84 protein-coding genes, 1 pseudogene and 1 other annotated feature are annotated in these 107,101 nt (G+C 40.8%); of the genes and pseudogenes, 7 read left to right on the top strand and 78 right to left on the bottom strand.

The genetic code is table 11. The features are described from left to right. Positions 1 to 21: 21 nt before the first annotated feature. The 9 genes from DW019_RS08225 to DW019_RS08190 form a co-directional block, all read right to left on the bottom strand. Positions 22 to 1,608 carry a recombinase family protein gene (locus DW019_RS08225; RefSeq protein WP_118443081.1) on the bottom strand — a complete coding sequence of 529 codons (1,587 nt, stop codon included), beginning with the start codon at positions 1,606 to 1,608 and terminating at the stop codon, positions 22 to 24. Between the two features lie 52 nt (positions 1,609 to 1,660). Continuing rightward, positions 1,661 to 1,837 (bottom strand): hypothetical protein, encoded by a 177-nt coding sequence (locus DW019_RS15045; protein WP_182431075.1) that lies wholly within the window; start codon positions 1,835 to 1,837, stop codon positions 1,661 to 1,663. A 572-nt stretch (positions 1,838 to 2,409) separates the two neighbouring features. Continuing rightward, positions 2,410 to 3,321, bottom strand: a complete 912-nt coding sequence (locus DW019_RS08220; RefSeq protein WP_118443080.1) for an Abi family protein — start codon at positions 3,319 to 3,321, stop codon at positions 2,410 to 2,412. Between the two features lie 140 nt (positions 3,322 to 3,461). Then, positions 3,462 to 3,782, bottom strand: coding sequence for a helix-turn-helix transcriptional regulator (locus tag DW019_RS08215; RefSeq protein WP_118443079.1), 321 nt, complete (start codon positions 3,780 to 3,782; stop codon positions 3,462 to 3,464). Between the two features lie 204 nt (positions 3,783 to 3,986). Continuing rightward, positions 3,987 to 5,066 carry a WYL domain-containing protein gene (locus DW019_RS08210; protein WP_182431074.1) on the bottom strand — a complete coding sequence of 360 codons (1,080 nt, stop codon included), beginning with the start codon at positions 5,064 to 5,066 and terminating at the stop codon, positions 3,987 to 3,989. Between the two features lie 118 nt (positions 5,067 to 5,184). Next, on the bottom strand, positions 5,185 to 5,439 hold the full coding sequence (locus DW019_RS08205; protein WP_118443077.1) for a helix-turn-helix transcriptional regulator: 255 nt from the start codon (positions 5,437 to 5,439) through the stop codon (positions 5,185 to 5,187). Between the two features lie 28 nt (positions 5,440 to 5,467). Continuing rightward, the gene (locus tag DW019_RS08200; RefSeq protein WP_118443076.1) at positions 5,468 to 5,869 is read right to left on the bottom strand and encodes a restriction endonuclease subunit S; all 402 of its coding nucleotides are present in this window, start codon (positions 5,867 to 5,869) and stop codon (positions 5,468 to 5,470) included. A 268-nt stretch (positions 5,870 to 6,137) separates the two neighbouring features. Continuing rightward, on the bottom strand, positions 6,138 to 6,308 hold the full coding sequence (locus DW019_RS15040) for a hypothetical protein (RefSeq protein WP_182431073.1): 171 nt from the start codon (positions 6,306 to 6,308) through the stop codon (positions 6,138 to 6,140). A 347-nt stretch (positions 6,309 to 6,655) separates the two neighbouring features. Continuing rightward, the gene (locus DW019_RS08190; RefSeq protein ID WP_118443075.1) at positions 6,656 to 7,108 is read right to left on the bottom strand and encodes a hypothetical protein; all 453 of its coding nucleotides are present in this window, start codon (positions 7,106 to 7,108) and stop codon (positions 6,656 to 6,658) included. 479 nt (positions 7,109 to 7,587) lie between these two features. Here DW019_RS08190 and DW019_RS08185 point away from each other — a divergent pair, with 479 nt between their 5' ends. Continuing rightward, positions 7,588 to 8,730, top strand: coding sequence for a DDE-type integrase/transposase/recombinase (locus tag DW019_RS08185; protein WP_347474412.1), 1,143 nt, complete (start codon positions 7,588 to 7,590; stop codon positions 8,728 to 8,730). A gap of 459 nt (positions 8,731 to 9,189) precedes the next feature. Here DW019_RS08185 and DW019_RS08180 read toward each other — a convergent pair whose 3' ends face one another. The 8 genes from DW019_RS08180 to DW019_RS15655 all read right to left on the bottom strand — a co-directional run bounded on the left by DW019_RS08180 (position 9,190) and on the right by DW019_RS15655 (position 22,681). Further along, positions 9,190 to 15,381: an RHS repeat-associated core domain-containing protein gene (locus DW019_RS08180; RefSeq protein WP_118443074.1), complete on the bottom strand. Its 6,192-nt coding sequence runs from the start codon at positions 15,379 to 15,381 to the stop codon at positions 9,190 to 9,192. A gap of 45 nt (positions 15,382 to 15,426) precedes the next feature. Beyond that, positions 15,427 to 16,134 carry a hypothetical protein gene (locus DW019_RS08175; protein ID WP_118443073.1) on the bottom strand — a complete coding sequence of 236 codons (708 nt, stop codon included), beginning with the start codon at positions 16,132 to 16,134 and terminating at the stop codon, positions 15,427 to 15,429. Positions 16,135 to 16,155: 21 nt separating this feature from the next. Continuing rightward, positions 16,156 to 19,266, bottom strand: coding sequence for a DNRLRE domain-containing protein (locus DW019_RS08170; RefSeq protein WP_118443072.1), 3,111 nt, complete (start codon positions 19,264 to 19,266; stop codon positions 16,156 to 16,158). A gap of 167 nt (positions 19,267 to 19,433) precedes the next feature. Further along, positions 19,434 to 19,571, bottom strand: coding sequence for a cyclic lactone autoinducer peptide (locus DW019_RS08165; RefSeq protein WP_118443071.1), 138 nt, complete (start codon positions 19,569 to 19,571; stop codon positions 19,434 to 19,436). Then, complete coding sequence (locus tag DW019_RS08160; RefSeq protein ID WP_182431072.1) at positions 19,561 to 20,160, bottom strand: accessory gene regulator B family protein; 600 nt, start codon at positions 20,158 to 20,160, stop codon at positions 19,561 to 19,563. Before DW019_RS08160 ends, DW019_RS08165 begins: the two co-directional genes overlap by 11 nt. 140 nt (positions 20,161 to 20,300) lie before the next feature. Next, positions 20,301 to 21,602 carry a GHKL domain-containing protein gene (locus DW019_RS08155; protein WP_118443069.1) on the bottom strand — a complete coding sequence of 434 codons (1,302 nt, stop codon included), beginning with the start codon at positions 21,600 to 21,602 and terminating at the stop codon, positions 20,301 to 20,303. A 23-nt stretch (positions 21,603 to 21,625) separates the two neighbouring features. After that, positions 21,626 to 22,339 carry a LytTR family DNA-binding domain-containing protein gene (locus tag DW019_RS08150; RefSeq protein ID WP_182431071.1) on the bottom strand — a complete coding sequence of 238 codons (714 nt, stop codon included), beginning with the start codon at positions 22,337 to 22,339 and terminating at the stop codon, positions 21,626 to 21,628. A gap of 219 nt (positions 22,340 to 22,558) precedes the next feature. Further along, a complete protein-coding gene (locus DW019_RS15655; protein WP_279217643.1) occupies positions 22,559 to 22,681 on the bottom strand; it encodes a hypothetical protein in 123 nt (40 codons plus the stop codon). Between the two features lie 335 nt (positions 22,682 to 23,016). On the opposite strand from DW019_RS15655, the gene DW019_RS08145 reads away from it, so the two are divergent. Further along, positions 23,017 to 24,108 carry a glycosyltransferase family 2 protein gene (locus DW019_RS08145; protein ID WP_118443067.1) on the top strand — a complete coding sequence of 364 codons (1,092 nt, stop codon included), beginning with the start codon at positions 23,017 to 23,019 and terminating at the stop codon, positions 24,106 to 24,108. 10 nt (positions 24,109 to 24,118) lie between these two features. Here DW019_RS08145 and DW019_RS08140 read toward each other — a convergent pair whose 3' ends face one another. From DW019_RS08140 to DW019_RS08130, 3 genes are all read right to left on the bottom strand, one after another. Further along, positions 24,119 to 27,139, bottom strand: coding sequence for a hypothetical protein (locus tag DW019_RS08140; RefSeq protein WP_118443066.1), 3,021 nt, complete (start codon positions 27,137 to 27,139; stop codon positions 24,119 to 24,121). A 102-nt stretch (positions 27,140 to 27,241) separates the two neighbouring features. After that, on the bottom strand, positions 27,242 to 28,198 hold the full coding sequence (locus DW019_RS08135; protein WP_118443065.1) for a tyrosine-type recombinase/integrase: 957 nt from the start codon (positions 28,196 to 28,198) through the stop codon (positions 27,242 to 27,244). 61 nt (positions 28,199 to 28,259) lie between these two features. After that, the gene (locus DW019_RS08130; protein WP_118443064.1) at positions 28,260 to 28,622 is read right to left on the bottom strand and encodes a hypothetical protein; all 363 of its coding nucleotides are present in this window, start codon (positions 28,620 to 28,622) and stop codon (positions 28,260 to 28,262) included. Between the two features lie 148 nt (positions 28,623 to 28,770). Here DW019_RS08130 and DW019_RS08125 point away from each other — a divergent pair, with 148 nt between their 5' ends. Beyond that, a complete protein-coding gene (locus DW019_RS08125) occupies positions 28,771 to 29,709 on the top strand; it encodes a DUF4868 domain-containing protein (RefSeq protein ID WP_118443063.1) in 939 nt (312 codons plus the stop codon). On the opposite strand, the gene DW019_RS08120 is transcribed toward DW019_RS08125, so the two are convergent. The 32 genes from DW019_RS08120 to ppdK form a co-directional block, all read right to left on the bottom strand. Further along, positions 29,698 to 30,261, bottom strand: a complete 564-nt coding sequence (locus tag DW019_RS08120) for a hypothetical protein (RefSeq protein ID WP_118443062.1) — start codon at positions 30,259 to 30,261, stop codon at positions 29,698 to 29,700. The genes DW019_RS08125 and DW019_RS08120 overlap by 12 nt on opposite strands. A 113-nt stretch (positions 30,262 to 30,374) precedes the next feature. Continuing rightward, on the bottom strand, positions 30,375 to 32,651 hold the full coding sequence (locus tag DW019_RS08115; RefSeq protein ID WP_118443061.1) for a VirD4-like conjugal transfer protein, CD1115 family: 2,277 nt from the start codon (positions 32,649 to 32,651) through the stop codon (positions 30,375 to 30,377). Positions 32,652 to 32,746: 95 nt separating this feature from the next. Next, complete coding sequence (locus tag DW019_RS08110) at positions 32,747 to 34,141, bottom strand: hypothetical protein (protein WP_118443060.1); 1,395 nt, start codon at positions 34,139 to 34,141, stop codon at positions 32,747 to 32,749. Then, a complete protein-coding gene (locus DW019_RS08105; protein ID WP_118443059.1) occupies positions 34,138 to 34,683 on the bottom strand; it encodes a hypothetical protein in 546 nt (181 codons plus the stop codon). The genes DW019_RS08110 and DW019_RS08105 overlap by 4 nt, the downstream gene beginning before the upstream one ends. Beyond that, positions 34,680 to 35,753 carry a relaxase/mobilization nuclease domain-containing protein gene (locus DW019_RS08100; protein ID WP_118443058.1) on the bottom strand — a complete coding sequence of 358 codons (1,074 nt, stop codon included), beginning with the start codon at positions 35,751 to 35,753 and terminating at the stop codon, positions 34,680 to 34,682. The genes DW019_RS08105 and DW019_RS08100 overlap by 4 nt, the downstream gene beginning before the upstream one ends. Before the next feature lie 27 nt (positions 35,754 to 35,780). Next, positions 35,781 to 36,110, bottom strand: coding sequence for a plasmid mobilization relaxosome protein MobC (gene mobC / locus DW019_RS08095; RefSeq protein WP_118443057.1), 330 nt, complete (start codon positions 36,108 to 36,110; stop codon positions 35,781 to 35,783). A 247-nt stretch (positions 36,111 to 36,357) separates the two neighbouring features. After that, positions 36,358 to 37,098: a hypothetical protein gene (locus DW019_RS08090; RefSeq protein ID WP_147353016.1), complete on the bottom strand. Its 741-nt coding sequence runs from the start codon at positions 37,096 to 37,098 to the stop codon at positions 36,358 to 36,360. Positions 37,099 to 37,185: 87 nt separating this feature from the next. Further along, a complete protein-coding gene (locus tag DW019_RS08085) occupies positions 37,186 to 38,856 on the bottom strand; it encodes a lysozyme family protein (RefSeq protein ID WP_118443055.1) in 1,671 nt (556 codons plus the stop codon). 459 nt (positions 38,857 to 39,315) lie between these two features. Further along, positions 39,316 to 41,754, bottom strand: a complete 2,439-nt coding sequence (locus tag DW019_RS08080; RefSeq protein ID WP_118443054.1) for a VirB4-like conjugal transfer ATPase, CD1110 family — start codon at positions 41,752 to 41,754, stop codon at positions 39,316 to 39,318. A gap of 113 nt (positions 41,755 to 41,867) precedes the next feature. Further along, complete coding sequence (locus DW019_RS08075; RefSeq protein ID WP_182431070.1) at positions 41,868 to 43,109, bottom strand: DUF4238 domain-containing protein; 1,242 nt, start codon at positions 43,107 to 43,109, stop codon at positions 41,868 to 41,870. Positions 43,110 to 43,199: 90 nt separating this feature from the next. Next, entirely contained in the window at positions 43,200 to 43,562 is a 363-nt protein-coding gene (locus DW019_RS08070; protein ID WP_118443052.1) for a type II toxin-antitoxin system HicB family antitoxin, read from the bottom strand. Further along, positions 43,549 to 43,803 (bottom strand): type II toxin-antitoxin system HicA family toxin, encoded by a 255-nt coding sequence (locus DW019_RS08065; protein ID WP_118443051.1) that lies wholly within the window; start codon positions 43,801 to 43,803, stop codon positions 43,549 to 43,551. The genes DW019_RS08070 and DW019_RS08065 overlap by 14 nt, the downstream gene beginning before the upstream one ends. A gap of 16 nt (positions 43,804 to 43,819) precedes the next feature. Further along, the gene (locus tag DW019_RS08060) at positions 43,820 to 45,922 is read right to left on the bottom strand and encodes a JAB domain-containing protein (RefSeq protein WP_118443050.1); all 2,103 of its coding nucleotides are present in this window, start codon (positions 45,920 to 45,922) and stop codon (positions 43,820 to 43,822) included. Then, positions 45,912 to 46,037 carry a hypothetical protein gene (locus DW019_RS15650; RefSeq protein WP_279217641.1) on the bottom strand — a complete coding sequence of 42 codons (126 nt, stop codon included), beginning with the start codon at positions 46,035 to 46,037 and terminating at the stop codon, positions 45,912 to 45,914. The genes DW019_RS08060 and DW019_RS15650 overlap by 11 nt, the downstream gene beginning before the upstream one ends. A gap of 20 nt (positions 46,038 to 46,057) precedes the next feature. Continuing rightward, positions 46,058 to 47,164, bottom strand: a complete 1,107-nt coding sequence (locus DW019_RS08055; protein WP_118443049.1) for a DUF5688 family protein — start codon at positions 47,162 to 47,164, stop codon at positions 46,058 to 46,060. 50 nt (positions 47,165 to 47,214) lie between these two features. After that, a complete protein-coding gene (locus DW019_RS08050) occupies positions 47,215 to 53,865 on the bottom strand; it encodes an SNF2-related protein (protein WP_347474413.1) in 6,651 nt (2,216 codons plus the stop codon). Positions 53,866 to 53,999: 134 nt separating this feature from the next. Further along, positions 54,000 to 54,347, bottom strand: coding sequence for a TnpV protein (locus DW019_RS15455; RefSeq protein ID WP_243024130.1), 348 nt, complete (start codon positions 54,345 to 54,347; stop codon positions 54,000 to 54,002). An 867-nt stretch (positions 54,348 to 55,214) separates the two neighbouring features. After that, the gene (locus DW019_RS15645) at positions 55,215 to 55,346 is read right to left on the bottom strand and encodes a hypothetical protein (RefSeq protein ID WP_279217640.1); all 132 of its coding nucleotides are present in this window, start codon (positions 55,344 to 55,346) and stop codon (positions 55,215 to 55,217) included. 445 nt (positions 55,347 to 55,791) lie between these two features. Continuing rightward, complete coding sequence (locus DW019_RS08040; protein WP_118443046.1) at positions 55,792 to 56,649, bottom strand: hypothetical protein; 858 nt, start codon at positions 56,647 to 56,649, stop codon at positions 55,792 to 55,794. Between the two features lie 33 nt (positions 56,650 to 56,682). Further along, positions 56,683 to 57,057 carry a hypothetical protein gene (locus DW019_RS08035; protein WP_118443045.1) on the bottom strand — a complete coding sequence of 125 codons (375 nt, stop codon included), beginning with the start codon at positions 57,055 to 57,057 and terminating at the stop codon, positions 56,683 to 56,685. Further along, positions 57,042 to 57,887 carry a class B sortase gene (locus DW019_RS08030; RefSeq protein ID WP_118443044.1) on the bottom strand — a complete coding sequence of 282 codons (846 nt, stop codon included), beginning with the start codon at positions 57,885 to 57,887 and terminating at the stop codon, positions 57,042 to 57,044. Before DW019_RS08030 ends, DW019_RS08035 begins: the two co-directional genes overlap by 16 nt. A 33-nt stretch (positions 57,888 to 57,920) precedes the next feature. Then, the gene (locus DW019_RS08025; RefSeq protein WP_118443043.1) at positions 57,921 to 60,413 is read right to left on the bottom strand and encodes an SIR2 family protein; all 2,493 of its coding nucleotides are present in this window, start codon (positions 60,411 to 60,413) and stop codon (positions 57,921 to 57,923) included. Between the two features lie 154 nt (positions 60,414 to 60,567). Continuing rightward, positions 60,568 to 64,770, bottom strand: coding sequence for a SpaA isopeptide-forming pilin-related protein (locus DW019_RS08020; RefSeq protein ID WP_182431069.1), 4,203 nt, complete (start codon positions 64,768 to 64,770; stop codon positions 60,568 to 60,570). A 218-nt stretch (positions 64,771 to 64,988) separates the two neighbouring features. Continuing rightward, positions 64,989 to 66,407 (bottom strand): group II intron reverse transcriptase/maturase, encoded by a 1,419-nt coding sequence (gene ltrA / locus DW019_RS08015; RefSeq protein ID WP_118443041.1) that lies wholly within the window; start codon positions 66,405 to 66,407, stop codon positions 64,989 to 64,991. 510 nt (positions 66,408 to 66,917) lie between these two features. Next, on the bottom strand, positions 66,918 to 67,043 hold the full coding sequence (locus tag DW019_RS15450; protein ID WP_243024129.1) for a hypothetical protein: 126 nt from the start codon (positions 67,041 to 67,043) through the stop codon (positions 66,918 to 66,920). 51 nt (positions 67,044 to 67,094) lie between these two features. Next, on the bottom strand, positions 67,095 to 67,937 hold the full coding sequence (locus DW019_RS08005; RefSeq protein ID WP_118443040.1) for a CAP domain-containing protein: 843 nt from the start codon (positions 67,935 to 67,937) through the stop codon (positions 67,095 to 67,097). 82 nt (positions 67,938 to 68,019) lie between these two features. Next, the gene (locus tag DW019_RS08000; RefSeq protein ID WP_118443039.1) at positions 68,020 to 69,051 is read right to left on the bottom strand and encodes a DUF6017 domain-containing protein; all 1,032 of its coding nucleotides are present in this window, start codon (positions 69,049 to 69,051) and stop codon (positions 68,020 to 68,022) included. Positions 69,052 to 69,059: 8 nt separating this feature from the next. Then, positions 69,060 to 69,461, bottom strand: coding sequence for a single-stranded DNA-binding protein (locus DW019_RS07995; RefSeq protein ID WP_118443038.1), 402 nt, complete (start codon positions 69,459 to 69,461; stop codon positions 69,060 to 69,062). Continuing rightward, entirely contained in the window at positions 69,454 to 70,356 is a 903-nt protein-coding gene (locus tag DW019_RS07990) for a ParB/RepB/Spo0J family partition protein (protein WP_118443037.1), read from the bottom strand. Before DW019_RS07990 ends, DW019_RS07995 begins: the two co-directional genes overlap by 8 nt. Then, on the bottom strand, positions 70,349 to 71,131 hold the full coding sequence (locus DW019_RS07985) for an AAA family ATPase (RefSeq protein WP_118443036.1): 783 nt from the start codon (positions 71,129 to 71,131) through the stop codon (positions 70,349 to 70,351). Before DW019_RS07985 ends, DW019_RS07990 begins: the two co-directional genes overlap by 8 nt. 33 nt (positions 71,132 to 71,164) lie before the next feature. Further along, positions 71,165 to 71,344, bottom strand: a complete 180-nt coding sequence (locus DW019_RS07980; RefSeq protein WP_118443035.1) for a hypothetical protein — start codon at positions 71,342 to 71,344, stop codon at positions 71,165 to 71,167. Positions 71,345 to 71,623: 279 nt separating this feature from the next. Beyond that, positions 71,624 to 74,266, bottom strand: a complete 2,643-nt coding sequence (ppdK, locus tag DW019_RS07975; protein WP_118443034.1) for a pyruvate, phosphate dikinase — start codon at positions 74,264 to 74,266, stop codon at positions 71,624 to 71,626. Positions 74,267 to 74,545: 279 nt separating this feature from the next. On the opposite strand from ppdK, the gene DW019_RS07970 reads away from it, so the two are divergent. Together DW019_RS07970 and carB are read left to right on the top strand one after the other, a co-directional pair. Further along, positions 74,546 to 75,382: a DegV family protein gene (locus tag DW019_RS07970; RefSeq protein WP_182431068.1), complete on the top strand. Its 837-nt coding sequence runs from the start codon at positions 74,546 to 74,548 to the stop codon at positions 75,380 to 75,382. A gap of 46 nt (positions 75,383 to 75,428) precedes the next feature. After that, positions 75,429 to 78,653: a carbamoyl-phosphate synthase large subunit gene (gene carB, locus DW019_RS07965; protein ID WP_118443032.1), complete on the top strand. Its 3,225-nt coding sequence runs from the start codon at positions 75,429 to 75,431 to the stop codon at positions 78,651 to 78,653. A 66-nt stretch (positions 78,654 to 78,719) separates the two neighbouring features. Here carB and DW019_RS07960 read toward each other — a convergent pair whose 3' ends face one another. The 12 genes from DW019_RS07960 to DW019_RS07910 form a co-directional block, all read right to left on the bottom strand. Then, positions 78,720 to 80,378 carry a VanZ family protein gene (locus DW019_RS07960; RefSeq protein WP_182431067.1) on the bottom strand — a complete coding sequence of 553 codons (1,659 nt, stop codon included), beginning with the start codon at positions 80,376 to 80,378 and terminating at the stop codon, positions 78,720 to 78,722. A 32-nt stretch (positions 80,379 to 80,410) separates the two neighbouring features. Then, positions 80,411 to 80,749, bottom strand: a complete 339-nt coding sequence (locus DW019_RS07955; protein WP_118443030.1) for a hypothetical protein — start codon at positions 80,747 to 80,749, stop codon at positions 80,411 to 80,413. Positions 80,750 to 81,263: 514 nt separating this feature from the next. Next, complete coding sequence (locus DW019_RS07950) at positions 81,264 to 82,535, bottom strand: GHKL domain-containing protein (RefSeq protein WP_118443029.1); 1,272 nt, start codon at positions 82,533 to 82,535, stop codon at positions 81,264 to 81,266. A 1-nt stretch (position 82,536) separates the two neighbouring features. Continuing rightward, positions 82,537 to 83,256 (bottom strand): LytTR family DNA-binding domain-containing protein, encoded by a 720-nt coding sequence (locus DW019_RS07945; protein WP_118443028.1) that lies wholly within the window; start codon positions 83,254 to 83,256, stop codon positions 82,537 to 82,539. 22 nt (positions 83,257 to 83,278) lie between these two features. Next, the gene (locus tag DW019_RS07940; protein ID WP_022376616.1) at positions 83,279 to 84,118 is read right to left on the bottom strand and encodes a hypothetical protein; all 840 of its coding nucleotides are present in this window, start codon (positions 84,116 to 84,118) and stop codon (positions 83,279 to 83,281) included. 8 nt (positions 84,119 to 84,126) lie between these two features. After that, a complete protein-coding gene (locus DW019_RS07935; RefSeq protein WP_022376617.1) occupies positions 84,127 to 85,524 on the bottom strand; it encodes a glycine--tRNA ligase in 1,398 nt (465 codons plus the stop codon). Positions 85,525 to 85,903: 379 nt separating this feature from the next. Beyond that, entirely contained in the window at positions 85,904 to 86,611 is a 708-nt protein-coding gene (locus tag DW019_RS07930; RefSeq protein WP_118443027.1) for a LiaF domain-containing protein, read from the bottom strand. Then, positions 86,608 to 87,069, bottom strand: coding sequence for a LytTR family DNA-binding domain-containing protein (locus DW019_RS07925; protein WP_117479588.1), 462 nt, complete (start codon positions 87,067 to 87,069; stop codon positions 86,608 to 86,610). The genes DW019_RS07930 and DW019_RS07925 overlap by 4 nt, the downstream gene beginning before the upstream one ends. A 108-nt stretch (positions 87,070 to 87,177) precedes the next feature. Continuing rightward, positions 87,178 to 87,912 (bottom strand): DNA repair protein RecO, encoded by a 735-nt coding sequence (gene recO / locus DW019_RS07920; protein ID WP_243024128.1) that lies wholly within the window; start codon positions 87,910 to 87,912, stop codon positions 87,178 to 87,180. Further along, complete coding sequence (locus tag DW019_RS15035) at positions 87,863 to 88,039, bottom strand: hypothetical protein (protein ID WP_022377009.1); 177 nt, start codon at positions 88,037 to 88,039, stop codon at positions 87,863 to 87,865. The genes recO and DW019_RS15035 overlap by 50 nt, the downstream gene beginning before the upstream one ends. A 122-nt stretch (positions 88,040 to 88,161) precedes the next feature. Continuing rightward, on the bottom strand, positions 88,162 to 89,067 hold the full coding sequence (gene era / locus DW019_RS07915) for a GTPase Era (RefSeq protein ID WP_022377010.1): 906 nt from the start codon (positions 89,065 to 89,067) through the stop codon (positions 88,162 to 88,164). 19 nt (positions 89,068 to 89,086) lie between these two features. Further along, positions 89,087 to 92,008 (bottom strand): insulinase family protein, encoded by a 2,922-nt coding sequence (locus tag DW019_RS07910; protein ID WP_118443025.1) that lies wholly within the window; start codon positions 92,006 to 92,008, stop codon positions 89,087 to 89,089. Positions 92,009 to 92,384: 376 nt separating this feature from the next. On the opposite strand from DW019_RS07910, the gene DW019_RS07905 reads away from it, so the two are divergent. After that, on the top strand, positions 92,385 to 92,582 hold the full coding sequence (locus tag DW019_RS07905; protein ID WP_022376511.1) for a cold shock domain-containing protein: 198 nt from the start codon (positions 92,385 to 92,387) through the stop codon (positions 92,580 to 92,582). Between the two features lie 189 nt (positions 92,583 to 92,771). Continuing rightward, on the top strand, positions 92,772 to 94,079 hold the full coding sequence (locus tag DW019_RS07900) for a phenylacetate--CoA ligase (RefSeq protein ID WP_022376512.1): 1,308 nt from the start codon (positions 92,772 to 92,774) through the stop codon (positions 94,077 to 94,079). Here the strand turns inward: DW019_RS07900 and DW019_RS07895 are convergent. The 14 genes and pseudogenes from DW019_RS07895 to DW019_RS15020 form a co-directional block, all read right to left on the bottom strand. Further along, a complete protein-coding gene (locus DW019_RS07895) occupies positions 94,076 to 95,551 on the bottom strand; it encodes a hypothetical protein (protein ID WP_118443024.1) in 1,476 nt (491 codons plus the stop codon). The two genes, DW019_RS07900 and DW019_RS07895, sit on opposite strands and share 4 nt — an antisense overlap. Then, positions 95,541 to 97,022 (bottom strand): hypothetical protein, encoded by a 1,482-nt coding sequence (locus DW019_RS07890; RefSeq protein WP_118443023.1) that lies wholly within the window; start codon positions 97,020 to 97,022, stop codon positions 95,541 to 95,543. The genes DW019_RS07895 and DW019_RS07890 overlap by 11 nt, the downstream gene beginning before the upstream one ends. A 63-nt stretch (positions 97,023 to 97,085) precedes the next feature. After that, complete coding sequence (hydG, locus tag DW019_RS07885) at positions 97,086 to 98,507, bottom strand: [FeFe] hydrogenase H-cluster radical SAM maturase HydG (RefSeq protein ID WP_118443022.1); 1,422 nt, start codon at positions 98,505 to 98,507, stop codon at positions 97,086 to 97,088. Positions 98,508 to 98,609: 102 nt separating this feature from the next. After that, positions 98,610 to 99,101 (bottom strand): stage V sporulation protein AC, encoded by a 492-nt coding sequence (gene spoVAC / locus DW019_RS07880; RefSeq protein ID WP_118443021.1) that lies wholly within the window; start codon positions 99,099 to 99,101, stop codon positions 98,610 to 98,612. A 17-nt stretch (positions 99,102 to 99,118) separates the two neighbouring features. Then, the gene (locus DW019_RS07875) at positions 99,119 to 99,526 is read right to left on the bottom strand and encodes a stage V sporulation protein AB (RefSeq protein ID WP_243024132.1); all 408 of its coding nucleotides are present in this window, start codon (positions 99,524 to 99,526) and stop codon (positions 99,119 to 99,121) included. Then, positions 99,513 to 100,151, bottom strand: coding sequence for a stage V sporulation protein AA (locus DW019_RS07870; RefSeq protein WP_118443019.1), 639 nt, complete (start codon positions 100,149 to 100,151; stop codon positions 99,513 to 99,515). The genes DW019_RS07875 and DW019_RS07870 overlap by 14 nt, the downstream gene beginning before the upstream one ends. Next, the gene (locus DW019_RS15030; protein WP_022376521.1) at positions 100,130 to 100,285 is read right to left on the bottom strand and encodes a hypothetical protein; all 156 of its coding nucleotides are present in this window, start codon (positions 100,283 to 100,285) and stop codon (positions 100,130 to 100,132) included. Before DW019_RS15030 ends, DW019_RS07870 begins: the two co-directional genes overlap by 22 nt. Positions 100,286 to 100,329: 44 nt before the next feature. Then, positions 100,330 to 101,058, bottom strand: coding sequence for a SigB/SigF/SigG family RNA polymerase sigma factor (locus DW019_RS07865; protein ID WP_117479569.1), 729 nt, complete (start codon positions 101,056 to 101,058; stop codon positions 100,330 to 100,332). 12 nt (positions 101,059 to 101,070) lie between these two features. Then, a complete protein-coding gene (gene spoIIAB / locus DW019_RS07860; RefSeq protein ID WP_118443018.1) occupies positions 101,071 to 101,508 on the bottom strand; it encodes an anti-sigma F factor in 438 nt (145 codons plus the stop codon). Further along, positions 101,508 to 101,837, bottom strand: a complete 330-nt coding sequence (locus DW019_RS07855; RefSeq protein ID WP_243024127.1) for an anti-sigma factor antagonist — start codon at positions 101,835 to 101,837, stop codon at positions 101,508 to 101,510. The genes spoIIAB and DW019_RS07855 overlap by 1 nt, the downstream gene beginning before the upstream one ends. An 86-nt stretch (positions 101,838 to 101,923) precedes the next feature. After that, the gene (locus tag DW019_RS07850; RefSeq protein WP_181975041.1) at positions 101,924 to 103,306 is read right to left on the bottom strand and encodes a zinc ribbon domain-containing protein; all 1,383 of its coding nucleotides are present in this window, start codon (positions 103,304 to 103,306) and stop codon (positions 101,924 to 101,926) included. A 26-nt stretch (positions 103,307 to 103,332) separates the two neighbouring features. Next, positions 103,333 to 103,476: a hypothetical protein gene (locus DW019_RS15025; RefSeq protein ID WP_022376526.1), complete on the bottom strand. Its 144-nt coding sequence runs from the start codon at positions 103,474 to 103,476 to the stop codon at positions 103,333 to 103,335. Positions 103,477 to 103,609: 133 nt separating this feature from the next. Further along, positions 103,610 to 106,264 carry a valine--tRNA ligase gene (locus DW019_RS07845; protein WP_022376527.1) on the bottom strand — a complete coding sequence of 885 codons (2,655 nt, stop codon included), beginning with the start codon at positions 106,262 to 106,264 and terminating at the stop codon, positions 103,610 to 103,612. A 114-nt stretch (positions 106,265 to 106,378) separates the two neighbouring features. Next, positions 106,379 to 106,615: a binding site (T-box leader), on the bottom strand. Between the two features lie 117 nt (positions 106,616 to 106,732). Continuing rightward, a pseudogene (locus DW019_RS15020) lies at positions 106,733 to 107,101 on the bottom strand (hypothetical protein); the annotation flags it as partial.

Below are 107,101 nucleotides of genomic sequence, written 5' to 3'. Positions count from 1 at the left end.
CCTTCTTCCCTTTTTAATTACTTATTTTTGCCAATGAAAATTATACACTAACACAAAATAATCTTGATGTACCTCTATCTCATCCACAAAATCATCTATAATTTCATCCGGAAGATGTGCTGTATCGAACTTAAAATCCCGTTCTATTCCAGCCTTTAATAACTGTATTTTCTTTTCGTACAGATCTTCTTCTAGGTCTTCCTGTTCATCATATTGGGCAAATTCCTCCTGCAATTTCCGTTGCTCTTTAAGCAATTGTTCTCTTTTCTCGTCATACCTTTCCTTTTCAATCTCTCCATTCATTCGCATATTAAGAAGATTGTCATAACGGTTATTCCACTTTTCCATTTTTCTTTGTAATGCCTGATAATCAGCAAGTCGTGTATTTTCAACTTGTTCCTCACAACAAGTATCAATCATGTCATTACAAATTTTTATAATTGCTTTCTTATCACCCCAAAACTTTTTGAAGATAACATCTGCCATAGCCTCCAGTTTCCAGCGAGGCACAATTTTAATATCACAGCATCCTTCTATGCTAAGTCCTTTTTTGAGGCGTGTTTTGATACTGCCGCCTTTAACCTGTCCATAGCACTGGTACGCCCATTGCTTTGGCTTATCTTTGCCTGTGTGCCATACAACTCGATTAAATGTATTTCCACATTGGCATTTTAACTTACGGCACCAAACATCAGGGGATCGTTTTACTCCTCTTCTTCGTTCTCCGCTTTCTCCCGTTTTCAGATGCACTGAATTTGCATCTATAATTTTTTGTGCTTGTTCAAATTGTTCCTTAGATATGATCGGCGTATGTGTTCCTTCGACCACTATCTGATCCACATCTCCGAAATTGTTTATTTTCTTTTGTTCCAGAAAATCCGGAACATACTGTTTTCTATATACAATAACTCCACAGTAAAATGGATTTTTTAAAATCCTTGTAATGTTACTTGGATGCCAGCGTTTTAAACCAGTCGCTGTCAAATGATTCTCCGCTTCTAACTGATAGCAAATCTTTGTGGCTCCATTTCCCTCAACATATAAATCAAAGATTCTTCTAACAGTTGCCGCTTGTTCTTTATTTATGACCAGTTCCTTCCCAATACGATCATAACCCAATATATTTCCATTTCCATACAGGACACCGTTTTCAAAAGATACCTTTTGCCCTGCTTTTACTCGTTGGGAAATCTTTTTACTTTCATTTTGAGCCATTGTAGCCATAATCGTTAGACGAAACTCTCCATCCTCATCTTTAATTGTCCAGATATTGTCCTCCGTAAAATACACTTCAACCCCTTGTCGTTTCAATATTCTTGTTTGTTGCAATGTATCTACAGTATTTCTAGCGAATCTAGACACTTCTCTGGTTATTATCAGATCAAATCTGCCTGCCGCAGCATCTTCCATCATCCGAATAAAGCTACGTCTCTTCTTTACAGATGTTCCGGTAACTCCCTCGTCTATATATTTATCGTACAATTCCCACTCTGGATGTCTTTCCAATATGTCATCATAATATTGAATTTGATTTTCCAAAGCAGAAATCTGTGCTTCATGCTCTGTAGAAACACGCGCATATATAGCTACCGTCCTTTTTTTCTCCAAAGCAAATATCTCCTTCTATTTTTTACTCTTTTTTATATCACTTATAATAGCATCATCTGTTATTTTTTTCAAGTATTTTATTCTCATATTTTCTTGTCATTTTTTCATAAGCCGCTCGAGAGATTTTCCCATCTTCACAGCATTTCTTCATTATATATAACGCTATGGTATGATTTATCTGATCTGTTGTATATTCCGTCAATTGCTTATTGACATTTTTTATCAGCACTTCAAATACCTCCTTCTCAATTTCCGCTTGCAACGACTTACAATTCAAATATTATATGTTCTCGCAAACAGAAATTTTAATTATCTCCAGTTGAAATCACCAGTCACTGTGGTTAGCAGCACACTCTGGACTCGCACCATCTCTTATAGACCATAAAGGGAGTATCATTATCATAGAACAGTCGCAACCACGGAATCACCATAATTCCTCTTTTGCATGGATGTTATCGCTCCCGGCATCTCACATCAGACAGATCAATCAAAAGAATACCTGACAAGCTATCTCCTTTGTGTCTGTCCTACCGATCCTGGCGCATCTGCGGCACGGCGCAATGCGTAACTGTTCTTTACGTCCAGTGAAATCATCGTATTCAGTTGTCCGTGTCTGAAAGGATTATTTCCTGTGGACACAATACAAGTATAAACAGGAATCTACCATTTTACTAGATGATATGTTTCGCACAAAATCGTATGATTTATCGTATCATTGCCAATACAAAAAGAGCCGCGCTGCGGCTCCCTATTGCGGTAATTATTTATTTCACCCCCCGTATACTTTTCCATAAACGATATTTATATCATTTCATCCCAGTTTTCCGGAAATCCAATATGTGACAACGAAATATCATCTCCATACTCCTCTATCAATGCTCTTAACTCTGTCATAATTCTGCTTTCCCACTCATTTTTATCGGGATATAAAAATTTAAGCGTCAATATCTGCGAAAACAATTTCCGGTTAGTATTAAACGACACATTTTTCGGCATCCTAGGCAATGCTGGAAATGACCAGTAATATATTCTTGAATAATGAGCACAGCGATTGCGTAAATCCGTTAAGCAGCGCAACCAGCTTTTTAGACACACACTTGATGTATGATATAGCTCTCTTGCAATTTTTTTCTGATCCACCGACTTCAAATCAGCATACAGATATGAAAGCATCCCCATAGAGAAGAACCCTATAATCACCCAGATTGGAAATTGTCCGCTATACTTTTTCTTATGATGCTGCACCACTAATGTCATTTTGTTCTCTTCAATGCAAATGTCAAGCAGCCTCTTAAATTTGTCATCATTATGCCTTTCATTATATATATCCGGGTTTAAGTATCCCAATGCACCGTATGCATGTCCACAATAATATGACAATTGTGTCCTCAAATACAGTTCTATTGTCTCGATACATTCAAATATCAAATTTCTTATACGACCATAAAACTCATATATGCGTTTAATTCTGTTGAAATTAATATTTTCAAAATATGTTCCATCTGCATTTCTAAATGGCAGAAAATATGCCGATAAACGATAATAATTTGCCTGTTTTAAAAAAGATTCGCACGCTTCATCATCCACGATAAATCCCTTTCTCTTTATGATTTTAACCTGTTCCTCATAAGTTTTAGGCGATTTCATCATTACTGTTTCTTCGTAATGACTATCCTGTTTGTAATCCATTTCCACTTTGCTTGAATTATCCAATCCTTGTCTCCTTAAAAAAAATGTCTCCCCATGGGACACATCACATATGTGAGAGGTGCGGGGAGTCCTGTTACTGTTATTTTATGCTATTTCCCAGAAAAAATCAACCATTTTTAATTGTTTTCGTAATTTGGGTGATTTCATGATGTACTCTTCTCCCTATCCTGCTTTTCCAGCAATGCATCCATATATCCTTGCACACGAAACTGATCGCCTTCATCCAACTTTCGATACTTATGCATCACCGGGATCTCACCTGCTCTGAGGTTTCGTTTTACCTCCTCTTTAGATTCCATGATCTCACCTGCAGAGATCCCCATTGCTTTACATATTTTCCGAATGTTTTTCTCCCGTACCTCATAGTCTTCTTTTTTCAAAATGCTCCATATCGTGCTTTGTGGAATACCGCTTTTCTTTGAAAACCGGTATGCTGTCATATGATTTTCCCGCAGATAATCCATCAATCTTTTTCTTACTGTACCGCTAATCTGTCTCTCCCCCTTGCAATACTCAATTTGTAACTACAATTAGTATACTTTTGAGTCGGTTCGTCTTTCAACCTATATGTTTCGTATGAAATCGTATGATTTATCATACGCTTTCGACCTTTACATCAAGGAGATTGTACAATTTGAAATTTCCATTATTTTGGAATTTTCGGAGAATCATGTGATTTTATTTGTTTTCTGATAATTTTCTATAATACACTGTGCCTTTTGACACAACTGGTCGATGATGGTCGGATCTGATGTCGTTTCGATCTTGATATGTTCACTCAGGTTTATGATCCAATTACAGATTGCCGTCTTGGTGGATATGATTCGTATTCGAAAAAGATGCTCTTGTGTCTTTATCTTAGACGTGATCCGAAATTCCGTTTCCACTGCTTCAACAAGATATTCCTCCACCATAAGTGTGGCACTCACCGGCTTTTCATAGGACATTCTCGGATGTTCCTCCATATATCGTGAGATTTCAAAGGAAGAATCGATACCCTCCAATTGACTCATGCACTTTCCCTGCTCCATCGGGTGCATTGCCACCTGTTGCATTCGATCAATGCGATAATGAGACAGATTGTCTTTTCCATCCGTATTGCAGATAAGATAATACCAACCGCCACTAATGACCAGGAAATATGGTGTTACTGTATATACTCTGTCCGATAGTTTCCCGTTTTTCCGATACCGGAATGTTATTTTTCTCATTTTCTTGATCGCTTTTCCGATTTCCATCAAATATTGAAAAAGCTGCTCACACTGGCATCGCTTGAATGTCTCCCGGTATTTCACATATTCAAACCAGCTTCCAAAATATTTGCTTGCACAACGTTTTAATTTGTCCAGAATCCGACTGGCACATCCATCGTCCACGCCGGGTGAAAATAATATGCTGTCATGCAACAGGCGTATCTCCGTATCCGAAAACAATCTGTTGTTCAGACAATATACCTTGATGTATCCGCCGGGCTGCTCCGGATTGGCAATCGCTTTTTCACAGATCTGAAGTTCCTCTCCCTCATTCAAGCACCACTGTGTTTCATGGAAAAATAGATTGAGCTGACGAATGTTAGAGGATACCAGTTTCCGCAATGCAGGTCTTCCCATCCTTCTTTCCGATTCAAATTCATCCTCCAATCTGTCACATATATATTCCATCGAGATCATATGATCCTTATCTGCATGGATCCATAGTATCCTAAGCAACAATAACGGAATCATCTTTTTACTGGTCGTTCGCCCCATCTGTGTTCTTCTCCCTTCTCTCCACCAGAACACAGCCGCCTCTTTTCTTTTGTGCAAAAAGAAAAGAGGAATCATGTTCCTGACATGTTCCTCTTAATTCTTTACTAATGATTCATATTCATTTACTTTCCAGGTTTGGCGGTATGTACTCTGTCAATTCTCCTAAGTCTACCTTCAAGTACAAACACAATTTACATAAAAACTTCAAGTCCCATCGTGTCTGTTTGTTCTGACAATATCTGTTGAAATTTGTACGTGGAATGTCCAGTTCTTTGCAGACCTTCGTCTTGCTTATTCCACGGTCTTTCAAAATTTCTTCAATGCGTAAATGAAGATGACCAAAATCAGTAACATACTCATTCGTACTTTGCATGTGAAACATCTCCTATAAAAGTATACTTTTATTTTATAGGATTAGTCACATTTATATAATTCCCTCTTATGTCACTCACAGATGTGTTATATTCTTTAGTAATAAAAGCAAATATTGATTCTCGCTGATGAAGAGTGATGAGGTGGTTAATATCCTCAAACATATCAACAATTTTAGTTTGTTCCTCTACAGTTTTTGGTATTTTAATCCTTCCCTCAAGGAATTCTTTATCTGTAATATTAACATTATTTCGGGCTCCAATATTAACTAACGGAAATAAATATTGATCGAGTCTTTCTTTATCTTCTAAATAACACTGAATAAATCTCGTATAACTTCCGTTTTCCCCTGCTGTAAATGGTAATGATGTTGCTGCCGCATCACTTCTTGCTGTTTCTGCTGAAACTGTCTCTGTATAACGCTCACTCATTGGTTACTGATATCATAGCAAAATGAGTGTTATTTGTCAGTAACGCTATGTTTTGGAGCACTTACTGTGTCACGCGTCGAATTATAGTTCCCACCTACGGCAGTTTTACCGCAGATTAAATCCTACATCCGATCTGGAACACTCATTTTTAATCCCTTGAATAGACTGAGGTCCTTTTGCCATAAGCATCGGAATATGTAAATCTATACAAGGCGTCTTCACTGCGATATCTCTCCTTATAGAAAACTCTTCCTTTTGAATCCTTTAATTATAATAAACAAAAAGAATCTATAGGGGTTTGCAACAATGCAATCATCTTCTCGACTTCTAATCGCAATGTTTGTGCAAGTGTTTGATTGTGACGCTTGGCATATTTTTTTCTGTCGTACTCATATTCCATCAGGCATACATCCACTTTCGGTCTTCTTGGCCTTGCCATTTTTATATATCTCCGTCACATCCTAACCACAGTATGCTTTTTGTCCTCCAAAAAATCAAGCACTTTCTCCATAATTTTCTCATTCATCCTTTTCCACATCGGCATGGATATACTACCATACTTTTATTATTCGGAATTTTTTCGTGTGGTTGTCACCCTACCAAAATTTCCTTTCCTTAAATGTTATGAAGCCTTCGCCTCTGTTTTCGTTTCCTTTTCTATTTGAGATTTAATTTAGCCACTCCTCATAAAAACTCCAATCTCCGTTTCCTTTCTTCCATCGTTCCAAATATCTTTCCTTCGTCTGATACATATCACTCGCAAACTAGAAAACTTTATGTCTAACTTCATAATTTTTTTCTTATTTCTTGTATTTTATTTTTTCTCTCTAAAACACTTACATCACATTGTGCTAATAATTCCCAAAAAACATCTGCAGCAGATAATGTTTCTAAAAAAAATTCTTTTTTTTCTACCATATATGTCTTTTTACCTATAATTATCAAAAGTCCATTCCGATTATTTTTTTCGTTTCTCAATATCACATTTAAAGGTTGGTCAGGAAACCAAAAACTCGTTTCCCTTTTTCCTTCTATTAATTCATCTATTGCATCTATGAAGTATGACCACAAATGATTAATCAAATCATATTGTTTTAATCCCATAATCTCTTGAGTATAATATTTTATTACAATTGCTCCTTCTAAATAACAAACATCAGTAATAAATTCTATGTCAGTATCAGGTTCAATTTTAATAAAACAATTCCTATGTTTAATATACGTTTCTACTGTTACCATTTTTGTATCCTCTCTCTCTATTGGGTATTGTCAAGCCACTACCTAGTTTTATTGTTCTAAACCTTGATTTTATGGGGTTTTGCAATAAAAAGAACAATGTCCCCCTTTTTGATGTATAATGTAATCTCCACAAAAACAAAACACGAAAGGATTTCATTGCTCATGGACATTATACTTTATTTACTTCAATACATCAATTACCAACGTAAAATTATTGGTCAATTATTAAACTTTATCTGCAATACATACCTCTCAAACAGTGGTCCTTTGACGACTCACATTCCCCAAAATACCAGAAATATAAGATCGACCAGCTTCCACGCATCATTTCTTTTCAACAGGAATGGAACTGGAAAGATCTTATCCCATACTATCAGAAACGCTACCACAAAACGCTTCGCCCGGTATTCCGACGGGTTGCCTGCGATATCCCTTCCTCCTGCCGCTGCCCGGCTTGCGATGCTCCTGTAGATTATCTGATGTGGAATGACGGGAAAAAGAAATCTCAAGTCTTATGCAAAGTCTGTCAGTCCCGTTTTTCGCCCACTAAAGATAACCGTTTTTCAAAAAATCATCGGTTAAACTGCCCTCATTGCTGTCACAGTCTTGTTCCCATCAAAAGCAGAAAGCATTTCATCATCCATAAATGTGTAAACCCTAAATGCTCTTACTATCTCTATAATCTCAAAAAAATAGAGAAAAATCATCTTGATGAGGCACATGGAAAAAGCAGAAATAAACTCCATTACATCTACCGTGAATTTACGATAGATTTCTTTAAGATGGATCTGTCTTCCCTTCCAAAAAATGCATCATCATTACGGTTTACTAAATTTGACTCACATGTCATGCCGCTCTGTCTGACATATCGTGTCAATCTTGGACTGTCTCTCCGCAAAACTTCTCAGGCACTTAAGGACATCCACAACATTTCAATATCTCATCAGAGTGTTGCTAACTACTGCAAAACTGCAGCTCTGTGCGTAAAACCCCTTGTTGATCACTTCGATTACAAAACCGGCAATGTCTTTACCGCCGATGAAACCTACATAAAGATCCGCGGGTTCAAAGGATACATCTGGTTCATCATGGATGCTGCCAAACGATCCATTATCGGATATCAGATCTCTGACAATCGCGGTGTAGGTCCCTGCATCCTTGCAATGCGCATGGCATTCCGAAATCTGGAAAAACTTCCGGAACATTTCAAATTCATTGCAGACGGATACAGTGCTTATCCGCTCGCCGCACAGCAGTTTTTCAGACAATACGGTGAAAAGTTCAAGTTTGGCATCACACAGGTGATCGGGCTGACCAACGATGATAAGGTTTCCACGAAATACCGTCCTTACAAGCAGATGATCGAACATCTCAGCAGAACCTATAAATCCTCTTACCGCCCGACCAACGGCTTTAACAATATCGACGGTGCCAACTACGATCTTGCACTCTGGGTAGCTTATTACTACAACTTCCTGCGGCCACATCAACACACCGGTTTTCGTGTCCTAAATCATGTACAGATGATCGACAACGCTGACAACATGCCTGGCAAATGGCAGCTCCTCATCTTTCTCGGACAACAGCAGATAAAACAGATGCAGTCTGAGAACTGTTCCTAGATTTGGAGCCCGAGTTAAATATCAGCCACCGTAAGTTCCGCTTACGGCTGTGTCCTTGAAGGCACACAAAGGCAATGCTAGAATGCTATGATATCGATGGAGAGATTTAGAACTGTTCCTGAGTTTCTCGCCGTCGTTATAACGATCAGAGCATTGCTTTTGTGCGCCCTCAAGGATGGCGTCACTATCCAAAAAGTAAAATATCTACAGTTGTCAAGGTTCAATATGAGCCTTTTTTCTTGGCTCGTTTTTTCATATGTCACTTGACACTATCCTCTATTGTCAAACAAATCTATTTTGTAAATTCCAACTTTTTTGTATATAATAGCATATGAAAACGCTGAAAAACAGTATATTACACACAAAAATGCGATTATTAATCGGAATTTACCATCATCCAGCGGAATGAATAATACTAAGCCCGTCCTTTCTACTGTTTTATACATTATAAACCAGATATTATTTAGGATAAAATTGCCCTATTCTTCCTTTGCTTATGCCAACTACATATTTTTTCCCATCCACAACTCCACTAATTTGATATAATGAATTAGTTCCCTTAGTGATAACCTTATTTCTATTTTGTGCAATTATTTTTCCCACAACATCCTGTATATCTTTTACTGTCATTTTTTTATCCAAAAAAGATTGCGTCGCTTTTACTGTGCCATTCCAATATAAAGGATGATGCCTCTCCAAAATATGTTTCATTCCCTTTTTATCCAATAATAATGTCTGATTAGAAACTCTCCAAAACTTGGATTTATAGTTTCTTAATGCATTTACAACCTTGCTTGGTATAGCTTTTTTTATTCCCTTTTTGGTTATTTTTTCAGTTGCCCTTTTTATATGGGCAATCTTCTTTACTTTTAGTTTTTTTGCCTTGTTGATATATTTTTTATTCTTATAAAGAACTTTTGCTCGTTTCGCCTTGCTTGCTGTTCTTAATGACTTTGAAGCTGCCCTTGTACCTTTTCCCACTTTGCTTACTTTAGCTGCAGTCTTCGCAACTTTAGCTGTTTTCGCAGGTACTTTCGCTACATAAGAACCCGGTACTCCCGGAATAAGAGAGGCTGCATCCCATAGTAAATATCCCGCATTTTCCCATGACGGATTTGTACACATTGAGTAAATACTATCTCCCAGACTCACTATATCAAATATAGTCTCCCAAATATTCCCACTCGGATCTACCCTATTTACCCCATCATTTCCGCAGTAAGTATACAAGTGTAAACTCAGAGAATCTTCCTCATCACCTGTATAGGTATCCCTTGTTAGAAATCTTCCCAAGTATGGCTGGTAATACCTGGCTCGGAGATAAATGGCATCCGTCTCCTTATCGTAGTATTCACCACAATAGCGGAAAGGATTCTCATCCTTTCTATCCGGGTTCACTTCATTCCCGAAGGAATCATACTCATAGGTCTTGATGACTTTGCCACTTTCATCCGTCAACTGTACCACATCGCCATGAGGATTTTTGACATAATACTGCTTCTCTGTTCCTTCTCCCTGATCCGCATATACAAGGTCATTTCCACAGATATACCGCTTCTGCACCTTGCCGCTGTCAGAGAGTTCCATTACCAGTTGATCCCCGTCCCAGACAAAAACTGTTTTTTCTCCATTCACAGTCTTGCTAGTACGCAGTCCCTCGGCATCGTAAGTATAGTTTACCTTATAATTTTTCGTAAGCGTCTGTGTCAACTGATTTAGCGCATTGTAATGATTGACTACATTTTCATTAAGACGATTATCTCCCAACGTTAAGTCGATATCAATATACGTGCTGTCTTTCTTGTCGCTTGGGATTTCATAACGGTTGACCGTGGCAAGCTGGTTTCCGTTCTTATCATTTTTATAGATAACAACGGAATCCTCCTCCGTATTCGTATTTAAGGTGTCTGTGCAGAGCAGTTCGTCATTTTTATTATAACGGTAAGCAGTGATCTTATTTCCCACCTTCATTTCCTTACGGTTGTTATTACTGTCGTAAGAATAGGTGATGTCTTCGCTTTCGGTTCTGGTCTCTTTCCTGATACGCCCCAGCAAATCATAGGTATAGGCGGCTGTGCTGCTTCGCTTCTTTCCATCTTTGTCAAGAACCGAAAAAACTTCCTTGGACTTCTGCCCGTTTTCTAAGTATTCCAAGCTGTACTCAGATACCACCCCGGCACTGCCCGTCTGGTTCTTCATTCCTGTCAGGCGGTTCTGGTAATCGCAGGTGTAAGTGGCGGTCAGGTTATTTCCCGACACTTTCCTCTCTGACAGGTTACCATTGTCGTCATAGGCATATCCCACTATCTGATTACCTTTATCATCGGTAACGGAAGCCAGTTTGGATTCCCCATCATAAGCATAGCGGAGAGAAAGTTTATTTTCCCCGCCTATAGTCACGTCAAAGGCAGACTTATTGTCGGCACTGTCGTAGGCATAACTTTTGACAATGTCCTTATTCTTGGTAAGTTTTGTTGTCTCTCTAGTAACCTGCCCAGACACATCACCATAGCTAAATCTGGTATCATCCCGGGTTTCCACATCCCCATAGGCATTGTAAGTATAAGTGTGAGCGGTTTCTTTCCCTGTCTTCTTCTCTTTTGCCACCATCTCCGTCAGGCGGTTTTGATAGTCGTAGGTGTTTTTCAGAGTATTGCCATTTTTATCTACGGTTTTTGTGAGATTGCTGTTTTCATCATAAGAATAACTCTCTTTTCTCCCCTCCGGGTCAATAAGTGCCACCAGTTCATTTTTCTCATTATACTCATACTTTGTCTCGGCAATAGTGTCCGTCTTTTTCTTTCCATTGACAGTAAGGCGGTAACTTTTTCCTGCATAGGAAAAGGTATCTGCTTCCTCTCTCGTTTCTCCGGATTCACTTCCTTTCGCTGCATTTCCTGCTTCTGTCCCGCTACCAGAAGCTTCTCCGTTTTTATCGGATATTTCGGAAACGGATATGGTTAAAGGGCTGGTCATGCCGGCAAACTGGCGCACTTTGTTTCCCATGATATCATAAACATACTGGACATATTGTGCTTTTCCATCTTCCATACAGTTTTTTACCATAACAAGACTGCCCCGTTTGTCATAACTATACTCGGTTCTTGCTGTCCTGTCAGCGTCTATTTTGTTATTCTGTGCTATAACATTTCCTGCGGTATCATACTCTGTAATGGTGGTCTGGTAATGGATGTTTCCATCTTCCTTTTCCAATGGATATTCTGCCTTTATCATCTGGCCAAGAATATCATAAGTATAGTTTGAGGAAACTCCTTCTTTCGCACCCCTTGGAGTATATTCCCTTGTGACATTTCCCTGGTCGTCATAGTCTGTTTTTACAATCTGTGTCTGCCAATCTGCCTCACCCTCTTTCCGGCTCTTTGTCTCTGTCCGGCTGATATTTCCGTTATCATCATAAGTAAACAGAGTCTGTGTCTCGTAGATTGGAAGCCATTTACCATCCTGCTGTTTTTTCGTAACTATGTTTTCCTTGACATTTCTTCCAAAATTGTCTGTCTCATATGTTGAAACAACCTCGGAACGGTTTTTTCCCCGGATGGTTGTTCTTGTCTCGGACAGGATGTTTCCTTCTGCGTCTGCCACAGTTTTTGTAATACTCTCGCTCAGCACGTCATCATTAAACTGGTCATAATAATTGTCCGTATCCACCTCCGACTGATATGCTGATGGATTTAGTTCCTTGCTGTAACTGGTAGTAATCGTCTGGGCGACATCCTCCTCACCAATGACTTCTGTGTCCTCTTTAGTAAAGTTCCATGAAGTACAGTGTTTTGCATCAAGTTCCCCATTGCTGAAACTGGCACTGCCTATCTGTTCACCTAGGTCATCATAAAAATATTTACTGCCACTTAGGACTTTGTTTCCTCTGCCCGTAATATAAAAATTAGGAATCGTTTTGCCGTCTTCATTGACAATAAATTTCTTTTCATCGGGCTGGAATGTATACGTCCGTTCCTCCAGCAAGCGATCATTTTCTTCCTGCTCTAAGTCCGGGGCGTCTTCCTGTCCCCCAGTTTCCGTTCCATATTCATAAACACTTTCTGTCCATGTACCGGATGCTTCATCCTTGCTGATGATTGTATTGCCAAAAGCATCCTGTATGTCAATAGAGGTGCGACCATACTCATCCAGCATCATGGTTTTCAAGGCATCCGTGGATACATATCCCTTGTCTTTGGATTCATACTCCGTCCCCACTGCCTCTATAGTTTCTTTTTTGTCTCCAGTTTCTGGGTCGTAGGAGGTTTTTGTGACAAGACCATCCTTGTCTGTGGTAGACAGGCAATTTCCAAAAGAATCGTATACTGTCTCTTCTTCCGTGTATGTTCGGTTTGACGCTGGATTTTTTTCAGAATTCAGCGTAACATTCTTTTTAGTCTGCTGTCCCAGCACATTATATGTATAATTATTCTGGATGATTTCCTTTTCCCCGTCACTGCCATAGGTTGGAAAAACTTTTCCCTGAGTTTCATTTCCCTGCGCATCGTATTGGAAATCTGTTTTTGATATCGTTTTATAGGCAGTGCCATTAACACTTCTCTGCTCGGAGATGCTACTATAGTCAATGCCATTAGAAGTTATCTTGCTTTCCAATTTGATTTTTGTCTTTACAGAATCATAGAATTCCTGCCTTATCAGAGTACACAAACAGAAAGGCTTGTCCTCTGCCGGATAGCCAGTATCCGTATTGTAGTAAGCATATGTTACTGTGTGCAGATATTCTTTTCCCTTATTTTTCGCAAGGTATGCCTTAGGCGATTTTTCTGTCAGGAGATTCCGGTATTTGTCGTAGGTATACCCCTGCTTTGAAGTGACTTTTCCACTCCCCTTTTTACCATAACATTTGCTGGTTTCTAATGTAACGAGAGAACCATTCCCATCCCTGTCATATGTGTAGCTGCTTTCCACTTTTTCTGGTCCATAATCCACCTGGTCAACCAGTAGCTTGTTTTCATTGTAGATACAAACACTGACATTTTTCTTTGTGCTGCTTTTCAGATGAAGATTTTCCGAATTAATTTTTGATTTCTTATACTTATAATCGTAATACTTTCCGTTGGTTTTATATTTGTTGGGATTGAAAGTACTGACTACGGTTACCGTCTTTAATCCGCTGTTGCCATACTGCCAAACCTCATCCTGTGATTCCTGAAAATCAGCAAAGGAAATCAGACTGTTCCCCTGCTTCTGGAAATAATCATATTTGATTCCGTTTGATTTTTTTCCGGTTTTCGTATCCTTCTCATACTCCCTGGTGACATAGAACTGCTCCGTTACCACGTCTCGTTTCTGGTCGGTTCCGGATTTCTTTTCTCCCCGCAGGGAGCAGGCACGGTATTCATAGTGCTGTTCGCTTCCGTCTGCGGTTACTTTGGTCAGCAGATAACTCTGGTTAGTGGAAACTCGCTGTGACGCTACTCCGGCGCCGGAAGTGTTGACCAGCCGCTCCACAGTCTTGTAACTGTATTTTTCCTTACTGCCGTCCACTGTTGCACCAACAAGGATTACACCATGCAGCCGGTCACCATGCAGGGGTGTATAGGATTTCTCCTCCGTTTCATAAGTAATGGTTTCCCGGGACACGCCTCCCTCGACAGTTTTCCCCTGGACAGTGACTGATGCCAGCGTCTTTTCCCCATCATCCTCTTGATAATGAAATGCAATCTCCCGCCCGACAGAATCTGTGATTTTACTAAAGTAAATTTCGTCGGTGTATGTATAAATAATCTTGTTGTCATGGGCATCTTTCTGTAACACAACCACTCCATTTTCGTTAAAATAGGTACGGAGTCCCGTTTTGTCACGAAGAAGGTACTTGCAGGCGATACCGTCTACCGTCTTATTCCAATCTTCCAGTTTAATATCATCGTAATTATAACCCTTCAACCCCCTGATACGATAACAACTGTTGTCATTGTCTTTTTCTGTCTCGATATTCATCACTCCCGCACTTCCGTAATGCAGGTATTTGGCTTCTTTGCCCCAGCCTTCCTCCTCTTTCAGTGTGACGGTTTCTATCCAGGGAAAATCATACCGCCAGCCGCTTGCCAGACCATAGACATTGTGTCCTTCGTTGCTGACAATCTTTGTGCGCTGGGTATCCTCAGAAACTTCCTCATCTCTCCGCACTTCTCCTTTAGTGTAGGTAACCAGAAGGTTTTTCAATGCATTTTTGTGTTTTTCCAACAAGGCAGTATTTACCACTATTTTATGATCACTTCCATCTTCTGCCTTATAATGTACCCATACCGTATCCAGAGAAATTTCGTCTAAATACTCTACCGTAGCATGACCAAGATTGGCTTCATTGCTGTCATAGTAGCGGTTGAGTTCAAAATCCATGCCGCCTGTCCCCTCCAGTGACAGGTCATTCCGGGAAAGCATCAGATGCCCGGTGGCTGTGTCTACACCATCGGCTTTCTCTGCTTCCAGCGGAGAGCCGGCAAGATAGTTTTCATATACACCGCGGAAGGTATCGCCATAGGATGCCTCCAATGCAGTATTGTACACCTCCCCAACAGTGAGGTTTTCTCCTGCCGCCCGGCATATACTACTGTTTGCGCACAAACCGGTTCCACCTATCACAGCAACGGTTATTGCTCCAAACAACATCTTTCCTAATCTTCTCATAGATTTCAAACTCCTTTCTTACTCTATCAGCTATCAATCAGAATTTTATTTTTCTAATTCTTCCACTGTTTTCCCCGCATCCAGTTCTTTCAGCACTTCCCCAAAGCTATAAGTCTCATTCAATAACAGAACCGCCACTTCTATCCGTTCCTCTTTACTGAGGGATTTGTCTTTTAACTGCTGTATCTGCTCCTTTGACAATCCCAACTGTTCTTCCGTGCTGAGAATCTCACTATCCTTCACCACATCAAACCATTGCCTGTTTTCGGATGTTTTTCCCTTTTCCTTTGCTAACTCGATGGCTTTTCGTCCGGTTTTTACGGACAGTTTCTCTGCCTGTTCCAGATCATCCAGACTGTAACCTTCCTGTTCCATCTGGTACTTGGTATTTTCCGGGATGGTGAAAAAATCCTGTTCCAATTTCCTACCGGTCTTCTCCCAGTCCTTTGTTTCCGCCTGTATCTTTGCGACCTCTTCCCGATCCGTTTCATAAAGTTCCGCATACAGATCAGCGGTTTCACGGTCCGTCGCCGAAAGGGATTGATAGACTTCCTCTTTCTTTTCTTCCAGTTTCTTTTGATTTTGATGATTCCTTATGATTATGCTGGTTCCCGCAAGCAAACACATGACAAGCACTACGGCTGCTGCAATCCCGATTTCTTTTCTTTTTGGTTTCCTCAATGATAACTCCCCCATTCCGGATTCTATATTTTCCCTGCACGACAAACAGGACTCGCCCATTATGTTTTTCATAACGAACGAATCCCCGCATTATTACTTTTCTTCTGTCAAGGTAATCTCTACTGTTGTTTTCCCGGTTATCTTTGCTTCCACTGGGATAGACTGGTAAGTCTCATACGATTCTCCCCGCTCCAGACTTCCGGTCAGTTTCAGCACGATTACGCCTTTTTTCGGCTGATATTTTAATAAGGTAACGCCGTCTGCCCCTTCTTTCAGATCGTCCTCTGTTTCAAAAGAGGATGCGTTCTGGATTTCCATTTCCTCCGGGTTGACGTTTACCGTGACAATCTTTGCCTGTCCCTTTTTTAAGTTCCCAGCAGTTACCTGTAATTCATAGGATTCTCCCTCATTCACTGCCATCTGTTTTGTGGTGGTCTGTACTTTTACCGTATACTGCTCTACCGTATCCAGAACACCAAAGCCTGCCATTTCTCCGCCAATGCTGTAAATGTCGTTACCTGAAGCGGCCAGCATGGAATCCTTCTTTGTCAGGTTCATATCAGAAATTCTGTTCCACTCATCAGAGTAAGCATCATACACCAGAACTTCCTTTGTCTCCTCTGTTTTTGCCATATAGATTTTTCCGCTGATTACTACAGGAGTACCATAGATATCCGAAGCAGCAAACGGACACACGGTTCCGGCGTCCTCAAAGAGATTGTCCTCCGGGAGATACTCCTGCCAGAACATCTTCTCTCCGTCCTCTTTTAACACAAACACACGGTTATCCACACTTGCTGCAGCAATGACCGCACTGGTATCCGGCAGAACTGCCGTCTCCCAGATATCGGTTTTGATGTCATAAATTTCTGCTTTATCCGTGGTACCTGCCTTTGTCCATGTGTAAACCTTATCCTTGCTGAGCGCTGTTGCCAGATTAGTTCTGCCCTCTGCCAAGTCCGCCTTTTTCTGCCACTGTCTGGTCTCTATGTTATAAGCATACACAGATTTGAGAAGTTTTGCCGTCACTCCCGTATCTGTCTGTCCGCCGATGACATAGATTTCGTTATTGTATGCAAACATGGCTGCTTTACAGATACCGCTTTCTGTGCCTGGGTATGCCGGCAGACTTTCCCATGTCTTTCTTTCTGTATCATAAACCGCAAAGGTATTCAGAGAACCGGAAGCATTTTCCCCGCCAAGCACATAGATCTTTCTATCCAGCGTAGCCGCTGAACCATTTTTTCTTGTTTCCTGCATTGGTGTAGTATATACCCATTCAGACTGGCTGTCCGTATTATAAATCATCCGGGATGTTTCTCCTGTCAGGGAAGCATTTTCCCTCGCAGCAACAGTAAATCCCAGCGTCTTTCCCGCCGTTTCATTGGTATAAACATAATCATAGGAAGTACCTGTCACAACCACCTCACTGATTTTCTTTCCTCCATCGTAAACGCAGACGAGATATTCTTTGGCGTTCTCTACCGCATTCCAGGTGATGGTATACTTATCCTGTCCTTTGATTCCCGTTGGTTCCGGAATTGCAAAACGCTTTTTCAGGGTAAGGGTGTAATCCCCGGTTCCTTTGTTTTTGACGCTGACTTTCAGATATTTCCGTCCGTTATAGGCTCCGGTAAAGAGGAAGTTGTTATCCAATCCGGAATTGTCGTCATAGGCAACCTGATTTTTAGCTGTGTCGTACATGGTTGCCTGTGTGTCAATGGAGGAATCGGCGTAAATGTCATATGCAATGCCCGGCTTGGTGTCAAAGTAATAGTAATTCTCCTGTCCTGCTGTAATCACAGACCGGGTAACAGGAACAGATTCTTTTAGCTCCACAGCGCCTTCAAATCCCACCACCTCATAATGCACAGTGAAGTATGGATTCCGGTCTATTTTTGCCTGGTAAGAACGGTTAGAATTATCTGCCACCAGTGCCACACCGTAATTGGCTTCTCCCGCATACCATGCCTTTACAATATCAGTCACATCGCACTGGTATTTCCCTGCCTTCTGTATTCCCACAGTTGCTGCGGCACCCGCTTCATACGCCGGTCGGTTGTTATAAGTCAGTTTGTTGACGTTCCAGTTCTGTGTCACTTTGTGGACACCGATGTCAAAGGTCTTTCCAGCCCCTAATTTTAATGTCTTTTCATTCTTGATATGTAATGCCGCATCCCGAATCTGCACATCTTCATTTTTTAGTTCGGAAAGCGTGGACATCTTGGTAAATGCCACACATTTATTTGCCTGCAGGAGCAAAGATTTGTCGTAACCGAAGTTGCTGTTTGGTGCGCCGGCATAGGCAGCTCCCACTTTTACATCTCTGCTGTGCTTGTTTGTTATGTATGTTGTCCGGATTTCTACCGGGAATTTTCTCTTTTTGCTGTTCCACCACTTTTTATTTGGTGTTACTTTCAATGTTTTTGTCTTTTTGTTATAGGAAAGTTTTACGTTGGTTGTCGATACTCCATTGGCATCGGTAATCTTGGTGCTCATCCGGGTAAATTTGGTTTTACCCTTTTGGGTCTTGAAATAAACCTTTTTGCCCTTCACCTTTACTTTCAGCTTTGTATTCAATTTGAAGGAAAGAGATTTATTTTTCTGTTTTTTATTGATGGAAACAATCTCCTGCACTTTTTCCGGAAAAATGTCATAGGAGACGTTAGTATTCTTCAGGACTTTTTTGTATGTTACTGTGTTCTGGTTCAGAACATCAGTGTATGTCGTTTTCTTTGGATTACTGATCTTTGCTTTGGATTGTTTGAGTTTTTTTCTTTTTAAGGCGATGGATAAGCTGGTTTTTCCCCGCTTCAGAGATACAACGGATTTTTTATTTGCTTTTTTCGAGACTTTGATGGATAAATCCGTCGCTTTTGTTTTATATTTAGTTTTTCCTGATTTCACCAGAGTGGTGTTGATTTCTTTCCATCTTCCGTTCTTTTTGTAATGGATGGGCATGGAATAAATGGCAGCGATAAAACTGCCATCAGACAAGGCAAACTGTTTGACAAATTTGCTCCGCTTGGCAGTCAGTTCTTCCGTAACGGCTGCCCGGGATGTTCCCGTATTCATACCTGTTCCTGCTTTTGCATCTTTCCTAGTGGAAAAATCCACTCCCACGACAGCAGTGAGTACCAATACCACAGCTAATGTACCACTGATAATGCCCTTTTGGATTCCTTCTTTTCCTGTTTTCTTCATGAAAAACCTCCCTCATATGTTCTGCGATTGCTCCAAATATAACACCAATTTATATCTATAGATAAAATCAATCGAATTGATATATTTTCTTCTCTGCCCATTGTTCCATGCTAAGCAATGCTATGATTCAATGGGCAGATTTTAGTTTCGTCACTTCCCATGTTGCATTACTTTTTCGTCGGACGTTTCGGCTGATGCAAAATTCCTGCACATGCTGGCGGCCAGCCGGACTTTGCTCTGGCAGCTTCAGCCTTTGCCAGTTTTCCCGCCAAGTTGAGTAAACGATTTTCTTTTTTACTTTTCATCACACTTCACCTCCTGCCTTACTATTTTTGCTATCAATATGAAAACAGCACAAAACACAATTGCAAGCATCATGTACTGTTGCCATCGCATATGTAACAAATACGCAATTACAATTACTCCAAATTCCATCCCCAATACCTTTCTGCTCCACATTTTATACTCCTGTTGTTCGCATTTTGACAAAGCCAGATTCGGATGATTCACGGGAGCAAAACACCATATACAAACTGTTGACAGAATAAATATAATCCCTTTTACCATTTCATACTTTTCTATTAACGGAGCAATTATTTCTAATGCCATTAATAATGTTAATACTGATCCTGTCAGACATCCCAAAAAACTTTTTGCATGAAAACCACCTGTAGTCTGCCTTACAGCCATAAAGGAAACAGTAAAGATGATTCCATCTATTGGTTTTCTTACTATAAAGGCAATACAAAACAAAACAACATATGCTACTATCTTTTCCAGCATAATTGTCAGCCCATATATAGAATCTTCTTCGTATTGTTTATCCAAAACATCTTTGTCAATAAGATATTTTACAAATTTAACTATCATAGCCAGGTTCTCCTCGTCTTTCATATACCATAATTTCCTACTTAAATTCAACAGTAGTAGCAAGATTCGACTAAAAGTAACCAAATTTGACTGTGATTTTTCATATTTACTTTTTTTGCAAGAAAAAAACAAGGCTCTGCAGCCTTGTTTTTGTAAACAGATATTTATATTTCTTCCGTTTGGGGAATTACTGCCGTATAATAAAACCATCCCTTATCGCATCTGATTCTCCCAATTCCACCATACTTATCTAAAACCATTCGAATATTCTTCAAACCAATCCCATGATTTTTCTTATCCCCTTTACCCGTTTGGATATCATTGTTTTTAATTTCTACGGGAACCGCCACTGGATTCTGGACAGAAAGTACCATTTGTTGTTTTTCCTTTACAAGTTTTAGCCGTATCACCTTATTACAATCTAATTTCTCACAAGCCTCAATCGCATTATCCAATAAATTCGACAACAAAATAACCACATCCTGCTCCTTCATCCATAATCCGGATAAATCATTTACCTGAAAATACAGAGCAATATCCTTACTTTTTGCGAGACGATATTTTTGATTTAGTACAACATTTAATACTGTATTATTAACATCTATGACTTCCCGACCATCTATTAGTATTTCTGTCAATTTATCTGCATATTCCTCTGCCTCCCGGTACTTGTTTTGCCTCAATAGTCCCTGAATGCAATGAATCTGATTGTTATAATCATGCACCATCCGTTTTTTCTGCGCATAATCCTCACTAAATTCATAATATGCCTGCATTTTTTCTTTATTTCTCTCCTGTAATATCTTCATTTGATTATATTGTTTTTCTCTTGCCGATATGTATTTTAATAACACAAACATGACAAGATTGATGCTTACCATTCCAAAAGAAACCGTCAAGTATCCAAAAGAATTGTTCTTCTGTTGAAAAGACAGCAACATAACAAGCATGATTACTACAGTCATCATTGGAAAACTAATCATTAAAATCCATTCTGATTTCTTTACATCCAGCTCTTTTTCTCTTTTCCAAAAATAATCCAGTATCAGTACAATCACAAACAAAACCGTCTTACACAAAAGGACTAGAATCACTTGAATTACACTGTTTGATAAATCAGCAGAATCCAGCAATAAATCAACCAATATTAATCCTAAATAATCAACACAGAATAAAATCGCATAAAAAATAAAACTAAGAAATATCTTGAGCAGCCATTTCCCTGTATAAAATATCACAGCAAACAGTGCAATGCTTATAATAATCCCTATACTGCGAAAAACATAATGTCCACCCGTCTGAGTAATTAATGCCCAAAACAAAAACACTCCTGTCAGCAAAAAAACGGATAATGATTTCAACCATCTGGCCGGATATCTTTGTTCCAAAAACATATTCAGGAAGATTCCACAACAGAGTGCTTCATAAAATACAATACTGATACTTTTGAAAAATTCTTCTACCATAATATTTTATACCTCGTGTTTAACTACATTTTTTCTTTGTAACTTAAATACTGCTCTTTCACTTTTGCGTATCTTTGTTTTGTCACGGGAATTTCAGCACCGTTTGACAAGTATAGCAAATAGTTATTTATTTTCTCTATATGTACAAGATTCACTAAAAAGCTTTGATGCGTCCTTACAAAATCATAATTCGATAAAATCAACTCCAGGTCGTTAATCTGACCATACATATATAAATTTTCTCTGGTTCTCTCAAACCATAATTGATGTGATTTACTCTCAATAAAAAGAATCTCTTTTAACAGAACTTTCCTCTTTCCCCCTACAAACGGAAATTCCATTTCCTTTTCCTGTTTTTTCTGAAGAATCGTATCCATACATTCCGGCAGCAAGCTTTCCAGATCATCCTTTAATATGTAGCGTACTGCATCCACGTGATACCCTTCAAGTGCATAATCCATCATAATAGTAATAAAAACAATGTCCACATTCTGATTTTTCTCCCGTATCGCATACGCTGTTTCCATCCCATTCATTTCTTTCATTCCAATGTCGAGAAATATAATGTCATATTGTTGCAGGTTATTATCATCGCTGCAAAATTCCAAACCACTTGTAAAAAGATCAATACAAAATATAATCTTCTTTTCTTTAAGATATTGTTCGACTAACCTTTTAATTTCTTCTCGAAAATATTTCTCATCATCACAAATTGCTACTCTTAATTTTAAGTCCATGCACATCCTCCCACCTGTTATCTAAAAAATCAATATTTTTTATTGTGGCAAATCAATTATTTCCATAAAGCAAAAGAACATAAATACATTAACGGAATCAACACATACGTTCCTGTATCTGCTTCCTATAGCGTCGTTCTTTTTTCTCATCTAGTATACCGCAGATAGAACAATATTGCTAGAAAGATATGATTTTTTTTCATAATTATTAGGTTTTTCTCATAACATTTCTTTCATCTTCCTTCCAATCATTTTCCTGACTTGCTTTTCCAGCAAAGCATCCACATATCCTTGTACCCGATACAGATCTTTTGCATCCGGTTTTCGATACTTATATAGCACCGGAATCTCTCCCCCCTTGTATTGCTCGATATGTAACCATATTTAGTATACTTTTGAATCAACCTGGCATTCAACCCATATGTTACATATGAAATCATATGATTTATCGAACTATACAAACATTTACTTCTTAAATCAAGGAAACGATGCAATTTAAAATTTTCATTATTGGATAATTTTCTGAAAATTATAGGATTTCTGTGTGTCGAATTCTTCTGCACAAGACTATTCACATTTGGTACTGATAATAGAATATTATCGGACATTTTAGGAAACACGACGAGACGATAATACATGATTATTGGTTGATAAATGCAATTAAGGAGCGAACGTCTATGTATAAAGCTAGTATAATTGTCACATTAAGTAATGAATATGCATTAACAGAGAATTTTTTTTCCAATTTATTCAATATTATAAATCAAGACATGGATATATTTTGTGTGGTCGATGGTGAAACAGATAGACATACAATTCAATATTTACATGAACTTGAAAAAATGCATTATAATATATCCATTATCTATAACAATGAAAATATTGGTTATTCTAAGGCCAACAATATTGGTGCTTTTTTGTCTTCGTCGCCATATCTTATTTTTTTAAATTCCGATACATTTCCAGTTAATGACTCATTGTATCAAATGGTTAGTTATATGGATGCTTCACCAGAAGTGGGAGTTACACAAGGTTTAATCTTGTATCCTCAAACTAATCTTGTTCAAAGTGCTGGTCATATATTCAGTTTTTACAAAACCACTCATGCATTTGATGGTCTAAATCAGCACTCGCCTATAGTAAATAAAATCGCAGAACGACAAGCGTTAGGATCAGGTTTTTATATAACCAGACGTAGCCTTTTTATGGCAGAAAATGGTTTTAATGAGTTATTTTACAATGCATGGGAAGGCCTAGAATATTCCTTAAAAATACATAATAAAGGTTATAAATGTATGTATTTTCCCAAAGCAAAAGCCTACCATGTAAAGGGTTCTGGGCGGAATCGCAGATTTCGGGATGAATCATATCAGACAGGCTATTTTTGGCATTGCTGGGGAGACAAAATAAAAATGGATATATCGGATATATATTGTATGCAGTTACAAGAAGACGATTACAAATATCAATATTTATTGGTAAATGGAAGTTCTATAAGAGAAAATATATGGTCAATTATTCTTAAAGAACTCCCATTCAAATTTATTGGACAATACAATATTGAAAAATCTATGGTAAAGGACTCAATATCATTAGAAGATTCAGTCCCTGCTTCCTTCTTACAAAGTAAAACCAATATGCTCTTTACAGTAGACAGTTTTAAAGATATCATTAACAACTATCGCATCTTCAATTATAGAAGAACCCTCATGACACACGATATAATTTTAGACCTTCATGGCAATGTTATATACCCACATCTGTGCTAAAAAATGAACTTTACCATACCCTTGGATCTAAGTTATATAAAGGGGAGTCTTTTTTGATATTGTAAACCGTAGCACTAGTTTGTTTGAAGTTTAGATGCATGTTTTCAATTATTTTCTGATAAGAAGTCCCGTCTAGTGCCGAATTTGTATATGGTAATGGCTCTTTATACAAAAAGGTACCTATCATGCTACATAAATATTTGATGCGCTCGCTATTTTTCATAGTAGTAGCAGCTTCTGCTTCCAATAGATGCTGCAGTGCTTCTTTTCTTTTTCCTTTTAAAATGTAGATAACAGCAAGTTTTAAATGACATTTATAGTACTGAATCCAGTATTGATTTTCAAATAGTGCCTCTTGAGCCAACAGCAATTGGCTAATGTTTCCCCTTCCAAGGAGTAACTTAACATATTGAATTTCACATTGACAATCTAAGTGTCTTCTGTATTCGGACGGCAATTCAAAACATACATCTGCAAGTTCTAGATATTTTAAAGCAGATTCAAGATTTAAATGATAAATGCCTTTTGCATAATCCATATATGTGTATCCTAAATGCTCTTTAGCGTTAAATTCCTTGGCTAGACGAATATTTTTTTTCAGCCATCTATTCGCAAGTTTTATATTATCCAACGCAAGATAAGTTACCATCATGCGATTTGTTGCTGTCAAATATGGTCGAGTTTTTAATGGTAAAATATTATTTTCAGAGTCCTTCCAATTTTTTCGAAATGTATTTATATATTTAGGGAGTACCTTGAAATCCGTAAAGTTCCAGTATTTGGCATCAATAACTTGTGATTCTGCCTCAAAATATAAATTATCTTTCAATTTCATTTGATAATTTTGAGTAATTTCACCAAAAAGTTCTTGTGCCCTCTTGCTCGCATCACAATGCATGTAACTAAAAGCCAAAAAATATTTTATAGTGTCCAATTTTTTATGGTTTCCCGTATAATATGCAGTTCTTTTTATAAGAGACTCACACAAAAAAACAACTTTACTATATTTATTTTTTTTGAATTCTTCACGGATAAAATTAAAAATTGAATCAAAATATTCATTATAATATTGAGGATAATATTGCATTAATGAACATTGATAAAATTCTTTTCGCGTAGAATCTTGTACCATGAACTTTTGAAAGTGTAAAACCACTGATTTTTTATATTTATCAATAATTTTTGATGGGATATCTTTGTTCCATCTTTCAAAATTAGGGTAAACATAGCCTTTCTTCTGTACTACAACCTCTTTATTAAGCAATTTTTTTAATTGGTCAAAGTTCATTTTTTGCAAAAGCTCAAAAGGTATGCCCTCCTTCATTATGCAAATAAGCAATAACATAATATTATCAAAAGGAAAAAAACCTTTCTCATATTGTACGGCATCATGAAGAAAATTGTTAATATAAAATTGTTTTATCTCTCCCAAACTTTTGAAATTAACAATTTCCTTAATAAATAATTGTAACAATCCTGGATACTTCAGATAGTGTTTAGTGGGAACAATTTCGTTCAAATTATCAATAGCAACCGCAATATCTTCATTTATTGAATCTATAATTTCATTATTTCCAATATAACCCAAAACTATATTTTCTACATTTGGATAGCTAATCTCTTTTCTGCCTGTTAAAACAAATACAACATTTTGTAAAGGATCAAAGGCTTTTACTATTGCCTCAAATATGTAATAATTAGTCTCGTTTAATAAATTAATATGATCAATGAAATAAATCCGTTCATACGCAAAACTGCTTTGTGTTTCAAATATTCTCTCAGTTCTTGAAAAAATGGAACCCACCAAGATATTTTGAATTGTTGAATAATCTTCATTGTGTAATGCATGAATCAAACATTCAATATTCTTATGATTATAAAAAGAATTTGCAATGTTTTTTTCATGACAATAGCAATTTATAGCATCCGCACTAATACTCAAATCATAAAAATTAAAAGCTAATGTAAAAATCAATCTACAAATATCTGCAACATCGCTCATCTGTCCATTAAAATTTATATATATAATTTTTTGCTGATCTGTAATTTTTTTTAATTGATCGTTTTTAATATTTCTAAGTAACCAACTCTTTCCAGTTCCGTGTGGACCATATATATTATAAATTTTTTTGTATGATGCCTTAATACCATTTTTTATTTGTTGATAACACTGAATCTGGTTTGTAAAGTATTTTCCTGTAAAAGAAAACCGTAATTTGTAATTTCCACAATCAATCCTTTTATTGTTCAATATGTAATACAAATCCAGAGAATATTCTGTGTTGATATTAAAAGTTTCATCTAATTCACTTAAGTTAAGAGAAAAAGTTGTTATTTCTGGTGCTACCGTTTCATTATACAATAATTTACCATTACAATAGAGCGAAAGAGGAATATCATGAAAACCATGTGCAACAAATTCTCCCTCCAAAACATAATTTTTTGATAAATATAATGGATATACCTCCGCCTCATCCAAAACACAATCTATTGTATATGAATCGCTTTTACACAATAGTAAAACACTTCTAAGACGAACACGCGGTTTTTTCGAAATTGAATAGTTTAAGGGGGATTGGAAAAATTTTTCTTCTATACCAGAATTCCTTTTTACCCAATACGCTAAGGCGTAACCATCTACAAATGCAATTTTTTTGATTGTTGATATGTAGTAAAACTTTTTAATGCGATCTATCAAATTACTTCCCATAGAAGTATTAGATATAAAAAAAATTTTAATTAAATTTTTTTCAAAAATAGAAGACACTAATGTAGAATCATATTTTCTAGATGATATATTTTTGTCGGTATGTATTGTATATTTAACTTCTGCCCACATAGAGGTTCCACTAAATTCACAAACACTTTCAAGATCTTTATTTCCATCTCGTGTTGCCTTGGTTAATTTCCAATTTTCTAAAGGGTACTGATCTTTCAAATATGCTTCAACTAAAATTTCAAATTTCCTCGAGTCTTGTATTATCTCCTCTTCATGGTATATTATTTTTTCTCTAAAATTCCAATTTATCATTTCGCATCACCTTAATTGCATTTATCAACCAATAATCATGTATTATCGTCTCGTCGTGTTTCCTAAAATGTACGATAATATTCTATTATCAGTACCATTTCATTATACCACTCCTGTATCCCCCATTTCAACATTTTTCTCAAAAATTTCCATTCGATTTCTAGGATGTTTCATCTTCAAAATCTCCATCTGTTTTTTTGATGCAACTTCAGCATAAATCTGAGTTGTCATGATTGACGCATGCCCCAACATTTTCTGAATAAAGCGTATGTCAACCTCTTCTTCCAAGAGTAATGTAGCAAACGCATGACGAAACATATGTGGCGTAATATGCATTTCAATCATTGCTTCTTGAGTGTAGCGTTGGATCATTCGGCGTGCTGACTGCTCAGAATATCGTTCCCCATAGCGATTAAGAAAGAAAAATTTGCTCGCATCCAATTCCTTTTCCCAATACCTCTTGTATTCTTTCAACTGCACTAACACTTCTTCCGTTCCTATCTGCAGATAGCGTTCCTTCCCACCTTTTCCTTTTATGCAAAATATCCCCTGTTCAATGTCAATATTTTTTTGCATCAAATTACACAATTCCGATATTCTTATTCCTGTAGAAAATAGCGTTTCAACCACCGCTATGTCACGATTTAGCAATTTTCTTTCATATATAGTACTCTCTATGCTTTTTTTGGAGTACATACTACTTAATAATGACTGCAAGATAGAATACGGAATCGAGCGTGGTAAAATTTTTTCTTCCCGAAATTCTGTCCGAATCTTTCTCAAAGGGCTATCATCTATGATTTCTTCATCTTCTAAATAAGAATAAAATGCTTTTATACTAGCAACTTTACGTTTTACTGTCTTTTGTTTGTATGATTCGTGTAGATGCAAAATGTATTGACGAATTATTGCTTTTTCAGTTACCAATTTCTTTTGAACACAAAATTCAGAAAATTGTCTTAAATCAATTCGATATGCACGAACTGTTTTCTCGTCCAACTTTCTTTGTTTTAAACAATAATACAAATATTCATCTATTAGTTCCTGTTGATTCTTCATGATATTCTCCTTTTTCAAACAAGAATACCACGCACACATATTTTCTGCAATTTCGACTCCTTTAAGGACAACTACATTGCTGCATCTCCAGCCCCATCCCCTTCTTCTGCAGCACCTGTCCTTCCTCAATCTCCGGACGGATGATGTTCTTGATCACATCTTCCTCTGCTCCCGCCTGCAGCAGTTCGCGGATCGCTTTTCTTCTTGTCTCGCTCGTCCACTCGGAAGCATAGATATCAAGCAGTGCGAGTTTATCAAAGTTTTCGACAAACCATGCTTTTCGTTCTTCCGCATCCCGTTTCATTTCATGATTTACTGCTGACTGAATCATGCCGGCAGTGATCGTCTTTTCCGCTTCTGCTCCTTTGCCATCTTTTGGGGTGGAATGAATCTTCTTCTCCATCGCATCCAGATCAATCATCATAAAGGAAAAGGCGTCCAGTTCATACAGCCGGATGTTTTTTTCATTTTTTAAACGATAAATTTATGCTATCTTCCTATAAAAAGCATTTACAATTATTCTATATATGGTATAATAAATTCAAAGATATACAATATACAGGAGGTAGCATATGTCGTTTAACAAAATCGAATCTGCAATTATAACTGCAAAACAGATAACTCATTGGGATTTTCATCTAATAGAATACAATCACACAAAAAATCCTAATGAATATGTATGTTACAACATTCCTTTTGCATCCGCTCAATTACTAAACGACATCGTTAGCTCAATGTGTGATACATTCTTAACTATTGTAAAAAAACAAAATAACATTTTAAACTACACTGCCCAAAATCCTAAAAACACAACCGAAAAACTTGATATCACTAGCGAGCTTATGCAATTAAGCTGGCCATCATTAATTGAACATATTAACAATAGTGATGACAATGTTGATTTAAAAGACATTTCAGCGAATGCCTTTGCTTTTGTTGGAAATTATGAAGATACTGACGGCAATAATAAAAATCTTTACTTATTGTCTCGTAAAAATCCAGTTCTAACATTCAAAAAGAGGGTTCCAATTTTATCAGCTAGAAATAATACGATTACAGAAACAACAGAACCTCTGGTTCAATTTGGAAAATCTTTTAGCATACTAATTGTAGATAATACGCTCTATTCGATAAACAACAATTTTGAAAGCATTTTTAACATTGAATATTCTCATAAGATTGTATGTCAAGAACGCCTTCAGGATCTTGAAGCAGCCGATATTGTTGATGATATTTCTTCATATAAGCTATTTGCTTCTTCTGGTCAGAATCCAAAAAAATTTATAACATACAATCCCGAAATAGTAGAAAAGCTAAAGGAACAGGAATACAAAGACATCTTAAAGAATCGCCTTCATATTCCTGTTAATCCTGCTACAGATAAATTTGATTTAAGTGATTCAAAGAATGCAAGGAACTTTACACTTGCAATTTGTGACAAAACCAAAAATAACATGTTTGATAATGGCGTTTGTGAAGTTCCCTCATCCTCCCCAATTTCATTTACTTAAATAGAACGGTTTGTTAAGTGCCGCAACTTCGATTGTATTACCTTTATGGGCAGTTAATGGTTTTTTACTAATCACCATCATTGAAATCGGAGTTGTATCTGGCTCTGCCACCCATTGCATTTCACAAGTATAAAATTTATATCTTTTTATCTCAAACAATAAATTAGCATAAACATTATTATTCCGAACACATAGGAATGCCAAAATCACAAAATAAATTAAAAATTCAAACACACTAACCCATCTTGTAAAATCAAATGCAAATAACGGAAGAATGTAGGATAACAAAAACTCTGATGTTATCCCTTTTTCCTGTTCTGCAGACAATATCTTATATTTTGTATAATTTTGACTCCGTACTCCTCTCATCGAACAAAAAATAATTATTGCTGATAGAAATAATCCAATAGCAATACAACCTATACCAACGACTTCAGATCCTATATAATTATTTGTTTCATCCGTAATACTCATGATATCTAAGAAAAGAATTGTTATCCATAGCGGTATAAATGCAGTGAAAAACATTGCGTATTTAAATAATCTGTTCATAGCGTACCTCCTATTTTTAGGAACATTATATCACATTTTTTCTACTACTAATACTCTGTTTCAGCTATCTTATTCATTAAAATTACAGGAAACATCTAGTAATATCTCAACTATCAATTCCCCTTTCCCTTCATCTCCAGCCACATCTTTTTCTTCTGCAGCACCTGTCCTTCCTCAATCTCCGGACGAATGATGGACTTGATCACCTCTTCCTCTGCTCCTGCCTGCAGCAGTTCGCGGATTACTTTTCTTCTCGTCTCGCTCATCCACTCGGAAGCATAGATATCAAGAAGTGTGAGCTTATCAAAGTTTTCGATAAACCATGCTTTTCGTTCTTCCGCTTCCCGTTTCATTTCATGACTTACCGCAGACTGGATCATGCCGGCAGTGATCATCTTTTCCACTTCTGCTCCTTTGACATCTTTTGGTGTGGAATGAATCTTCTTCTCCATCGCATCCAGATCCATCATCATAAAGGAAAAGGCGTCCAGTTCATACAGCCGGATGTTTTCATTTTTCGATTGCTGCTTTTTGAGATATTCCAATGACCCTTCCCCGATAAAGTCACATTCTTCCATCTGCTGTTTCTGCTTTTCTTTCTGGACCGCCGGGACAAAAGCACCACATTTTCTTGCTTCCAGATATACTTCATGTTCCCACGGGAACCATTTCTTATCCCGGATTGGATTTTCCCCACGCACAAAAATAATACATTCATCATCCGGCAACAGGCGAAGCTCATACTCTAACATCAGCTCCCTGCCAAGCACATCGTAATTCTCACTGTAAGAACCGCTGGTTCCTTTGCTTTCTCCACTGGTTCGTTTGTCGATCGTCCATTTTCCAAGTAGCTTTGAGACATATTCATAGGTGCTTGCTTCATTACCGCCCAGATATATAAAAGTGTCGCAGTTTCCGACAATGCCTTCCCATGCTCCGTCCACAAAAAGCGTTTTTAGCTGTGCCAGGGACTGTAAGATTGGCACACAGTACACACCACGGCTTCTGCAAGTGGCAAGGATCTTGTCAAAGTTATTCGGCATCTTGATATTCGCCATTTCATCCAGCCAGAATCCCACATCCATCGGCAGTTTTCCACCAAAGAATCTCGCCTGCCGGTACAGTTCTTGAAAAAGCAGCGTATATACCATCCCCGGTACAAAGTTAAAGGTATCGTCATCATCCGGAATGATGATAAAAAGGTTGCACTTTGTTTTCCCGTCTCCATCCATTCCCGTTCCAAACTCGTCCAGTGGGATGTCATTGGATGAAAAGATTTCCAAAAGTTCCTCATTATCAAAAGGCTGCATCCGGGCATTGACTGTCATAATGACGGAACGGATCGTTTCATCCGGACCGCCTCTATAACGCTGGTATGCTTTTACGGCCGGATGATCCGGCTTTTTCTTCGCCAGTTCTTTCATGCGTTCATCTAACTTTGGCGGCGTATCTTCATCCACGAACTGTGCCTCATCTAACAGATAAAGAATGGATTTCCAGTTTCTCTGTAGAAGTTCTGCCTTTCCTCTTTTTGGGTTATATACCCCCTTCGGACACTCCATCCATACATATAGAAAAAGGCTTTCTAAGAACATTCGTTCGGCGCGCTCCCAGAAAGGATCCTGAGAAGAATTTTTGATATTTGCTGAGTTTGTATTCTGGATCAGATTCGTCACCAGCTTCGTGATATCGCTCTTACTGCGGATATACGGAAACGGATTGAAATGCATGCTTTTCTCCATTTCACACAAGTTCAGTGTATATACTCTGGTATCCTTCTGTTTCGCCAGCCATGCTCCCAGCTCCTCCGCAAGGCTTCCCTTCGGATCCGTATAGATGTTGCAGTCGTGTAACGACATTAGATTGGGTGTCAGAAAGAATGCTGTCTTACCGGCACCACTGCCACCGACAACCACAATGTTATTATTGCGAAGGGTATCCGAGTCGTAGCGGAAACGCACATTTTGCGATAACACTTTATTTTCCGGAGACAGACCGGACTTTGTTTCTTCTGTCCTTGCGGCATACTTTTCATTGAATGCCCGCACTTCGCCCCATTTGGCAGAACCAAACTCATTGCCGGGCATACGGTTATGGTCACTTTTACTGTATGCCTGAAAACTGCAGATCATCCACAGCAAACCTCCCACCAGAACCATACTGAGGCTTTTGTCATTATAAACTTTCAGCGGATGCAGCAGACACCAGACGATCTGTTCTTTCAATTTTGATATTTCCACATCCATAAGATACAAGCCGCTCAGACTGTAAAATAAATAAAGCGTAGGCAGTAACAAAACCGCACACACTTTGAATAATTGGTGTAATCTTCTTTTTCTGCTGTCACCGGCAACATGCGTTGCACGGGAGTGTTCTTTCTTTCGTTTCATATGGATCCTATATTCCTTTCTCAGCCCACAAAGTTTGAGCTAAAACTATAAATTCGCTGTGTAAAAACGCTGATCATTTATTTCACACAGCTTTCCTATCGTTTCTTAAGGTTTACATCCGGTTTGTGCCGCAAGATCTCTTCCGGTACCGGCTGCCTCTCTCTCCCTCTGCTTCTCTGATACTTCAGACACTCCGCTGCAATGTCTTCATTCTTTTTGCTGTATTTTCGCAGCTCTTTTCCCTCCAGATCAATTTCCCGAACCTCAGAAGTTCCGCTTCGCTTCAGGTATGCCTGCAGCCGTTTTCCATCCTCCGAAATGCTTACTTCTGCCTTATCCAAGGAAATACACCGGACAAAGTCTTTGGATTCCTGCGGCTCCTTTGGAAGATTGGCTATATAGAGATTTGGTGATTCTGCCACCATCTGTGTTTCCATGTCAAAGGTTACCGGGATATATTCCGGACTTTGATAACGCTCTTTCATTTTTTCCAGGGCCAACACTTTCCCCACTGTTTTCTCTGAAACCGGTTCAGGGACAGAAGATTTTTCTTTCATCTCCTGTCCCTGATTAAAAGATGGAAAGATCGCTGCATACTCCGGTTTCAGTTTTTCGATCATTTTCATACGGTCATTTTCCACCGGGGCAAATGCTTTTTCCAGTTTTGCAATATCCAGTTTCACTTTTTCTTTCACTTGGATATTCTGCCTTTGATCCAGTGCATATCCCCAGATGTCTCCCTCTCGTTTCAGGCAGGTGATCACAGTCTGTCCCTCATCCAAAAGAATACAGTCTGACTTTTTGATCCGTATGGCACTGGAAAGATTTTCTCCTAATCTGCCACGGGGAATACGAAACAGATAAGCATCCTTTTCTTCACGCAAAAGAAGAGATTCCACATTGATACTGATTGGAAGATACTCTCTATCCTGTATCCGCTGCTGAAGCTCCTCAAGCTGCTCCTCATGCATCCTGCCTTCATATCCTTTGGCGGCAAGTTCATCCAGATATTCCAGTCCTCCGGGACTTGCCATTCCCATATATTCATCCAGATCGATCTCTTTCGCTTCTTCCCTGAATTTCTTTTTATAGTATTCAATGACCATACGCACGCTCTCCACCTGCTCCGGATTGTATGCGATCTGTGTATAGCCGTCTCCCAGATTTAAGTCCGGCAGCTCCGCAAAAGCTACTTTCATCTTTTTCAAACGGTCATAAAAAGGGATCAGCTCTTTTTCCCCTTCCAAAGGAATATTCAAGATCGTATATCTTCCGCCTGTCATTTTCTCCAGATCAGACAATTTCATGGTATTATGTGTCCCCTCACTGGCATAATGAAGTTTCATCCGATGCTGTAATGCTTTCACCTGTGCGATCTGCACCCCTTTTTCTGCTCCTTTCGCTGAAAAACGGATAGCCTTCCCTAAACCACCCAGCCCTCTTCCATACAATTCAATGATCTGCACTAAGGATTGTAATTCTTCACTCATCTGCGTTCCCTCCTGTTTTTCTTTGCTTTCTCCTGTGGTTCCTGTTCTTTCTCCATCATTTCATAAAATTCGATACACCGTCGTATCTCCATCACATCCTTTCGATTTTTCGCCATCTCAAGAACATCCTCTGCAGGCATCTTTGCCTCCACCGCTTTGCGAAGCTGCTCAATCTGTGCCGCCGACAATCCGGTGTCTCTGATAACATACTCCATCACTTCTTCATAACCCTGTTTTGACTGATTGCCAACGGACTGATTGTGAGCCAAATACTCTGCGAGGATCATCTGCAGTCTCTCTGCCGGATTCTCCATTCTTTGAATTTCACCATTAGATTCCGGTTCTATCCCAAATAAAATACAGAGCATTTTTTCATGCTTTGCAAGCAAATCCGATGTGTCTGCTGTCAGATAACTGGCGATCTGTTTTTCCGTCAAGCCGTAGCTGGCACCAAGAAATACTAAAGTCCATTCGCCATCTGTTGCTGAAATACCGTGCTTTTTTATCAATGTCTTTATCAATGTCATTTGTTCTTCCGTCACCTTGTTTTATTCCTCCCTTGCTTCATCACTCGTATCAACTCTCTCTGTACCCTTCGTGCTTCTTTACGATTTACATAAACACCACATTTTCTGGTTTCATTCTTCATCTTTTGAAGCACTCCGACGCTCCGCTCATGCATATAAAGCGGTGTACCTGTCCGCCGGTACAATCTTCTTGCCTCCAGCACTTGACGCACCATTATTTTCTGGTACTCTGACATTTCACCATAGGGGATAAACTGATAGTTTCTACTCATTGCCCAGTCAAGTTTTCTGTTCCTGCCTGTGGGCAGTTCTTCTTTTCGTGCCTGTCTTTGCGATGCGATACGCCTGTCGATATCCACCGGCATATACCCCTCACTTAATCGGTAACTGCGGATTGCTTTTCCTCTCCCCGGCGGTGTAAGGGCAAGGTAGACACCATGCTCTCTTGAAACTCCTTCCCACAACTGGTAATAGTGATCCTGCACCATTCTTCTCTTAAAATCTGCATAGGATCTGCTTTCGAGTATGCACTGGTCAATGTCCCGTTCCACCTGCTCTTTTCCGGTCCGTTTGCCATCCTTTTTTTCATAATCTGTTGAATAATCCAATGCCGGATCCTTTTCCTTTAATGATCTGGTATGATATTTTTCTGCCAGCCGGTTTGTCAGTGGTCGTATCACTTTCTCCCAGTCTCCTTTTTGATAACGGTACTTTCCACCACTTCTGCTGACAGAATTAAAGACCAAGTGCATGTGCATATGGTCTCTGTCTTTATGAACCGAACAGGCATAGTCATACGCCCCGGCAAGATATTCTTCTGTCCATTCCTTTACAAACTCCATAGCCTGCTCCGCCGGTATCGTCTCATCCTTTGAAAAAGAAAACTTAAAATGATAACCTTCTCTGGTGCCGTGCGTAGGACGAAGCTGCTTTGTCAAAAAGAAGGTATCTAAAATCTGCTCCGATGTCACCCCTGCATTGCTGAAGCACAGACCATCCGTCTTTCTTTCATTGAAGATATACGGAATGGACTTTCTTAAATGTTCCTTTGTCTTGATGGCATCCATCTTGATGATTAACGACATCACGCTCCCTCCGTTTCTTATATTTCCTTATGCCCCTTTCATAAGCCGGATGGTGCTTTTCATCATTCCATAAACTTCATCCAGCTTTTCTAACAGATCTGCTCTCGGTTCCACATAATTGTGTTCGTTATACTTTTTTGCGATCTGATTGATGTTGACACCGATCTTGTTGATCTCATAGATCATCTGCAGAATCGAACCTTCAAACTCGTCCCTTGTCACCTCCGGCGGACATTTGGCGATACTGCGGATATATTCACTCATGGTTTTATGCTGATCGTTTGCCTGTCTTGACAGGGCAGCTTTTTCCATCGGCGTCATTCTCACTCGAAGGATCTCTGTTTTTGCGTCATTCATGCGGTCACTCCCTTCTTATGTTTGGACAATTTGTCTAAACGCTATTTTTATCTTTTTTTGTCTCTTTTTGTCTGGACAATTTGTCCAAACATAGTGTTTTCTGAGCTTTATCTGCTTTATTTTGACACATAAAATGTGCCTTTTCCCTCTCTCATTCAAGCCCTGCAAGATACGCATAATGTGGACACATCTATGCTTTATCTTGTAAGGGATGGATCCCTTATACCCTCTGATAATGAATATAATATTACTTCTTTGTTCTTTTCTTCTTAACCTTCTTTTTCACCGGCTTCTTTTTTGCTTTTTTCTTCTTAATCGTTTTTTTCTTTTTTACCTTTTTCTTTTGCAGCTTCTGTTTTTCCGCTTTCTGCTCCTGTTCCAGTTTTTGCTGTTCCTCCTGCAACTGCTTTTCTTTCATCTGATTGATCTGGACTTCCGTATAATCTGTTTTTGAAACAGACACCTGACAACTTTTCAGATTATAATTGCACTGATAAACACTGCCATCAGTCAACAGGATAAAACTTGTCACATCAAAGGCTTGTGTCTGTTGATAAGTCAGCTTTCTGACTGAGCTGCAGTTTCTTTCCTGACATCTCTGAACCAACTGCGTTTTTAACTCTTCATAGGCTGTCTCCGACATAAACCCCAAAAAGGGTTCCAGATCCGTCATGTCTACAGACACATCATTATTTGAATCATCTGCCGTGGAATCCGTTTTTTCACCCTCCGACTCAACGCCTGTTTCTATATTCTCTATCGCAACACCTCCTCCGGATGCTGCCTCAGCTCCGATAGCAGTTCCACTGGCAGTCTCGGTTCTCGCAGCATTTTTCCGACTCTCATTCTTTGGCATGATCACGCTTTTTGTCACTGCTCCCAGAATGATCATCAAAAATAAAGCTGCGCCCACCGCCGCCATAACAGTCTGCCTACCAAGTCCTCTGTCTCGTTGTTTCCAGTAAAATCGCCGTATTTTTCTAAGCATAGTCTCCTCTCTTTCTGCGTCTGGACAATTTGTCTAAACGCTTGCTTTCTGTCCTCTGACGCCATGTTTGGACAAATTGTCCAGACGCTACTTCTTGTCCCACTTCTTTAGTCTTCTGAAATATGTAAAATTCGTATATACCCCAAACATCGCACCTTCAGTATTCCCTGTCAAAGAGGATCCACTGGAACTGGTACAGTGAAGCCATACTACTCTGCCATCTTTCAGTTTCCCACAGTAAATCCCTACATGATTTGCTCCGCCGGTTTCACCAGTCTTGCTTTTTAGTCCGATATCGCCCGGCTGCAACTGATCAGCAGAAATATCGTGAAACTTTTTGGAGCCGATAAAGGTTGCCGTCGTGGAGCTATATGGCACACTGGTCACTCCTGCCTTATGAAATGCCCATGCCGAAAAAGAAGAACAGTCCAAAAACTCAGGCTTGTCTCTTCCGTCTGCCTGCCGTTTCTCCATGCTGTATTTTACACTTCCGATCAGGGAGGCACCTTTCTCGACCACATCCCATGCCTCTGCCGGTGCCGTATTGTTTTTCTTTAACTCTTCTAAGATTGTTTTGGCAGATTCATTGGATACGCTCGTTTCTTCATTCATCACATAGTACCGCAGGACATGAGGCACATACTCCACATCCCCGTAAGAAGCATAACCAAGCTCAGCACACATCTTTGCCGAAAAGATCTGTGCATTTTCTTTGGTATAACAGCCATAGTTTTTGAGTGCCCAGTCAATGTAGCCATTGCCAAAGTTATATCCCTGCAGGGCAAGGGAAATTCCTTTGATGTCATTGGGATCTTTGCACTTTGCTTTTGTCAGGCAGTCTGACAGTTCATGTGTCCCACAGTCTATGCTTTCCTCTGCACTGTCGATAGGCGGATTCACATTATAATAAGACTGCGCTGTCTGCATCACATCCGGCGGATTTCCTCCACTCTCCTGCTCGATCATGGCAAGACACAAATCCACATAATCATCAATACCATATTTTTCACAATACTCTGAAACCATCTCCCGGTAACTTTCTGTCTTTTCCGATACCTGTGCCTGATAGGTTCCACCCTGTGATCCATTAGCGGCACCACCGGAACCGACAACAGCACCGATTGCCCCGACAATCACAGCAAGCAGAATAATGACAAGCAGCACGATCCACACGACCGGATTCGCTGCCACTGACCTCACGATGCTCTGCATTGTCTTAGCAAGTGTTTTTGCAGCCTGCGTTCCCGCTTTTGCACCTGTCTGAACCGCCTGTGCAGATTTCTGTGTAGATTTTCCTGCAGCCCTTCTCTGTGCTTTTTTGTATCGGTTTCGTTGTACTAAAGTCCGCATACCTCCCCTTGCCACCCGACTGCTCTTTTGAACCGCCTCTCTGGATAAAGCAACTTGTGGCTCATCCGTATGAGCAAAGTCTCTTTCTTCATAAGCATTATCTGCCACGCTGCTTCCAAGCAGCATCAGATGCATGGATTGCACCATAAGATCTTTTGTTTCATAAATAGAAAAAAGGACTCGTTCACTTTTGGATGAACTGCCCTTTTTCTTTCTTTTGGCTTTATTCTGTTTTTCAATCCCCTTTTTCTTTACCCGGCTTTTCTTTTGGTTTCTTGTTTTTTCTTCCTTCGCCATTACTTTGGCTTTCTTTAACATTCGCTGTCTGGAACGGTAATCCAGACTCCCAAATACTCTCTTTGCCGGCTCACTCAAGGATTCAATGACCTCTCTGTCAAGCTGATCCATTGATCACCACCTCCGATTTCTCATCATAGGACTTCGTGAGATTTTCAATTTTCTGTTGAATCATCTGGAGAAATGTGATATATTGATATTAGAAAAGGAAAGCACCCACTCCAAAGTGGATGCTCCCATCAAGGTTAAATGTCCTTACGGACACCGCCTATCCTGTTTGCAGACAGGATAGGCATTTTTATTTTCGCTTGTTTCTCTTGTCGAGAAAGGCAAGCAACGCTATAACAAGACTACCGAAGGCACATAACAATGTCAATATGCCCAGGAAAATCGAAAGGATTTCAAAAGCTGTCATTGGCGCCACCTCCCTTCCTATGTATTCCGGCAAGCCGGTCATTGGTGTTGGGAGGCTACCACCCTGTCATGGGTACTTTCCTATGGCTTTCGCCATGCTACTAATATATCATTTTTCCTGTCACAATTCAACGATTTTCGTCAATTCACTTGTCCCTATTTTTCCACTGTCTGCTTTACATTTTTATCTTTCACCATCTCATGAAAATTCGTATTAAATAACTGATACAGACTGCTGTCCTTTTCCATTGTATTGTCAAAGGGCACGATCTTATCTCCAAATCGGATAAGCCCTGTTCCCGGCTCTACTCCATTGACACAGGCAAGCTGCTCCGATGAAATATCAAACAGATCTTCCACCGCTTCTTTATCCATTGTGCCCTGGTCAAGCAAAAGCATAAACTCCGAATTGGATACCATTGTTTTCGTGGAACGGTTCCGTTTTGCATCTATAAGATTCTGGCTCATGCCGGTACAGATACCACCCCGCTTGCGGACCTCACGCCACATCTTTTCCAATGCATGTAAGCTGTATTCCTCTCCCCAGAGTTCATGCATTTCATCCACATAAACCCAGGTGGCAACTCCGTCAGACTGATTGTATTTGATCTTCGCCGTGATGCTTTCGATCATCACAAGCATTGCCATCGCACGCATCCGCTTTCCAAGCTCCGAAAACCCATATACGGTAAAGCGGTTCTCATCGGATATGGACTGTTCTCGCGCAAAAATATCCAGCGTACCATCCGCAAATACCTCCAGCTGCTCCACGATTTCCTTTGCCGCTTCGTTATCATCATATAATTCCATGATCCTGTTTCGCATCACAGGAATGGTTGGCGATTCCGGTCGGTTCTTTCTTCTTCGTTTATCCTTTCTTTTCCTAAAATATTCCTCATACATGCTGCTGACTGCCTTATCGATCACAGCGATATGACGGCTGGTAAGCGGTGCCGGTTTCAGCGCCTGCTCACAGATAGCATACGCAAACTCTGCTTTTTCTGCCACAAAGCGGTCAATATCCGGCACCTCGTCCGGCACATGAAACGGATTGACATAAAAAACATTTTCCGCTGACTGTGTCAGATTGATATACTGACCACCCCATGCTGCAGCAATGCCTTTGTACTCACCCATTGGATCTACCACGATAATGTCATCCTTTGAGAAGCACAGCACCTGTCCCATTTCCGATTTCTCATTATAAGATTTTCCGGAACCGGGTACTCCAAATACCATCCCGTTTCCATTCTTTAACAGTTTTCGATTTCCAATGATCAGATTTTTCGATACCTTGTTAAATCCATAGCAGTATCCCAGATCATCATGGATTTCCTGCACATTGAACGGAATAAAGATTGAAAGCTCCTCCGATGTAATGGTCCGCATCGTATTCACAAATCTTGCACCCGTCGGCAGAGAAGTATTCAGTGCGTCCAGCTGCCTGTGTGAATGGGGAACGATATCCATGTTATGTGTTTTTCCTATGATGCGGACTTTTTCCGTCCGCTCCTCCAGTTCTTCTCTGGACGATGCTTTGATAACGATCGTGATCCCCACATAAAGCAGCCGTTCATCAAAGGAAGAAATGCGGTCTAGCATCTCCTCCGTATCTCTTTGCTGCTTTCTTCTCTCATAGTTGATGTTGGTGGAATAATCACCATTTTCGTTTTTCAGCTCCTGTTCCCGGTTAATGCTCCGCTCATTTGACATATATTTCTTCATCACCATCTGATAAGCCACATCATTGTCAAGCGGCTCCACATCCATTGTATAGATAAGAGGAAAGTTCATGTTGGTAAGCTCATTTAAAAACTGGTCGGTAAGTCCGTTCGGATATTTTCGGATAAACATGACGCAAGCGCAGTTTCCACCCTCCATCTCCAGATGCTCCGGATACTCCCGCAGAGAAGTATTGATAATGTCATTTCGCCAGTCACGCTTCAGATGCAGATATTCATTCCAGTCAAAAGAAAAAGATGCCTCGTCACCCATGCGGTAATAACTGTGCAGTGCCCGCAAGCGTTCCGTGGCATCGAGTGGGATCAGGCAGCTTCCCAGCCGGTGAAATAACTGCCGAATGGAAAACTCTATGGTATTGAAATAATTCTTTGCACTCTCATAATCCGGCTTTCTGCAGGTGACTATGAAATACTTGGATTGCAAAAGTCCTCCCCGTCCTTCCTGCAGACGCTCTTCGATCATTTGGTGGTATTCCCTTGCCAAAGGCTCCCGTTCTTTGCTCACTGCCTTCTGCAGGATCTCCTCCCGCAGCTTTCCGTTATCGGCATAATGGTTGGACACGATGATCTTGTAACTGACATTCATGGAACGAAGCAGCGTTTCAAACCGTTTCCCGGTTTCTTCCTTTTCTTCTTCATCCTGCGTGGAAAAGTTGATATCCTCAAACAGATACATCCTGTCAAACTGATGCAGCTTCTTTTTCCCACCGTCTTTGTTAGTCGGACTCTCCAGCTCAAAGATACCGTTTTCAGCAATCCGGTAGATGGGAATGGTATCCTGAATGCACAGCGGAACCTTGTAAATGCGTTCCGTCTGCGGTGTAAGCGTGTCCTTTCTGAATATGTTTAGCATTTGTTTTCGCCTCCTGTTCTGTATTTTTGTGTACGAAAAAAGAACCACCGGAGCAGTTCTTTTTTCATGTGATATTAAGTTGTTATCTTGTATGTTAGATTTTCCAATTAAAATTATATTCCATTTACATCTTTATTAATAATGGCATTAACTGGTACCGTCTTTAACTTTTTCATGAGTTCTGGAGTAATAATTCTATCTTTCTTTGGAACATTCCAGTAATCATCTAAATACTTTAATAAAACTTTCGAATATCTCTGTTGTTTTTTCCAATGTTCTTTTAATGTTATGTCAGAAATAAAATTGGGATCCCGATATATGCGACACAATATTGCCAATCTTATCTCATACGAGTATTCTCTTTGAAATGTTTCACGAAAATCACCCGGAATTTTTCTCAATAGTTTAGGCAAACGCAAAATAGGAATATTATAATAATATGGTATACTTTTTGATTTTGTCGAAAAAAAAGTTCCCACTCCATCATTTATGGTATTTGTTTTTTGCATTTTATTAAATTGTTCTCTTTTGCAATTTAATGTTTCACTATTAATTATATTATTAAAGTCTCCAGCCGCTTTTCCCAGTAGTCGTTCATCTGCACTAACATATTGGTATTGATTAAATATTTCAACCTCCCTCTCATCAGAAATTTTATTTGGCAGTTCACCGAATACCTTTTCATCATAAAAAAATATTATTTTCCAAGGAGATATCGGGAAAAAAATAACCTCCCCAACTGAATTCAAACCAGCTCTATAGATGCCTAACGGATTTATAATTATAATTGGTACATCCGATGTAATGAGTTTCATCTCTGTTTCATTAGTAATAACCTTCATTTTTAGATCGCTAATTACCGGTATTGTTTCTTTCACAATTGACAATCCAAATTCAGGCGTTATTTCATTTTGGATTTTATTTTCAAGTAACTCATTAAACGTCTTTCCGTCTGCCACATTCCCAAATTGTTTTTTGGAAACAGCTTCCATTACATTAGTTACCATTTCCCTATTGTGAGACAGCATTGCCTTAGTTCTACTAATTTGATATATAACAAATTCCCTAATACTTTCAATATCGCCTTCCGCAAAAGCATCATCATTTACATTCTTAAACGCTATGCTCCATCTATTCTCCATTTCAGCTAATGAATTTTCTGTTTTGCCATCCTGACCATAAAAATAATCTTCCGAGCATACAGAAGTAGTGGGTATGTTTTCCCTTAATATATTATCTTTGAATTGGTAAAATGAAATCAAAACCTTTTCCTTCTTTGTACCAGCATTTCTTATATTACTAAAATATTTCATATAAAATCGTGGCACATAATGCTGATTTTTTGTGATTTGCATATACATTCCCTTCCTTGCAATAATAATTATAATCGCAAGCACAACAGCTTTCTATTTAACTCTGTAATACTTCCTTATCTGCATCATCTTTCACTTTGAAAGCATTGCATCGTTCCGTGAAAGCAGATAAACACAATACTGGTTCATGCTTATCCCCTCTCTCTTAGAATGCTCTGCAAGAGATCGGTGCAAACTGCGAGGTATCCTTAACTTAAACTGTCCGGAATATTCTTCCAAACTGTCCGGCTCATGAATCTCGATTCCTTCCTCCAATGCTGCCTGCAGCCAGGATTTCTTTGCATCCTGAGCATTTGTAATGGCTGATTCCATTGTTTCTCCACAGGTAATGCATCCCGGAAGTTCCGGATAAGAAACCACAAAACCGCCTTCCTCTTTGTCCTCAACGATCTCCATACGATAATTCATATTCATGTAATCATCAATCGTTCTCATCATTCATCGCCTCACTTTCCACAATCTGCTTTACCATCTCAACATATACCTTTTTAATCGGCTCATGTTTTGGTATCGTAATCGGCTGACAGCCGCTTTTTCGAAATGTATAATGACTGCTTCCGCCTTTGGGAGCATTCATTTCATAGCCATAACTTTCCAATACTTTCCGCAACTCATCAAAGCGTAAATCCTTTGATAAAGTGCATATTTTTCTTAATAGTTTATCCCATTTTGACATTCATAATTCCTCCTACTTATAGTATATATGGTGTCGTATTTGGTGTCAATCTTTTTTCTTCTATTTTGTCCCTTGCCTCCTGTATCACCAATGCTGCATCCTGATTTCCAATCTTATCTCTACTACATAGTTTTTCCGCAAGTTCCCTTGTTTTACGCTCATCTTTCATCTGCAAACCATACTCCCGGATCAGACTTTTCTCTACTTCTGAAAAAAGACTCTTTCCCGGATCCAGTTCCCGAAGAAGCAGCTCCGTCGATATTCTCTCCGGCACTTTCCCGATCATTCCGACTTCCGGCAGATTTTCGATCAGTTCACATATTTTTTCAATGGCAGCCTCTTCTTTACAGATCACCGGATAGTACTGCATCATATCCAGATCGATCTTTTGTCCAGATAACAGATCTAACTGCTCATCTTCCAAATCGGTTTGTCCCGGCGTATGCACTAAAATCCCGATAGATGGGATCCCATTCAACGAGCTGTCTTGAAACTCTTTCCACAGTGCGATTGCTTCCTGCACATCTTTGATATCATCCCGGTATCGTCCCATACTATGAAATTCACCGCATTCCGCAACCGTATAGGTCACTTCCGGTGGCACATAATGACTTCGTTCCAATGCCTCTTCAAATTCCTCCAGATTAACAGGGATAAGCTGCAATTCTTCTGTAATCTCTCCCTTTATCCTGTCAGTATCCGGCTGCTTTTTCAAATCACCAACAATCTCATCCAATGCCTCATAGATGGAGATCTCCGGATCATCATAAACGCCACCATCTAGTTCTGTGAAATCTGAATCATAGATTGTATAATCATATCCTTCCGTTGCATCCTGAATATAAATGTAGCGGTCAGCGATGGAAAATGCCAGTTCGCTTTCCATAAAATAGACTGCCTGCTGTAAAAAAGCGGTCAGACTTCCTGATTTTTTTTCTTTGATGGGATTGATATCCACCTTACAGCCTCCAATACAAAAATCATCTTCATGAAACAGGTTAAACAGATCATCTTCTCTTGCAGTTCCCTGATACTCTGCCACTATATCAATATCAGAATCTTCCTTTTCCATCCCCCGGCTTCGGCTTCCATACAGCAGCACTTCACCGAATTGTATCGGCAGGCCCTGCTCTCGCACTTTTTTATGAAGGTACTCTCTGACATTGTTTTCAATCTCCTCTGCCTTTCTCCCATCTACCGGGCGAAAGTATTTTTGTGTTTTCTCCCGGAAATCTGATATTATTTTCTTTTCTGCTTCGGTTCGCACAAACCTTTCCTCAAAGAAATTTTCCAGTTTCTGAAATCCAAATGAATCCACATAAAATGGTGTTTTCTTCCCATCCGATTCCAGCACGATCACATCACTGACCGACAGCGAATGCCCGGTAAAATTATCCGGACGGTGTATATTGAACCGTTCATACAGCGTATCCAGTGTTTCTCCCGGCTTTAATTCCCCTTTATATTTTGATTCGTAGTCACTTACATTGACCGGAAGTTGCTGTTGTCTGATATACCGTGTCCCCATAAACCGGTATGCTTCGCCATTACTTCCATCCTTAATCTGCAGGATTTCATAGGTAACCGGAGACACCTCTGAACCGGTTGCCTCCTCTCTTACCAGATCTGCTACATGTGCCATCGGCTCCATATAATTTTTTCGGTCAAACAGTTCCGGCAGATGTTCCCGCATACTGAAAGTTTCCCCGGTTCTTCCGGCAACAATGATGTGGTCCTGCAGCTCAATATCAAGAAAGCTCCCGGCATACATCATCTTTCCGGTGACTTCACGGTCTTCCCTGCTCGGTGCGAGACTTGACGAGGGATGGTTATGAAGCAGTATCACTCTGGCAGCATTACTCAAAACCGCCGATTTATACACTTCCCTGCCGGTCACCAAAGAAGCATTGATACTCCCAATGCTTACGATGTTAAAGTTGATGGGGTGGTTCTTTCCATCCAGATTGACCACGCAGACCTCTTCCCGGTCAAGCTCTGCAAGTATCGGTGCCATGATAGAAACAGCTTTTGCCGGTGTGTCGATCGGCTCCATACTGAAGACTCCCTCTTTATCCACCAATTTCAGCCGGACATCCACCTGCTTTAATTCATGATTCATCGGCAGCCACCTCCACTGTTACGGTAAGTATCTCATTGTCATCCTTTTCCATAATAAGTTTTTTCAATTCTTCCAGAGAATGAATCTCGATGCTCTCTTTCATTTGCTCACTCATGTAAACCTCCGTTCTTTTTGTTACCGGCTTCTTCCACTGTGCTTGATCGGCTCATGAACCTGTTCCTGCGTTTTTGTCTCATACGCAGTCTTTTCCTCCATAACCCCCATTGCAAGTCCTTGTGAAATGTTCTTTCCCTGCTCCTGTTTTAATTCCTTTCCCGGAGCACAAATGCTTAGCTTGTGCGTCTTGGCATCATACTCATACACCTGATCCGAAAGAATCTCCCCTTCCGCCACCTGCGTGGCATTGACATCCTGCACCATATTCCGAAGTTCTTTCGGATCCATATCCTCACTTTTGGGCATGATCAGCACTTCATGCACAGATGACGGGAGAACAAAATAGTCTCCGCCCACCTTTTCCGCTATCATTTTCTGGATATTGTCATCGATAATGCAGGCTGCTCCATTGATCTTGCATTCATTACTCAGGCAGTACAACTCCGGTCCCCCTGTCGGAACCATCTCTTTTGCACACTCTTTCGCTTCTTCTAACGGCATCCCTTCCCTTCTTGAAAATTCATCGGCAAAAAGTTCGATCATCATTTCCTGCAGCGACTGAAATGTAGGAGGAAATAACCGCCCCATGTTATCCATTGCCAAACCATGCAGCTCCTCCTTGTTCACACCGTACCCTTCCAGCATTGCATCCGTGATCATCAAAGAACCGAGAGTCCTTGAATCCCCTGTCATCTTGATATGATAAGTGACTGCAAGATCTTCCTTCTGTGTATATGGTACATGTTCCAGGCGGCTGCTGTTCTTTTCAAGATTCACCAGTTTCGGAAAGATATTGTCTTTGACTGCCTCAAAGTTTCTGATATCTTCTACATTGAGCTGAAAATCTCTTGTGAGTGCCGATCCCATATTTTCCACATAGGTATCGGCTATCTCTGCAACGATCTCATCCAGATCTCTTCCATTTTCATACTGCTCATATAGTGGATTCAAATAAATATTGGGAGAAAGATTGCTGTCCGGATCGTGAATATTTAACCCATCTAACATAACATCATTGTTTTTTACCATCTGATGCACCGTGATCTCTGCCTGCTCAAATTTCTCCGGCAGATAATCTGCCACATTTTCTTTTACATAATCCATAAATTCCTGATAATTCTTCATGTCGATTCACCTCATATTCTTTCTGTCTGGACAAATTGTCCAAACGCTGTTTAATGCATCCCATGTGATCTTCTGGTATCGGCCGGCTCTCTTGGTCTTACATGATAAACCGGTCTTTCTTCTCCTACCGCCAAAAGTCCTCTTAAAATCCTTAAATGGTCAAACGGTTTCATCCGGTTTTCCCCGGCATCGTACTCATAAGCCGCATGTGTTTTCATTGCCGGCGAAGACAGAACCGAATCACTTAAGTTGCTGAGTACCGTCCGCAGATAGATCACGGCGTCCTGTTCCACTTTTGGTGCGATCAGGTATTCTGTATCCGATACCGGTATGGCATAAAAATCACCATCCATATATTCTGACATCTGTTTTTGCATTTCCTCACTGTCAAGGCTCTCTGCATTCTGCTCCGAAGAAAAGCAGACCACTTCGCTTTCTTCTTCCGGCAGAGCATCTAATAGCACCTCTCTCGCCCGTTCCTCTGCCATTTCATACTCTTCCATAAATTCCGGCAGAAGATGTTCTAACAGCCATTCGCCCAAAGGCGTAACCGTCGGTTCATTTTCAAGTACCGGTGTCCCGCCTTTTTCATCCATATTTAACAAGGCATCCAGTTCCGCTAACCGTTCCATCTTCTCCTTCAGTTCTTCCTCCGCAGGAAACGGCTTTTGCACCTCTATCTTTGCCGTTTCCAACTGGTGTGCGACATTGTTAAGTTTTGTCTCTGCTTCTGAAAGTTCCCCAGCCATGCCATCTAAAACATTATGAAGTCTTGTGATATTTCCAAACGCATCCGAACCAAGTTCAAAGTTGTGGCTTAGTTCTCCTTTCAGACTCATCACAAACTTGCGGTTAAAAGAATCAAAAGTGACTTTCATTCTCATACCGGCATACTCACCGATCTCCACCATCTGCTGCAGAGAATCCATCTCCTGACACATAGCAAGAATGGCTGTTCCTGCTTCCTTTTTGTCCGTAAAGATACGGTTTCCCACTTTCATGGAAAAGTTGTCCTTATCTACCGGAAGATTCTTTCGTACTGTTTCCATATCTGTCTGAAATCCCCGAATCCGCTCCTGCAAAATTTCAATCTGCTTGGGATAATTCTTTGCAATGTTATCCTCCAGCCGGTAGATCTGACTGGTATGGTTTGCTTTCATCAGTTTCAGCCTTGATACCTGAATATCTAAATCCATCTTTTCCTTGATATAAGGATTTCCGGTGGCAAGTGCTTTGACCTCGGCATAAGTAAGTGCTGCTTCATCCACATCCTCACAGCTTCGTACCGGCGATTTACTTGTCATGATCTGGCTGATGAATTTCTGCTTGTTTTCTATTACCTGCCACGAATAACTGTCGAATGTGCCTTCTGTCACATAACGAAAAATAGACACGGTATCATTTCTGTTACCCTGTCTGAGAATACGTCCCTCCTGCTGTTCAATGTCTGACGGACGCCACGGAACATCCAAATGATGCAGGGCAACCAGACGGTCCTGCACATTGGTTCCGGCTCCCATCTTCTGCGTGGAACCAATCAAAAAACGAACCTGTCCGCTTCTTACCTTGCCAAACAGCTCCGTCTTTCTTAACTCCGTATTCGCTTCATGAATAAAGGCAATCTCTTCTTCCGGTACACCCCGGTTCACGAGTTTTCGCTTGATGTCATGGTAGACATCGTCAAACACCTCTGCTTCTAACATATCATTTCCATCACCTGCAGTCGTTTTCCCAACGATCTTCGGTGTCGAAAGGTCACAAAAGATAAGCTGTGCGGATTTGTCTGCCTTTGTCCTGTCCCATATTTCATACGCCTTTTGCACAAGGGCGTTGACTTTGGAATGTTCTTCATCTGGCAGTAACCGATTGATCAGTCTCTGATCCAGCGCCAGCTTCCTTCCATCATTTGTTATCTTTAACATGTTATCTTCATGCGGTTCCACTCTCCGGTCACGGACTGCCTCCGCCCGCTCCGCTAACGATGCGACCATCTCCTTTTGATGTTCGCTCGGCTGTAATACCACATTTTCATACTTTGCTTTCGGAATCGGTAAGTTTAACATATCCGGTGTTTGTATATCCGCACACTCCTTAAACAGGGCGATTAACTCCGGCAGATTGTAAAACTTGGCAAATCTCGTCTTTGCACGGTATCCGGTTCCCTCCGGTGCAAGTTCGATCGCTGTCTGCGTCTCTCCAAAGGAAGATGCCCAGGAATCAAAATGCCCCAGTCCCATCCGCTGCAGCGTATCATACTGCAGATAACGCATGTTGGTGTATAATTCCGTCATACTGTTGGAAATCGGGGTTCCCGTTGCAAAGGTAATGCCCTTTCCGCCGGTCAGCTCGTCCAGATACTGGCATTTGGCAAACATATCGGAAGATTTCTGTGCTTCCGACTGCGCAATACCCGCTACATTACGCATTTTTGTATGTAAGAAAAGATTTTTGTAATAATGGCTTTCATCTACAAAGAGCCTGTCCACGCCTAACTGTTCAAAGGTCACAACATCATCTTTTCTGGAAGTATCATTGAGTTTGTCCAATCGTGTCTGAAGGGTTTTCCTCATTTTCTCCATCTGCTTAATGGTATAGCGTTCTCCCTGCTCCGCTTTAATTTCTTCAATCGACTGCGTGATCTCAGCAATCTGCCGCTCAATAATGGCAGTCTGTCGTTCAGCAGATAGCGGTATTTTTTCAAATTGACTATGCCCGATGATCACCGCATCATAATCGCCGGTAGCAATCCGTGAGCAGAACTTTTTACGATTTGCCGGCTGAAAATCTTTCTTGGTAGCCGCTAAAATATTGGCTCCCGGATACAATCGTAAAAAGTCACTGGCCCACTGCTCCGTCAAATGATTTGGTACGACAAACAAACTTTTCTGACATAAGCCAAGACGCTTGCTTTCCATTGCAGCCGCAACCATTTCAAATGTTTTTCCGGCACCGACACAGTGTGCAAGCAATGTATTATTTCCATACAAAACATGAGCCACAGCATTTTTCTGATAACCCTTTAACTCAATATCCGGTGTCATTCCCGGAAACTTCAAATGAGAACCGTCATACTCTCGTGGTCTGGTGGAATTAAACAATACATTATACTTACTCACGAGTTCATTACGCCTGTCCATGTCACGGAATACCCAGTCCCGGAAAGCTTCCCTCATGGCATCCTGCTTCTGTGCGGCAATCGTTGTTTCTTTTTTATTGAGAACTCGCTTTTCTTTGCCATCCTCGATCACTGTGTCATACACACGGCTGTCCTTCAGATTCAGAGAGTCTTCCAAAATCTGATACGCATTTCTCCGGCTGGTTCCGTATGTCATGTTTACAAGTGCGTTTCCTAAGTCTGCATTTTTTCCCTTCACATTCCACTGCCCGGTCACATCGGAATACTGAATCTTTATTACATCACGATTTAATAAATGCTCCGGTGTCTCAAACACTTCCCGCATAAAATCCTCGATAAATCTCGGTTCAATCCATGTTGCTCCAATCCTGACTTCAATCTCACTGGCATCCAGTTCTCTCGGCTGTACCCGTTTCAATGCTTCCACATTGACCGCATACATGGGTTCATTCTTTGCAAAAGTTTCGGCTACTTCCAGTTTGTTTCGCACATTTCCGCTTAAATAAGCATCTGCTGTCTCCCATTCCTCACTGATCGGGTTTTTAAAGATTACTCCGGTCAGCTCACGAATCAGCGTATCCCGGTCTTTTCCACTTAGTTCCGACATATATTCAAAATCAATCGCTGCTTTTTCTGCCAGAGATACCGCCAGTGCTTCGCTTGCCGTGTCCACACTGGTCACCACTTCTGCTTTCTTGATCGTGCGTTTCATAAACATGTCCGCTTTTCCGATAAAGTTGCCTTCCTCGTCCTGCTTTTCTAAGGAACAGAGCAGACAGTAGCTGCTGTCCTGATGAAAGGCACGCTTATTGGTTTTGGAATAAATCCTTCCATAATCCTTTACAAAGGCATCGTACAGATCATTTAACTTCTTCTGTGCAGACCGGATCTGTTCCTCCGGATAATCCTCTAACTGCAGCCGAATCAGTTCCTGTGTGCAGTCCTTTATGGAAGCCATGCCCTTGATCCGCTCAAGCATTCCCTCGGAGGCTTCCACCGGACGCATCACCGAGTTTTCACGGTAATACAACCGATCCTCTATCTGTGCATAACTAAAGTTTTTTACTTCCGGTACGGCAGGGATCACCTCAGCCGTCAGCTCCTCATTCATCTCCTCCAGTTCGATTTCTTCATAAGAACCTTCGATAAAAGATAGACTCTTTTCTAACTGCTCCTGAAAAGGAAGTGTATCATCCGGCACACAGGTACTTTCCATCCCATACGGCCCGCTGACCATTTCCATAGAACCAGCAATCATCTCCGGATGTTCCACAAAATAGCTGTTCATGACGGTGCCGTTTTTATCCTGTGATAAATGCACCCAGTCTGGTTCAATGTCCATGATACGGTCACGCTTTTTCAGGAAAATGATATCCGATGTCACTTCCGTTCCGGCATTTGCCTTAAATGCAGTATTCGGAAGCCGCACCGCTCCCAACAGTTCTGCTCTCTGTGCAATGTACCTGCGTACCTTTGGATTTTCCTTATCCATCGTTCCCTTGCTGGTGATAAAAGCGATCACTCCACCCGGACGCACCTGGTCTAAGGTCTTTCCAAAGAAGTAATCATGGATCAGAAAGTTATGTTTATCATATTTCTTATCTGCCACCTTATACTGACCAAAGGGTACATTGCCAACAGCAGCATCAAAGAAATCATTCGGAAATGTTGTTTTTTCATATCCATCCACCGTGATATCCGCTTTGGGATACAGCTGTCTGGCAATCCTTCCTGTCAGGCTATCCAGTTCTACACCATACAGATGGCTCTCCTGCATCGTTTCCGGCAGCATTCCAAAAAAGTTACCGATCCCCATCGAAGGCTCTAACAGATTTCCTTTCATAAATCCCATTCTCTGTAAAGTCCGGTAAATCCCCCGGATGATCACGGGACTGGTATAATGGGCATTTAAGGTACTTTCTCTTGCGGATAGATACTCTTCCTCGGACATCAGATCTTTTAATTCTGCATACTCCTTTACCCAGGCACTCTTGGTTTCGTCAAAAGCATCTGCAAGACCTCCCCATCCGACATACCCGGATAAGACCTCCTGCTCGTCAGCGGTTGCCATCCTGCCCTCCGATTCGATCATTTTCAAGGTACGAATAGCCTCCACATTTCGCCAAAACTTTTCTTTCGCCGTGCCAGTACCAAGCTCCATATCGGTAATCGCATAGTTTTCTGCCGAAACTGCCGGCATACTGATGTCTGTGATATCTGGCAGGCTTTGTGCCGACTCTACCTCTTCTTGCCTTGTCTGTCGAATGTGAGCAGCACCATCTGCTACTGTTTCATCTGGAACGGTCTCTTCCATTTTTTCTGCCGCATCCTCTGACAGATTCTTTTCCGAAATTGTTTCTGCCGTCTCTATCACCTGATCTGATCCGCCAAGTTCATCGAATACCTCTCCATGAACTACTACAGACTCATCCACCACAGATCCTAACTCTTCCTTTGCTTTCTGCAGTAATTTTTCATTCCGCTCCTGCTGATAGATGGCATACTCTTCTTTCTTCTCTGCAGTCAGGTAGCGATCCTCCCTCATCAGCTTTTCAATCCGCTTTACCACCACATTCCACGAAAGCAGGATCTTAGCATCCGGCGTAAAGATCTCTCCTTTACTTAACTTGATCCCTTTCGCATCATAATCTTTAAAGCTGTTATCAGATCCCGGCAGTGCCTGGCTGGTTCCTCCGGTTCCATACTCGTTTTTCAAAAACTCTGCAGCATCTTTTAGCGTGTGTTCTTTGTGAAAGTAATCATAGATGCGAAAATCACCATGTTCAAAGCCGGATCCTCTGGTCAGCGTGTAGTCAATCTCATCGGCAGTAATAAAATCTTCCGTTATCACATGCACTTTGTCCGGCAATGGATAGTCCACCTTATCTTCCAAAAGCTCTGCAATGTCATCCCGCAGTTCCTTTGGATCCTTTGCCAGACGAAACCGATATTGTATTTCTCCTGCAGCCTCCTTTTGCAGTGTCCGATCCATCTGCTCTACGATCATACGAACATCATCTTCATATGACAGCATTTCAGCGATCTCCGCATGATCCTTTGGATAATCAAACCCATGAAGTCCCAGTTCTTCCGGAAAGGAACCCACCGAATCCCGGTAATAAAAGAAAAGCATATCCGCTAACTCATTTCTTACAAACGAATCTGCCAGATATGCTTCGTTGCTGTCTATGTATGTTCCCGCTTCCATCTGTCCCCGGATGACAGATTCCACTGCACTCCAGGATAGATGTAGCTCCGTATGTTCCAATGCTGAGGTGCCGTGTGCTGCAGACATTCCATTCTCATCGAACCAGACAGAAATCTGCTCCTCTCCAAATAAAAATCCTTTTCCGGTTTTTCCATACTCTTTCCTAAGAAAGTCTTCCATTTCTTTTGGCGTATTTCCCGCATGATACTTAAAGTAAATGCGTTTTCTGCTGTTACTTTTCCCTCCGCCGGTGCGAAGGATTTCCTCGATATGCTCCGTCGCAATCGTTCCCAGAAAAGATTGTTCGGCTGGTCTTTCCACTTGCGCCACGGCTACATTTCCTATCTGCTCTGACATCAGCGAAAACAGATCCATCTGCCGGTACGGACTGTCCGCCGGCGGTTCATAAGTTTCTAGTTCTGCTTCGGATAAAGTATTTCCTCCGGATCGGTCAGATGGCTCTGATAAGAAACCGTCTCCCCGACTTTCGGTTACCGGTAGATCAGCTCCTTCAGAATGATCTCCTCCGCCTGCTGATAGACCATGTTCATCTCTTTGGTCCACTTCCACGGATCTTTCTGCTTCATGGCTTCCGTCACGCCCTGTGAATCTGCTAATCTCTCGGTCAATATCTCGAATCTCTCCTCTGCCTGTTCCTGTATTTTCAGACAATGTTTCATCAGTTCTCCGTTCAGAAGAAGTCCCGTGTAAATCCCCCTCCTGTGTTTTTTCAGATAATTCTTTCGCAGCACTCCGTATTTCGTCAAAGTTTCTTTCTCCTCCTCCGGTATCAGGTTGGGAATGAGATAATCCCCGTTCCTTTCGTATGTCAGATTCATGTTCCGGCACCTGCCTTTCTTTCTGATTGTTTGTTGGTAATGGTTCTCTTGACGGTATCTGCTTTCTTGCAGTCTCTCTGTTGTACCTTGCGATCGTTCTTCCAATCTGTACTAACATCGGTTTGCAAAGTTCTGAAGTGCTACTGCCAAGCACCGATAAGGTTCTGAGTGTATTAAACTCATGAATGTAATCAAAAGTAAGACCATCGGCAAACTCTGTCATATCACATCCGCATCGCTTCAAAACGATATAACTTACACTCTGCACCAGCATTTCCCGGAACCGTACGGAAACCGCATCCCCATCCAGATCCTCCAGAAAACTGTTTGCCGCTGCATCGATCACTTCATCTACGGCTTCCTCATAAAAATCTTCCGCTATTCCTGCCGCAATCTCATAAATACGGCTTTCAAAAGAAAGCGAATCATTGGTGCTGCCGTAAATATGCTCCAGTCCGGCAAGAACCGCTTCTTTATGTTCTTCCCTCAAATGCCATATAAAAGGATCTCTACCGATCTTTCTTGCTTTGTGTACATCCGTCACATCAAAGACATACCGCAGCCTCGGTCTTTCGCTTTCTCCATCCAGAAGGGCGATTCCCTTTGCTCCCCGGTTTACCCAGCAGAACATCTTCTCATTCCACATTTCAAGCGAGGCACAGGCTGTTGCATCCGGTCTCTGTGCATATATGAGAATCTGATCCTCAAACGGATACTTGTACAACCTTGACGCAACATCAAGGTATCGGATCCATTCCTCCCTGTTGGCACTGATCCTTTTGGCAGTCTCTCTCGCCAGAACAGAGATTTTTTCATATTTCGTCATTTCTTGTTCTCCTCCTGTACCTGCTGTGTCGGCTGTGAATATCATTTACTGCTTTGCGAAACAGCGGCTGCATATCCCATCAGTCTTTTTTCACTGTCCGTCTTTATTTCAATATCAAACACCATTGTTTCTTCTCTGTTTTCTTCTTTTTGTACTTCTTTTGCTTCCATCATTTAAACCCTCCATTTCTGATCGTTCATTTATTGTACTGGTTTCATAAACATACGGTTTCTGAAAGATTAGCCGTATGCTGCTCCTCACAAGCTGAACCAGTGTCATTCCATTTTTCTGATAAAAGCCACACAGACCGATGATGCCGATCACCGGCATGCACAGGGTTATGGCTGTATTGATCCCTACACCAAAATAAAAATGCAGAAGTAAGATTCCTCCTGCTCCTGCAAGTAATGCAATGCCGCCAAACACACACTCTCTCAAAGATAAGCCTTTGAAAAAGTCATCCTTAAAAGCGGCTACATCCGGATTGATTGTCTTTGTCATATACTAAGCGTCTGCAAGCTCTGATCACAAAGTATGGCTTGCAGCTTCTACCTCCTTGTTTCCTGTTTTAAACTGTTGCCACGGATTACTTCATTATCTTCTGTTTCTGCTCCGGCATCACAAATTAAATGCTTTCTGCATCACACTGTCCGACATCTTCACGGAGGATGAGATCACTCCCATCTTCAGGCAGTACTCTAACAGTCTCACGATCGCATTTTCCGTATCAATCGCCACGGTATTGATAAAGCTGGCACTGATGGCGATCACCACCGCAATGAGCAGTGCCGAAAACACATAGCCGAAAAATGTTCGGATATAAGAATAACCAACATTTGCCGTCTGTCCTCCTGCCGCCAGCGTTGATAATGCCACACCGGCAAACGGAGCGATCATGTAAATCTTCAAAATACGGTTCAGCACTGTCATGACCACGATAAATCCACACACCACGGTAAACATAAAAAACAGGATACTGGTTAAAAATGCGGTCATCGTTCCAAAATCAGCACTGGATATCCTCTCATACACCTTTGCCCCATCAAAGTCATAGACCATCGACAGCTTATTTTCTCCCAGTATTGCCGATGTCAGGTTTTTTCCCCATGTAAAAAACTTCGGCATATAGGTAAGTGCCATACTCATCACATTGGATGTGATGATCAGCCGGATAAACATTTTTATTGTTCGTTCAAACGTCAGATCCGCATGCAGATCACAGCTGTCTCTGCAAAATCCATACAAAAAGAAAATGCATAACAGCGATATGGCGATCACATTTAAGGTGGTATAGATCGTTGATATATTATCCCAGACATCCTGATAAGTGCCGGAAGAAGGATCCTTCGTTAAAACATCCGCTGCCAGTTTCATCATGTCATTCCATGCATAACCGGCACACTCAAAGAAATCTTTTCCGCTGAAAAAATCTCCCAGATCTTCAAAAAATCCTGTTACGGAATCCCACAATCCCACCTGCATCACCTCCCTTCAGGATCCCTGTCATTCTCACGAAACACCAAGCAGCTTTAAAATTGCCGGTACTGCGACCATGATCAGTCCACCGATCACCTTTTTGATTGCTTGGCTCTGCTGTGTTGTGTCGTGTGCAGAATACCCGGTACCAAAGTCTAACAGTCCCCAGGCAAGAAAGATTACACCGACACCGCCAACACATCCAAGCACCAGCTCCTTGATCACATCAATTCCATCGGTCACTTCCTTGACACCGGTGTCCGTCGCAGTACTCTTTCCCTTTTCTGCCGCCAGTGCCCGGATCGGTGCGCTGGTAAGCAGCCGGTAATACAAAACGATTGCTGCCACTCTGCACCTTTCCCACAGTCCTTTGCATCGTGGTTTCATCACTTCTAATTCCTTGTGCATCCTATTTCTTCCTTTCTTTTTTCATCATTGTGTCGTTTTTTGCAGCCGATCACCATAAGCCGCTTGTCTTTGCCATCCATCGTCCGGCAGGTTGAAAACGTTACAAACCGGTATCTCCGAAAGAATGCCTCCGCATCGCTTTCCTCCATTTCTTTTTTCATCTTCTTTGCCGCCTCATTTTCAAACCTGCTGTGACTTAGGATTTTCTCCACCATCCCGTAATAATCCTCTTCATTGCCATAATCCGTGAATGAGTAATAATCCGCATATTTGTCTGTCTCCAGAACAGATATGATATGGTATTTCTCCTCTTTTCCATCCACCGGCGTAAAGAAAAACACTGGATGCTTCATAAAAAATGCTTCCTCCCGGAAGTTCTGCAGATAGCCAAAGTATCTCCTGCCATTGATGTTGTGACCGTAAATGATACGGTTGTCACTGTCTGCCCTGCATCGGACATCCAGAAACGGCGTCCCATAAAAACTGTACCCGCCATGCACATCCCGGTGGAGATAATACTGCCAGTCATCCGGATGATGACCTTTTGTACCTGTCTGCATAACCGGATAAGAAAAGCCGGTGCCTTTGATCTCTAGCCACCCGATCATATCTTTGTACTTTTTGTGGAGTTTCCGTACACCCGTCTTTTCGTTCTCCGTGGTAATCTCTTTTTCTATATTGTCCTGCTTTCTCTCCCGGTCCGTGTATCTTTTCAGGTTCAAACCGAGAACCAAAGCAATGACTGCTAAAATCAAAAAAAGGAAGAAAAGTATTCTTCTTAAAAATACTCTTCTTCCTTTTGGGATTGAAATGTTATTTTGTTGGTTCATAATTTCTCTTTCCAATCAGTTATAAAAACCAATCTACTGCCTTATAATTCCTATATTAAGTAGAAAATTCATTTCATCACCCCATTCCTTTCCAATAGAATCTGGTTTTACCACTAACTGATTAAGCAACTTTTCAAAATCTTGCTTTCCTCTGCTATGGTATAAAAATGTTTTTGCAGCCTCAATATTATTTGTATCAGAAAACATTTTGTAATAATACTCCAATGCAAATTCATTTATCCTTGTATCAATATATTTGCACATATTTGCATATTTTCCGTAAAGCATTGCAATTTGCATAATAGCATTACTTTCTGTACGTAAATATCTACTTTCACCACTATCTATCTTCATTCTTGAATCTTGCTCTGCCTTTTTTGCCCAATCAATTGCTTCAAGAATTTTATCTTTCGAACTATCACTAGTACTCCGATAATTAGTAATATAAATACTCTTTGCTCGCTGTAACCAATAATTAGGATCGTCGGCTTTAAGCTGTTTTATATTTTCATTTTCATATACTTTATATATGAAATTAGCAGCTCCAGATCTAATAATTCCATTTGTCTTTTTCCCTGACATTGAACCTATCGATGATGCAGAATAGGTTCTAGAGAAAATGTCATTCAATTTGTCAAATTGCAAAAACTCTTTTACATTATCAATGTCAATTTTGCTAAAACTTGACAATATTTTATATATAGCTTCACAAACTTTATTTTGGTGTTGCTCCATCCTTTGATACTTAATTTCACTACCATCTGGTGGATAAATATATGCACTTAATATTTGTAACAACCCCAACTTTCCATTACAAATGACTTTTATATGTGAATGTTTCTGCAACTCTCCCTTTTTACAGTTTTCCTCTTGAATAAGAGGCATATATTTTGAAACAATTTTTTTGTAATCCTTGGCCAATCCTAGCCCAACTAATTCCTCATAGTATATCTTATTTTTCACCAAAATCCATATTATCAATGTAAGTTCGTTTAAATCCGTAATAACATATTTTTCAATCACCTTTCTATTGTATACATTAGCAATTCGCAATGTATTATCCAACAAATTCCTTTTTTGATCAAACTTCGATATTCCAAGAGTATTCAATTTATCATTTATTGCCAAAATATCATCTTGTGGCATTTTACCTCGTAATGTATCTTTTATTGCATAATTAATACTTTTTGAATGAAATGTTATCAAATTGACCACATCATCAAAAGAATTCAAAAATACACACACTATATTATTTCTTTCAGAATCAAAATTAGAAAGCAAACTATTAAATCCGCGATCATCAAGTGATTGACTATCAAAAACAATCAATGAATTTTTTTCAAGAAGTAGCTCTTTTATATCGTTCTCAGTTATGGTTTCTTTTTCTGAAACAAAAAAACGTTGATAATTAGGATTAGCTTCCAGAATAGTATGCGCTAACATACTTTTTCCAACAAATCTTCTTCCAACAATTATATTTATCTTATCTGGCAAAAACTTTATTTTTTCTGCCTGCTTAGTGGGTACAAAATAAAAAGGGAGTTTGTTTTTATTTGGTGATAAATCAGCCAAATAATCTAGGTTCTCTTCTTTATTTTTCTTCAATCTTTCTAACTCAACATATGAAAATTGAGTAATATTTTTCTCTATCTTTGCTTGACTTTCATCGTAACACTCAGTTACAAATTCATAGAAATACTCATAATCTTCAATTGAAGAAAGTTGAATAACATGCGATATATTGTAGCTCTCCAATTTGCTTTTTTTAAATTCAGACAAGCATTCCGAAGTAACATAAATACCACAAATATTGCGATTTTTCATATTTTTATTTTTATCTGATAAAACAGAATATTTAATATCTATTTCATCATCTAGACTACAACCAATATATAGTAAATTCTTATTTCCACAATCTGCTGATAATAAATCGTGAAATTGCTTGCTTTTTTCTAGGCTCGCAATATACTGACTTTCTGTAAGGATCATTTCATTATAATCTAAATTTTTGCAGAACATCGCTACATCACCATGAATTTTAAAAAGCGCACCACAATCTGGATTTATTTTTCTTGGATCAAATCTTCTATTTGGATAAAATACCTCCCATGCTTGTTTTTTTGAATCTTCAATAGCCGTATCTATATTTAAGGTATAAATATACGGCCATTTTATATCATTCAAAAATTTTAATTGTTGTGGTTTGTCAATTTCAATTCCAGTAAAATTTGTCATATAATAATCAATCACCCCATCTTTATCAGGATGAGCAAAAGTCTGCTGATAAAACTCTGAAATCGAGGTAAACGATTCATGTTTTAACTCTTCCTCGCTTACTTCTTTTTTTCTGACTATTTGTTTTATCATATCTTCTTTCAACTTTTTACCACTAGGTACCTCTCCGCCCTTTTTAGTTTTTAATCCACATGTAAAACCTGCCCCTAAAATTGGAACCAAATTTTCTTCACAAAATGCATGAACAAAAAATTCTTTTGTTTCCGCATCACTAACTTTAAGTTCTTTCATCTCTTCTCCTTTCCTTATCAAATGCAAAAATTTAATATCTATGCCTTGCAAGTTTTAATTACAATAGTTTTTAACACATTTTGTTGTAGAGAACAATTTTGTACTCCACAACAAAATTATATCAAATTCTCACTCTTGGCACCACATATTTTTACTATTTTGCACTTCCTCTTTTTACCAGTCCTCGTTTTCTCCATACCAGCACCGCAGCACCAGCCACCATAAGCAGTCCCACTGCGATCGGAATGATCGGCATGGTTCCTCCGGTCTGTGGTGTATCCGGTACATCCGGGATTGGTGCATCTTTAACCGTTATAGTTTGCACTTTTCCGATATCCTTGATGGTAATCTTAACTGGTTTTGCCAACTGATAACCGGATGGAGCACAAGTCTCCGTAAAGGTGTAAGTCTCTCCAACCACCAGTTTTCCGGTGATATCATAGGCGTCATCTTTTGTCACAAACTTCATCACCGTATTCCCTTTAGAATCCGTTATGGCAAACTTTGCACCGCCAAGAGCCTGTCCTGTTACCTTGTCCAGTTTCAAAAGCCGGATATGTGTCTGCTCATCCACCATGATCACCTTATCATCGGCATGGTCTTCATAGCTTCCGTCTTTCTTCTTGATTGACACAACGGATGTATAAGACACTCCAACTTCACCTGACACAGCAGAACCACTTACCGGTTTGATAGTAACAGCACTTCCGCTTGCCACCGTGTTCTCTGTATCGGCTGCTGTAGATGATGCTGCCACCGGTTTGATCTGGTAGGTGATCGCATCTGCTGTAACATAACCATCTGCAGGTCTTGTTTCTTTCAATGTATAGTCCTTGTCGCGGAATAATCCTCCCACAAGAAGATTCCCTTTTTCGTCAAAAGAATACTTAAAATTCTGATAACCGTCTTTCTCTGTTACATAGACTTTCACAGAATCCTTATCGCCTGATGTCCAGCTGATAATCTTTTTTCCGGTTGCATCTGTGATCTCCAGCTTACAGCCGGCAATCTCTTTCGAGCCGGTCACACCAACCTTGCTGACCACATTGGTTGTCTGGGTATTTTCTTTCACTGCTTTTGCCTCGATTGTCTTGGTTTCAGCATCCTTATATTCCAGATGGATATTGATCGGTGTCGTATCTACAAAGTAGCTGTCCGATACAGATAACTCCTGCAGATAATACTCCCCGGAATTTAACTTTACGGCTGCAGCACCATTCGTTGATGCCGGAGAAGCGGTTACACCCAGATCCAGTCCCGGCATCACTTCCGCTTTTCCTTCTGTAAACGGTAAGGATGTTGCTGCTGGTGTAGCCGTTGCCGCTGCATCACTTCCTGCTGTTTCTGCCGAAGCAGTCTCTGTATAAAGCTCACTCATAAGCGGCAGTTTCTTGTCGCAGATCACACTTCCGTCTTCCGTCGTAGTAAGGGTTGCCAGCTGCGTACCGGCATCTACGATCTTCTCTCCGGCATAGTTGTAAATATCATGCTTAGAATATAAACCAAACTGTGCTCCTTCAATGGATTCCTTCGTCTTGGCGTCCTGCTTAATCAGTTCCAGCTTCGTGCCGGCAAAATCATTCTTGATATGGAGCAGTCCCTTTTCGTCCGTCACATCCGTGCTGTTAAGGACATATTCATCCTGTCCATCCTTCCACTGAAACTCTAATGACCACTCTTTCGTGTCCGGATACACATAACCATAAGGTGTCTTGTTTTCCTCCAGCTTGTATTTTCCTAATGGAAGCGATACATGAATGGTTCCATCTTCATCCATCGTGTAACCGGTAATGCCGCCACATTCCGAAGTAAATTCCACACCTTTTCCGGTTGTAAGAACAGCTACTTTATCACCATCCTTGAACCATGTGTCACGGGCATTGTCGGTGCTCTGTCCATCCTGTGTCAGGATATCTCCATCCGCATAAAGTGTAAATTCCACGCCATCCAGTTTCATCTCTTCAAAAATGAACTCCTGCTTCTCGTTGTCCCAGCCCTTTAACACCTCGCCGGTCTTTAAGAGATTTAAGCGTCCTTTTGTCTCTTCATTCAGGTACTCCAGCATGATCGTCACATGATGATATCCATCCTCGTCAATGTAACTTTCATAATTGTCTGCCTTGCTGTTTACCACAACCTCCACATACTGATGATTGATATGCATACCATCTGCAGCAGCTACCTCATAAATATGATAGGTTCCGGAACAGAGCGAATCCACTGTTACTACTTCACCGGATTCATCACAGATAAAGGTATCTGCCGTCTTGGTTTCGCCATCTTCCATATATTCCTGTGTCACCAGCTCTTCTTTTCCATCTACTACCTGATAGATCTGATAACTGGTTCCCGGCTTTAATACAGTTTTCTCAGTGTTTTTGTCTTTCTTGATGATCTTGAAATAAGCCTTGAATAATTCATTGACCTTTTCAAACTCATATACCCTGCCATTCTCTGTGATCTGTACCTCAAAATCATCCACATAATACGCATCTACATCTCCGGAATCCATCTGATGTACCACATAGGTTCCATAGACCAGATCTCCTGTTGCAGCATATCCGTCCGCATTTGTCTTGATCGTTGCTCTTTCGTCATCGGCACATTTTTCATAACTGCCTTTCGATTTCAAATACACCTGAAATGTTGTATTGTTCTCCGGATAATATTTTTTTCGGGTTGGATCATAAGATTTCTTCTTTACGGCGATCTTTCCTTTGATCGGTGAGTTGGAAAAATCTGCTTCAAAAAGAACCGGTGTAAACTCATCCGTCTTTGCAGATGCGTCGATCTTTAACTCTTTTACTTCATCGCTTAACAAGAAACCTGTCGGGGCTTGTATCTCTTTCAGGTAATAGGTATTACCGCTTCTGAGATAATCGGTTGTTAATCTTCCGCCGCTTGTCTGATAGACACCGGCTGCTTTGGCATTGCCTGCCGCATCATAAACGGTTGCTTTCTGCGTACATTCCTTGTCTGCATACAGTTGAAATACGGCACCGTCTAAAGTGGCATCTCCATGAGCACTGCCATCTGCAGAACCTCCGGATTTCTTTGCGATCGAAATGGTTGCCTTTTTGTATTTATTCGTCAGATTCGTAATATACGCTTTCTCATACTGCGTTGGATGCTCCACCAGCTTATCCGGCCAGTCTCCGCTTGCATTTTTCTGCCAGCTGTTCGCTTCCTTCAAGGTGATCTTTACTCCTTTTGCCAGGGATGGATCCAGAAAGATATTTTTATTATTTCCGACACTGTTCTCTGTCAGAGTATAAGCATTGGATATGTCTTTCATCTGTGCTTTCAGATCCTGTTTGATCAGATCATCTGCTTCTGCTTTGGTCATGTTCTTTCCAAAATGAACACCCTGTTTATATCCATCATCCTCCAGAGCTTCCTTTGCCGCTTTTTTCTGTTCTGCATTCATTGCTGCCAACGTATCGTCAGTGTAATACGCCATCTCATCAGCTTCCAGACGGTATGTCATTCTCCATGCCACGGTTCCTCCATCTGTCGTAGATCCGCTTACCTCAAACTCTGTGTTATCATCCTCATCTGCATTGCTCGTCGTGTCTCCATTGCGGTCAAACACATTGAACGAATACAGGTCATCCAGATTGTCGGCAGACAAAGTAAACTGGATACCGCCCAGTCCCTTTCCATCCTCGTCCTGCTTATGTACCGTAATACGCTGACGGTAATAAGTGTGATCTGTTGTTGTCTTATATCCTGGCAGTTTCGATGATTCCGCATCCACAGTAATCAATTTCTGATAGCCTTTGGTTGCTCCGGTCTTTTCCCACATGGTTGCTTTCGCCTCCCATGTACCGCTCGGCTGAAAGATCTGCTTATACAGATCTGCCACGGTTTTATTCGGAAAATAGCCGGTATTTGCTTTTACCTGCTTGATCACATTTTTAAGATTAGCTTCTGAGGTATTTCCCTCCGATACCGCCCATATGAGTGCCTGACCCAGTACAAAGGCTTTCTTTGCACGGTTGCAGTCATTCACATAAAAACGAATGATCTTTGCATAATAACCATGTTTTTCTCCACCGGTATTCTGATTCCATGTATGGGTATCCGTCACCTGATAGGTATTTCCGGTATGACAGGTCTTACCAAGACTGAGACAGAATGCCGTCTTGCTTCCGACATTGATCTTCCACCATGTCCCGGATTTCGTTTTGGAACCGACATCCACCGTTCCTAATCTTCCATAAGAAGATACCGTTGTTTTTGCTGTTGTTGCAGCACTGACATTCACTGTATTCTGCGGCAGCAAGCCACACAGCATAGATAATGCCAGCAATCCCGTAAGCATCTGCTTACATCTTTTCTTCACTTTTGATTTCATGATAAACCTCATTTCTACGCATATTTCTTTTCCCTGCATCCTCTGCGTCAGAATGCAGACTGATTCGCTTATTTGTCCGGACTTTCTTTCTGCCCTGTCCGGTGGCGGGCGGATGAGAAACTGCATTATTTTTCCTCCAATCGGGTAGGAGGTAGATAATTATCTTATCTACCGACCTCCCACACCACCGTACGTACCGTTCGGTATACGGCGGTTCTTTAGTTTTCACATATTTTCAGGTAAAACTCTGTGAATGTTGGATATCCCCATTCACGGAGTTTTTCATTACTCAAGGCAAACTGTACCAGTCTATTATTGCTACAGTTCCAAATGCCCTGGCGCATATTTGCGTGCCATTGAATAAAGTCTTCATTCATTCCGAGTTCTTTCAACTTTCGGTATTTCGTTTTAGGTTTCTTCCATTGTTTCCAATAGACTGCCCTTATTCTATGGCGTAACCACTTGTCATTACTCTGCAACAGACCTTTCATATCTGCCATTCCAAAGTAATTTACCCATCCTCTAATAAACTGTGTCAGCTTTAATGCTCGATATTCATTTCCCCATCCGTTATGTCTGTCAGTAAGCTCTCTGATTTTATTCTTCATCTTTGTTACTGATTTAGGATGTACCCGAAATCTGCATATTCCCTTGTATCTATAGAAGCTATAGCCAAGGTATTTGACTTTGCTGATATGTGCCACGCACGTCTTGGTGCGATTTACTTTAAGGAATAGTTTTCCCTCAATATATGGCACTATGTTGTTTAAGGTTCTTTCTGCACTTTTCTTGCTTTTACAGAAAATCATACAGTCATCTGCGTATCGGACAAATCTATGCCCTCTCCGTGTAAGTTCCTTATCCAATTCATTCAGCATGATGTTACTTAAGAGTGGGCTTAATGGTCCACCTTGTGGCATTCCGACCTCTGTCTTTTCGAACATTCCTCTGCTGATAACTCCAGCATTAAGATATTTGTGAATGAGTGATATTACCCGCCCATCCTTGATGGTTCGTGATAGTACTTCAATTAGTTTGCTCTGACATACTGTGTCAAAGAACTTCTCCAAATCCATATCTACCACATATACATATCCATCATTGACATTTGTCTGGCATTGTTTCAGTGCGTCATGCGCACCTCTGTTCGGTCGAAATCCAAAACTATCCTCCGAGAACTGTTTCTCGTAAATCGGCGTTAATACCTGTGTGATTGCCTGTTGAAACACTCTGTCAACTACTGTTGGCACTCCCAGTTTTCTGACCTCGCCTTTTGTTTCTTTGGGTATTTCTACCCTACGGACTGGATTAGGTTTATATTTCCCATCCTTTATCTGTTGGATTAGTTGCTCTTGGTTGTCTTTCAGAAAGCCTAGAAGTTCATCTACGCTCATTCCGTCAACGCCGCCTGCTCCTTTGTTAGATTTCACTTTCTTATAAGCCTTGTTAAGGTTATCCTTGTGTAAAATCTGTTCCAGTAGATTGTCCGTCTGAAAATCTGTGATGATGTCGTTGTTTTCAGTAATCCTCTGATGGGCGGACACTTCTGCATACTCTTTCTGTTCCGCAGATACCATTTGCAGATAGTCCTCAATATGAAGTTGTCTGTCCTTAAATCCATCTTTGGTTACATTCATTTACTCACATCTCCTAAAGTTCAGTCCTTCCCACTATGTTTGCAACCATAATGGTACTATGACCTCTGCTGACTTCTCGCCATTCGTTGTTACTGACGGTTTTCATACTCTGTTTCCAACCGCTGACGAAACCTCCCTTGGTACCACACGTCACTTTCTCTCCATATATCTGCCACATTTACTACAGTTAATTCCGAGTAGTTATTGGACTTTGGCTTGTGATGCAGCCTTATCCTTAACTATAGCCTGATGTGATTTCTGTTCGTCAGACCAGAGATTTGCCTCCACCTTCCTTCAGATTCCACCTCACGATGGACACCCTTGGTCTTGGCTGTATCCTTCCCACTACTAGGGCGGATTAGGGACTTTCACCCATTAGCGACGTGCGCCGCAAGGCGCACATCAAAAAAGCAGGAAATGTATTATCTTTCTTACATACATTTCCTGCTACATAAACAGTTGCTATATTTTATTTTTTCACTTCCATACAATGCCAAACATTTCTACCGCTTAATTATCTATCAGAACAATATCTTTTGGCGTGTCTTTCGTCACGGTTATCGTTACTTTTTCTGCTTTATTATATCCATCCGGCGTTGTCTTCTCATAAAACACATAGGTTTTTCCAATTTCCAAGACGATCTGCCTTCCAGATTCGCCTACCGTGATCCGTTTACTGGTATTCCATCAGTCATTCTCCTCGTAATATCCAATCGTTGCCCCACCAATATACTGCCCAGTTGATTTATCCTGTCTTTTCACGGTAAATATCATTTCCGATGCATTTTCCTGTTTTCTCGTCAGATTTTCTGGAGAACCATCATAAAAAACCGCACACCAGATGTCCTTATAGCGGGCAATCGCACCACAACGATATCCTTTGTTCTTGATGTTTCGATAATGTCCGGGACTGTGTTTCCACGAAAGCATCACTTCTTTGGCACTTGTCTGTCCACACGCCATATTTTCTCCTAAGGATATGTTGTTGACTACCAATGTATCGCCAAAAAAGTTCTCCATATCGGTTGGAAGATTTTTATGTCTATCATAACCACTATGCTTTAAACGGTACAGGGCAAACCGATATAACTCATCTGACCATATCAATGCTTTTGCACCTTTCTCTGCCCGGTACCGGTTCTGAATGTCAAATGCTTCCTTTGCCTGTGACTTATAGCCATCCTGTCCCTTTCCGATCACCTTGATACGATAACGGTACACACGCACTTTTCTGTGTTTTTTATACAGGCTGACCGTCATTGTCGTTTTACCGCCTTTTCTTCCTTTCATGACAATGTATTTTCTGCCTTTTGCTTTCGCTTTCAGCACCTTCCTGTTTTTGACTCGAACTTTTACTTTGGAATATTTCTGCAGTTTCGTCGGTGTGTAGCGAATAGAAGAATCCATGTTCAGATCAATCGTCATTTTTTTATGAATGACTTTCGTCTTTGCTTCTGCCACATTTTTCTGTGATGCCAATGTCATCAGCACCAACATCATGAACACGCCTGTTTTTACTAATCTTTTCATATCATTCACGCTCCTTGCTGTACGCTGGTCATTCCCAGCAATGTTAATTATATCGTATCTGTTAGTTTATTAAAGCATTTTATCACCCGGCACCGCTGTCCTTTTCATGGCTGCCTGCTCCATAAAAATCATACATGACCTGATTGCTGATATCCAGTTCCCCCTGCGACTTCGCCTGATACAGTACCGTAAGCATATAGGCTTTGTGATTATGTACCTTTGTCACCTGCTTTTGATACTGCTCGATCGCATAATCAATATCTAATCGATCCAGTTTCAAAAGCCTTGATTTTACAACAGCCGCCGGTTTGTCCTCTCCCATAACCCGGATAATCGGCTTCCCGGTGTTTAAAACATCATAAAGTACATCCTTTACCGTATTGAACTGCTTCTCCTTTCCACGAGGAATATACCTTGCTTCCAGTTCATAGTGCTGCACGATGAACTCCATCGAATAATCTTCTCGGATCACCTCCTGATCCTGATATGGATTAAGATTAGGATTTAATATACCAGTCTTTATATCAGGATTTATATTATAGTCTTTATTATTGTTACCCCCATTTGCGTTGCTACCGTAACCGTTATTACCGTTAGCGTTACTACCGTAAGGGGGGTAACGGTCATCTTTACCGTTAGTACCAAAAAGGGGGTAACGGTGATTTTCATCTTTTTCTGTAGCCGGATAGCTGATATTTTCAGACGAAACCTGTTCATTCTCTTCTTCAGATAAATCCGCCTGCCGCTTCTTTTCTGCTCTTGTCAGATTATTACTGGAAACCGTTCCATCGCAGCTATGATATAGTGTATGTGGTCCGAGATCCGGTTCATCTAACAACTCATACTCAGCCCGCCATACACCATTATCCGGCATAAAGTGAACCTTCAAATATCCAAAATCTTTTAATTCTTTCCACGCACTATCAAATGCCTTTTTCCCTTCTTTGGTCAGATTTCGGAAATCTTCTTTTGTCCATTTCTTATCCGGCATGGAGATATATGCCTGTATGACAAGATATAGTCCTTTTGCTTTCAAAGAAATGTTCGTGTCTCTGGTAATCTCATTTTGAACGACTGTAAATCCTTTTTTGCTTCGGAAGAAACCTTCTGCCATGTTATCACCTACCTGCCATCGACCGGTTGCTCCTCATCCGAAACGGACGAAAAATCACTGTCTTTATTTGCCGGTTTCTCCGCACTTTTCTTCTGTGCAAATTCAACCTCTTCTGTAATAATACTGAAACCATAGACCTTGCTTCCCTCTTTGGTCGTATAGTTGTTATTCTGCACCCGTCCAATGACTAATACACGGGAGCCGCTATGAAAATATCTCTCGACAAATTCCGCCTGCCTTCCAAAGGAAGTGCAGTGAAAGAAATCGGCATCGGCTTCTCCGTCACGCTTTGCCCGCCGGTTTACAGCAAGATCAAATTTGGTAATGACAACTTCACTTCCATCCTCTGCTGTCTTTCTCGTTGTTTTGGGATTTCTTGTCATATTTCCAAGTAAAATAATCTTATTCATTCTGTGCACTTCCTTTCTTTCGTTTCCATGTTTCTAACAGTTCAAAAATGATATTCATCATTTCCTCTTCTGTGGTTTCTTCCTCAAAATACTCTGACAGCCGTTCATTTTTCAGAGTAATTTCCTTTTTTCTCTTCTGCTTCTGTGCAGAAATAAGATAGCGTTCCAGCATCTCTGCATCCAATTTTCCATCCACACTGAGCTGCTTGATCGTATTTGCCTGTACCGCCGACAGTTTCTTTGGATACCGGCAGAGTGCTTCATAAACCATTCGCTGCTCTTCAGCCGTCAAAACTGATAAACTGACGCCCTGACCAAGTCCAAGCCGCTTATGATCGACTAATGCCAAAAGATCATCATTCAGCCTGGCAAGCCAGATGTATCTTTGAATCGACTTGTAATTCTCACCGCTTTCCTCCGACATCATCTTCAGGCTGTTTCCTGCTTTCCCCTGATTCTTCATGGCATCATACTTGATCTTATACGCCTTTGCTTTTTCACTTGGTCGGATATTTTCCCGCTGAATGTTAGAATCCACCATCACCATACTGGCTTCATCGTCGTTCAGCTCCTTTACAAAGACCGGCATGGTTTCCAAGCCAAGCACTTCACACACATGCTTCCTTGTATGTCCTGCAATGATCTCGTAACCGCCCTGTTCCCGTTTCCGTACAATTCCCGGCACCAGCACTCCATGCTCTCTGACACTCTCAATCATCTCTTCCAATTCTTCATCCGAACGGATCTGAAACGGGTGGTTATGAAACTCATGCAGCTCAGAAAGCGGTATCTCTTTCACATCGCCCGTTTCTGCAGTTTCCTCCACAACCTTGCCTCCAAAGAGGTCATCAAAACTCGTCAATTTCACATTTTTTAAAGCCTTTGTTCTACTCATGAGCGATTACCTCCTTCGTCAGTTCTTCATAAGCTTTTGCTACCGGATGCTTTTTATCCAGCGAAAAAATACTTACTCCAGCCGCTGATGTTTCAGAGGCTTTTACGGAAAACGGGATTTTGCTCTCGAAGATAGGAATGGAATCTCCGTAATACTCGTTTATCAGTTCCATAATGTCCTTCGCATAATTGGTCCTTGCATTCAGCATGGAGATCAATATCCCCTCAAACCGAATCGACGGATTCAGATGTTTCTTCACCCTGCAGATCGTTGTGATCAACTGCTCCAATCCTTTTACCGGCAGATAGGCTGCCTGTACCGGGATCAACACACTGTCCGCTGCAGTAAGGGAATTTACAGTTATCATTCCAAGACTCGGCATACAGTCGATAAGAATGTAGTCATAGAACTCCCTCATACTTTCCACATAAGTTTTCAAAACTAACTCCCTACTCATGGCATTCACAAGCGATACATCCACACCGGACAGATTGATGTTGCATGGCATAAGGTCAAATCCCTCTTCGTGTTGAACAATCCCCTCTATCACATCCACATCCTTATCCATAATGATCTGCTCCATAATGTCAGGCAGTGCCACGTCCAGCTCATCCGGATTCATAATGCCAAGACTCTGTGACAGATTTCCCTGTGGATCTGCATCGATCACAAGCACCTTCTTTCCTTCTCTGACTAAACCTGCTCCAAGATTCACTGTTGTGGTGGTTTTGGACACGCCACCTTTTTGATTGCATATAGCGATTACTTTACACATAATTCTGACCCTCCGTATTTTTTTAATTTGTTACTACTGTTTTTTAACGATCCGCCGATACTGAACACACGCATGACAGTACTTTGGATTTTTTTGATTCGACTTAATATCAGACACCTCAATAATCTCATATTGCTTGTCCTTTTCTAATCTCTTGATCATGTGTCGAACTTCTTTTCTCGTATCTGAGATATTCAAAAATCCTATCTTCATCACCTCCAGATTTGCATATTGTATAAAATAAAAAATGGGAACAAATCCTAACCGTTTTTAACAATTAAGACTTATTCCCAAATTTTGCTTTCTCTTATTGCAAAACAAGGGAAAGCATTTCATAATACTTTCCCTTGCTGATAGTATGCATATTAGATATATACTTTAATGGTAATATCTTTAAATCTGTTGGCTTTCGTGTACTCATCACGCTGTGCCATAAAGGCTTTCACATCGTCACGAGTAACCGTTATATCACAACAGTGAACATACTGCTTATTATTTACTCTTTTCGGCGATTGCTGCCTGAGCTGCTGCCAAACGTGCAATCGGTACACGGAATGGAGAGCAGGATACATAGTCAAGACCAATCTTGTTGCAGAACTCAACAGAAGATGGGTCACCACCGTGCTCACCACAAATACCGCAGTGAAGTTTGCTGTTTACAGGTTTTCCAAGTTTCAGAGCTGTTTCCATCAACTTGCCAACACCTTCCTGGTCAAGTTTAGCAAATGGATCGTTCTCGAAGATTTTAGCATCATAGTATGCATCCAAGAACTTACCAGCATCATCACGGGAGAAACCGAATGTCATCTGAGTCAAATCGTTTGTTCCGAAGCAGAAGAAGTCAGCCTCTTTAGCGATTTCGTCAGCAGTCAATGCTGCACGAGGAATCTCGATCATAGTACCAACCTCATACTCAAGGTTTACACCTGCTGCTGCGATTTCAGCATCTGCTGTCTCAACAACGAAATTCTTAACATATTTCAACTCTTTTACTTCGCCAACCAATGGAATCATAATTTCAGGTTTAACATTCCAGTCCGGATGCTCTTTCTGAACTTCGATTGCAGCGCGGATAACTGCCTTTGTCTGCATCTTAGCGATTTCCGGATAAGTTACAGCAAGACGACATCCACGATGTCCCATCATTGGGTTGAACTCATGCAGGGAAGCGATGATTGCTTTGATATCCTCAACGGATTTACCCTGTGCATCAGCCAATTTCTTAATATCAGCTTCCTCTGTAGGAACGAACTCATGAAGAGGTGGATCCAAGAAACGGATGGTAACCGGATTTCCTTCCAAAGCTTCATACAATGCTTTGAAGTCTCCCTGCTGATATGGAAGAATCTTATCAAGAGCAGCTTCACGCTCTTCTACTGTATCGGAACAGATCATCTCACGGAAAGCAGCAATTCTGTCTTCCTCGAAGAACATATGCTCTGTACGGCAAAGTCCGATACCTTCTGCACCAAGCTCACGAGCTTTCTTAGCATCTGCCGGTGTATCTGCATTTGTACGAACTTTCATTGTACGGAACTTGTCAGCCCATTCCATAACACGGCCGAACTCACCTGCGATTGTAGCATCAACAGTTTTGATAACGCCATCGTAGATGTTACCGGTAGAACCATCAATTGAGATATAATCTCCTTCATGGTACTCTTTGCCGGCCAATGTGAATTTCTTGTTTTCCTCATCCATGTTGATATCGCCACAACCGGATACACAACATGTACCCATACCACGTGCAACTACGGCAGCGTGGCTTGTCATACCACCACGAACAGTCAAGATACCCTGAGATGCTTTCATACCAGTGATATCTTCCGGAGAAGTCTCAAGACGTACAAGTACGACTTTCTCGCCTCTCTCATTCCACTCTACAGCATCTTCTGCTGTAAATACGATTTTACCACAAGCAGCTCCCGGAGAAGCACCAAGTGCTTTACCAATTGGAGTAGCAGCTTTCAATTCTGCTGCATCAAACTGTGGGTGAAGAAGTGTATCCAAGTTACGAGGATCGATCATTGCTACTGCTTCTTCTTCTGTCTTATGTCCTTCATCAACGAGGTCACAAGCAATCTTCAAAGCAGCCGGAGCGGTTCTCTTACCGTTACGGCACTGAAGCATGTAAAGTTTTTTGTTCTCTACAGTAAACTCCATATCCTGCATATCATGGTAGTGATTCTCAAGGATATCACATACTTTGATAAATTCAGCATATGCTTCTGGGAATTCCTGCTCCATCTGAGCGATTGGCATTGGTGTACGAACACCGGCAACTACGTCCTCGCCCTGTGCGTTCTTAAGGAACTCACCCATCAATTTATTCTCGCCTGTAGCAGGGTCACGAGTGAAGGCAACACCTGTACCGGACTCATCATTCAAGTTACCGAATACCATAGGCATTACGTTAACTGCTGTTCCCCATGAATAAGGGATATCATTGTCACGACGGTATACGTTTGCACGAGGGTTGTCCCAAGAACGGAATACAGCCTCGATAGCAAGTTTCAACTGCTCAACCGGATCTGATGGGAAATCTTCACCAAGCTGTTTTTTGTACTCAGCTTTGAACTGCTCAGCCAAAGTCTTAAGATCAGCTGCTGTCAAATCTACGTCATACTCAACGCCTTTTTCAGCTTTCATTTTATCAATGAGCTGCTCGAAATATTTCTTACCAACTTCCATAACGACATCGGAGAACATCTGGATGAAACGTCTGTAAGAATCGTATACGAAACGCTCGAATTTAGGATCCGGGTTTCCTTCGATCATTGCAGCTACTACTTCGTCATTCAAACCAAGGTTAAGGATAGTATCCATCATACCAGGCATGGATGCACGAGCACCGGAACGTACGGAAACGAGAAGTGGATTTTTGAGGTCACCGAACTTTTTACCGTTCACTTCCTCCATCCATTTAACACCTTCCATTGTCTGAGCCATAATCTCATCATTGATTTTACGGCCATCTTCATAATACTGCGTACATGCTTCTGTACTGATAGTGAAACCCTGTGGTACCGGAAGACCGATTTCAGTCATCTCCGCAAGGTTAGCACCTTTACCACCAAGCAGATTACGCATGGTCATGTTACCTTCTTTGAAGGTATAAACCCATTTGTTTGCCATGATACTTATTTCCTCCTAAATAATATAATAATGTATTTTGACACAGAAACATTTGCATAGAAATAACGCAACAGTTCTGCGGTCGCTGACTCCATTGTAACATAAAGAACGCCGAGAGAAAAGCACTTTTTTCGTCTTATCCGATTTTTTGGTAATTTAATTGACAAACCATTACAATCACACTATAATTTTTATAACTGCGGTATTATATATAAGAAGATAATTTTTTTATATAAAATGCCCTGCAAATACATTTACAATGAAATAATGGAGGTTCCTATGATACGCATAATTACGGACAGTCTGTGCGATTTAACCATGGACTATGCAAAAGAATTAAACATCGATATCATGCCGCTTACCGTTCGTTTTGGGGAAGACGATTTTAAATGTGGTATTGATCTCACCAACGAAGCTTTCTATGACAAACTTACAAACGACAGTAACAATCCTTCTACCGCCGCTGTCAATCCATTTGAATTCGAGGAAATTTTCAAAAAATACATCGATGCCGGCGATGAAGTCGTGGCAGTCCTCTTTTCCAAATACATGAGTGCAACATTTCAGTCCGCATCCATTGCCGCAGAAAACATCAATTCTGACCGTCTGTATTTGATTGACTGTGAAACGGGAGCCATGGGACAGGGACTTTTAGTTGAAACTGCTGTCACTTTGCGTGACGAGGGAAAATCCGCAAAAGAAATTGCCGACACCATTCAGACCCTTTTAAAGAAAACCGCAACCTATATCGTCGTAGATTCACTGGAATACTTAAAACGTGGCGGACGAATCAGTAAAAGTGCAGCACTGCTTGGCGGCCTGATGAAAGTACATCCGGTTTTACAGGTTATTGCCGACGGTGCAAAACCAATTGATAAGGTAAAAGGAAAGAAATCCGCAAATGCATGGCTGATTAACAAATTAAAAGACCAGCCGGCAGATGAAAATTATAAACTCGTAATCGGACATTCAAATGCGCCGGAGCGGGCAAAAGCATTTGAAGAACAACTTCGTGAGGCAGGTATTAAAAATGAAATTCTGACCACCTGCATCGGACCGGTCGTAGGAACACATATCGGTCCAAACTGTTTGGGAATTGGATATATCATCAAATAAATAAAATGGATAGAGAACAAAAAAACTATATATAAAGGAGACAACTATGCCTAAAAGAGAAGACATTAACAAAGTATTAATCATCGGTTCCGGTCCGATTATCATCGGACAAGCCTGCGAGTTTGACTACTCCGGAACACAGGCCTGCAAGGCGCTCAGAAAACTTGGTTACGAAATCGTTTTGGTCAATTCCAACCCGGCAACCATTATGACAGACCCGGAAATTGCAGATGTAACTTACATCGAGCCACTGAACGTAAACCGTTTGGAGCAAATCATTGCCAAAGAGCGTCCGGATGCCGTTTTACCAAACCTCGGCGGTCAGTCCGGCTTAAACCTTTGTGCCGAATTGGCAAGTGAGGGAATTCTTGACAAATACGGCGTACAGGTAATCGGTGTGCAGGTCGATGCCATTGAACGTGGAGAAGACCGTATCGAATTCAAGAAATCCATGGATGCCATTGGCGTTGAAATGGCAAGAAGCCAGGTATCCTACAGCGTAGATGAAGCGTTAGCCATTGCGGATGAATTAGGATATCCGGTTGTTTTACGCCCTGCTTACACAATGGGCGGCGCCGGCGGCGGTCTTGTCTATAATAAAGAAGAATTAAAAACTGTTTGTGCCCGTGGACTTCAGGCAAGTTTAGTTGGACAGGTTCTTGTCGAGGAATCCATCCTTGGCTGGGAAGAATTAGAGCTTGAAATTGTACGTGACGCCGATGGCAATATGATTACCGTCTGCTTCATTGAAAACATTGACCCAATGGGAACGCATACCGGTGATTCTTTCTGTTCCGCACCGATGCTTACCATTTCCGAAGAAGTGCAGAAACGTCTTCAGGAACAGGCATACCGCATTGTCGATTCCGTCAAAGTAATCGGCGGCACTAATGTACAGTTTGCTCATGATCCGGTTTCCGATCGAATCGTTGTTATCGAAATCAACCCAAGAACTTCCCGTTCTTCTGCACTGGCATCCAAAGCTACCGGTTTCCCAATCGCTTTAGTTTCCGCTATGCTTGCTGCCGGTCTTACTTTGAAAGACATCGAATGTGGAAAATACGGAACCTTAGATAAATACAAACCGGACGGTGACTATATTGTAATTAAATTTGCGCGCTGGGCTTTTGAAAAATTCAAAGGTGTAGAAGATAAATTAGGAACTCAGATGCGTGCCGTCGGCGAAGTAATGAGCATCGGAAAAACCTATAAAGAGGCTTTCCAGAAAGCAATCCGAAGCTTAGAGACCGGCCGCTATGGTTTAGGTTTTGCCAAAGATTATAATGAAAAATCAAAAGAAGAACTACTTCGTATGTTAGCTACTCCTTCGAGTGACCGCCATTTCATTATGTATGAGGCGCTTAGAAAGGGCGCTACCGTAGACGAAATCTTTGATATTACAAAAGTAAAACACTACTTTGTTGAACAGATGAAAGAACTTGTTGAGGAAGAGGAAGCCATCGCAAAATCCAAAGGTTCTCTTCCATCCAATGAGCAGCTTATTTCCGCTAAGAAAAATGGCTTCTCGGATAAATACTTAAGTCAGATTCTTGCGATTCCGGAAGATGACATCCGCAATAAGAGAATCGAACTTGGCATTGAGGAGGCCTGGGAAGGTATTCACGTAAGCGGAACCAAAGACAGTGCTTATTATTATTCAACTTACAACGCCAAAGACAAAAATCCGGTCAGCGAAGAAAAGAATAAAATCATGATTCTCGGTGGTGGTCCAAACCGAATCGGTCAGGGTATCGAATTTGACTACTGCTGTGTTCACGCAGCACTTGCTTTGAAAAAACTCGGCTTTGAGACGATTATCGTAAACTGTAATCCGGAGACGGTTTCCACCGACTACGATACATCCGACAAATTGTACTTTGAGCCTTTAACATTGGAAGATGTTTTAAGCATTTACAAAAAAGAAAAACCACTCGGTGTAATTGCTCAGTTTGGTGGACAGACACCGCTTAATTTGGCAGCCGAACTGGAGAAAAACGGAGTTAAAATTCTTGGCACGTCTCCATCTGTTATCGACTTGGCGGAAGACCGCGATTTGTTCCGTGCCATGATGGACAAATTAGGAATTCCAATGCCGGAAGCAGGCATGGCAACAACCGTTGATGAAGCACTGGAAATTGCGAAAAAAATTGGTTATCCGGTTATGGTTCGTCCTTCTTATGTACTTGGCGGACGCGGCATGGAAGTCGTATATGATGACGAAAGTCTTACCGACTACATGAAAGCAGCCGTAGGTGTTACACCGGACCGTCCGATTTTGATTGACCGTTTCTTAAATCACGCATTGGAATGTGAAGCAGATGCCATCAGCGATGGAACACACGCTTTCGTTCCTGCTGTTATGGAACATATTGAGCTTGCCGGTGTACACTCCGGAGACTCTGCCTGCATTATTCCATCGGTTCATATTTCCGAGGAAAATGTTGCGACAATCAAAGAATACACGAAAAAGATTGCGGAAGAGATGCATGTTAAAGGTCTCATGAATATGCAGTATGCCATTGAAAATGGAACGGTTTACGTTCTGGAGGCAAATCCAAGAGCTTCCCGTACGGTACCGCTTGTTTCCAAAGTATGTAACATCCGCATGGTGCCTTTAGCTACCGACATTATTACTTCAGAACTTACAGGCCGCCCATCACCGGTATCCTCTTTGAAGGAACAGAATATTCCATATTTCGGTGTCAAAGAAGCCGTATTTCCATTCAACATGTTCCCAGAGGTTGACCCTCTGCTCGGACCGGAAATGCGCTCTACCGGCGAGGTACTTGGTCTTTCCACCTACTATGGCGAGGCGTTCTACAAAGCACAGGAAGCAACACAGACAAAACTTCCTTTGAAAGGAACTGTATTAATTTCCGTAAACCGCAAGGACAAACCGGAAGTAGTTGAAGTTGCTAAATTATTCGCCGAGGCAGGCTTTAAGATTCTGGCAACCGGTAAGACACACGAAATCATTACCGATGCCGGCGTTGAGGCAGAGAAAGTATTGAAATTGTATGAAGGTCGTCCAAATGTACTGGATTTAATTACAAACGGCGATATCGATTTAATTATCAACTCACCGGTTGGCAAAGACAGCGTACACGATGACAGTTACTTGCGCAAAGCAGCAATTAAAGCAAAAATCCCTTATATGACAACTATCGCTGCTGCCAAAGCAAGTATTAAAGGAATCTTGTATGTTCAGAAACATGGCAATGGTGAGGTAAAATCCTTGCAGCAGATTCACAGTGAAATTTCTGATAAATAATTTATCTACAACAAAAAAAGCTGCGTCTTGTAAACACAAGACGCAGTTTTTTTATATACCATATTTTTATTTAGTTGGAACGTTTTTCACATGTTTAATCCATTTTCCCTTTTTGCTTCGATATGTCATCGTCACACAATAAGTCTTCTTTTTCTTCGCCTTTTTCCGTATACATACTTTCCGGGATATTTTGTACGAATATGTCATATGCGCCTTTTTCGCTCCACGAATTGCCTTTGCTCCTTTTACCGTGCAAACACTTGTCTTCATGCTTTTGTCAGCAGTTAATTTTGTTTTCTTTCCCTTAATGTAAATCTTTTTCACAAAGAAAGGATTTTTTTCATCCCCCTGCATGATTCCTAGACGAACCTTTTTCACTTTAGCATCAACGTAAAGTTTTTTTATGGAAAATTTCTTACTGCTGCCCTTACAAAAATCATTTGTCCAAAACGAATAATAGCCAATTCCTTTGTCCTCTCCCTGAGCCAAATGCCACTCTTCAATCGGCTTCGAAAAAAGACGGCTTTCATAAGACAACGAATAAAATCCTTTAGAGTAGACTTTCTTTAATGAAGTACAATCCGCAAACGCTTCATTATACATAGCAACGCCATCATTTAAATGTAATTCTGTCAAACTGCTGCAGCCAAAAAATGCATACTCTCTAACAAACAAAACATCTTTCGGCAAATAAAGTTTTTTCAAATTTTTACACTGATAAAACGCCATTACTCCAATGTTTGTTACTGTTTTTGGTATTGTTATTTTTGTCACTTTATCTGCATTTGTCAGTACCGTAAAAGACTGACGATTCACACTTAAATTTACCTCATTCGTCAAAATTTTTCCGGAATAACCAAGACTGACCACTTTGTACCCATCAATGGTTTGCGGAATCATAATTTCCGTATCATCTGACGCAATCTTTCTCAATTCAATTTCCTTTTTTGCCGCATCAATCACACGATAAGAGTATTTACCGCTTTTTACAAAAGCACCGGTATCGCGCCAATCCTCCACCGTATCTTCCCTTACAATCGTTTTTTCAGTTGCAGCCGGCGTGTCTGCTTTGCTTACTTTTGCCGTCAGTGGCGATGCCACAGCAAGTAACATAAACACCAAAACGCCCATCACAATTTTTGTTCTTTTACCACCAAACCACTTTTTATAAACAATCTCTGCTGCCATACTTCCTATCACCCCTCCTAAAAGATTTAATAATAAATCGTCCACATCGACACTTCGATAACAATAACCTAAGGCAGAGTTAAATACGCCCTGCAAAATTTCAATTGATAAGCTGGTAAGAAAACATATGATAAAAACCGTTTTCTTTTTATGTTTCTGTTTCCAGCTTAAAATCGCAGTAAAAAAACCATACGGAACAAACAACAATATATTTCCTATACATTGAAATAAAAATACACTTTGATATCCTGAGAAAAAATCTTTTATATACCCAAAGATACTACGAAAAGGTACAAAATTATTTGTTTGCCCCAATTCATATTCAATATTCAATGCAATTTCCTCTTGTTGTATTGGAAACGGAAAATACACCACAACAAATATCCCTGCCAGAGTAAACAAAGCCATCACATATGCTATGAATAAATAAATTCCACTCTTCGTCCTTATATCCCATTCATGCATACAAAACAAAAGCACACCGGCAAATACAACAAACTGTACAAACAAAATGGTTGGTAACAAATATGTAATCATGTACATCTCCCCCTCTCATATTTTCAATTCCATTACCAATTTATTTTTCCAGTTCCCTGAATACGTTTTCCGTCTTCCTTTTTCCAAAATTGATATTGACAACTTCCATGATTCGAAAATGTAATTGTCTGTTTGTTACCAGCCTTTTTGTTTATTGTTTTTGTAGCATAGGTTTTCGAAAAAAATATGTCATTGCTTACTTGTTTTACAACAAAACTCTTACTTCCCCAATGCGAAACATTAAATGATATTTTTATCTTTTGCGCTTTTCCATTATACACTCTACTTGGTAAATAATGCGCAAAATCATAAACAAAACTTCTCGAAAACGCTATTGAATAAGAGAAACTCAGCACAAATGCAACACCCACAATACACGCAATCCTTTTTCAATTAATTCTTACCATCTTTCTTACATCTCCATTTCTTAATTATGTTGAGAGATTAGATATAATAAATCCAATCCATAGTTATAGTACCGCTTATAATGATAACACATTCTAACGATAACAGATTCTAAAATTCGTGAACGGACAAAAATTGGGAGTGAACGGACATTTTTTGTTAGCTTTTTTCGAAATTCCAGTAATTCAGCAGAAAAAATTTGTGACTCGTGGGTTTTGAGTACGTCAGTAGGTGTTGCAAGAAGTCCAGTGGACTTCTGTTATGCAACGACCGAAGCGGAGCGGAGACCTCTGGTAGTTTCAGTGCCCCTACTGCTACGTACTCAACTAGCGAGAGCGGCGCAAGAGGTTCGGGGAACCTCTGACCTGCGTGGACCGGAGTGGAACGGAGAACCACGAGACGCAAAGTTTTTCTACTGAATTACGGAAGCAAAGAAAAGCCAACAAACACATTCATTCTCCTCCCACAACTTATCAATTTTTACACCAGCGGAATCACCACATCAGCAACAAACCACTCCCCTTTTGTATGTATCTCAAAATCTCCGTCAACACTCTCGACCATGTGACGAATACTTTTAATTCCATAACCATGAAGCTCTTTATCTTTTTTCGACGTTTTAATTCCCATTACAGAATTAAATTTCTCTTTGCCGTCATAGGTATTGGAAATTCGGATAATGAGCATTTTCTTTGCATATTTTATTGTAATCTTAATCTTTTTATCTTGCACTTTTTCGCACGCTTCTATTGCATTGTCAAGAAGATTTGTCAGGATTCCCATAAGCACATAGGCAGAAACATTCAAATCTTTTGGAACTTTGACATCCATTTTAGTTTCAATCCCAAGGCGGTCTGACTCCTGCAATTTATAGCTGAGAATACTGTCAATGACAAAATTGTCCGTTCGCTCAAACTTCGTCTGGAAAAGTTCCCCTTCCTGCATTTCATTTAAGTACGCTGTCAGTTTTTCTTTTTCGCCCTGACTGTTCATAAATGCAAGCATGGAAATATGTTTCTGAAAATCATGCCGCTGAATTCTAAGTTCTTCATCCATCTGATGCATCAGTTTAAGCTGACGGTTCTGATACACATTTAGCTGCTCCAGTTTTTCCTTTTCAAAACGCACGCGCATATTTTCAATCTGAACGTCACACAGATAAAATACCAAAACATTCATGACAAACAAAATAACCGTACAGCCAAGCATATTTAACCAGTAAAAATTCTGCTGGCAAATCATCAAATCAAGGTAAAGTGAAAACACCGGGAGCACAATCGTTACCGCCCAGTAAAGAATCGGAATCTCTCTTCCTTTCTGCAGATTGCGAAAGTTTCGTATCATAAGCACGACAAGATACTGCACGACCGGCAGTGCCACCATGCCCCAGACGTTGTAATATTCTCTCGACTGGAATACATTTAAATCCAAAAATCCGGTTGCAAGTCCCACGATACATTCTGCTAAAGTCATGCTGACAAAAGCAAAGACTGAATACAAAAGGCCTTGTTTCCAGCCGCTCTCGTACCCAAAAAAGGCAATCAATACAAGCATAACATAAGAACTAAGTCCCGTAAGAATTGGAATATCTATAAAAACATTTAACAGCATGGTTATCGCAAAAAAGAGCACAAAGGCTAAAAATTCAATGCCTGCCCCACGCTTGCTTTTCCCAAAAAAGCATCGGTACAACAGCCATAATTCGTAAGATTGAAATATATTGGCAATAATATAAAAAGTAGCAAAAAGCATCTCAGTCCTCCATCAGTTCATGATTAATGAATTCATCTTTAAATTGTTTTCTACGGCTTTTTCCTATTATAATCTCTTTGCCATCTGACATCTTCACCTTTGACATAGAATATTCCGAAACATAATTCAGGTTAATCAGATAACTCTTATGACAACGGCTGAATCCATGTTTTTCGTAAATGTCACAAAGCTGCTGCAGCGAATTCCCCGCAAAAGCCACTCTCCCATCCTTACAATGAACTTCAACACCTTTTCCCGCTCCTACAAAATACACAATATCCTTCAAACATACACTTTTATAAACACCATCTTCACGGTACCGAAAAGCAAGCGTTCCCGTATTAACACGCTCACGCACGAGGTCAATATCTTTTACAACATCCTTGTGTTTTAACGGTTTTAAATGAAAATTCAATGGATGCACATCAAATAAATCCATACAATAATTTGATTTTCCGGAGATAAAAACCAAATAAATCAAATCCATTTTCCATGCACTGCGAATCATCTGCCCCAGTTCAATTCCATTCTTCTGTGGCAGTTCAATATCAAGAAACAGCATGTCATACCACTGACCGGACTGTAACTGCTGCTGCAATGTCTCCGCACTATGATACACGTCAACATAGAGACGCGTTGCATTTTCATAGTTATATTGTTCAATCCACCCCTCAAGCTGAGAGCATACGCCTTTGTCATCATCACAAATTGCAATATTCACTGCGTATCACCTGCCTGCGTATTTATTTCCATTCTTTCGGAAGTATGGCATTTCCTCCAAATCCTTTATGTTTCCAATTGTCCTTCGACTTATCAAACGATGTCACCTGCAAAATCTGCCATGGGTTTGATTTTTTCAAAGAACGATATACTTTTTTCAAAGGTACCCACTGTCTGTTATGCGTCAAATCTCCGGAATCCCCGAGAAAAATTTTATCGCTTTTCTCATCATATAAAAACAATGTCACATAATGCCCCGGCGTATCTTTCCAGTAACAATCGCTGTCATTACTGCTCACCACAACAATACATGCCAGTGATTCTTTCACTAACTTTTGAAACGCTTCGTATTTGCCGGGCTTACGAAAAACATCTGACGTAAAACCAAGTTCTTTTAACGTAGCCTTCATATAGCCCCAGTCGATAGCACCACCACCGCCATAGCCACTCACTTTTTTTGCATACCGGTACATATCAACCGGTGAACTTTCATACGAAGAAAATGTCGTATAAATATTTGCCATGCAGCACAAACCGCATCCAAAAGCACCAAAGGAGCCACCATCGTAAAACTCTTTGCCCCATTTACCGGACCACTCTCTGCGCCCCTCATAAGCCTTTGGTCCCTGAAAGAAAGTTGCTACTTTTTGGGTCGGATCAGGCGTCGGTGTCGGTTTTTGTGTCGGAGACAACGACGGCAAAGCGGTCACCTTCGGCGTAACCGCTGTCTGTTTTAATGTTTCTTTTGTCTGCTTTGACCCGGCCGGGAAAAACTGATTTAATAAAGCAGCGGCTGCCAGCATCCCGATGCTTAACAAGATGATGACAGCCAGTTGCTTTTTAGTAACTTCGCGTTTCTGCATAAAGTCTCCTAAAATGTAAATTTATCCGCAAAATACTCTTTCAAATCTACAATTTTAACTCTTTCCTGTTCCATAGTATCACGGTCACGTACCGTAACCATACCATCTTCTTCTGAATCAAAATCATAAGTAACACAATATGGTGTACCGATTTCATCCTGACGGCGGTAGCGTTTACCGATATTACCACGGTCGTCATATTCACAGTTGTAAGTCTTGCTGAGCTCTTCAAATACTTTTTCAGCATTCTCATTCAATTTCTTTGACAATGGCAGCACACCAATTTTAACCGGTGCCAATGCCGGATGGAAATGAAGAACCGTACGAACATCCGGTTTTTCTTTCGTTCCAATATTTTCTTCATCATAAGCACTGCAAAGGAAGGCAAGTGTTACACGGTCTGCTCCCAGTGAAGGCTCAATTACATAAGGAATGTATTTCTCACGTTTTTCATCATCAAAATATTCCATCGGCTCGCCGGAAGTATTCTGATGCTGTGTCAAATCGTAATCTGTACGGTCTGCGATTCCCCAAAGTTCGCCCCAGCCAAATGGGAACAAGAACTCAAGGTCTGTCGTTCCCTTACTGTAGAAGCAAAGTTCTTCCGGTGAATGGTCACGCGCACGCATCTCATCTTCTTTGATGCCAAGGCTCTGCAGCCAATCGATACAGAACTGACGCCAGTAGTTAAACCACTCCAAATCCGTTCCCGGCTCACAGAAAAATTCAAGTTCCATCTGTTCAAACTCACGGGTACGGAATGTAAAGTTACCCGGCGTAATCTCATTACGGAATGACTTACCAATCTGTCCAATACCAAACGGAATTTTTTTGCGCGACGTACGCTGTACATTTTTAAAGTTTACAAAAATACCCTGTGCCGTCTCCGGACGAAGATATACGGTATTTTTTGCATCTTCGGTTACACCCTGGAATGTTTTAAACATCAGGTTAAACTGACGAATTTCCGTAAAATTGTGTTTTCCACAACTTGGGCATGCAATTTTGTGTTCTTCGATAAACTGTTCCATCTGCTCATTGGACCAGCCATCTACAGAACCATCTAATTCAATGTCATTGTCTCCTGCAAACTCTTCAATCAACTGGTCTGCACGGAAACGCTCATGACACTCTTTACAATCCATCAGAGGGTCGGAAAAGCCGCCAAGGTGTCCGGATGCTACCCATGTCTGCGGATTCATAAGAATCGCACAGTCCACACCAACATTGTATTTATTCTCCTGAATAAACTTCTGCCACCATGCTTTTTTTACATTATTTTTTAATTCTACACCGAGATTTCCATAATCCCATGTATTCGCTAAACCACCGTAAATCTCAGAACCCGGATAGATAAATCCACGGCTCTTAGCCAGTGCAACGATTTTGTCCATTGTCTTTTCCATCGTCTTCCTCCATTGCTTTCATTTTCTCTCAATATTGTACTATTTTAGCGATGTTTTTGCAAGTAAAATAATTTGTGGGGGATATTCTATATGGATGGTAGTTTTTGAGGTTTCCGGTAATTCATTAAGAAAAGTTTACATCTCGTGGGACGGCTCCCGCCTGGTTGAGTTGCGTAACAGCAGGGGCACTGAAACTACCAGTGCCACCTGCTGACGCACTCAAAACCCACTCGATGCAAATCTTTTCTTAGTGAATTACCAGAATTCTCAAAGGCCAACATGGAATATTTCCTGCAAATAATTTTCTCAAATGGGGAAATGATGCTGAGCAGAGCAATAAAGACCGTAGATTCCCTCATGCGAAACTACGGTCTTTTGCTTACACATAGTAAATCGTAATTCCACCAAAGTTATTGCTTCCCTCTAATGTGAGTGTTGCCGTGACTTCGCCGTTTCTGTTATTTTTTTCATCAATTCCACCAAAACTGCTCTCTACATGGTTCACAATCTGCCACTCTTTTGGCACGAAAAGTTCGACACCGGCAAATGATGAATCAATGTTTATTGTTGCATTTCCCGATGGGATTCTTGCCTGGTCAAGATACACCTTAACCCCTGCAAAACTGGCATCTATTTCCGCATAGCGAAAATCTTCCGATGTGATGTAGCGGATGACACTGCCAAAAGTTGACGAAATATCCAGTTCGTCACCATTGAGTTTTTCACCCTTCACTTCGTCCCATTCATCTCTTTTTTTAGAGTGCCCGCGATGGACTATTTTTTTCCGAAAACGCCCAAAGATCAGGTGCAGGCCAATCGTCAAAAGAAGGGCTGCCAGTAAAACCGTCCATGGCGTGATTGCCGTGATTCCAAGCGGTTTATCGTAGATAATTGCGATAAAAGCAAGTGGAAATAAAATTCCGCCAAAGTGAACATGTGGGATACTCGCCACAATAACGGCGATGCATACAACGGTAAACAACAGTGAAAATACGCCTACTGCCGGAAGGTATCCAAGCTGGCTCACAACCAGATAGGCACCCGCCAAGATTAAAAATACGCCCCAAAAATAATTTTTTTTCATCATCTCATCCTCATTTCTACTAATTTTTCTTTTAATACTCTGCTATAATGTCTGGATACAAAAATCTGCTTATGGGAATTTCGAAATGCCGCGCAGCTCGTTGTCGACAGATTACTCTTTTGCAGCGAATAAATTTCCGACACATTGGCAATCGTCGATTTGGAAACACGCAGAAATTGATTTGGAAGAATCTCCTCCAATTCGTAGAGCCGCTGTTTCGTCTCATATATTTCATCTCTTGTGTGAACCTGAACTATTGTTCCTTCGGTTTCAAAAAACAAAATATCCAAAACATCCACATAACACTCCAAATCTCCCTGATAAAGAACCAGCCGTTTTGTCTCCGTATGACCGGATGCAAATGCCTCTTGAATTTTTTGCAGTTCCTCAGTCATCCGGCGGCAGTGAATCCTTATTTCATCATCCGGCAGATTCTCATCCAACTCAATGGTAATCTTCATAATCGCCTCCCTCTTCGTGTGTAATGCCATTATAGCAAAAGAAAATGGATTGTAAACCCATTTTCCGTAAGTGGTTCTATTTCGTTTGTAAGTGGTAAAAATAAGGAATCAAAATTCTATATCCAACATATCCAGTGAGTGAAACACACGGTCTGTGTGCGCCTTAAAATATCGTGAGACAACTTCTTTTAGCTGGAAAAGCACTGCCTCGCTGACCGAAAAAGTATACAGTTTTTGAAGCGGCGAGGAGAGAATCCTCTGCAAAGTGTAAATAGCAGTTTCCGACAACAAAATACCGGTCTTTCCGTCGTGGCATTCATCGCAGACAATGCCCGCATCCCCCACATAAAAATGGTGCAGATTTTCCGTTTTCCCACACCTTATGCACTCAAAAATACGCGGTGCCTCCCCGGCAATCGCTAACATCCGGAATTCATATATGTAACGCACCAGTTCTTCCGGCAGAGAAGGCACCGATAACGCCCGCAGCGACAAATATAAAAGATTCAATTCATGCTTCGCTGTCATTCCTTCCCTCGTAAAATAATCTGCCACCTCGCAAAAATAAAGTGCCAGATATAAATGCTCCAGATTCTGCCTTAATTCCGGGAAATAATTTTCCACCTCAACCTGCTCTATGCTATAAGAATCCCGTCCTCTATAAATAAAAAACTCCCCAAAGGTAAACGGTTCCGTTGCAGCAGACAGCGGACTTCTGGGGCGCCTTGCCCCTCTGGCGAAGGCGGAGATGCGCCCCCGCTCTTTCGTCAAAAGGACAACACGTTTGTCGTATTCACCAATGGTAGCTGCCGAAAGCACCATTCCTGTCACTCTCTCTTTCACGTGTTCCCCTCTCTTCCTTTGCTGCATTTTCCCATCCGTTTCTTCCTTTTTCTTCCCTCACATACGCCAGATAATCAGACACTTTCCCCGTCTGTGTAAATGTATTCCAGTTTGCTTCATTTCCCATTGCGTTCCTCCTCGCCGCAGTCCTTTTGCGGCTTTTATACTTTTGTCCGGATGTAAATTGCTTTACACCCTAGCAATAGGATATCCCGATTCCAAACCGGCTATGCTAACACATATTGGTAATCAGTCTTTTTCTTTATAGCCAAAATTCTTAAGAAGAAAATCACTGTCACGCCAGTCTTTTTTCACCTTAACCCAAAGTTTCAGATTTACCTTTGCCTGCAAAAATTCTTCAATTTCCCTTCTGGCATCGGTTCCAATTCGTTTGAGCATACTGCCCTGTTTTCCGATGATAATTCCCTTATGGGAACTTCTCTCGCAGATAATAGTAGCATCAATGTCAATCAAATTTCTTTTTCCCGGCCTGTTTTTCATCTGGTCAATGGCAACAGCAATTCCGTGTGGAATTTCATCCGAAAGCAGACGAAGTGCTTTTTCGCGAATCAATTCCGCCACAATCTGGCGCACCGGCTGGTCCGTAATCGTATCCTCATCGTAAAATGCCGGTCCCTCTTCCAGATAAGAAAACATGGTCGTAATAAGTTCATCGACATTTTCGCCCGTCCACGCAGAAACCGGTATAATTTCTGCAAATTCCATCATATCTTTATAAGCAGCAATACATTCTAACAGTTCGTCTTTCTTAATCGTATCAATTTTATTCATGACAAGAATAACCGGCGCTTTGGACTGTTTTAACTCCTCTGCAATATAGCGCTCGCCTCTGCCGATAAATGTTGTTGCCTCGACAAGCCAGAGAACAAGGTCAACTTCTGAAAATGTTTTTTCTGCCACACCTACCATATATTCACCAAGCTTATTTTTTGCCTTGTGGATACCCGGCGTGTCCAAAAAAACGATCTGTCCGCGCTCATCATGATACACCGTCTGAATCCGGTTTCTCGTAGTCTGCGGTTTATTTGAAGTAATCGCTATTTTCTGACCAATCATTTGATTCATCAACGTAGATTTTCCCACATTTGGTCTGCCCACTAACGTAACAAAACCTGATTTAAATTCCTGTCCCATCTTATCCTCCATTTTCTTTCTAATTCAAAACACGTATTTCATTAAACAACTCTTTTGCATCTTCCACTTTTCCTTCGCTTCCGATTGCACAAATATATCCATCACTAAGTACCGTGGAAACCATTTTTGCAGCCTCGCGAACCTGTTCACAGTCTGCCGAAAGCACCTCATCTCTCTCTTTTTGAATCTGCTCAAAGGTAATGTCGGTAAGCCATGCCTGACTCGAACGCCGTCCCTCGGCTCTCGGTGTTAATGGCGTATCTAACTCACTAACCGTACCAATAATATATTTCATCATATCGCGCTCATCAGCATCAAAAGCTTCCAGATAAGCCGGTACCTTTTCAAATACTTCATTTGTTTCTGCAAGGTTCGGGTCGCGGTACGATACCATATACCCATTTCCCAAATCTGTAAAAGCACACATAACACCATAGGCGCCGCCTTTGACACGGACTTCATTCCACAAGTAATCATATCCAAGAATTGTTTTTAATACCTTATTGACACCGTTGTAAGCAATTCCTTTTTCCGAAGAATTTCCGACCCGTGCCACATATTGCACTTTTCCAGCCGTCTTAAATCCCTCATTTCCTACAATCGGTTTCATCGAATATTCCGGTTTTAGAAGTTTTTCCTCCGCAGAATCCGGCAACCGGTCAATCAACCGTGAAAGTCCATTTTCAAGCGGTTTTAAGCCTTCTTTGCCAGAAGTTAAATCGACAGACAGACGCTCCTTTACAAAAACCTTCTTTGCCAATGCCTGTAAAACAGAAATCAAATTCTCCTTTCTCTCATCAAAATGCTCTTCCAAATCGCACAAAAAGTCATAGTAGGCAATTCCTCGGATATATTCCGTAAGATATGCGTTCTTTTTCATATATGCCATCGCACGGCCAACCGCTGTTGTGTGTCCTGCCGACAAAAGCGATGACTGCTTAATCGAGCGGCTCTCCGCAATAATCTCATACAGTCGTTTTTCATCGAAAAGCTTTGTATTGGTAAGCATTTCCGCCAAAAGGTCAAACACCTTTTCCGTCTCTCCGGTTAATGCTTTTCCACTAATCTCCCATAAAAACCGGTAATCGTCATTATGACGGTTCGCGTACACAACCAAATCTGTCGAAATACCGCCGGCATGCAAAAGAATCTCATTACTAAGTTCCAGTTTCGTATACTTTTCCGTATCCATAGCCGAAATTAATTCGCTCAAAAGTGACAAATACGGTGTATACTCTTCCAAATCTTTGACATCGAAAAAGCAGCGAAAATACTCAATGCCATTCGTAAAAATATCATGATGCAAAACCGGAACTCCCACCATTTCTTTCATTTCATTTTTAAATGGCTGCGCTTCTTTCTTCATATCCTCTCTCGTAAGAAGCGGAATGCATTTTAAATCCTCCGAAGGAGTCGGCTCCTCCTGATACTTTTTGAGTTCCTCTGTTTCTTTCACGAGTGCCGCTTTCTGTTCATCGCTCAAAGTTTCCATATAGTCTGCCAGCTTTTTCTTTTCTTCCTCTTCCATAAGCGTAGTCAAGCCCACTTTTGGCTGCACACTGACAAATGTCGCATGCGGATTTTTAAGCAGATATTTTTCAATGATTTTTTCAAAATAATCTGTGCCAACCTGCTTTTTCAAAAATGTAAATGTATCGTTTGCCTGAATATGAATAAACGGTTTATTTTCATCATACAGCCAGCTGTCAAAAATCTGAAGTCCATACATAAGCCCTTTCGGGAAGTTTCCAAAATCCGCCTCCCGGTACTGAAATTCATATCCGTTGATTGCCGCAAGCAGTGACTGCTGATTCAATCCCTCTTTGACGATTTTTTTCAACTCAGTCTCAATCACAGTAATAAACTGCTGTTTCTGCTCCATTTTTACATTTTTCGCAATAATCGAGAAAAACGGCTGTCTGACACTCTCTTCATAATAACAACTGATGTCATTTCCAATGCCCGCGTCCAATAAAGCCTGTTTTAACGGTGCTCCAATCGACTGCACTAATACATAGGAAAGAACCGGAAATGCCCGGTACAAATTTCTGTCAAGTCCGTCGCCACACACGGTATTATAACTGAAATATGCCTTTCCTTCGGTGTCCTCCCCTTCCGTCACCGAATAAAAACCATACTCCTCTTTTCTTTCGGCAAATGGCTTTTGCAGCCGCACCTCGGAATCCACTTCAATTTTCTCAAAATGGCTCAGATAATTTTCATCAATCCAGTTTAACTTTTCTTCCATATCCATATTTCCATACAAATACAGATAACTATTCGATGGATGATAATATTTTTTATGAAATGCCAGATAATCCTCGTAGGTCAAATCCGGTATTGATGCCGGGTCTCCGCCGGACTCCACGCCATATGCCGTATCCGGGAACAACGACTGCTGGATGTTACGGTCTAACAATTGTTTCGCTGATGAAAATACACCCTTCATCTCATTAAATACCACACCATTGTAAATCAGTTCTCCATCCACACTCTCTAATTCATAGTGCCATCCTTCCTGACGAAAGATTTTTTCTTCTTTATAAATATTCGGATAAAAAACCGCATCCAGATACACATGCATAAGGTTTTGAAAATCCTTGTCATTACAGCTTGCCACCGGATAAACTGTCTTATCCGGGTAAGTCATCGCATTTAAGAATGTGTTTAAGGAACCCTTTGCTAGTTCAATAAACGGGTCTTTGACCGGAAACTTATCTGAGCCGCATAACACCGTATGCTCGACAATATGGGCAACTCCGGTCGAATCCTTTGGCGGTGTCCGAAAACCTATGTTAAACACTTTATTCTCATCATCATTTTCCAAAACTGCCACTCTGGCACCGCTCTTTTTATGGCGGAGCAAATATCCTGTACTGTTTAAATCCGATATTTTGCTTTCTTCAATTAACTCGTATGCGCTGCAATTTGAAACATTCATCGCGACTCTCCAATCTATTCTTTTCTTCTTATTTTCTATCTTTTTTCAGATATTTATACAGTATCACATTTGGCGGGGGAATGTCAAAAATTTGAGTGGTTTTTTCACTTTCCAAATTCCCCTAAAATAAATCTGCATCTCTTGCGCCGCTCCCGCTTATCAAAATGCGTAAGGGTATCGGCATGTAAACTACACATGCCAGATACCTACGTATTTGAAGCGCAATCGTTGCAAATTTATTTTGGGGGAATCACCGGAAGCTTCTTGCCGGTACTTGCAAACCAACGAAACTTACTACAAAATTACTCTTTGACTTTTGTTTCCTAATGTGCTATTGTTAAAGGGTGTTAAATTATATTTTTAGGAGGCAAAACACATGAAAGGTACAGTTAAATGGTTTAATGCCAAAAAAGGTTTCGGATTTATCTCCGATGAAGAAGGAAATGACGTATTCGTACACTTTTCTGCTCTGCAGATGGACGGATTCAAAGTTCTCGATGAAGGCGACGAAGTAGAATTCGAAGTTATCGATGGCGAGAAAGGTCCTCAGGCAGCAAACGTAACAAAGTTATAATCGATTGTTAATGAAATAATTTTTGAATAAAAGTTATATAAGTTAAAAGGGTTGTAACAAAAGGTGCTTCATTCGTGGAGCACCTTGCTTTTTTATATAGATTCATGTAAAATGAATCTTAGGTCAAAATGACAAAACGACATTCGTACTTACATGAAAAAGATATTTACAAAATGGAGGATTAATGTAATGGGAAACTATTTTCAAAAAGAAATTGAATGTGCATCCGCAGACCAGATTCGCGCATGGCAAAATGAGCGTTTGGTAAAGCAGGTAAAAAACATCTATGACAACGTTCCTTACTACCGCACACGCATGCAGAACAAAGGTCTTGAACCAGGCGATATTAAATCGATTGATGATTTACATAAACTTCCTTTTATTACAAAGGATGACTTAAGAGATGCTTATCCATATGGACTTTTGGCACGTCCTTTAAAAGATTGTGTCCGCATGCAGTCAACAAGTGGAACGACCGGACGCCGTGTTGTAGCTTTCTATACCCAGCACGACCTTGATTTATGGGAAGACTGCTGTGCCCGCGCGATTGTTGCTGCCGGCGGTACAAAAGAAGATGTAGTTCATGTCAGTTATGGCTATGGCTTATTTACCGGCGGGTTTGGATTAAATGGCGGTTCTCATAAATTAGGAAGTTTGACACTTCCGATGTCCTCCGGTAATACAGACCGTCAGATTCAGTTTATGACAGACTTAGGTTCGACTATTTTATGCTGTACACCATCCTATGCTGCCTATTTAGCAGAGACCATCGAAGAACGTGGTGTAAAAGATCAGATTAAACTGAAAGCCGGCATCTTTGGTGCAGAGGCATGGACAGAAGAAATGCGCCACGATATCGAGCAGTCACTTGGCATCAAAGCTTATGACATTTATGGTCTGACCGAAATTTCCGGACCGGGTGTTGCTTTTGAGTGTGAAGCACAGAGCGGCATGCATATTAATGAGGACCACTTTATTGCCGAAATTATCAATCCGGAGACCGGTGAAGTTCTTCCGGACGGTGAAAAAGGTGAATTAGTATTTTCCAGTATTACAAAAGAAGCATTTCCGCTTCTCCGCTACCGTACACGTGATATCTGTATATTAAGCCGCGAGAAATGTTCCTGCGGACGTACTCATGTAAAAATGACAAAACCAATGGGACGAAGTGATGATATGCTGATTGTAAAAGGTGTCAATGTATTCCCTTCACAGATTGAAACGGTATTAATCAATCAGGGATTCCCGGCAAATTATCAGATTATCGTTACCCGTGCTAAAAACAGTGATAATATTGAAGTTCAGGTAGAAATGACTCCGGTCATGGCAGCTGACGCTTCCTTCAACCGCGATCTGGCTCGCAAAAAATTAGTATCCGGTCTGAAAGCCATGCTTGGTATTTTAGCTGAAGTTACTTTAGTAGAGCCGAAAACCATCGCACGCAGCGAAGGAAAAGCAGTCCGCGTCATTGATAAGAGAAACTTATATCAGGGCTAATTTATTTTTCCAATCATTTGTTCATAAAGTGTCAGGCCATAACTTGTGTCGCCTGGCACTTTTTCATACATTTGAAAACGAATTTCATTTTCTTCCGTTCTGCCCGCCGACAAAAACAATACATTCTCAGGGTGTTCCCCATACAATTCTTTTGCAAATTTCGTAATATGAGTCACCATCCATACCGTTACCGCCTCCGAAAGACAAGTATGCATTAAATCCATTGCAATCTGGTAAGCCGTCACTTCTGTTGTAGTCGCAAACGATTCATTCAAAAGAATCAGCGTATTTTTCTTTGCCCCACGTAAAATCTGCTCCATACGCTTTAACTCTTCTTCAAATTTACCCATGTTCATCGTTGCATCTTCGCGTCTGGTAAAATGCGTGAAAATATCCTCATACGCATAAAGCGGATATTTCTTTGCCGGCACGTACATTCCCGCCTGACAAAGCACCTGCGCAATACCAAGACTGCGCAAAAAGGTTGATTTTCCGCCTTGGTTAGCTCCCGTCACGATAAGGGCCCGTTGTTCTTTCAAACTCACAGTATTTGGAATTGGCTGCTCCATACTCTGCAAAGCAAGTGCCAATTCATATAATTTTTCTGCCTCTTCTTCACAAGCTTTTGGCATACAAAAATAAAACCCAGCCGACAAACCACGCTCATACATTCTCGCACAGCCCGCCAAAAAGATAATCTGCCTTGACAGCGTCTGTAAAATCTCCTCCCACTGCTGCAGAAACGGCGAACACTGCTCTAATAACTCAAGGACAACCCGGTTGGCAAACTGAACACCGCTCTGGTAAACTTCCTCACTGGCAATTACGCGCCCCTTCTTTCCTGAGAAAATACCGCTTCCTGCCCGCTTTGCCTTGTCACATACGGAAACAACTTCCACATTTTCCAGGGAAAATCCTTCCCCAATTGCTCCCTCCAGCACAATTTCTCCGTTTCCTTTAAAAGCATCCAGATTCTGCACCAGTGCAAGCTGCTCTTCTAATCTTTCGGCCGGCTCTGCCTCACAAAAACTGTCATAAAAATAGTTAAATGCAGTCTCTTTGAAAATCTCCGGATTTTTCGCTCCCATTTGCGAAATCTCAGAAAGTCCCTGCACCAATTCCCGAATTGTTTCTACATGCACACCAATCATCGTCTGTTCCATCAAATGTTTACCGCGGCTGTCTAAAATCGCATGCAGTCCACGGGTCAGATTTTCCGAAAGCGAAACAATCCGGTCCCGCAGCTGATATGTTACCGATGCCTTTTCACAGGCAGCCATAACAACCTGCTGCCTTTTTTCAATCTCACTTTCCGTCGTAAGAGGATGCTGAAGAACTTGCAAAATAGCGGGAATGTCACCTACTTTGTCACCTGCCATATTTCTGGCAATCCAGTGCAGATTTAAGTCCTTTTCCAAGTCCTGCTTTCTCCGATACGAAAAATTTGTCTCCTCAAAAAATTCAATCTTCATGTCCTATCACCGCCTTCATCTGATTTTCGGTCATATTGTATTTGGTAATCAGTGAATCCTCATATTCTGCCTCACTCGCCGGTTTTCTTGTTATTTTGAAAGAACGCGTATGATGGTCATCTGCCAGTTCCGCAACCAGACTCACTAACCCATCCCTCTCTTTCGCAAGCGACTGGATATGTGTCACATAAATTCCATAGCAGTCATGCGACATGAAATAATCAAGCACTTTCTGCCCCATAATACCGGCATCCCACGTTGCCGCTGTCGTAAATAGCTCATTCAAAATCACAAAACTTCCACTCCATTTTTCCTGCATCATCGGTTTTAAGCGGGTTAATTCCTCCACTAACTTTCCTTTTCCGGACATCTCCGATTCGTCATTTGAAAAATGCGATAAAATCGTTGTGTAATTTGGCACACCTGCCTTTTCACATGGAACTAAAAGACCCATTTTTGCAAAATACAAAATTTGTCCAACCATGCGTGCATAGGTCGTCTTACCACCTCCATTGGCTCCCGTAATTACAAAGAACCTCTCATCTCTTTGCAGATTACAGTCATTTGCAATCACTTCCTTTTCACTGCGAAGAGCTAGGGCAAGATCATATCCCTGCTTCACTTCCAGTTTCTCCGTTTCCTCTGGCATACAAAATGAATAACCTCTTCCTTTCATGTCCCGTACAAGCAGGAAAAAACCAAGATAATACTGCACATCCTCCGCTAACTGCACCAGTTTTTCATCCATCTGAATCTGTAACAGTGTTTCTAACATACCATCCCAGTTTTGTCTCTTAATCTGCCGCTCCGCTAGATTTCTCTCAAGCAACGTAAGCTCTGTTTCCTTGTTTACATTCACTGCCTGCCCCGGCTTTTTGGCGGCAGCAAAGGCCTTTGCCATTCTCTCTGCAAAAAATTTGCCCTCCGATTTTTCTTCCCACACAACCTTGTTTTTTTGAAGGGAAAATATCATTTTCGTTTCTTCCATCGACTGATGCAGATTTTCCGCCAATTCTTTGCCCTTTTCAAACGCTTCGCTTTTTGTCACCTCACAAAGATAGGAAACAAGTTCTTCCATTGCATCCGAATAAGACGGCTGCCTTTTCAAGTCATCCAATAATTGTTCAACTGCCTGTATGTAAATAAGAAGGGAATCTAAATGCCATTTCTGCTTTTGATAAATCAGATTACTGTAAGTGCTTTTTTTCTCATAAGAAACTGCCCTCGCCACCTGCTTTGCATACCTGTCAAACGCCTTGAAAACTGCCTCATTCTGCATATCTGAGGTGATTTTTCTCCGATACTTTGTTGTCTCAGATTCTTTTGGAATATTCTCATACAATTTTTGTAAATCGTATCCCTTAACCAAATTGTTCATGTAAGAAATGCACACATTCAAATTAAAATCCGTAAAAATACTGATTTTTTCCGAATCCTCACACTTCTCTTTACCCAATATACTATAAAACAAATGCTACCTCCTTTATTTTGACCGAAAGGCACTTAAAACACCAAGTGCCTTTCGATTGATTCACTAGAATCGGAAATCTCTTTTGCCTTCATGAATATTTGCAATATACTCTTTTGCCTTCTCTTTCACTACCGGATTTGTAATAATTTCCAGCTGCTCCCGAATCACTTTTTCCCCTTTTTCTTTCGTGTCCGCAGAAGCATAGTCCTCCAAATACTCCTTAAGTGTCATCAGAGCATTTGGCTGACAACAGTTTACAATCTGCCCCGATTTCAATAATTTCATAAACCGGTCACCGGTTCGTCCTTCCCGGTAACAAGCCGTACAGAAGCTCGGAATATATCCAAGTCCAAGCAGCCAGTTCACAACCTCATCCAGACTTCTTCTATCGGACACATCAAATTGAGCGGAATTCTCTTCTTCCGGCTCTTCCTCAACGTAGCCGCCCACACTTGTGCGGGAACCACCGCTAATCTGGCTGATTCCAAGGTCTAATACTTTTTCTCTCGTTGCCTTCGATTCACGGGTTGAAACAATCATTCCGGTATATGGCACCGCAATGCGGATAACCGATACAATCTTCTCAAAGATTTCATCCGGAATGGCATTTAATTCTTCCGGATCAATGTCATCAGCCGGGCAGACACGAGGCACACTGATGGTATGCGGTCCAACACCAAACTTAGCCTCCAAATGCTCTGCGTGCATAATAATACCAACCAATTCATATCGGTATTTATCCAGGCCGAACAAAACACCGCAGCCTACATCATCAATCCCAGCTTCCATGGCACGGTCCATCGCCTCTGTATGGTACGCATAATCACTTTTTGGCCCTGCCGGATGCAGTTCTTTGTAAGCTTCTTTATTATAAGTCTCCTGAAACAGAATATAAGTTCCAATCCCTGCATCTTTGAGTTTCTTATAATTTTCAACAGAAGTCGCTGCAATATTTACATTGACACGACGAATCGCTCCATTTTTGTGCTTAATGCTGTATATCGTACGAATACTCTCCAAAATGTACTCAAGCGGATTATTCTCCGGGTCTTCGCCCGCTTCTATCGCCAGACGCTTATGCCCCATATCCTGCAGCGCAATTACTTCCTGCTTAATTTCTTCCTGCGACAGTTTTTTTCTTGCAATATGTTTATTTTTTACATGATACGGACAGTACACACAACTGTTAATACAGTAATTGGATAAATAAAGTGGCGCAAACATTACAATCCGCTTGCCATAAAACCGCTCTTTAATCTCTTTTGCAAGTTTTTCAATTTCCTTATTTTCCTCTTCCAATTCACATTCCAAAAGAACCGCCGCCTCTTTGTGGCTGATTCCTTTCATCTCGCGTGCTTTCTGCAAAATCGCATCAATTACCTGTTTATTTGCCTTATTTTCTCTGGCATATGCCAGTGATTCTAAAATTTCTGCATCGTTAATAAATTCATCTGCGATACTCGATTTTGGATCATATTTGTACATAATAATTTCCCCCGATAGTATCAAAATTGGCTGCTTGCGCAACTGTATTAAGGATAGCACAAATGAGATTTTTTTTCAATGTTTTCCGTTGCTTTGTTTGTGTCAGAGAATCGTTCCAAACCAATAGATTACACCAAGCACCCAGCTGCAAAACACACCATACAAAATAACCGGTCCGGCAATCGTGAAAATTTTACATCCAACGCCAAATACCCATCCTTCTTCCTTAAATTCAATTGCCGGTGCGGCTACTGAATTGGCAAATCCGGTAATCGGTACAATCGTTCCTGCACCTGCAAAATTGGCAAGCTTCTGATATAAATTCAAACCGGTAAACAGCACACTGAGAAAAATCAGCGATAATGTCGTATATAATCCCGCTGTTTCTTTTTCCATCCCCAAACTCATATAAGCATTCGAAAGAGCCTGTCCTACGACACAAATAAATCCTCCAATCGCATATGCTTTCAGTAAATTGAGGCACCAGCTCTTTTTCGGCGTGTGATTTTTTACGTAAGCATTATACTTTTCATCCTTCTTTTTCTGTTCCTTTTCCTGTAAAACCTCTTGAATGTCGATATTATCCTGATTCATTTTCTGCTCCTTTAGCCTTAATAAAAATATTGAAATAAAGTTCCCGTTATTTTCCCAATTGCAATTGCAAGCGGAATAAGATAAAACGCTTCTTTAATTTGCAGACGGTTCACTAAAATGGGAATTACACGCAGCATTTCTGCCAGTGCCATTACCAGACATCCGACATATACACCTGCAAAAAGCCCATAAACCGCCAAAAAAATCGAAGTCAGCGGCATCGGAATTTCAAACACAATCCAAATATTTCCCAATGCACCGCCCGCTATAATCATCGTTTCATACCACACCACATGATTTGCCGTTTTCGTCCTTGCCGCCAGTCTCGGTATAATGCCAAGCATCGTAATAAATGCAAATATTCCCGATGCGACAGCAAAACCGCTCGCCAAACCAATCAGAATGAGAACGCTATACTGAATCACTGTCAATCGTTTTTCCCTCCCTTGATGCTGCCGCAATCAGTGTTTTGTTTACCTGCTCCTCATATGTGTGCATTTCAACCTGAATCGGTGTCGGGTCATCCTTAATTTTTTTCCTGCGGAAATGATTATAAAAAACGAGAATTCCCACAGGCAAACCAATAGCATAACAAATCTCAATGATGGAACCGCCTTGTTTTTCCTGCCCCAGCACCAGACGGTATACTTTGTCAAAGACATCCGCAACACTGACATCCTCGTTAAATGTCATAATGGTAAAAGCTGCTCCCATAAAAACGGTAAAAGAAACAAAAATAGTCCGTACATATTCCCACTTTTTCTGTTTCTCCTTTTCATCCGGCTTTTCATAATCAATAACAAAATCACGTTCGCCCAAATTTTCAATTTTTAAATTCGGATATTTCTGATGAATCACCTCATATACTTTCGCAATCGTGAACATCGTTTTTTGCGGGCCATGAGCGGGCAGCGTATAAAACACCATTTGATTTAATTCCTGTACAACTTTTTTATTCGTACAATGTAAAGTTGCCAGATCATGAAATGTAACCTGACGCTTTGCAACCGGGATATTCTGCGCGATTTTTACATATAGTATCTCTTCCATTCTTTATACTCCTTCACCAATGTTCCCTTTCCTTGTACCGGTGTTTTCTCATCGTGATTACCCGAGCGGTAAATCCAGACCGCCAATGCCGCAAATACAAGAATGACAATGGTACAAATACCTGCTTTTTTCATACAAACACTTCCTTTCGGTATTACCATTGCCATTTTCTATATTTTTATTCATGACTGCGACATACAAAATGTTTCCTCATCGAGCCAATAATTTTCTTTTCCAAACGGCTGACCTGTACCTGACTCATATCCAAAAGTTTTGCGGTCTGTGTTTGTGTTTTATCTTCAAAATAGCGTAGTTCAATCAATTTTCTCTCTTTCTCGCCAAGCTCACCCAAAAGCTGCTCTAACAAGATTTGATTAACAATATGCTCCGATTCATTTTTTTTCGATGGAATTTTGTCCATAAGAAGAATTTCGCTTCCTTCTTTTTGAAATACCGTTTTATGCAGAGACTCCACTTCGCTGCTGGCTTCAAGTGCCATTACGATATCTTCTCTTGCCAATTCTGTTGCTGCGCTTAGTTCCTCTAACGTCGCATCACGCCCCAGTCGAATGGCCAACATTTCAGCTGCACGCTTAATCCGTATTCCATTTTCCTTTAATGTCCGGCTGACTTTGACCATTCCATCATCGCGTAAAAATCGTTTGATTTCACCACTAATTACCGGCACTGCATAAGTAGAAAATTTCACTTCAAAATTCACATTGAAATTATCGACTGCTTTAATCAAACCAATTGCACCAATCTGGCTCAAATCTTCGGCATCATATCCTCTTCCCGCAAATCGCTTCACGATACTGTATACCAACGGCATATTCGCCTTAATCACTTGTTCTCTTGCCAATTTATCCCCTGCTCGTGAACGTTTAATTAGTTCTATGGTTTCCATTGGCAGACTCCCTTATGACAAAATAAATGAACTATAAATTTTTTTCTTCATACGAATCGTTGTTCCCTGCCCCACCTGTGACTCCACATGCAGCTCATCCATGAAAGCTTCCATGAAAGCAAAGCCCATTCCGGAACGTTCCATTTCCGGTCTGGTCGTAAACAACGGTTCCATGGCACGATTTACGTCACCGATTCCAACACCTTGGTCTGCCACTTCAATCCATATGGTATTTTCCTCAATCCAGCTATGTATCTTAACCTTCCCCGGCTTGCCATCATATCCGTGAATGATGGCATTTGTAACCGCCTCGGAAACTGCTGTCTTGACATCACCAAGTTCTTCTAAGGTCGGGTCAAGCCTTGCTAAAAATGCGGCAACAACCGTCCGCGCCAGACTTTCATTTTCCGAATTGCTGTCAAATTCAAACATAATCTCCGTTTTTTCCATTATAAAACTTCCGTCCTTTCCTGATATTTAGGAATAATCCGATAAAGCCCCGACATTCTAAAAATGCGGTCAACATTATCTCCAATTCCGGTCACAAAAGTTCTTCCTCCTAAAAAATTCATTTTTCGATGTCTTCCCATTACCATGCCAATTCCTGAGCTGTCCATAAATGTTATACCCGAAAAGTCAAATATTAATGTCCTGACATTTCCCTTCTCTATTTGTAAATCTACTACTTTGCTGATTTGTCCTGCTGTATGATGATCCAATTCCTCGCAAATGTGTAACACAAGCTGAGAGCCCGTTCGCTCCATTGAAAATTGCTCCATTTTTTTCTTTCCTTCCTTTTTTTAATCATTTGAAAAAGACCCATAGAAATTTTCTTCTATAGGTCTTCTCATTCGTTCTTTTATTCTTATTGTCCTTGTGTACCTTGCTGCTCAATCTGCTGCAAATAGTTATTTGCCTTATTCGCAATCGCGCTGTTTGGATCTACCTTAATTGCTTTTCGATACCACTTCTTTGCTTTTTTGTTATCCTGCTTTTTCTGATAACAATAACCAATCTGGTACATCGCATCCTGATGTTTTGGTTTCAGTTTCAGCACATTGCGGTAAATTGCAATCGCTCCATCATAAGACGTATACGCCGTACGCTTTCCTTCATTTAAAAGGGCTTGAATCTGTGCATCCGTCACGGTATGAATGGTTGTGTAAATTTCTTTTGCTTCACTGCTTCCAAAATCGGATTTTTTGCAGTCCGCCACGGCAATTGCTGCCTGAATCTTATCATCCGCAAGATAAGCCTTGACTCCTGTCAATAACTTTTCATAACTTGCCGTTTGTTTCTGTGCAGACGAATCCGCATCCTTTATCTGTTTTTGCAGCTTGTCAACCTGCTCCTGCAAAAGTTCCTTCTCTTTCTTCAATCCGGAAATCTGGGAAGATTGCACGGCTAACTGGTCATTTGTATCTGAAATATGTGAGCCTTCTCCACTTCCGCTGTTTTTCATCGTCGGCCAAAGCAGAACAAACGCTACGGCAAGTCCGACAATGGCACCGATAATCACATAGATAACCGGCATTAACGACCGCTTTTCTTCCTTGTAAGTACCCACCGGGGTTACATTCGAAAGAGGGTCTTTCTTTGACGGCTTTTTCACTAACTCTTTCTCTGAGGAAGCAGCTAAGTCACCAACTTCCTGCATATAGCGCAGTGTTGTCGTATTATTAAAGTCAATTCGCCTGGCGCGGTTTAAGCATTTTGCTGCTTTATGATAGTCTTTGTCATGAATATACAATAATGCAAGCAGCTGCTGTGCACGCACAAAATGCGGATTCAGACTCACTACTTTTTTTAATTGGATAATTGCCAAATCATCATTTCCTGCCTGTGCTGCCGCCAATGCAGAATTATACTTTTTAATCGTTTGATTTGTCGCATCCAGTGCCGTCTGATTCTTCTGAATCGTATTAATATAGTAATCCGCTGCATTGTCATCGGCCTGCAGGTATTTACTCAACACCCACTCGCTCAAAGCTGCTACGGTCTCACCCATCTCATAATAAATCAACCCAAGGAGATTTCTTGCGTTGGTATTTTTCTTATTAAACTCTAAACTTTTTTTCAAAACAACAATCGCACCTGATAAGTCACGCACTTTCGCCTTTTCCAATCCCAGATTATAATAAGTATTGGATACTCTGCGAATATAATGAATCACCGAAAGATTCTGACCGCAAAATGTGCAGAGTGTCGCTGTGTCGCTCACATTAGCGTCGCATCTTGGACATCTCATCTTTGATAACCCCTTCCTGTTTTTCATCACAATGTTCCTTTAGCATCCTGTATCAACTCTTTTACAATATCTGTCACATCTGCTAAATTATTATGATAAACAACATCTTCGACTTTCTCGATGTCCATGCTCGGCTGAAATTTTTCAAGTTCTTCCTCAAAATTAAGCATTCTCGTACCTCCTATTTGCTCTTTCACTGTCACGCATTCCCTTTGGTATTCATAATACCTATTTTGAGTAAAAAAAGCAAGTAGGAAATACGAGAATCCTTCGACAAAACATAAGTTTCCTTCACAAATTACGTCACGGTTTTGTAAAATGCGCCAAACGCTCCTTAACCTGTTCCATCATTCCCTTATATTTCTCTAATTTTTCTCTTTCCTCAGCAATCTTTTTCTCCGGTGCTTTGTTTACGAAATTCGGATTACCAAGCATACCTTCACAGCGTTTGATTTCGCCGGTAAGTTTCTTTTCTTCTTTCTTCAAACGCTCAATTTCTTTGTCAATGTCAACCAATTCTGCAAACGGAATATAGATAGTTCCATCCGCAATAACAACAGAAACCGCATCCTCGCCAATATTTTCTTTCGTCGACTGCAGTGTCACATCACTGGCAAGACCAAGCGTTGCAAAAAATACTTTATTTTCCTCGAAGATTTTTAGCACTTCTTCTTTTTCTGAAACAACGATAACCGATGCTTTTTTGCTTGGTGGCACATTCATCTCACCGCGGATGTTTCGGATGCCTTTTACTGCTTCCTTAATTCGCTCAACTTTTGCCTCATCCTCAGCAAAGTTACGGCTCTCTTTATACTTTGGCCATTCACTTACCATGATGGAAATTTCTTCATCACCCATAAGTGTACAATAAATTTCCTCTGTGATAAACGGCATATACGGATGTAGTAATTTCAGTGCATCAATTAAAACAGTTTTCAATGTGTACAAAGCTGCTGCTTTTGTTTCATCCGCATCGTTGTACAAACGTGGTTTTACCATTTCAATATACCAGTCGCAGAATTCTTCCCAAATAAAATCATAAATTTTCTGAACGGCAATTCCCAAGTCAAAGGAATCCATCAATACAGTAACATCCTTGGCAAGTGTATTCACCTTGGAAAGAATCCACTTATCTGCCTGAGTCAGCTCATCTGCGGTTACATTTTCATAATCGACATCTTCATTCTGGTCAAAATTCATCATAATGAAACGGGAAGCATTCCATACTTTATTGGCAAAATTACGGCTCGCCTCAACACGCTCCCAATAAAAACGCATATCATTTCCCGGTGCATTTCCGGTTACCAGTGTCAGACGCAGCGCATCGGCACCATATTTATCAATCACCTCAAGCGGGTCAATTCCGTTGCCAAGTGATTTACTCATTTTTCTACCTTGGGAATCGCGCACAAGTCCATGAATCAGTACCGTATCAAACGGAACCTGTCCTGTATGCTCAAGTCCGCTGAACATCATTCGCATAACCCAGAACGGAATGATATCGTAACCGGTTACCAATGTGTTCGTCGGATAGAAATAATCCATCTCCTCCGTCTTATCCGGCCATCCAAGTGTTGAGAATGGCCAAAGGGCTGAACTAAACCACGTATCCAGTGTATCCGGATCCTGACGCATCGGCTTGCCACATTTCGGACATACTGCACTATTTTCTTTGGTTACTACCAATTCACCGCAGTCATCACAGTAAAATGCCGGAATCTGATGTCCCCACCAGAGCTGACGGGAAATACACCAGTCGCGGATATTCTCAAGCCAGTGGAAATACGTTTTATTAAAATGCTCCGGAACAAATTTTGTTTTTCCTTCTTTTACCGCATCAATCGCCGGACCAGCAAGTGGTTTCATTTTTACAAACCACTGTTTGGATACACGCGGCTCTACTGTTGTTCCACAACGGTAACAAGTTCCTACGTTATGATCGTGGTCCTCAATTTTTACAAGAGCGCCCTCTTTTTCCAAATCTTCTACGATGGCTTTTCTTGCTTCATATCGATCCATGCCCGCATACTTCTCATATTCATCCACGATTTTAGCATCGTCTGTCATCACATTAATAATCGGCAGGTCATGGCGCAGTCCAACCTCAAAGTCATTTGGGTCATGTGCCGGCGTGATTTTTACGACACCGGTACCAAATTCCATATCTACATAATCATCAGCAATCAACGGAATTTCTCGGTGTACCAGAGGCAGAATCAGTTTTTTCCCAACCAAATCTTTATACCGCTCATCATTCGGATTCACGGCTACTGCTGTATCACCAAGAAGTGTCTCCGGACGTGTTGTAGCCAGATTAATATAACCGCTTCCATCCGCAAACGCATAACGCAGATGCCAAAAATGTCCTTTCTGATCTTCATACTCTACTTCCGCATCAGAAATCGAAGTCAGGCAGTGTGGACACCAGTTGATGATTCGCTCCCCACGGTAAATCAAACCTTTATTATAAAGATTTACAAAAACTTCCTTAACTGCTTTATTACAGCCCTCATCCATCGTAAAACGCTCTCTGTCCCAATCACAGGAAGAGCCCATTTTCTTAAGCTGCGATACAATTCGTCCGCCGAATTTATCTTTCCATGCCCATGCACGCTCCAAAAACTTTTCTCTGCCAATATCGTCTTTTGTGAGTCCTTCTTCTTTCATTGCCTCAACAATTTTGGCTTCGGTTGCAATTGATGCGTGGTCTGTTCCAGGCATCCACAAAGTTTCATATCCCTGCATACGTTTAGAACGAATAATGATATCCTGCAGCGTATTATCAAGCGCATGTCCCATGTGAAGCTGACCGGTAATATTCGGTGGTGGAATCACAATCGTATAAGGTTTTTTGTTTGCATTAACTTCTGCATGAAAATATTTTTTGTTTACCCATTTTGCATATAACCGGTCTTCGATATCCGCCGGATTATATGTCTTTTCCAGTTCCTTTTTCATTCTGTTTCATAACCTCCATTCATCAAACTAGATGCCAGGGGCATCTGCCAACCAACATCAAAAAAGACCTGCCGTTTTCGACAAGTCATCAAAATCCTCATTGTCCACGGCATCATAAAGGACGACCTAACAGCCGTGGTACCACCTTTTTTCAAACACAGCATAACTGCCATGTTCCTCATTTTGTCTATAACGGGACAAGCCGTCAGTTCCTACTGGCCGTATCTGCCACATTCAGAACCGCTGTTTCAGAGCTACCTTCCACAAGTTTTTTCCGGGGAAATCTTACAGCCAATGAATTTCCTTCTCTGTCAGTGCCACTTGTGTACTCCTCTCCTGCACTACATTTCTTTCAATATCATACGAGAATTTTGATAAAAAGTCAAGGTTTGTTGGTGATTTGGGTTGTGATAAATGTTTTTTGTTTTCTGTAATTCCGTAGAAACCGGCGCGAACAATTGTCTCCCATCACTCCACACTCTTTTTTTTATTATATCTACCATAGGTATTCTCTTCTCTCACAAGCATTGGTTCCTCAGTCGCTATCTCACGGATATATTCTACCGGTTTGTCGGTACACTCGCTGATAAATTCTAATGGCTGCCCCATAGACAGCATCTTTTTGATAATGCTATTCTGTGTTCTTTTTTCTCCTTGTTCTATTCCTTCTTCCCTTCCTTCCTCTAAGCCTTCTTTTTTTCCTTCCTCAAAAAATTCATGTGAACTATAGTATTTCATAATCTCATCGTCTCCTTCCCTGCACTCTTTCACACTTTTTATAATGTGTCCAAAACATGCATCTTCATTTTCTTCCGTTGTTTCTTTTATGTAGCGCAG

Source organism: Clostridium sp. AF37-5, assembly GCF_003477605.1.
Lineage (GTDB): Bacteria > Bacillota > Clostridia > Lachnospirales > Lachnospiraceae > Eubacterium_F.
The sequence above is the reverse complement of the archived record's forward strand: the minus strand, read 5'-3'. Positions and strand labels throughout refer to the sequence as shown.

Bases quoted from the DNA above. Each gene is read 5' to 3' on its own strand.
- DW019_RS08215 (WP_118443079.1), bottom strand. From the start codon at position 3,782: ATGGATTATCTGCGGGAAAATCATATGACAGCATACCGGTTTTCAAAG.
- DW019_RS08210 (WP_182431074.1), bottom strand. From the start codon at position 5,066: ATGGGGCGAACGACCAGTAAAAAGATGATTCCGTTATTGTTGCTTAGG.
- DW019_RS08205 (WP_118443077.1), bottom strand. From the start codon at position 5,439: ATGCAAAGTACGAATGAGTATGTTACTGATTTTGGTCATCTTCATTTA.
- DW019_RS08200 (WP_118443076.1), bottom strand. From the start codon at position 5,869: ATGAGTGAGCGTTATACAGAGACAGTTTCAGCAGAAACAGCAAGAAGT.
- DW019_RS15040 (WP_182431073.1), bottom strand. From the start codon at position 6,308: ATGGCAAGGCCAAGAAGACCGAAAGTGGATGTATGCCTGATGGAATAT.
- DW019_RS08190 (WP_118443075.1), bottom strand. From the start codon at position 7,108: ATGGTAACAGTAGAAACGTATATTAAACATAGGAATTGTTTTATTAAA.
- DW019_RS08185 (WP_347474412.1), top strand. From the start codon at position 7,588: ATGTGGAATGACGGGAAAAAGAAATCTCAAGTCTTATGCAAAGTCTGT.
- DW019_RS08180 (WP_118443074.1), bottom strand. From the start codon at position 15,381: ATGAGAAGATTAGGAAAGATGTTGTTTGGAGCAATAACCGTTGCTGTG.
- DW019_RS08175 (WP_118443073.1), bottom strand. From the start codon at position 16,134: ATGAAAAACATAATGGGCGAGTCCTGTTTGTCGTGCAGGGAAAATATA.
- DW019_RS08170 (WP_118443072.1), bottom strand. From the start codon at position 19,266: ATGAAGAAAACAGGAAAAGAAGGAATCCAAAAGGGCATTATCAGTGGT.
- DW019_RS08165 (WP_118443071.1), bottom strand. From the start codon at position 19,571: ATGAAAAGTAAAAAAGAAAATCGTTTACTCAACTTGGCGGGAAAACTG.
- DW019_RS08160 (WP_182431072.1), bottom strand. From the start codon at position 20,160: ATGAAAGACGAGGAGAACCTGGCTATGATAGTTAAATTTGTAAAATAT.
- DW019_RS08155 (WP_118443069.1), bottom strand. From the start codon at position 21,602: ATGGTAGAAGAATTTTTCAAAAGTATCAGTATTGTATTTTATGAAGCA.
- DW019_RS08150 (WP_182431071.1), bottom strand. From the start codon at position 22,339: ATGGACTTAAAATTAAGAGTAGCAATTTGTGATGATGAGAAATATTTT.
- DW019_RS08145 (WP_118443067.1), top strand. From the start codon at position 23,017: ATGTATAAAGCTAGTATAATTGTCACATTAAGTAATGAATATGCATTA.
- DW019_RS08140 (WP_118443066.1), bottom strand. From the start codon at position 27,139: ATGATAAATTGGAATTTTAGAGAAAAAATAATATACCATGAAGAGGAG.
- DW019_RS08135 (WP_118443065.1), bottom strand. From the start codon at position 28,198: ATGAAGAATCAACAGGAACTAATAGATGAATATTTGTATTATTGTTTA.
- DW019_RS08130 (WP_118443064.1), bottom strand. From the start codon at position 28,622: ATGATGATTGATCTGGATGCGATGGAGAAGAAGATTCATTCCACCCCA.
- DW019_RS08125 (WP_118443063.1), top strand. From the start codon at position 28,771: ATGTCGTTTAACAAAATCGAATCTGCAATTATAACTGCAAAACAGATA.
- DW019_RS08120 (WP_118443062.1), bottom strand. From the start codon at position 30,261: ATGAACAGATTATTTAAATACGCAATGTTTTTCACTGCATTTATACCG.
- DW019_RS08115 (WP_118443061.1), bottom strand. From the start codon at position 32,651: ATGAAACGAAAGAAAGAACACTCCCGTGCAACGCATGTTGCCGGTGAC.
- DW019_RS08110 (WP_118443060.1), bottom strand. From the start codon at position 34,141: ATGAGTGAAGAATTACAATCCTTAGTGCAGATCATTGAATTGTATGGA.
- DW019_RS08100 (WP_118443058.1), bottom strand. From the start codon at position 35,753: ATGTCGTTAATCATCAAGATGGATGCCATCAAGACAAAGGAACATTTA.
- mobC (WP_118443057.1), bottom strand. From the start codon at position 36,110: ATGAATGACGCAAAAACAGAGATCCTTCGAGTGAGAATGACGCCGATG.
- DW019_RS08090 (WP_147353016.1), bottom strand. From the start codon at position 37,098: ATGCTTAGAAAAATACGGCGATTTTACTGGAAACAACGAGACAGAGGA.
- DW019_RS08085 (WP_118443055.1), bottom strand. From the start codon at position 38,856: ATGGATCAGCTTGACAGAGAGGTCATTGAATCCTTGAGTGAGCCGGCA.
- DW019_RS08080 (WP_118443054.1), bottom strand. From the start codon at position 41,754: ATGCTAAACATATTCAGAAAGGACACGCTTACACCGCAGACGGAACGC.
- DW019_RS08075 (WP_182431070.1), bottom strand. From the start codon at position 43,109: ATGCAAATCACAAAAAATCAGCATTATGTGCCACGATTTTATATGAAA.
- DW019_RS08070 (WP_118443052.1), bottom strand. From the start codon at position 43,562: ATGAGAACGATTGATGATTACATGAATATGAATTATCGTATGGAGATC.
- DW019_RS08065 (WP_118443051.1), bottom strand. From the start codon at position 43,803: ATGTCAAAATGGGATAAACTATTAAGAAAAATATGCACTTTATCAAAG.
- DW019_RS08060 (WP_118443050.1), bottom strand. From the start codon at position 45,922: ATGAATCATGAATTAAAGCAGGTGGATGTCCGGCTGAAATTGGTGGAT.
- DW019_RS15650 (WP_279217641.1), bottom strand. From the start codon at position 46,037: ATGAGTGAGCAAATGAAAGAGAGCATCGAGATTCATTCTCTGGAAGAA.
- DW019_RS08055 (WP_118443049.1), bottom strand. From the start codon at position 47,164: ATGAAGAATTATCAGGAATTTATGGATTATGTAAAAGAAAATGTGGCA.
- DW019_RS08050 (WP_347474413.1), bottom strand. From the start codon at position 53,865: ATGTCAGAGCAGATAGGAAATGTAGCCGTGGCGCAAGTGGAAAGACCA.
- DW019_RS15455 (WP_243024130.1), bottom strand. From the start codon at position 54,347: ATGAATCTGACATACGAAAGGAACGGGGATTATCTCATTCCCAACCTG.
- DW019_RS15645 (WP_279217640.1), bottom strand. From the start codon at position 55,346: ATGATGGAAGCAAAAGAAGTACAAAAAGAAGAAAACAGAGAAGAAACA.
- DW019_RS08035 (WP_118443045.1), bottom strand. From the start codon at position 57,057: ATGCACAAGGAATTAGAAGTGATGAAACCACGATGCAAAGGACTGTGG.
- DW019_RS08030 (WP_118443044.1), bottom strand. From the start codon at position 57,887: ATGAACCAACAAAATAACATTTCAATCCCAAAAGGAAGAAGAGTATTT.
- DW019_RS08025 (WP_118443043.1), bottom strand. From the start codon at position 60,413: ATGAAAGAACTTAAAGTTAGTGATGCGGAAACAAAAGAATTTTTTGTT.
- DW019_RS08020 (WP_182431069.1), bottom strand. From the start codon at position 64,770: ATGAAATCAAAAGTGAAGAAAAGATGTAAGCAGATGCTTACGGGATTG.
- ltrA (WP_118443041.1), bottom strand. From the start codon at position 66,407: ATGAATGTAACCAAAGATGGATTTAAGGACAGACAACTTCATATTGAG.
- DW019_RS08005 (WP_118443040.1), bottom strand. From the start codon at position 67,937: ATGAAAAGATTAGTAAAAACAGGCGTGTTCATGATGTTGGTGCTGATG.
- DW019_RS08000 (WP_118443039.1), bottom strand. From the start codon at position 69,051: ATGGCAGAAGGTTTCTTCCGAAGCAAAAAAGGATTTACAGTCGTTCAA.
- DW019_RS07995 (WP_118443038.1), bottom strand. From the start codon at position 69,461: ATGAATAAGATTATTTTACTTGGAAATATGACAAGAAATCCCAAAACA.
- DW019_RS07990 (WP_118443037.1), bottom strand. From the start codon at position 70,356: ATGAGTAGAACAAAGGCTTTAAAAAATGTGAAATTGACGAGTTTTGAT.
- DW019_RS07985 (WP_118443036.1), bottom strand. From the start codon at position 71,131: ATGTGTAAAGTAATCGCTATATGCAATCAAAAAGGTGGCGTGTCCAAA.
- DW019_RS07980 (WP_118443035.1), bottom strand. From the start codon at position 71,344: ATGAAGATAGGATTTTTGAATATCTCAGATACGAGAAAAGAAGTTCGA.
- ppdK (WP_118443034.1), bottom strand. From the start codon at position 74,266: ATGGCAAACAAATGGGTTTATACCTTCAAAGAAGGTAACATGACCATG.
- DW019_RS07970 (WP_182431068.1), top strand. From the start codon at position 74,546: ATGATACGCATAATTACGGACAGTCTGTGCGATTTAACCATGGACTAT.
- carB (WP_118443032.1), top strand. From the start codon at position 75,429: ATGCCTAAAAGAGAAGACATTAACAAAGTATTAATCATCGGTTCCGGT.
- DW019_RS07960 (WP_182431067.1), bottom strand. From the start codon at position 80,378: ATGATTACATATTTGTTACCAACCATTTTGTTTGTACAGTTTGTTGTA.
- DW019_RS07950 (WP_118443029.1), bottom strand. From the start codon at position 82,535: ATGCTTTTTGCTACTTTTTATATTATTGCCAATATATTTCAATCTTAC.
- DW019_RS07940 (WP_022376616.1), bottom strand. From the start codon at position 84,118: ATGCAGAAACGCGAAGTTACTAAAAAGCAACTGGCTGTCATCATCTTG.
- DW019_RS07935 (WP_022376617.1), bottom strand. From the start codon at position 85,524: ATGGAAAAGACAATGGACAAAATCGTTGCACTGGCTAAGAGCCGTGGA.
- DW019_RS07930 (WP_118443027.1), bottom strand. From the start codon at position 86,611: ATGATGAAAAAAAATTATTTTTGGGGCGTATTTTTAATCTTGGCGGGT.
- DW019_RS07925 (WP_117479588.1), bottom strand. From the start codon at position 87,069: ATGAAGATTACCATTGAGTTGGATGAGAATCTGCCGGATGATGAAATA.
- DW019_RS15035 (WP_022377009.1), bottom strand. From the start codon at position 88,039: ATGGGAAATGAAGCAAACTGGAATACATTTACACAGACGGGGAAAGTG.
- era (WP_022377010.1), bottom strand. From the start codon at position 89,067: ATGGGACAGGAATTTAAATCAGGTTTTGTTACGTTAGTGGGCAGACCA.
- DW019_RS07910 (WP_118443025.1), bottom strand. From the start codon at position 92,008: ATGAATGTTTCAAATTGCAGCGCATACGAGTTAATTGAAGAAAGCAAA.
- DW019_RS07905 (WP_022376511.1), top strand. From the start codon at position 92,385: ATGAAAGGTACAGTTAAATGGTTTAATGCCAAAAAAGGTTTCGGATTT.
- DW019_RS07900 (WP_022376512.1), top strand. From the start codon at position 92,772: ATGGGAAACTATTTTCAAAAAGAAATTGAATGTGCATCCGCAGACCAG.
- DW019_RS07895 (WP_118443024.1), bottom strand. From the start codon at position 95,551: ATGAAGATTGAATTTTTTGAGGAGACAAATTTTTCGTATCGGAGAAAG.
- hydG (WP_118443022.1), bottom strand. From the start codon at position 98,507: ATGTACAAATATGATCCAAAATCGAGTATCGCAGATGAATTTATTAAC.
- spoVAC (WP_118443021.1), bottom strand. From the start codon at position 99,101: ATGAATCAGGATAATATCGACATTCAAGAGGTTTTACAGGAAAAGGAA.
- DW019_RS07870 (WP_118443019.1), bottom strand. From the start codon at position 100,151: ATGGAAGAGATACTATATGTAAAAATCGCGCAGAATATCCCGGTTGCA.
- DW019_RS15030 (WP_022376521.1), bottom strand. From the start codon at position 100,285: ATGAAAAAAGCAGGTATTTGTACCATTGTCATTCTTGTATTTGCGGCA.
- DW019_RS07865 (WP_117479569.1), bottom strand. From the start codon at position 101,058: ATGGAAACCATAGAACTAATTAAACGTTCACGAGCAGGGGATAAATTG.
- spoIIAB (WP_118443018.1), bottom strand. From the start codon at position 101,508: ATGGAAAAAACGGAGATTATGTTTGAATTTGACAGCAATTCGGAAAAT.
- DW019_RS07855 (WP_243024127.1), bottom strand. From the start codon at position 101,837: ATGGAGCAATTTTCAATGGAGCGAACGGGCTCTCAGCTTGTGTTACAC.
- DW019_RS07850 (WP_181975041.1), bottom strand. From the start codon at position 103,306: ATGAGATGTCCAAGATGCGACGCTAATGTGAGCGACACAGCGACACTC.
- DW019_RS15025 (WP_022376526.1), bottom strand. From the start codon at position 103,476: ATGCTTAATTTTGAGGAAGAACTTGAAAAATTTCAGCCGAGCATGGAC.
- DW019_RS07845 (WP_022376527.1), bottom strand. From the start codon at position 106,264: ATGAAAAAGGAACTGGAAAAGACATATAATCCGGCGGATATCGAAGAC.